The sequence below is a fragment of the Cupriavidus necator genome, assembly GCF_013141915.1.
GTDB classification, from domain to species: domain Bacteria; phylum Pseudomonadota; class Gammaproteobacteria; order Burkholderiales; family Burkholderiaceae; genus Cupriavidus; species Cupriavidus necator_B.
Map to the genome: position 1 here is coordinate 1 of NZ_SROX01000023.1, position 105164 is coordinate 105164.

General features: G+C 67.0%; 89 protein-coding genes, 9 tRNA genes and 1 other RNA gene. 28 read left to right on the forward strand and 71 right to left on the reverse strand.

Annotated elements, in window-relative coordinates; translation table 11 throughout:
• Together E5S69_RS28730 and E5S69_RS28735 are read right to left on the reverse strand one after the other, a co-directional pair.
• A partial coding sequence (locus E5S69_RS28730; protein ID WP_171517840.1) for a DNA polymerase III subunit gamma/tau occupies nucleotides 1-1307 on the reverse strand: 1307 nt, incomplete at its 3' end.
• A gap of 120 nt (nucleotides 1308-1427) precedes the next feature.
• Nucleotides 1428-3914, reverse strand: a complete 2487-nt coding sequence (locus E5S69_RS28735; protein ID WP_171517841.1) for an adenosylcobalamin-dependent ribonucleoside-diphosphate reductase — start codon at nucleotides 3912-3914, stop codon at nucleotides 1428-1430.
• Nucleotides 3915-4081: 167 nt separating this feature from the next.
• Between E5S69_RS28735 and ffs the strand changes: the two genes are divergently transcribed.
• Nucleotides 4082-4180, forward strand: an RNA gene (gene ffs, locus E5S69_RS28740) — signal recognition particle sRNA small type.
• Between the two features lie 153 nt (nucleotides 4181-4333).
• Here the strand turns inward: ffs and E5S69_RS28745 are convergent.
• From E5S69_RS28745 to E5S69_RS28755, 3 genes are all read right to left on the reverse strand, one after another.
• A complete protein-coding gene (locus E5S69_RS28745; protein WP_171517842.1) occupies nucleotides 4334-7957 on the reverse strand; it encodes a UvrD-helicase domain-containing protein in 3624 nt (1207 codons plus the stop codon).
• On the reverse strand, nucleotides 7954-10818 hold the full coding sequence (locus tag E5S69_RS28750) for a PD-(D/E)XK nuclease family protein (RefSeq protein WP_171517843.1): 2865 nt from the start codon (nucleotides 10816-10818) through the stop codon (nucleotides 7954-7956). Before E5S69_RS28750 ends, E5S69_RS28745 begins: the two co-directional genes overlap by 4 nt.
• A 123-nt stretch (nucleotides 10819-10941) precedes the next feature.
• A complete protein-coding gene (locus tag E5S69_RS28755) occupies nucleotides 10942-11214 on the reverse strand; it encodes a hypothetical protein (protein WP_171517844.1) in 273 nt (90 codons plus the stop codon).
• 447 nt (nucleotides 11215-11661) lie between these two features.
• Here E5S69_RS28755 and trxA point away from each other — a divergent pair, with 447 nt between their 5' ends.
• The 6 genes from trxA (at nucleotide 11662) to E5S69_RS28785 (ending at nucleotide 18316) form a co-directional block, all read left to right on the forward strand.
• Nucleotides 11662-11988 carry a thioredoxin TrxA gene (gene trxA, locus E5S69_RS28760; protein ID WP_010814265.1) on the forward strand — a complete coding sequence of 109 codons (327 nt, stop codon included), beginning with the start codon at nucleotides 11662-11664 and terminating at the stop codon, nucleotides 11986-11988.
• Nucleotides 11989-12168: 180 nt separating this feature from the next.
• Complete coding sequence (gene rho, locus E5S69_RS28765; protein WP_012353193.1) at nucleotides 12169-13431, forward strand: transcription termination factor Rho; 1263 nt, start codon at nucleotides 12169-12171, stop codon at nucleotides 13429-13431.
• Between the two features lie 75 nt (nucleotides 13432-13506).
• Nucleotides 13507-14358: a M90 family metallopeptidase gene (locus tag E5S69_RS28770; RefSeq protein ID WP_171517845.1), complete on the forward strand. Its 852-nt coding sequence runs from the start codon at nucleotides 13507-13509 to the stop codon at nucleotides 14356-14358.
• Nucleotides 14359-14554: 196 nt separating this feature from the next.
• Nucleotides 14555-14815 (forward strand): type B 50S ribosomal protein L31, encoded by a 261-nt coding sequence (locus E5S69_RS28775; protein WP_010814268.1) that lies wholly within the window; start codon nucleotides 14555-14557, stop codon nucleotides 14813-14815.
• 242 nt (nucleotides 14816-15057) lie between these two features.
• Nucleotides 15058-16845 (forward strand): ArnT family glycosyltransferase, encoded by a 1788-nt coding sequence (locus tag E5S69_RS28780; RefSeq protein ID WP_171517846.1) that lies wholly within the window; start codon nucleotides 15058-15060, stop codon nucleotides 16843-16845.
• Nucleotides 16846-16963: 118 nt separating this feature from the next.
• Nucleotides 16964-18316: an MATE family efflux transporter gene (locus E5S69_RS28785; RefSeq protein WP_171517847.1), complete on the forward strand. Its 1353-nt coding sequence runs from the start codon at nucleotides 16964-16966 to the stop codon at nucleotides 18314-18316.
• Nucleotides 18317-18392: 76 nt separating this feature from the next.
• Here E5S69_RS28785 and E5S69_RS28790 read toward each other — a convergent pair.
• From E5S69_RS28790 to gltX, 7 genes are all read right to left on the reverse strand, one after another.
• Nucleotides 18393-18469, reverse strand: a tRNA-Asp gene (locus tag E5S69_RS28790).
• A 69-nt stretch (nucleotides 18470-18538) separates the two neighbouring features.
• A tRNA-Glu gene (locus E5S69_RS28795) sits at nucleotides 18539-18614 on the reverse strand.
• A gap of 107 nt (nucleotides 18615-18721) precedes the next feature.
• Nucleotides 18722-18797, reverse strand: a tRNA-Ala gene (locus E5S69_RS28800).
• A gap of 196 nt (nucleotides 18798-18993) precedes the next feature.
• Nucleotides 18994-19070 (reverse strand) — tRNA-Asp (locus E5S69_RS28805).
• Nucleotides 19071-19139: 69 nt separating this feature from the next.
• Nucleotides 19140-19215: transfer RNA gene (locus E5S69_RS28810), tRNA-Glu, on the reverse strand.
• 67 nt (nucleotides 19216-19282) lie between these two features.
• A tRNA-Ala gene (locus E5S69_RS28815) sits at nucleotides 19283-19358 on the reverse strand.
• 270 nt (nucleotides 19359-19628) lie between these two features.
• Nucleotides 19629-21029: a glutamate--tRNA ligase gene (gltX, locus tag E5S69_RS28820; RefSeq protein WP_171517848.1), complete on the reverse strand. Its 1401-nt coding sequence runs from the start codon at nucleotides 21027-21029 to the stop codon at nucleotides 19629-19631.
• Between the two features lie 256 nt (nucleotides 21030-21285).
• Here gltX and E5S69_RS28825 point away from each other — a divergent pair, with 256 nt between their 5' ends.
• A complete protein-coding gene (locus E5S69_RS28825) occupies nucleotides 21286-22212 on the forward strand; it encodes a patatin-like phospholipase family protein (RefSeq protein ID WP_171517849.1) in 927 nt (308 codons plus the stop codon).
• A 75-nt stretch (nucleotides 22213-22287) separates the two neighbouring features.
• On the opposite strand, the gene E5S69_RS28830 is transcribed toward E5S69_RS28825, so the two are convergent.
• The 5 genes from E5S69_RS28830 to E5S69_RS28850 all read right to left on the reverse strand — a co-directional run bounded on the left by E5S69_RS28830 (nucleotide 22288) and on the right by E5S69_RS28850 (nucleotide 29170).
• Nucleotides 22288-22968 carry a C40 family peptidase gene (locus tag E5S69_RS28830; protein WP_171517850.1) on the reverse strand — a complete coding sequence of 227 codons (681 nt, stop codon included), beginning with the start codon at nucleotides 22966-22968 and terminating at the stop codon, nucleotides 22288-22290.
• Between the two features lie 408 nt (nucleotides 22969-23376).
• Nucleotides 23377-24990, reverse strand: coding sequence for an ABC transporter ATP-binding protein (locus E5S69_RS28835; protein ID WP_171517914.1), 1614 nt, complete (start codon nucleotides 24988-24990; stop codon nucleotides 23377-23379).
• A gap of 44 nt (nucleotides 24991-25034) precedes the next feature.
• A complete protein-coding gene (locus E5S69_RS28840; protein ID WP_171517851.1) occupies nucleotides 25035-26171 on the reverse strand; it encodes an ABC transporter permease in 1137 nt (378 codons plus the stop codon).
• Nucleotides 26168-27217, reverse strand: coding sequence for a microcin C ABC transporter permease YejB (locus E5S69_RS28845; RefSeq protein ID WP_171517852.1), 1050 nt, complete (start codon nucleotides 27215-27217; stop codon nucleotides 26168-26170). The genes E5S69_RS28840 and E5S69_RS28845 overlap by 4 nt, the downstream gene beginning before the upstream one ends.
• 51 nt (nucleotides 27218-27268) lie before the next feature.
• Nucleotides 27269-29170 carry an extracellular solute-binding protein gene (locus E5S69_RS28850; RefSeq protein ID WP_171517853.1) on the reverse strand — a complete coding sequence of 634 codons (1902 nt, stop codon included), beginning with the start codon at nucleotides 29168-29170 and terminating at the stop codon, nucleotides 27269-27271.
• A 210-nt stretch (nucleotides 29171-29380) separates the two neighbouring features.
• Here E5S69_RS28850 and fabI point away from each other — a divergent pair, with 210 nt between their 5' ends.
• Nucleotides 29381-30169 carry an enoyl-ACP reductase FabI gene (gene fabI, locus E5S69_RS28855; protein ID WP_115703742.1) on the forward strand — a complete coding sequence of 263 codons (789 nt, stop codon included), beginning with the start codon at nucleotides 29381-29383 and terminating at the stop codon, nucleotides 30167-30169.
• A 96-nt stretch (nucleotides 30170-30265) separates the two neighbouring features.
• On the opposite strand, the gene E5S69_RS28860 is transcribed toward fabI, so the two are convergent.
• The 8 genes from E5S69_RS28860 to E5S69_RS28895 all read right to left on the reverse strand — a co-directional run bounded on the left by E5S69_RS28860 (nucleotide 30266) and on the right by E5S69_RS28895 (nucleotide 38699).
• Complete coding sequence (locus E5S69_RS28860; RefSeq protein WP_171517854.1) at nucleotides 30266-31510, reverse strand: MFS transporter; 1245 nt, start codon at nucleotides 31508-31510, stop codon at nucleotides 30266-30268.
• Between the two features lie 190 nt (nucleotides 31511-31700).
• A complete protein-coding gene (locus E5S69_RS28865) occupies nucleotides 31701-32150 on the reverse strand; it encodes a potassium channel family protein (RefSeq protein WP_171517915.1) in 450 nt (149 codons plus the stop codon).
• Nucleotides 32151-32161: 11 nt separating this feature from the next.
• Nucleotides 32162-33211, reverse strand: coding sequence for a DUF2955 domain-containing protein (locus tag E5S69_RS28870; RefSeq protein ID WP_171517855.1), 1050 nt, complete (start codon nucleotides 33209-33211; stop codon nucleotides 32162-32164).
• The gene (locus E5S69_RS28875; protein ID WP_171517856.1) at nucleotides 33201-34346 is read right to left on the reverse strand and encodes an HlyD family secretion protein; all 1146 of its coding nucleotides are present in this window, start codon (nucleotides 34344-34346) and stop codon (nucleotides 33201-33203) included. Before E5S69_RS28875 ends, E5S69_RS28870 begins: the two co-directional genes overlap by 11 nt.
• A 10-nt stretch (nucleotides 34347-34356) precedes the next feature.
• Complete coding sequence (locus tag E5S69_RS28880; protein ID WP_171517857.1) at nucleotides 34357-35898, reverse strand: efflux transporter outer membrane subunit; 1542 nt, start codon at nucleotides 35896-35898, stop codon at nucleotides 34357-34359.
• Nucleotides 35899-35912: 14 nt separating this feature from the next.
• Nucleotides 35913-37025, reverse strand: coding sequence for an AI-2E family transporter (locus tag E5S69_RS28885; protein WP_171517858.1), 1113 nt, complete (start codon nucleotides 37023-37025; stop codon nucleotides 35913-35915).
• Between the two features lie 280 nt (nucleotides 37026-37305).
• Nucleotides 37306-37382, reverse strand: a tRNA-Arg gene (locus E5S69_RS28890).
• 51 nt (nucleotides 37383-37433) lie between these two features.
• Nucleotides 37434-38699: a GGDEF domain-containing protein gene (locus E5S69_RS28895; protein WP_171517859.1), complete on the reverse strand. Its 1266-nt coding sequence runs from the start codon at nucleotides 38697-38699 to the stop codon at nucleotides 37434-37436.
• Between the two features lie 411 nt (nucleotides 38700-39110).
• Here E5S69_RS28895 and E5S69_RS28900 point away from each other — a divergent pair.
• Nucleotides 39111-39187 (forward strand) — tRNA-Pro (locus E5S69_RS28900).
• Nucleotides 39188-39453: 266 nt separating this feature from the next.
• On the opposite strand, the gene E5S69_RS28905 is transcribed toward E5S69_RS28900, so the two are convergent.
• Nucleotides 39454-39975, reverse strand: a complete 522-nt coding sequence (locus E5S69_RS28905) for a hypothetical protein (RefSeq protein ID WP_171517860.1) — start codon at nucleotides 39973-39975, stop codon at nucleotides 39454-39456.
• Between the two features lie 588 nt (nucleotides 39976-40563).
• Between E5S69_RS28905 and infA the strand changes: the two genes are divergently transcribed.
• From infA to E5S69_RS28920, 3 genes are all read left to right on the forward strand, one after another.
• A complete protein-coding gene (gene infA, locus E5S69_RS28910) occupies nucleotides 40564-40785 on the forward strand; it encodes a translation initiation factor IF-1 (RefSeq protein WP_008641674.1) in 222 nt (73 codons plus the stop codon).
• A 204-nt stretch (nucleotides 40786-40989) separates the two neighbouring features.
• Nucleotides 40990-41466: a SixA phosphatase family protein gene (locus E5S69_RS28915; protein ID WP_171517861.1), complete on the forward strand. Its 477-nt coding sequence runs from the start codon at nucleotides 40990-40992 to the stop codon at nucleotides 41464-41466.
• 158 nt (nucleotides 41467-41624) lie between these two features.
• Nucleotides 41625-42467, forward strand: coding sequence for a GNAT family N-acetyltransferase (locus E5S69_RS28920; protein WP_171517862.1), 843 nt, complete (start codon nucleotides 41625-41627; stop codon nucleotides 42465-42467).
• Nucleotides 42468-42539: 72 nt separating this feature from the next.
• On the opposite strand, the gene ppx is transcribed toward E5S69_RS28920, so the two are convergent.
• Complete coding sequence (gene ppx, locus E5S69_RS28925) at nucleotides 42540-44072, reverse strand: exopolyphosphatase (RefSeq protein WP_171517863.1); 1533 nt, start codon at nucleotides 44070-44072, stop codon at nucleotides 42540-42542.
• Nucleotides 44073-44226: 154 nt separating this feature from the next.
• On the opposite strand from ppx, the gene ppk1 reads away from it, so the two are divergent.
• Entirely contained in the window at nucleotides 44227-46353 is a 2127-nt protein-coding gene (ppk1, locus tag E5S69_RS28930; protein ID WP_171517864.1) for a polyphosphate kinase 1, read from the forward strand.
• 52 nt (nucleotides 46354-46405) lie between these two features.
• Here ppk1 and phoR read toward each other — a convergent pair whose 3' ends face one another.
• The 11 genes from phoR to E5S69_RS28985 all read right to left on the reverse strand — a co-directional run bounded on the left by phoR (nucleotide 46406) and on the right by E5S69_RS28985 (nucleotide 58542).
• Nucleotides 46406-47788 carry a phosphate regulon sensor histidine kinase PhoR gene (gene phoR / locus E5S69_RS28935; RefSeq protein ID WP_171517865.1) on the reverse strand — a complete coding sequence of 461 codons (1383 nt, stop codon included), beginning with the start codon at nucleotides 47786-47788 and terminating at the stop codon, nucleotides 46406-46408.
• A gap of 113 nt (nucleotides 47789-47901) precedes the next feature.
• Nucleotides 47902-48609, reverse strand: a complete 708-nt coding sequence (gene phoB, locus E5S69_RS28940) for a phosphate regulon transcriptional regulator PhoB (RefSeq protein WP_022535813.1) — start codon at nucleotides 48607-48609, stop codon at nucleotides 47902-47904.
• A gap of 28 nt (nucleotides 48610-48637) precedes the next feature.
• Nucleotides 48638-49342 carry a phosphate signaling complex protein PhoU gene (gene phoU, locus E5S69_RS28945; protein WP_171517866.1) on the reverse strand — a complete coding sequence of 235 codons (705 nt, stop codon included), beginning with the start codon at nucleotides 49340-49342 and terminating at the stop codon, nucleotides 48638-48640.
• 47 nt (nucleotides 49343-49389) lie between these two features.
• Nucleotides 49390-50178, reverse strand: a complete 789-nt coding sequence (gene pstB / locus E5S69_RS28950; protein WP_010814309.1) for a phosphate ABC transporter ATP-binding protein PstB — start codon at nucleotides 50176-50178, stop codon at nucleotides 49390-49392.
• Between the two features lie 51 nt (nucleotides 50179-50229).
• Nucleotides 50230-51132: a phosphate ABC transporter permease PstA gene (gene pstA, locus E5S69_RS28955; protein WP_171517867.1), complete on the reverse strand. Its 903-nt coding sequence runs from the start codon at nucleotides 51130-51132 to the stop codon at nucleotides 50230-50232.
• Nucleotides 51129-52097, reverse strand: a complete 969-nt coding sequence (pstC, locus tag E5S69_RS28960; protein WP_171517868.1) for a phosphate ABC transporter permease PstC — start codon at nucleotides 52095-52097, stop codon at nucleotides 51129-51131. The genes pstA and pstC overlap by 4 nt, the downstream gene beginning before the upstream one ends.
• A gap of 70 nt (nucleotides 52098-52167) precedes the next feature.
• Nucleotides 52168-53199: a phosphate ABC transporter substrate-binding protein PstS gene (gene pstS, locus E5S69_RS28965; protein ID WP_171517869.1), complete on the reverse strand. Its 1032-nt coding sequence runs from the start codon at nucleotides 53197-53199 to the stop codon at nucleotides 52168-52170.
• A 230-nt stretch (nucleotides 53200-53429) separates the two neighbouring features.
• The gene (gene glmM, locus E5S69_RS28970; RefSeq protein WP_171517870.1) at nucleotides 53430-54773 is read right to left on the reverse strand and encodes a phosphoglucosamine mutase; all 1344 of its coding nucleotides are present in this window, start codon (nucleotides 54771-54773) and stop codon (nucleotides 53430-53432) included.
• Between the two features lie 65 nt (nucleotides 54774-54838).
• The gene (gene folP, locus E5S69_RS28975) at nucleotides 54839-55630 is read right to left on the reverse strand and encodes a dihydropteroate synthase (RefSeq protein ID WP_236901468.1); all 792 of its coding nucleotides are present in this window, start codon (nucleotides 55628-55630) and stop codon (nucleotides 54839-54841) included.
• Between the two features lie 205 nt (nucleotides 55631-55835).
• The gene (ftsH, locus tag E5S69_RS28980) at nucleotides 55836-57719 is read right to left on the reverse strand and encodes an ATP-dependent zinc metalloprotease FtsH (protein WP_171517872.1); all 1884 of its coding nucleotides are present in this window, start codon (nucleotides 57717-57719) and stop codon (nucleotides 55836-55838) included.
• Between the two features lie 157 nt (nucleotides 57720-57876).
• A complete protein-coding gene (locus E5S69_RS28985; RefSeq protein WP_171517873.1) occupies nucleotides 57877-58542 on the reverse strand; it encodes an RlmE family RNA methyltransferase in 666 nt (221 codons plus the stop codon).
• A gap of 265 nt (nucleotides 58543-58807) precedes the next feature.
• On the opposite strand from E5S69_RS28985, the gene E5S69_RS28990 reads away from it, so the two are divergent.
• The gene (locus E5S69_RS28990; RefSeq protein WP_171517874.1) at nucleotides 58808-59311 is read left to right on the forward strand and encodes a YhbY family RNA-binding protein; all 504 of its coding nucleotides are present in this window, start codon (nucleotides 58808-58810) and stop codon (nucleotides 59309-59311) included.
• Nucleotides 59312-59397: 86 nt separating this feature from the next.
• Here the strand turns inward: E5S69_RS28990 and E5S69_RS28995 are convergent, their stop codons facing one another.
• From E5S69_RS28995 to gloB, 15 genes are all read right to left on the reverse strand, one after another.
• A complete protein-coding gene (locus E5S69_RS28995) occupies nucleotides 59398-59901 on the reverse strand; it encodes a DUF4149 domain-containing protein (RefSeq protein ID WP_171517875.1) in 504 nt (167 codons plus the stop codon).
• A 54-nt stretch (nucleotides 59902-59955) separates the two neighbouring features.
• On the reverse strand, nucleotides 59956-60432 hold the full coding sequence (gene greA / locus E5S69_RS29000; RefSeq protein ID WP_092309418.1) for a transcription elongation factor GreA: 477 nt from the start codon (nucleotides 60430-60432) through the stop codon (nucleotides 59956-59958).
• A gap of 247 nt (nucleotides 60433-60679) precedes the next feature.
• Nucleotides 60680-63928, reverse strand: coding sequence for a carbamoyl-phosphate synthase large subunit (gene carB, locus E5S69_RS29005; protein ID WP_171517876.1), 3249 nt, complete (start codon nucleotides 63926-63928; stop codon nucleotides 60680-60682).
• Nucleotides 63929-64017: 89 nt separating this feature from the next.
• The gene (gene leuE / locus E5S69_RS29010) at nucleotides 64018-64695 is read right to left on the reverse strand and encodes a leucine efflux protein LeuE (RefSeq protein WP_171517877.1); all 678 of its coding nucleotides are present in this window, start codon (nucleotides 64693-64695) and stop codon (nucleotides 64018-64020) included.
• A gap of 34 nt (nucleotides 64696-64729) precedes the next feature.
• Complete coding sequence (gene carA / locus E5S69_RS29015; RefSeq protein WP_171517878.1) at nucleotides 64730-65866, reverse strand: glutamine-hydrolyzing carbamoyl-phosphate synthase small subunit; 1137 nt, start codon at nucleotides 65864-65866, stop codon at nucleotides 64730-64732.
• A 358-nt stretch (nucleotides 65867-66224) separates the two neighbouring features.
• On the reverse strand, nucleotides 66225-66635 hold the full coding sequence (locus E5S69_RS29020) for a RidA family protein (protein WP_171517879.1): 411 nt from the start codon (nucleotides 66633-66635) through the stop codon (nucleotides 66225-66227).
• Between the two features lie 46 nt (nucleotides 66636-66681).
• On the reverse strand, nucleotides 66682-67107 hold the full coding sequence (locus tag E5S69_RS29025; RefSeq protein ID WP_171517880.1) for an acyl-CoA thioesterase: 426 nt from the start codon (nucleotides 67105-67107) through the stop codon (nucleotides 66682-66684).
• The gene (locus E5S69_RS29030; RefSeq protein ID WP_171517881.1) at nucleotides 67104-68789 is read right to left on the reverse strand and encodes an AMP-binding protein; all 1686 of its coding nucleotides are present in this window, start codon (nucleotides 68787-68789) and stop codon (nucleotides 67104-67106) included. The genes E5S69_RS29025 and E5S69_RS29030 overlap by 4 nt, the downstream gene beginning before the upstream one ends.
• 59 nt (nucleotides 68790-68848) lie before the next feature.
• The gene (locus E5S69_RS29035) at nucleotides 68849-70018 is read right to left on the reverse strand and encodes an acyl-CoA dehydrogenase family protein (RefSeq protein WP_171517882.1); all 1170 of its coding nucleotides are present in this window, start codon (nucleotides 70016-70018) and stop codon (nucleotides 68849-68851) included.
• Nucleotides 70019-70024: 6 nt separating this feature from the next.
• Nucleotides 70025-70876 (reverse strand): enoyl-CoA hydratase family protein, encoded by an 852-nt coding sequence (locus E5S69_RS29040; protein WP_171517883.1) that lies wholly within the window; start codon nucleotides 70874-70876, stop codon nucleotides 70025-70027.
• A 34-nt stretch (nucleotides 70877-70910) separates the two neighbouring features.
• The gene (locus tag E5S69_RS29045; RefSeq protein ID WP_171517884.1) at nucleotides 70911-71714 is read right to left on the reverse strand and encodes an SDR family NAD(P)-dependent oxidoreductase; all 804 of its coding nucleotides are present in this window, start codon (nucleotides 71712-71714) and stop codon (nucleotides 70911-70913) included.
• Nucleotides 71711-74065, reverse strand: a complete 2355-nt coding sequence (locus E5S69_RS29050) for a bifunctional salicylyl-CoA 5-hydroxylase/oxidoreductase (RefSeq protein WP_171517885.1) — start codon at nucleotides 74063-74065, stop codon at nucleotides 71711-71713. The genes E5S69_RS29045 and E5S69_RS29050 overlap by 4 nt, the downstream gene beginning before the upstream one ends.
• Before the next feature lie 174 nt (nucleotides 74066-74239).
• Complete coding sequence (locus E5S69_RS29055) at nucleotides 74240-76168, reverse strand: propionate--CoA ligase (protein WP_336510621.1); 1929 nt, start codon at nucleotides 76166-76168, stop codon at nucleotides 74240-74242.
• Nucleotides 76169-76311: 143 nt separating this feature from the next.
• Nucleotides 76312-78000, reverse strand: coding sequence for a transglycosylase SLT domain-containing protein (locus E5S69_RS29060; protein ID WP_171517887.1), 1689 nt, complete (start codon nucleotides 77998-78000; stop codon nucleotides 76312-76314).
• A gap of 137 nt (nucleotides 78001-78137) precedes the next feature.
• The gene (gene gloB, locus E5S69_RS29065) at nucleotides 78138-78938 is read right to left on the reverse strand and encodes a hydroxyacylglutathione hydrolase (protein ID WP_171517888.1); all 801 of its coding nucleotides are present in this window, start codon (nucleotides 78936-78938) and stop codon (nucleotides 78138-78140) included.
• Between the two features lie 12 nt (nucleotides 78939-78950).
• Between gloB and E5S69_RS29070 the strand changes: the two genes are divergently transcribed.
• The 5 genes from E5S69_RS29070 to E5S69_RS29090 all read left to right on the forward strand — a co-directional run bounded on the left by E5S69_RS29070 (nucleotide 78951) and on the right by E5S69_RS29090 (nucleotide 82027).
• The gene (locus E5S69_RS29070) at nucleotides 78951-79751 is read left to right on the forward strand and encodes a methyltransferase domain-containing protein (protein WP_171517889.1); all 801 of its coding nucleotides are present in this window, start codon (nucleotides 78951-78953) and stop codon (nucleotides 79749-79751) included.
• Nucleotides 79752-79838: 87 nt separating this feature from the next.
• On the forward strand, nucleotides 79839-80276 hold the full coding sequence (gene rnhA / locus E5S69_RS29075) for a ribonuclease HI (RefSeq protein WP_018007845.1): 438 nt from the start codon (nucleotides 79839-79841) through the stop codon (nucleotides 80274-80276).
• A 56-nt stretch (nucleotides 80277-80332) separates the two neighbouring features.
• The gene (gene dnaQ / locus E5S69_RS29080; RefSeq protein WP_171517890.1) at nucleotides 80333-81073 is read left to right on the forward strand and encodes a DNA polymerase III subunit epsilon; all 741 of its coding nucleotides are present in this window, start codon (nucleotides 80333-80335) and stop codon (nucleotides 81071-81073) included.
• 88 nt (nucleotides 81074-81161) lie between these two features.
• Nucleotides 81162-81236, forward strand: a tRNA-Val gene (locus tag E5S69_RS29085).
• 170 nt (nucleotides 81237-81406) lie between these two features.
• Nucleotides 81407-82027: a hypothetical protein gene (locus tag E5S69_RS29090; protein ID WP_171517891.1), complete on the forward strand. Its 621-nt coding sequence runs from the start codon at nucleotides 81407-81409 to the stop codon at nucleotides 82025-82027.
• Here E5S69_RS29090 and E5S69_RS29095 read toward each other — a convergent pair.
• Nucleotides 82024-82629 carry a cysteine hydrolase family protein gene (locus tag E5S69_RS29095; RefSeq protein WP_171517892.1) on the reverse strand — a complete coding sequence of 202 codons (606 nt, stop codon included), beginning with the start codon at nucleotides 82627-82629 and terminating at the stop codon, nucleotides 82024-82026. The genes E5S69_RS29090 and E5S69_RS29095 overlap by 4 nt on opposite strands.
• A 256-nt stretch (nucleotides 82630-82885) precedes the next feature.
• Between E5S69_RS29095 and E5S69_RS29100 the strand changes: the two genes are divergently transcribed.
• Nucleotides 82886-84883, forward strand: coding sequence for a sensor domain-containing diguanylate cyclase (locus E5S69_RS29100; protein WP_236901467.1), 1998 nt, complete (start codon nucleotides 82886-82888; stop codon nucleotides 84881-84883).
• A 91-nt stretch (nucleotides 84884-84974) separates the two neighbouring features.
• On the opposite strand, the gene E5S69_RS29105 is transcribed toward E5S69_RS29100, so the two are convergent.
• From E5S69_RS29105 to E5S69_RS29130, 6 genes are all read right to left on the reverse strand, one after another.
• Complete coding sequence (locus E5S69_RS29105) at nucleotides 84975-86714, reverse strand: ABC transporter substrate-binding protein (protein WP_216621471.1); 1740 nt, start codon at nucleotides 86712-86714, stop codon at nucleotides 84975-84977.
• A gap of 100 nt (nucleotides 86715-86814) precedes the next feature.
• Entirely contained in the window at nucleotides 86815-87123 is a 309-nt protein-coding gene (locus E5S69_RS29110) for a DUF2160 domain-containing protein (protein WP_171517893.1), read from the reverse strand.
• Between the two features lie 30 nt (nucleotides 87124-87153).
• Entirely contained in the window at nucleotides 87154-88020 is an 867-nt protein-coding gene (locus E5S69_RS29115) for a carbohydrate ABC transporter permease (protein WP_171517894.1), read from the reverse strand.
• The gene (locus E5S69_RS29120) at nucleotides 88013-88897 is read right to left on the reverse strand and encodes a carbohydrate ABC transporter permease (protein WP_171517895.1); all 885 of its coding nucleotides are present in this window, start codon (nucleotides 88895-88897) and stop codon (nucleotides 88013-88015) included. The genes E5S69_RS29115 and E5S69_RS29120 overlap by 8 nt, the downstream gene beginning before the upstream one ends.
• On the reverse strand, nucleotides 88894-90000 hold the full coding sequence (locus tag E5S69_RS29125) for an ABC transporter ATP-binding protein (RefSeq protein WP_171517896.1): 1107 nt from the start codon (nucleotides 89998-90000) through the stop codon (nucleotides 88894-88896). Before E5S69_RS29125 ends, E5S69_RS29120 begins: the two co-directional genes overlap by 4 nt.
• Before the next feature lies 1 nt (nucleotide 90001).
• Nucleotides 90002-91123, reverse strand: a complete 1122-nt coding sequence (locus tag E5S69_RS29130) for an ABC transporter ATP-binding protein (protein ID WP_171517897.1) — start codon at nucleotides 91121-91123, stop codon at nucleotides 90002-90004.
• 157 nt (nucleotides 91124-91280) lie between these two features.
• On the opposite strand from E5S69_RS29130, the gene E5S69_RS29135 reads away from it, so the two are divergent.
• Complete coding sequence (locus E5S69_RS29135; protein ID WP_171517898.1) at nucleotides 91281-92051, forward strand: DeoR/GlpR family DNA-binding transcription regulator; 771 nt, start codon at nucleotides 91281-91283, stop codon at nucleotides 92049-92051.
• Nucleotides 92052-92202: 151 nt separating this feature from the next.
• On the opposite strand, the gene purU is transcribed toward E5S69_RS29135, so the two are convergent.
• Nucleotides 92203-93069 (reverse strand): formyltetrahydrofolate deformylase, encoded by an 867-nt coding sequence (purU, locus tag E5S69_RS29140; protein ID WP_171517899.1) that lies wholly within the window; start codon nucleotides 93067-93069, stop codon nucleotides 92203-92205.
• Nucleotides 93070-93189: 120 nt separating this feature from the next.
• On the reverse strand, nucleotides 93190-94125 hold the full coding sequence (locus E5S69_RS29145) for an NUDIX hydrolase (protein ID WP_171517900.1): 936 nt from the start codon (nucleotides 94123-94125) through the stop codon (nucleotides 93190-93192).
• A gap of 56 nt (nucleotides 94126-94181) precedes the next feature.
• Here E5S69_RS29145 and glpK point away from each other — a divergent pair, with 56 nt between their 5' ends.
• The 4 genes from glpK (at nucleotide 94182) to E5S69_RS29165 (ending at nucleotide 98341) form a co-directional block, all read left to right on the forward strand.
• A complete protein-coding gene (gene glpK / locus E5S69_RS29150) occupies nucleotides 94182-95753 on the forward strand; it encodes a glycerol kinase GlpK (RefSeq protein WP_171517901.1) in 1572 nt (523 codons plus the stop codon).
• A gap of 78 nt (nucleotides 95754-95831) precedes the next feature.
• Complete coding sequence (locus E5S69_RS29155) at nucleotides 95832-97436, forward strand: glycerol-3-phosphate dehydrogenase/oxidase (RefSeq protein ID WP_171517902.1); 1605 nt, start codon at nucleotides 95832-95834, stop codon at nucleotides 97434-97436.
• Nucleotides 97437-97505: 69 nt separating this feature from the next.
• Nucleotides 97506-97883 (forward strand): MliC family protein, encoded by a 378-nt coding sequence (locus E5S69_RS29160; RefSeq protein WP_171517903.1) that lies wholly within the window; start codon nucleotides 97506-97508, stop codon nucleotides 97881-97883.
• An 80-nt stretch (nucleotides 97884-97963) separates the two neighbouring features.
• A complete protein-coding gene (locus tag E5S69_RS29165) occupies nucleotides 97964-98341 on the forward strand; it encodes a hypothetical protein (protein WP_171517904.1) in 378 nt (125 codons plus the stop codon).
• A gap of 42 nt (nucleotides 98342-98383) precedes the next feature.
• On the opposite strand, the gene E5S69_RS29170 is transcribed toward E5S69_RS29165, so the two are convergent.
• The 6 genes from E5S69_RS29170 to E5S69_RS29195 all read right to left on the reverse strand — a co-directional run bounded on the left by E5S69_RS29170 (nucleotide 98384) and on the right by E5S69_RS29195 (nucleotide 100858).
• On the reverse strand, nucleotides 98384-98668 hold the full coding sequence (locus E5S69_RS29170) for a hypothetical protein (RefSeq protein ID WP_171517905.1): 285 nt from the start codon (nucleotides 98666-98668) through the stop codon (nucleotides 98384-98386).
• A 92-nt stretch (nucleotides 98669-98760) separates the two neighbouring features.
• Entirely contained in the window at nucleotides 98761-98985 is a 225-nt protein-coding gene (locus E5S69_RS29175; protein ID WP_062800783.1) for a hypothetical protein, read from the reverse strand.
• A 113-nt stretch (nucleotides 98986-99098) separates the two neighbouring features.
• Nucleotides 99099-99521, reverse strand: coding sequence for a YXWGXW repeat-containing protein (locus E5S69_RS29180; RefSeq protein ID WP_171517906.1), 423 nt, complete (start codon nucleotides 99519-99521; stop codon nucleotides 99099-99101).
• 137 nt (nucleotides 99522-99658) lie between these two features.
• Complete coding sequence (locus E5S69_RS29185; RefSeq protein ID WP_171517907.1) at nucleotides 99659-99862, reverse strand: hypothetical protein; 204 nt, start codon at nucleotides 99860-99862, stop codon at nucleotides 99659-99661.
• 66 nt (nucleotides 99863-99928) lie between these two features.
• Nucleotides 99929-100333: a lysozyme inhibitor LprI family protein gene (locus E5S69_RS29190; RefSeq protein ID WP_171517908.1), complete on the reverse strand. Its 405-nt coding sequence runs from the start codon at nucleotides 100331-100333 to the stop codon at nucleotides 99929-99931.
• 63 nt (nucleotides 100334-100396) lie between these two features.
• On the reverse strand, nucleotides 100397-100858 hold the full coding sequence (locus tag E5S69_RS29195) for a CopD family protein (protein WP_171517918.1): 462 nt from the start codon (nucleotides 100856-100858) through the stop codon (nucleotides 100397-100399).
• 301 nt (nucleotides 100859-101159) lie between these two features.
• Here E5S69_RS29195 and E5S69_RS29200 point away from each other — a divergent pair, with 301 nt between their 5' ends.
• A complete protein-coding gene (locus tag E5S69_RS29200; RefSeq protein ID WP_171517909.1) occupies nucleotides 101160-101759 on the forward strand; it encodes a YfiR family protein in 600 nt (199 codons plus the stop codon).
• Nucleotides 101756-103021 (forward strand): diguanylate cyclase domain-containing protein, encoded by a 1266-nt coding sequence (locus E5S69_RS29205; RefSeq protein WP_171517910.1) that lies wholly within the window; start codon nucleotides 101756-101758, stop codon nucleotides 103019-103021. Before E5S69_RS29200 ends, E5S69_RS29205 begins: the two co-directional genes overlap by 4 nt.
• A 142-nt stretch (nucleotides 103022-103163) precedes the next feature.
• Here the strand turns inward: E5S69_RS29205 and E5S69_RS29210 are convergent, their stop codons facing one another.
• The 3 genes from E5S69_RS29210 to E5S69_RS29220 all read right to left on the reverse strand — a co-directional run bounded on the left by E5S69_RS29210 (nucleotide 103164) and on the right by E5S69_RS29220 (nucleotide 104955).
• Nucleotides 103164-103436: a hypothetical protein gene (locus tag E5S69_RS29210; RefSeq protein WP_171517911.1), complete on the reverse strand. Its 273-nt coding sequence runs from the start codon at nucleotides 103434-103436 to the stop codon at nucleotides 103164-103166.
• A gap of 61 nt (nucleotides 103437-103497) precedes the next feature.
• Nucleotides 103498-104346, reverse strand: a complete 849-nt coding sequence (locus E5S69_RS29215; RefSeq protein ID WP_171517912.1) for a D-amino acid aminotransferase — start codon at nucleotides 104344-104346, stop codon at nucleotides 103498-103500.
• 120 nt (nucleotides 104347-104466) lie between these two features.
• Entirely contained in the window at nucleotides 104467-104955 is a 489-nt protein-coding gene (locus tag E5S69_RS29220) for a GNAT family N-acetyltransferase (RefSeq protein WP_171517913.1), read from the reverse strand.
• Nucleotides 104956-105164: the final 209 nt, after the last annotated feature.

Below are 105164 nucleotides of genomic sequence, written 5' to 3' on the forward strand. Positions count from 1 at the left end.
GCAGCGGCGGGCTCGGCCGTGGCCGCCGCCGGCACCGCCGCGGGCACCGGCACGGCATCGGTCATCATTGCGGGGGCGGGGGCGGCGGCAGCCGCTGCCGTCGCTGCCTGGCGTGCCTCGGCCGGACGCGCCACGGCTGGCGTGCCGGCACTGCGCTGGCGCGCGGGCGCGGCGCCGCCGCCCTGCCCCGGCGCGGCGTCCGGTTCCGACGACGGCCGGAACGCCAGCATGCGCAGCAGCGTCATGGTGAAGCCGGCGTACTCGTCCGGCGCCAGCGCCAGCTCGCTGCGGCCCAGGTTGGCGATCTGGTAGAACAGCTGGACTTCCTGCGCGTCGAACACGCCGGCCAGGCGCCGCACCTCGTCAGCCTCGGGCCATTCGTCCTGCACCGAGGCCGGCACGGCCTGCGCCAGCGCCACCTTGTGCAGCAGCGAACCGAGATCCTGCAGCGCGCCGGCGAACGACAGGCTGCGGTCGGCCATGGCATCGGCGATCGCCAGCATGGCGGCGCCATCTTCGGCGGCCAGTGCATCGAGCAGCTGCACCAGGTAGCCCTGGTCGATCGCGCCCAGCATGCCACGCACAGCGTCCTCGGACACCTGCCCCGCGCTGTAGGCGATGGCCTGGTCGGTCAGCGACAGCGCATCGCGCATCGAACCATGCGCGGCCTGCGCCAGCAGCCGCAGCGCGTTGCCGTCGTGGGCAATGCCTTCCTGGGCCAGGATATGGTCCAGGTGCGAGACGATATGTCCCGGCGGCATCTGTTTCAGGTTGAACTGCAGGCAGCGCGACAGCACCGTGACCGGGATCTTCTGCGGGTCGGTGGTGGCCAGGATGAACTTGACGTGACCGGGCGGCTCTTCCAGCGTCTTCAGCATGGCGTTGAAGGCGTGGTTGGTCAGCATGTGCACTTCGTCGATCATGTAGACCTTGAAGCGCCCGGCGGTGGGAGCGTAGACGGCCTTGTCCAGCAGCTGCGCCATCTCGTCGACGCCGCGGTTGGACGCGGCATCCATCTCGATGTAGTCGACAAAGCGACCGCTGTCGATTTCCTGGCAGGCCTTGCACTGCCCGCACGGCTGGGCGGTGATGCCGCCGCTGCCGTCAGGGCCGGTGCAGTTCAGGGCCTTGGCCAGGATCCGCGACAGCGTAGTCTTGCCGACTCCGCGCGTGCCGGTGAACAGGTAGGCATGGTGCAGCCGCTGTTGTTCCAGCGCGTGCGTGAGCGCGCGGACCACGTGCTCCTGGCCGACCAGCGTGGTGAAATCCCTGGGGCGCCATTTGCGCGCTAGAACTTGATAACTCATGGCGGCGATTGTAGCAAAAGGCGGCCCCCCTCCGGCCGCCGCGGCACCTGCCCCGCGGTCTTTATCCGGCCCCGCCGCCAGCAGCCCTCGCCGGGGGCCGCAAGCCGCCCGCGAGCGGGCTCAGCCGCACTCGCCGACGTAGCCGCAATTGGCGCATTTGGCACAGCCATCGACCTTGTGCAAGGCGTGGGCGCCACACTCCGGGCAAGGCTTGCCGGTGCCCACCCCGGGCGTGCCCGGCGCCGCGCTGGCCGGGCCGGCAAGGTCAGCCCCAGCCGCCAGCCCCTGGCCACCGCCGTCGCGCTGCGCCAGCCGCGCGGCCAGCGCCGCCACCGGCACCTGGCCGCCGTCGGCGTCCAGGAAGCCGCGCTTGATCAGGATGCGCTGCAGAGCATAGCTCAGCGCCGCCACCTCGGAATCATGGAAGCGCGGCACCTCGGTGCCGTCCTGCCGCACCAGGGTGCCGTAGCGCACCGTGCCCTTGTCCCACACCACGTTGCGCATGTCGGCCAGCGCCTTGGCCACCGAGCCGCCCGAGCGCGCCACCATCGACAGCAGCCGCATGGTGGAGGTGATCCATTGCTGGCCCTCGCTGCGCTGGCCCGCCGGCATGAAGAACTCCACCGGGCGCTCGATCTCCACCGGCTTGCCGTCGGCCACGCCGGCAACGCGCATGAAGTTGACGGTCAGGTAGACGGTCTTGTGGCCCTCGTAGGTCAGGTATTCGACCTTGGAGGTCACGCCCTCCAGGTCGCCCACCGGCCGGCTGCCGAACGGGCGCACCAGCGGATTGTCGTCGGCCGCGGGCGCGGGTGCCGCGGCGGGCGCCGCGACGGACAGCACCGCGCCCAGCACCGGATTCGGCCGGTAGGTGGCCAGCCCTTTCAGGCCGGCCTTCCAGGCCTCGAAGTACAGGTTGCGGAAGGCTTCGTAGGGATAGTCCTCCGGCACATTGACGGTCTTGCTGATGCTGGTGTCGATATACGGCTGCACCGCTTCCAGCATCCGCATATGGTCCAGCGCCGACATCTGCAGCGCGGTGACGAACGCATCCGGCAACTGCGCCATGTCGGCTCCCATGTGACGGTAAAGCCGCCAGGCATGGTCCGCCACCTCGAAGCTGCGATAGCTGTTGTCCGGCATGCGCTTCTTGCGGTTGTAGGTCCACGAGAAGGCGGGCTCGATGCCATTGGACGCATTGTCGGCAAAGGCCAGCGTGATGGTGCCGGTGGGCGCGATCGACAGCAGGTGCGAGTTGCGCAGCCCATGGCGGCCAATGGCGTCGCGCACCGGCTCCGGCAGCCGGCTGGCGAAGCCGCTCTGCAGGTAGGCGCCGGCATCGAACAAGGGGAAGGCGCCCTTTTGCGCCGCCAGCTCCGTCGACGCCAGGTAGGCGTCGTCGCGCATGCGCTCCGAGATCCGCGCCGCCAGCTGCCGCGCCGGCTCGGTGTCGTAGCGCAGGCACAGCATCACCAGCGCGCTGCCCAGCCCGAGGAAGCCCAGCCCGACGCGGCGCTTGGCGTGAGCCTCGGCCTGCTGTTCGGGCAACGGCCAGAAGGTCACGTCGAGCACGTTGTCGAGCATGCGCACCGCAACGCGCACCACCTCGGCAAAGGCTTCGAAATCGAACGCGGCCTGCGGCGAGAACGGCTGGCGCACGAAGCGGGTCAGGTTGACCGAGCCCAGGCAGCAGCAGCCATAGGGCGGCAGCGGTTGCTCGGCGCAGGGGTTGGTGGCCTCGATGCGCTCGCAGTAATAGAGGTTGTTGTCGGCGTTGATCTGCGACAGGAACAGGATGCCCGGCTCGGCATGGTCGTAGGTGGCCTGCATGACCTGGTCCCACAGGTTGCGCGCCGGCACGCGCCGGTACACCCACTGGCCATCGTCGCGGCGGTATGCGCCGGCGGCGATCATGTCAGCGCCGGGCTCGGCCTCGTGCACCAGTTCGACTTCGGCGTCGGCCTGCACCGCCTGCATGAATTCGTCCGTGACGCCGATGGAGATATTGAAGTTGCTGAGTTCGCCCTTGTCCTTGGCGTGGATAAAGCTCTCGATATCCGGATGGTCGCAGCGCAGCACGCCCATCTGCGCGCCGCGGCGCGCGCCGGCCGATTCCACCGTGGCGCACGAGGCGTCGAACACCTTCATGAACGATACCGGCCCCGAGGCGCGCGAATGCGTGGCCCGCACCAGCGCCCCCGCCGGGCGGATCGCGGAGAAGTCATAGCCCACGCCGCCGCCGCGGCGCATGGTTTCGGCGGCCTGCGCCACCGCCGCGTAGATGCTGGGGCGGCCGTCGCGCGGCTCCGACACCGAATCGCCCACCGGCTGCACGAAGCAGTTGATCAGCGTCGCCTGGATGCCGGTGCCGGCCGCCGAATTGATGCGCCCGGCCGGCACGAAGCCGTTTTCCTGCGCCCACAGGAAGCGCGCGCTCCAGGCTTCGCGCTGGTCCTCGGGCTCGGCCTGGGCCAGCGCGCGCGCCACGCGCTGCCTGACGTCAGCGATGCTGCGTTCTTCGCCCTTGGCGTATTTTTCGATCAGGACTTCGGTGGAGATTTCCTGCGGCGCCAGCGCGCCGCGAATGATCTGGTCGTTTGCGTTCATGTATTGGCTCACCACGTTTGCGGGTCGGTGAATGGTCGGGCCAGCGCGGGCCGCATTGCCTGCGCCAGATCAACCCGGCGCCATGGCGCGGACAATGACCCGCGCCTGCCAAGGGCATTCGATGCAAATCCTGCGCGCGCCCGCGCTCTGGGGTACAATGCGCCTCGGACGGGCCTCCTCGCATGGTGGCGCGGTCAACCTGGTCAGGTCGGGAACGAAGCAGCCACAGCCGTTTTCCGCCAGTGCCGAGGGTCAGGCTCGTCCACCTCACACCTCCCTTCCGCCGTACCCCTGCTTCAATCCCCGAGCCGCTTGCAGCGCAGTCCCTGTCACTTTAGTACAGAGCTGCCGCCATCGCGCGCGCCATGCGTCCCATTTTGCGCCGATTCTGGCACCCTGTCCGGGGCACCATTCAACTATCAGAACAGCGAACCCTGCTGCGGCACCGGCGGCGCCAGGCGCTCGGCGGGAATCCATTCGCCCTCGGCGGTGGCCACGCCCGCCTCGATGCGCTTGCCGGGAAACATCGGCGCGATTGCCGCGGCGTAGCGGCCCAGCTGCGCGCGATAGGCGGCGTGCTCCTGTGGCAGCAGCCGCAGCTTGTAGTCGACGATGACGACGCGTTCGTCGAATTCCACCAGCCGGTCAATACGCAGCAGGCGGCCACGTGCGTCATAGAGTTCGACTTCGTTGCGCGCGCTGCACGCATCACCTGCCCCGAGCAAGGGCGCCAGCGCGGGCGCGCGCAGCATTGCCGCCACCGCCTCCAGCGCTTCTTCCACCTGCTGCCGCCACGCCTGCCGTGCCGCCTCGGTGTGCGCGCCGGTCAGAGGGAACCAGCGCAACACAGTGTCGATCGCGGGCACGCCGGCAAAGGCGTCGGGATAGCGCGTCAGCCGTTCCAGCAGCGCATGCACCAGTTCGCCATGGCGGGCCGCGGCGGCGTTGAAGACGATGCCTTCGGACTCATCTCCGGCCTCCGCAGCGGCCTCCGCATCGGCCTCTGCAAAGGCGATCTCCCGGCGGTCATCGGCGGCGTCGCGGTAGCGCAGCCGGAAGTCGGTAAAGCGCACCGGCTCGCTCAGGCGTGCGAGCGTTGACGGCTGGTCCTGCGCCGCTGCCGCGTCGGCCAGTGCTCCCGGATAGGCCGGCACCATCTCGCCGACACCCGCGGCCTGCAGCCGCACATACCAGCTGCCGGCGATCTCGGCATTGCCTTCGCCCGCGCCACTGCGGCTGGCGCGGCCCTTGACGCCGCTGACCAGCAGGCCCTGTTGCGCGCGCGTCATGGCCACGTACAGCAGGTTCCAGTTCTCGCGCTCGCCTAGCGCCGCCTCGGCGTCGAACAGCGGCGCCCGCGCCAGCCCGCGCTCGCTGCGCTTGCCGTACGCGGAGAAATGCCGTGGCACCGGCGACGACGGCGGCCAGTCGACCAGGATGCCGCCGCGGTCCGCGGCGGGCTCGCTGTGGTTGGCGTCGAGCAGCACCACGAACGGTGCTTCGAGCCCCTTGGCGGCATGCACGGTCAAGATGTGGACCGCGTCGAGGCCGGCGTAGGCTGGATCCTCCCCGCCCGGCTCCGCCTCCTCGGCAAGCTCGCCCATGCCGCCTTCGTCGGGGCTTTCGCCTTCGTCGCCGCGGCGGATTTCCTGCAGTTCGTCGATAAACTTCGGCAGGCTCGGATAGCGCCCGCCGTCGAGGTCCAGCGACAGTTTCAGGAAGGCGTCGAGGTTGGCCAGCACCTGTTCGCGGATATCCGGCGGCGCGGCTTCGGCGTAGCGGCGCCGCACCTCGCCGCCATGGAAGATCTGGTCGATCAGGTCATGCACCGGCTGGTGCGGCGCGACGCGCAGCCACTGGCGCAGCCGCGGCACGCCTTCGCGCAGCGCGTCCGATACCTGCGCGGGCAAACCGTTGGCCTCCAGGCGCGCCCACCAGCCGCCCTCGCCCTCCATCTGCGCGAGGGCCAGCAGGTCATCGTCGGTCGCGCCCACCAGCGGGCTCTTCAGTACGTGCGCGAAATCGAGGTCCGACTCCGGCGTCATCAGGAACGCCAGCAGCGCCGACAGGTCCAGCGCCTCGAGCGTGGCCAGCAGGCCGCCGCGGCGCGGGCTCAGGCACGGGATGCCGGCCTCGCGCAAGGCGCGCTCGTAGTCGGCCAGATGGGTCTTGCGGCGCACCAGCAGGTGCATGTCGCTCCAGCGCGCGGGCCGCTGCGTATTGCCTTCATGCACCGGCACGGTATCGCGCACCAGCCGCAGCCACGCGGCCACGCGCCGCCCTTCCTCCAGCCGCAGCGAATCGCCGGCCTGCCGGCGCGGCTGCAGCAGCGTATCGCGATGCGCGCCGGCGGCTGCGGCCGGTTCTTCGTCGGCCGTCTCGGCCGCGCTGTCATCGGCCTCGTCGGGCTCCACCAGCGGCAACAGCCAGACCGGCCCGCCGCAGCCGCCCAGCGCCGTGGTCTGGGTCGAGTACAGCGGATAGCGGCCCTCGGCGCGCGCGCTGTCGAACACGGCGTTGACCCAGTCGAGCACTTCGGCGCGATTGCGCCGGGTGCGGTTGGTGCGCAACACAGTGGCGCCGAACGCATCGCGCAGCATCTCGCCGGCGGCGCCGAAGAGCCGGGCATCGGCACGGCGGAAACGGTAGATCGATTGCTTGGGGTCGCCCACCAGGAACACCGTCGGCCGCTCGCCCAGCCCCGCGTAGCCGGCCAGCCAGCCCTGCAGGATGCGCCATTGCAGCGGGTTGGTGTCCTGGAACTCATCGAGCAGCAAGTGGCGGTAGCGCGCATCGAGCCGCACCTGCAGGTAGGTGGCGGTCTCTTCGTCCGACATCAGCCGCGCAGCCTGCCATTCGAGGTCGGCGAAGTCCATCGCGCGCTGTTCGTCCTTGTACCGCTGGTAGCGCGTCAGCAGCGCGTCGCCGATGCAGAACAGGGCCCGGTTGATCGCCAGCACGGCAGCTTCGCAGCAGCGCGCGCTGATATCGTCGAGCATCGCGCAGATCGTGGCATGCTCGTCCAGCAGCGCATCGACCATGCCCTCGCCGCCGGCGGCCTTGACCAGCGCCGCGGTGCGCCGCAGCGAGCGCGGCCCGCCCGTGGTGGTGAAGAAGGCGGCGCGCAACTGCGCGAACACCCGTTCGGCAGGCTTGCCGGGCATGGCGCCGGCTTCGCGCCACGCCGTGATCGCCATCAGCGCCTCGGTGATGCGGCCGGCGTGGGTCTGCTCGCTCTTGCCCGCCGCGCCCAGCCGCGCCGCCAGCGCTTCGCAGGCATCGCGCCAGCCTTCGTCGGCCAGCGCCTGCAGCAGCACGTCGCCCTGCGCGTCCTCGCCCAGGCAGTCGGACAATGCCTGCTGCGGGTCACCACCCTCCTGCATTGCCCACCATTCGCTGCGGGCGTGGAACATCGCGTCAAGCAGCGCGCGCCCCTGGAAATCGCCGACGGTATCGACCAGCGTTTCCCAGGCGGCGCGCAGCTCGGCGTATACCGGCGTGGCCAGCGCGCGCCACACCGGTGCCCAGGCCTCGCGCTTCATGCGCAGCGCATCTTCGCGCAGCGCCGCGCCCGGGACGATGCCCGACGCCAGCGGCGCGCCGCGCAGCAGCGTGCCAAACCAGCCGTGGAAGGTGTCGATGGCCATGCGCCCCGGTGCGGCCAGCACCTGCGCATGCAGCCCGCGCGCGCGCGGCAGCGCCTCGCGTGCGGCGTCGGGGGCAAGGCCACGCTGCACCAGCGCGGCGATCACGTCGTCGTCGCTGTCGCGCGACAGTTGCGCCAGCACCTCGAGCAGGCGGTCGCGCATTTCTTCGGCGGCCTTGCGCGTGAAGGTGATCGCCAGGATCTCGTGCGGCGCCGCGCCGGCCAGCAGCAGGCGCACCAGCCGCGCCACCAGCAACCAGGTCTTGCCGCTGCCGGCGCAGGCTTCCACCACCACCGACCGCGCCGGATCGCAGGCCGCGCGCGTGAACTCGGCCTCGGACACCGGTGCGCCGTCGCGCTGGTAAGGTTGGATCTCGTGCAGATCGTGAGGCGTCATGATGTCAGCGCCGGCACGGCGGTGGAGTCCCAGAAGCCCTTGCGGCACAGGCCGCGGGCAGTGCAATACACGCAGGCCGCGGCATCGCCGAAGGCCGGCAGCTTCGCGCCCTGGCGCAGGCGCATCACGTCGTCGCGCATCTGGCGTTCGAGCCAGGTGACGGCGGCCTCGAAATCCGGCAGGCCGACCTCGCGCTGCGCCGCCGACGCGCCCTCGCGCGCGCCTTCGAGCGAGACCCAGCTGCCCGCCGCGGCATCGGCGCGCAGCAGGCCGTAGAACGGCAACTGGCAGTCTTCCCCGACCTCGGCCAGCTTGCGCTTGAGCCGGGTGGCGCTCTGGGTCTTGTAGTCGAGCACGGCATGCGCGCCGCCCGGTCCCTGGTCAAGCCGGTCGATGCGGCCGGTCAGGCGCAGCGGCTGGCCGTCCGGCATCGGCAGGTCGATGCCGGCATCGAGCTCGCCGCCGCGCCAGAACCAGCCCTCGGCCTCGCGCGCGGACTGCCAAGCGACATACGACGGCAACACCTCGCGCCAGCGCCGGTAGTAGGCAATGGCGTTGCCGTCCTCGGCCATCAGCGCCCCGAACACTTCTTCCGATATCTCGGCAAGGCGTGCCAGGCGCGCCTCGTCGGACATGGTTTCGCCGCGCTCGCGCCGCGCCTGCAGCTCCTTGTGGTAGCTCAGCAGCACGCGGTGCAGGGTCTCGCCGATTTCGCGCTTCTCCAGCTCGTCGCTGACCGTCTCCAGCCCGGCCAGGCCCAGCATGCGGCCGGCAAAGAACTGGTAGGGGCAGCGGCGCAGCATGTTGTATGCCTGCGCGCTCCAGCGCACCGGCACCAGCGCGGGCTCGGCCGCCGGGGCCGGCATGCCGCGCACCTCGGCGAAGGTCTCGTGCGCCAGCGGTGCAACGGCGGCTTCGATGCTGACCCCGGCGCGCGCGCAGCATGCCGCCAGCCGCTCGATCCAGCCTGACACGTGGTGCGGCTCGCCACGGCTGCCGTAGCGCTGCCAGGTCAGCACCACGTCGTCGTTGTTCAGCAGCACCTCGGCAAGGTCGCGCGCCTGTTGCGCGAAGCGCGCCTCGCGGTCTTCGAGATCCAGTTCGCGCCGCATCTGGTTGGAAAAAAACATCAGCTCGGCGGCGCTGGACGGCAACTGCGCGTCATCGCAGCCAACGATCACCACGCCCTCGAAGCGCCGCATGCGCGCGCCGTTCAGGGGCAGGATGGTGATGCGCGCGGGCCCGCCGGCCGACGGTTCCTTGTAGGCGACCGATTCCAGCAGCGCCGACAGCATCGCGCGGAACTCGCCCTGCGACAGCGTGGCGTGGCCGCCGGTCTCGTCGCGCGGCAGGTCCTGCAGCCGCGCCAGTGCATCGAGCAGCTGGCCGCCGGCATCGTCAGCGGCCAGCGCGGCGCGCATGCCGAGGCGGTCGAGCATACCGTCGAGCCGCTCCAGCCACGTCGCCAGCGGATGCTGCGCGAGGCCGCGCGGCCAGCGTTCGGCCTCGTCGGCCAGCAAGCCAATCAGGCCATGGGCCGCGCGGCGCGGCACCTGGTCGGCCTCCTCATCGTCGGCCGCGGCCTGCTGCGCGCTTGCCGGCGTGTGTGCGAACAACTGGCGCAGCCGCGCCCAGCCGCCGGTAATGCCTTCGCGCCGCACCTGGCGTTCGAGCAGCGCGATGGCCGCGCCGCGCGCGGCGACGTCGGGCAGGCAGAACGGGCTCTTGAGCAGGTCCAGCAGCGCGGCGGTATCGCCATCGCGCACCAGCAGGTCGAACCAGCGCATCAGCGCGGCGGCGGCGCGCGTGGTGGAGAGCTTCCAGCCGGTCTCGTCGCGCACCGGCGCGCCGGCGCGCGCCAGCAGCGCGCGCGCGCGGCGTGCCACCACGCGGTCGTGCGCGACCAGCGCCACCTGGCGACGGCCCTGGTTGAGCCACTGCACCAGCTGCGCGGCGGCGGCAGCGGCCTCGTCCTCGAAGCGCGCGCAGCCAACCACGCGCACCGACGGGCGCTGCGGGGGCAGTGCCGGCATTGCCGGCGCAGCCTCGGTATCTTCGGCGATCCTGGCTTCCGGCCACAGCGTCAGCAGCGCCTGGTACCAGCCGCCCTCGCCCTCGCCCTCGCCCTCGCCGCTCCAGTCATAGCCAACCTGAAGCACCGGCACCAGCTCGGCGGCATCGCGCAGGAACGCCGCTTCGAGCGGCGTCGGCGGCGTCGGCGCAATCCAGACCACCGGGCCGCGCAAGTGCTGGGACAGTTCGCGCAACGCGCGGCGCTTCGCCGGCAGCGGATCGTCGGGCCCGGACAGCGCTTGCCAGAACGCCAGCACGATGCGGGCTTCCTCGCCCAGGAAGCGCTCTGACAGATGCGAATAGGTCCGCGCCAGCGCGCCCTGCAGCAGGCCGGCGCGATCGTCGCCGTCGATCTCGTCGTCGTCGCGGATGGCGGCGTCTTCGAGCCAGCGCGCGCTGAGCTCGTCGCAGATCGTCAGCAGCGTCTGCGACAGCCCCCATGCCGCGGTTTCGTTCTGGGCGCCGAAGGCACGGCGCAGCCAGTCTTGCCCGCGCATCGCCTGCTGCACCGCAAGCAGGCGCGCGGCCGGGCTGCGCACCGGGGCGCCGTCCGGCGGCAGGTCGAGCAGCCAGTGGCCCAGCGTCAGCACGCGCGGCAGCAGCCGCGGCCGCCCGGAGGCACGCGCCGCGGCGTCGAGCGCCTCGCGCACGCCCGGAATCTGCGCGGCGGTCGGCACCACCACGTGCGCAGCCGCCTCGGGCGCGCCGCAGCGGTCAAGGAAATACCAGGCAGCGGTGGCCGCCTGTTCAAGAAAGTCGGGGCCTGGGCGAAAACTTAGCGACGTCATGGGCCGTCATCGGGGCACGTGGGCCGCTGTATCAGGTAACAACGGAAGGCAACAAAGGCAGAGCCCCACCAGCCGGCATGGCCGCCAGCGGGACATCGCGGTACGGGGACAGACTGCGCCGCTTCAGTCAGATCCGCCTTCCAGGCGGGCGCGGATCTCGCGCGCGGTTTCGAGCAGGCCCTCGTAACCCGAGCGCGCATGCTCGGGCAAGTCCGGGTCGCCAACCAGGGTGCCAAGCGTTTCAATAATGCTGTAGACCAGCCCGCGGGCGGCACCGCTGGCGATGCTGTTGGTCTCGACGGCGCTGCTGATGTGGTCCAGCGCATCGCTCAGGTGGTCGACGTCCGGCGCCTGGCCGGGCTCGGGCTGCGAAGGCTTGTGGGGATCGGTGTTCATGTCGATGACCTAGTCAGGGGCGCAGGGTGCATGGGAATGGTGCGCCGCGAGACGCCCACCGGGCGCCGTGCGAACCGCTTCTATTCTACGCGCGCGCTGTACGCATCTGGCACGGCGGCGCGCACAAGTGCATTCTATGACACCCGCTCCAACCGCCGCCGCGATTGGGTAAATCTCTCGCCGCCATTGAAAATAAGCATTTCAATGAATTAAACCTTTGCACCAGAATAACGGCATTGCTTGCGAGCCCTGCTGGCGCGGGTGCCGGCGCCGGTCTTGAAAATCGGCAAACTGGTAACATATCGACAGCACCGGGCGCGGTAGCGGCCTCTACCGCCTGCTTCAGGCTGAAGGGGTGGCCCGACGGGTCCGCGCAATCTCGTGTAAGGTAACGGCTCGGCCGTCCAGCCTTCAACATAAACAGAGCGAAACCAGAGGTTTTCCGCCATGAGCGAACAAATCAAGTATGTGAGCGACGCCTCGTTCGACGCTGACGTCCTCCAGTCCGACAAGCCCGTCCTGCTCGATTTCTGGGCGGAATGGTGCGGCCCCTGCAAGATGATCGCGCCGATCCTGGATGAAGTCGCCAAGGACTACGGTGACAAGCTGCAGATCGCCAAGATCAATGTCGATGAAAACCAGCAGGTGCCGGCCAAGTTCGGCATCCGCGGCATCCCCACGCTGATCCTGTTCAAGAACGGCGCGGTCGCGGCCCAGAAGGTCGGCGCGTTGTCCAAGTCGCAACTGACCGCCTTCCTCGACGGCAACCTGTAAGCTGCGCGCCGGGACCCGAACCACGGTCCCGGTTTCGTCACGATCCGACGTGCGTGCGCCACACCCTGGCGCGCCGGTCGGATTGTGCTAAGATGCCACCAACAACTCCCCGAGCGTTCGCTCATTTTCTCCCCCTTCCTTTAGGTCTCGCCCGTCCGGGCCCATCTGTACCCCTCGTCTATGCACCTGACAGAACTCAAATCGCTTCACGTGTCTGCGCTTCTCGAAATGGCGGCTACGCTCGAGATCGACAACGCACAACGGATGCGCAAACAGGAACTGATGTTTGCGATCCTGAAGAAGCGCGCCAAGATGGGCGAAACCATCTACGGAGACGGCACGCTGGAAGTTCTGCCTGACGGCTTCGGTTTCCTGCGCTCGCCCGAGACCTCCTACCTGGCCAGCACCGACGACATCTACATCAGCCCGTCGCAGATCCGTCGCTTCAACCTGCACACCGGCGATTCGATCGAAGGCGAGGTGCGCACGCCCAAGGACGGCGAGCGCTATTTCGCGCTGGTCAAGGTAGACAAGGTCAACGGCCAGGCCCCTGAAGCGGTCAAGAACCGCATCATGTTCGAAAACCTGACGCCGCTGCATCCGAACCGGCCGCTCACGCTCGAACGCGACATCAAGGCCGAGGAAAACATCACCGGCCGCATCATCGACATGATCGCCCCGATCGGCCGCGGCCAGCGCGCGCTGCTGGTGGCGTCGCCCAAGTCGGGCAAGACCGTGATGCTGCAACACATTGCACACGCGATCGCCAACAATCATCCGGAAGCCGACCTGTTCGTGCTGCTGATCGACGAACGCCCGGAAGAAGTGACCGAGATGCAGCGCTCGGTGCGCGGCGAAGTGGTCGCCTCCACCTTCGACGAACCGGCCATCCGCCACGTGCAGGTTGCCGAAATGGTGATCGAGAAAGCCAAGCGCCTGGTCGAGCTGAAGCGCGACGTGGTGATCCTGCTGGACTCCATCACCCGCCTCGCGCGCGCCTACAACACCGTGGTGCCGGCCTCGGGCAAGGTGCTGACCGGCGGCGTCGACGCCAACGCGCTGCAGCGCCCGAAGCGCTTCTTCGGCGCCGCGCGCAACCTGGAGGAAGGCGGCTCGCTGACCATCATCGCCACCGCGCTGATCGAAACCGGCAGCCGCATGGACGACGTGATCTACGAAGAGTTCAAGGGCACCGGCAACATGGAAGTGCACCTGGAACGCCGCCTCGCCGAAAAGCGCGTCTATCCGTCGATCAACCTGAACAAGTCGGGCACGCGCCGCGAAGAACTGCTGATCAAGCCGGACATCCTGCAAAAGATCTGGGTGCTGCGCAAGTTCATCTCCGACATGGATGAAGTGCAGGCGATGGAATTCATCATGGACAAGATGAAGGCCACCAAGAACAACGCCGAGTTTTTCGATATGATGCGCCGAGGCGGCTAAGCCTCGCTGCGGCCGTGCCGCAACGCAGACAGGAAGGCGTGCCGCGGCACGCCTTTTTTGTTGTTCGACCATTCCATGCTTGGCAAACTGACCACCTTCCTGCGTTCGCGCTCTCGCGCCCGCAAGCTCGAGCACTACGCCATCCCCGACGCGCTATGGTCGCGCACCGTGGCCGCGCTGCCGTTCGTGCAGCGCTACGGCAGCACTGACCTGGCGGCGCTGCGCGAGCTGGCCACGCTGTTCATCGCCGAGAAGGAATACTCCACCGCGCATGACCTGCCGCTGGCCGACGACATGGTGGTCAGCGTCGCGGTGCAGGCCTGCGTGCCGATCCTGAAACTGGGACTGCCGTGGTACCGCGGCTGGCATGGCATCGTGCTGTACCCGGGCGAGTTCATCATCCGGCGAACCGTGCAGGACGAGATCGGCCTGGTCCATGGCGTGGTCGAGGAAGCCAGCGGCGAAGCCTGGGAACACGGGCCGGTGATCTTGTCCTGGCCCGACGTGCACAGCCCTGGCGCTGGCATCGACAGCGACCATGACCTGCCGGCGGACACCTACAACGTGGTCATCCACGAATTCGCCCACAAGCTCGACATGCTCGACGGCGAGCCCGACGGCGTGCCGGCGTTCTCGCGCGTGCTGCATCCGGATGTCGACGCCGAAGCGTGGGCCGAGACTTTCCTGAGTGAGTACGATCGCTTCGCCGAAGCCTGGGACGCGCGGGACGAGGCCGACTGGGAGCATCCGGAGCGCCTGCCCGCGGCCCTGCGCATCATCGACCCCTACGGCAGCGAGGCGCCGAGCGAATTCTTTGCCGTGACTTCAGAGGCATTTTTTGTCGAGCCAGGCGGACTGGCGCGGCATTGGCCCGTGGTATATCAGTCGCTGGCGGCGTTCTATCGGCAGGATCCGGCCGCGATGTGAAAAAAGCGTCTCTTCGAGGCACAACACTTTGTTGGGCCGGTGCGCTCGCACCCTTCCCCAAGTATTTGTTTTTCTGCCATAATCCCGGTTTGCCCGTATCGGCAAGTGGTTCGTTCGTCGCCGCGCCATGCCTTCTCCCACTGGCGGAGAACTGCGGATTGCAACGGACTGGCTACCTAACCAGAAAGGACTCATCATGAAAGAAGGCATTCACCCGAATTACCGCGAAGTCGTGTTCCAGGACATGTCCAGCGACTTCAGCTTCATCACCCGCTCGACCATCCAGACCAAGGACAAGATCGTGAAGGACGGCAAGGAATATCCGCTGGCCAAGATCGAAGTCTCGTCGGAATCGCACCCGTTCTACACCGGCACCCAAAAGATCATGGACACCGCCGGCCGCGTGGAAAAGTTCCGCCAGAAGTTCGGCAACAAGCTGGGCAAGGCTGCGAAGTAATCGCGTTCAGCGACCCCGCTGCGCGCATCCCGCGGACCAGTTCCGGGAGCGCGCGAACCAGTAAAGAGGCAGCATCGGCTGCCTCTTTGCTTTTGTGCCGGCGCTATCGGCCGGCACTGCTTGTCATTTGGACTTACCCCCACGTTCCGTGGGGCTTCCACGCCATGCCGCGGCCATGCGGCCGCCGCATGCGCGATACTGTGGCCTTCGCGCCATGGCGCCACGGCCCGACCTGAGCATCGATGCGTCAAGCCAACACCTCACCCGTCCAGTTGACCGCGGCCGCCACCGGCGCCCTGCCGCGCGCGCTGCTGCTAGCCATCTGCATCATCTACGGCCTGGTCGGCCTGTTCGGGCGCGACCCGTGGAAGAACGAGGACGCCGCGGGCTTCGGTGTCATGTGGCAGCTCGCCACCGGCAGCATGCACGACTGGCTGATGCCGAACATCGTCGGCCGCCCCTACAGCGAGGACGGCCCGCTGGTGTTCTGGGTCGGCGCGATGATGATTCGCGGTTTCGGCGGCTGGCTGGGCGCGACTGACGCGGCGCGGCTGGCAACGGCGCTGTTCTTTTTCTCGACCTGCGCCTGCATCTGGTACACCACCTACCTGCTGGGCCGGCGCGATGAAGTCCAGCCCTTTGCCTATGCCTTCGGCGGCCAGCCCAATGCGCGCGATTACGGCCGCACGCTGGCCGACGGCGCGCTGCTGATCTTCCTCGCCTGCGTGGGCCTGGCCATGCGCGGGCACGAGACCACGCCGCAGGTCGGCCAGGTGGCGTTCATCGCTTTGGCGCTGTACGGCATGGTGCGCAGCCTCGACAAGCCCACCCAGGGCAGCCTGATCTATGGCGCCGCGCTGGGCGGCCTCTCGCTGGCCAGCGGGCCGCTGCTGGCGTTGGCGCTGGCGCTGGGCACGGCGACCTGCGCGCTGGTGTGCAAGCCGCTGCCGTGGCGGCGCCTGGCCGCAATCGGCATCCCGCTGGCGCTGCTGATCGTGTCGGCATGGCTGGCGGCTGCCTACTTCGGCGCAGCCGACCGCGACGAGGCCGTGGCATTTATCCGCGAATGGTCGCGCTATGACCGCCGCAGCTATGGCTCGCCGAATATGGCGACCTTCGGCTTCAACATGCGCAACCTGTTCCTGTACACGTGGCCGGTGTGGCCGATCGCGGGCTGGGCCTGGATCGCCTGGACCGGCATGCGCCGCGCGCCCCACGTGGCCGCTCCGCTGGCGTTGCTGCTGCCGGTGCTGGTCCTGCTGTTCCTGCAACGCAGTGCCGGCGACGTGCAGTTCATCCTGCTGCTGCCGCCGATGGCGGCGCTGGCGGCGTTTGCCTTGCCGACGCTGGCGCGCGGCGTGATCAATGCCATCGACTGGTTCGCGCTGCTGTTCTTCACCATCTTCGGCGGCACGGTCTGGTTCATGTGGATCGCCAAGACCACCGGCTGGCCACCGCGCATCGCGCGCAACGTGTTCCGCCAGCTGCCGGGCTACCAGCATGAGTTCACCATCGCCGCGGTGGTGTTTGCGCTGGCGGCGACGGTGGCGTGGGTATTGATCGTGCGCTGGCGGCTGTCGCGCGCGCCCAAGCAGATCTGGCGCCCGGTGGTGATCTCCGCGGCCGGCACTACCCTGATGTGGGTCATGGCGATGACGCTGTGGCTGCCCTCGATCAATTACGGCAAGACCTATCGCGACGTGGCGCAGGCGGCATCGATGGCGCTGCCGCCGGCTTACCAGTGCGTGCAGCCGATCCGAATGGGCGATGCGCAGCTGGCATCGTTCGCCTACTTCGGCCATATTCGCTTTGGCGGACCCAACGACGGCTGCGACGTGCTGCTGCGCCACGATGCGGTGGACTACGGCGAGCCGGGCAATATCTCGCACTTCGAGTGGCGGCTGATCTGGGAAGGCCGGCGCCCGGCCGACCGCGACGAGCGCTTCCGCATGTATCGCCTGGTCGATACCGCACGCGCGGTCCACCCGCACCCCGACCTGCCGCGACGCCGACTGCCGCGCCAGCCCTGATCCAGCCCTGTCCACCGATAGCACCCCGATACACCGCAGCGCCTGACGCGCCCACGAACCATTCCGGCCGCAGGCGGCTGCGGGCTGGACTTCCAGCCCGCCCCCTGCAGAGCCCTGAATGACACTGTTCCAAGACCTTCGCCGCATTGCCAGCCTGGCCGCCCCCGTGCTGGCCGGGCAACTCGCCGTGATCGCCTTCGGCGTGATCGATACCGTGATGGCCGGGCGCGCGTCCGCCACCGACCTCGCCGCCGTCGGGCTGGGCGGATCGATCTACGTGACTGTCTATATCAGCCTGATGGGCGTGCTGCAGGCGCTGTCGCCCATCGCCGGCCAGCTCTATGGCGCCGGCCGCCTCGAGGCCATCGGTGCGGAAGTCCGGCAGGCCGCATGGCTGGGCGCCGCGCTGGCGCTGCCGGGCGTGCTGCTGCTGGCGTTCCCCGGCCCGCTGCTGGGCTTCGCCAAAGCCCCGCCGGAACTGGTCGAGAAGGCCACCGCCTACCTGCATTTCGGCGCCTTCGGCTTGCCGGCGGCACTGGCCTTCCGCATCTATTCGGCGCTGAACAATGCGCTGTCCCGGCCGATCATGGTGACGGTGCTGCAGGTAGGCGGCCTGGCGCTCAAGGTACCGCTCAATGCCTGGTTTATCCACGGCGGCCTGGGCGTGCCGGCGATGGGCGGTCCCGGCTGCGGCCTGGCCTCGACGCTGATCAGCTGGACCTGGTGCATCGCCGCGGTGCTGATCCTGCGCCATGGCAGCGCCTATCATGCGCTGCGCATTTTCGACACCTGGAGCTGGCCCGCCGCCGCGCCGCTGCGCGCGCTGTTGCGCCTGGGCGTGCCGATGGGACTGACCTACCTGATCGAGATCACCTCGTTCACGCTGATGTCGATCTTCATCACGCGCCTGGGCACGGTGACGCTCGCCGGGCACCAGATCATCGCCAACCTCGGGGCGGTGGCCTACATGCTGCCGCTGTCGCTTGGGATTGCCACCTCGACGCTGGTGGCACAGCATCTCGGCGCGCGCGACCGGGCGGGCGCCAGCCGCCTCGCCTGGCGCGGCATCCGCATGGCGGTGGTGCTCGCCGTACTGACCGGCGCCCTGCTGTGGCTGCTGCGCAAGCCGGTGCTGGACGCCTATGCCAGCGACCCCGCGGTGGTAGCCGCCGCGCTGCCGCTGGTGCTGTTCGTGGCGTTCTACCAGGCCTTCGACGCGGTGCAGGTCATGACGGCCTTTATCCTGCGCGCATACAAGATCGCGCTGGTCCCGACGGTGATTTACGCGGGCTCGCTCTGGGGCATCGGCCTGGGCGGAGGGTACGTGCTGGGATTTGGATTGATCGACGGCATGCCGGCCTTCACGCATGGCGCGAGCGGCTTCTGGCTGGCCAACAGCATCAGCCTGGCCATTGCTGGGCTGCTGCTGGTGCGGTATTTCAGCCGGGTCAGCAAGGGACAGGCGAATTGATCCGATGGGCCGACCACCATGGCAGGCCCGATTCGACCACTGAAAGAAAAAAGCCCGCTTGCGCGGGCTTTTGAATTGGCGGAGTGGACGGGACTCGAACCCGCGACCCCCGGCGTGACAGGCCGGTATTCTAACCGACTGAACTACCACTCCTTAGTCGGCTGCCAACCCCGGCTGATGCCTGAGTCGACATGCTGGACGTCTGATTACGCCCTGCTGTTATGGCGTCCCCTAGGGGATTCGAACCCCTGTACTCACCGTGAAAGGGTGATGTCCTAGGCCTCTAGACGAAGGGGACAGAAACTTGTTGTTCAACGCGTTTGCTGTCTTGCGCTGGAAAGTCCGCCATCATAGCAGTCTTTTTCGCGCTTGGGAAGCTTCTTTTCAGATGCTGCCCAAAATTCCTGGTGGAGCTAAGCGGGATCGAACCGCTGACCTCTTGCATGCCATGCAAGCGCTCTCCCAGCTGAGCTATAGCCCCGTATCCGATACTCCGGACGGTTACTGCTGAATCATTCGACTGCCGCCACTTGCGCAGCGTTTGCAGCGAAGACAGGATTATATAGCGATATTCACAACGAATGCAACACATTTTATTGCATTTACTGCGATTCGAAACATAATCCCTCACCCAAAAGAAAAACCCGCATGGTGGATACACCATGCGGGTTTAGTTTTGGCGGAGTGGACGGGACTCGAACCCGCGACCCCCGGCGTGACAGGCCGGTATTCTAACCGACTGAACTACCACTCCTTAGTCGGCTGCCAACTCCGGCTGATGCCTGAGTCGACATGCTGGACGTCTGATTACGCCCTGCTGTTATGGCGTCCCCTAGGGGATTCGAACCCCTGTACTCACCGTGAAAGGGTGATGTCCTAGGCCTCTAGACGAAGGGGACAGAAACTTGTCTTTCAACACGTTTCGGTCTGGCACCAACCGATATTGCGTGGCCGGCGCCTGAATCTTGGTGGAGCTAAGCGGGATCGAACCGCTGACCTCTTGCATGCCATGCAAGCGCTCTCCCAGCTGAGCTATAGCCCCATGGTACTGCTATTTACTGCCACTTGCCGCAGCGCCTGAATTAACTACCGTTTCAAGCGAAGCCAAGATTATATATCAATCATTAATCTTTGCAAGTTCCCGTTTCAGCTTTTTTCGCCGGCTCTGCGCTTTAATAATCCGCTCAGAGAAGACGAGGATCCTTGCGGATCCGCCGGCCCGCTTGGTCGTTGACCGCGCTGCAGGGAGAAAGAGATTATGCGCAAGTCCGCGCCGAAGCGCAAGCCCCGGCGCCGATTTTTTTGCGTCTTCTCAGGCAGCGGCGGCGAGGCGGCGCAGCACTGTGTCGCGGCCGAACAGCTCCAGTACCGCGTCGATGCTCGGCGTCTGCAGCTGGCCCGCCACCAGCAGGCGCACCGGCATGGCCAGCCTGGGCATCTTCAGCCCGAATTCGGCCAGCACGGCCTTGAAGGTGGCGCTGATGCCCTCGCGCGTCCACGCCGGCAGCGCGGCCAGCTGTGCCGACAGGGCCGCCAGCGCCGGCTGGATCTCCGGGGTCAGGTGTTCCGCCTTGAGGGCAGCGTCGGGCTGCGGCTCACCGCGGTAAAACAGCAGCGCGGCCTGCGCAACTTCCTTCAGCGTGTTGGCACGATCCTTCACCAGCGCAATCACGCCGACCAGGTCTGCCCCTTCGACCTTGCCACCAAGGGCCTCGATAAAGGGCTGCGTCAGCGTCGCCAGGCGCTGGTTGTCACCGACCTTGATGTAGTGGTTGTTGAGCCAGGCCAGCTTTTCGGGGTTGTACTGGGCGGGCGACTTGCCCAGGTGCTCCAGGTCGAACCATTCGACAAACTGCTCGCGCGTGAAGATTTCGGCATCGCCGTGGGCCCAGCCCAGGCGCGCGAGGTAGTTCAGCACGGCCTCGGGCAGATAGCCCTCGTCGCGATAGCCGGTCACGCTCATCGCGCCATGGCGCTTGCTCATCTTCTCGCCCTGCTCGTTGAGCACGGTCGGCAGGTGAGCATAGACCGGCGGCGTGCCGCCCAGCGCGCGGATGATATTGATCTGGCGCGGCGTGTTGTTGACGTGGTCGTCGCCGCGGATCACGTGCGTGATCTTCATGTCGAGATCGTCAACCACCACGCAAAAGTTGTAGGTGGGCGTGCCGTCGGGGCGCGCGATCACGAGGTCGTCGAGCTCGTCGTTGGAAATCTCGATGCGGCCCTTGACCGCGTCGTCCCACACCACGCTGCCGCCGATGGGGTTTTTGAAGCGGATCACCGGATCCACGCCGGCCGGCGGTTCGGGCAGCACCTTGCCCGGCTCCGGTCGCCAGAAGCCGTTGTAGCGCGGCTTTTCGCCGCGTTCGCGCTGGGCTTCGCGCAGCGCATCCAGCTCTGCCGTGCTCATGTAGCAACGGTAGGCCAGTCCGGCCTCGACCATCTGCGCCACCACCGCGCGATAGCGGTCCATGCGCTGCATCTGGTAGAACGGCCCTTCGTCGATATCCAGTTCCAGCCAAGCCATGCTTTCGAGGATCACGTCGACGGCTTCCTGCGACGAGCGCTCGACGTCGGTATCCTCGATGCGCAGGATGAAATCGCCCTGCATGCGGCGGGCAAAGGCCCAGGGATAGAGCGCGGAGCGGATGTTGCCGAGATGGATAAAACCGGTTGGGCTCGGCGCAAAGCGGGTGCGGACGCGTTGGGTCATGGTCTGGGGAAAAACAAGAAAGCCCGCGCGCGGCGGCGCGCAGGCTGGTGTATGTGCGGGCCTTGCATTATACCAACGCGTATTGCAACGCCCTGCCCCGTTATCCCGCTGCGCGCACCGGCTCCGCGCGGAATCATTTATGCTTGCGCCGGTCTGAGGTGTGGCCGGCGCGCGGGCCGACGACGCGAACCTTGACAGAGAAGCGTGCGCATCACATCGTCTCCGCCGGCCCCACCTTGCTACCGATTCCCGCTGCATGCAACGACGTCATTTTCTCGGCATTCCCGCCGCCGCCCTGCTGGCGGGCTGCGCCTTTGGCCCGCGCCCCGCGCCGCCGGCCACGGCCACGCCCTCGCCGGCCGTCCCGCGCCCCATCAAGATCGGCCTGGCCCTGGGTGGCGGCGCGGCGCGCGGCTTTGCCCATATCGGCGTGATCAAGGCGCTCGAGGCCCAGGGCATCCACGCCGACCTCGTCACCGGCACCAGCGCCGGCGCTGTCGTGGCGGCGCTGTACGCCAGCGGCCTCGATGGCTTCCAGCTGAACAAGCTGGCACTGACCATGGACGAAGCCGCGATCGCCGACTGGGCACTGCCGTTCGGCACCCGCTTCGGCGGCTGGCTCAAGGGCGAGGCGCTGCAGAACTACATCAACCGGCTGGTGCAGAACCGGACCATCGAGGCCATGAAGCTGCCGTTGGGCATCGTCGCCACCGACCTCAAGAGCGGCGAAAAGATCCTGTTCCGCCGCGGCAACACGGGACAGGCCGTGCGCGCCTCGAGCAGCGTGCCGGGCGTGTTCCAGCCGGTGTCGATCCAGGGGCATGACTATGTCGACGGGGGCCTGGTCGAGCCGGTGCCGGTGGATTCGGCGCGCAGCATGGGTGCGGACTTTGTCATCGCGGTCAATATCTCGGCCGACCCGTCGGCGCAGAAGAACGCTGGACAAAGCGGCGTGCTGCTGCAGACCACGGCAATCATGGGCCAGTCCATCAACAAGATGGCACTGGCGCGCGCCGACGTGGTGATCCGGCCCGAGCTGCCCGACATGGGTGGCAGCGATTTCAACGCGCGCAACCGCGCCGTGCTGGCAGGCGAACAGGCGACCGCGGCAGTCATGGCAACGCTGCGGCAGCGTCTGGAGCAGGCCCGGCTGGCGCCGGCGGGCAAGGTCGCGGCGCAGTAGCCGCGCCCACGCTGCTTGGGCAAAACAAAAAGGACTGCCGCAGCAGTCCTTTTTTGATTACAGCGGCGCCAGTCCTCAGCCGCCGTACATCGACGCGCGGCCGGCCTTGGGGTCGTAGCGCTTGAGCGTCTCGACCATGTCGCCAAGACCCTCGGCGCTGTGCTCCTTGCCGTCATCGATGCGGCGCGCACCGTTGTAGCGGGTCACCCAATAGGCCGCGCGCATGTCGTCGACGCGAATCTTGCTGCCGGTGGACGGCGCATGCACGAACTTGTTGTCGCCGATATAGATGCCGACATGCGAGAAGGTCTGGCGCATGGTGTTGAAGAACACCAGGTCGCCCGGACGCAGGTCGCTGGTGGCCACGGTGGTGCCGACGCGGCTGATTTCGACAGAGCGGCGCGGCAACATGAAGCCGAAGGTGTCATGGAACACGTAGCGAACGAAGCCGCTGCAGTCCAGGCCGGATTCGGGCGTGTTGCCGCCGAAGCGGTAACGCACGCCGATCAGGCCCAGCGCATTCATGACCAGGTCGCCAGCCTTGCTGGCAACGTTGCTGGTGGAATTCACCATCGACGACAGCAAGCCGCGCTTGCCTTCCGGATGCGAGTCCGCGGCCTGGGCCGTGGCATCGATACGGGTGTCGGCATCCTTGAATACCGTATCCGCCAGCACTCCATTCGACACAGTCGCACCGCAGGCAATGGCAAATCCGACGGCGGCGTGCGCCAGGGAATGAAGCACCGATCGCTGCATTGGTTCTCCTGTTGTTCTTTCCAAAGCAAGCCCCGGCACAAGGTCCGGGGCGGCTGGGTATGGGTGGATGTCGCGCGAACGTGCTCAGTGACGTCGGACGATCATCGTGTGAACTACGGGGCGAACCCTTTGCAAGCTCCGCGCCAGCAAGGCGCATCCGCTGCCGCACCGCGAACGTGCATGAAGAGCACAGATGCGCCGGACGGACCACCCCCAAAACTAGTTCTGGCGGGATGGTAAAGGGTTGTCATTCACATGTCAAAGTTCGTTACAAATTCGCCGGATTTGGCTTCCTAATCAACGATATAGACGGGTTTTCGCACCTTCTTTATTGGATCAATCCCATGGTTCGATGCTAGCCCCCTCCGACGCGGCAGCGTCGACGCATGCAACGGAAAGCACGCCCGATCAGGCTGCCCCGACCTGCGCCGCCGCCATCAGCTTGCGGGTGTAGGGATGTTGCGGTGCGCCCAGCACCATTTCAGTTTCGCCGGCTTCGACCACCTCGCCCGCCTTCATCACGATGACCCGATGCGCCATGGCGCGGATCACAGCGAGGTCATGGCTGATAAACAGGTAGCTGAGGTTGTACTTGTGCTGCAACTGGGACAGCAGCGCCAGCACCTGCTGCTGGATCGACACGTCCAGCGCCGAGGTGGGCTCGTCCAGCACCAGAATCTGCGGCTTGAGGATCAGCACGCGGGCGATGGCAATGCGCTGGCGCTGCCCGCCCGAGAATTCATGCGGATAGCGGCCCAGCGCGGTACGGTCCAGGCCGACCTCGCGCAGCGCCTCGATCACGCGCTGGCGCGTCGCCTCGCGCGACAGTCCGGGCTGGTGCAGCGCCAGGCCTTCGCCGACGATCTGCTCGATGGTCATGCGCGGCGCCAGCGATCCGAACGGATCCTGGAACACCACCTGCATGCGCGCGCGCAACTGGCGGCGATCGTCGCGCGTGGCGGTGTCGAAGCTGCGGCCCAGGAAATGGATGGTGCCCGCGCTCTTGCGCTGCAGCGCCAGCACGGTGTGGGCCAGCGTGGTCTTGCCCGAGCCGGACTCGCCCACGATGCCCAGGGTCTCGCCCTCGCGCAGCAGGAAGTCAACGTCCTTGACCGCCGCGAACTGGTCCTTGCCGAACCACCCCGCCAAGCCGCGGCGCTTGCGCGCATAGCTGACGCCCAGCTTGCGCGCCTCCAGCAGCACCGGCGCCAGCGGCACCAGCGGCAGCACCTCGCGCCGCGGGCGGCTGTCGATCAGCTTGCGGGTATAGGGATGCTGAGGCGCGGCGAACACCTTGGCGGTCTCGCCGGTCTCCACCAGCACGCCCTTCTCCATCACGCCCACGCGCTGCGCGAACGCGCGCACCAGGTTGAGGTCGTGGGTGATCAGCATCACCGCCATGCCGAACTCGGCCTGCAGGTCGCGCAGCAAGTCGAGGATCTGGGCGCGGATGGTCACGTCCAGCGCCGTGGTCGGTTCATCGGCCAGCAGCAGCTTGGGCCGGCACGCCAGCGCCATGGCGATCATGGCGCGCTGGCGCTGGCCGCCCGAGAGCTGGTGTGGAAAGCTGTCGAATCGGTGCGCGGCATCGCTGATGCCGGTGCGCTCAAGCAGCGCGATGGCCCGCTCGCGCGCGGCGCGCCGGTCCAGGCCTTCGTGCAGCGCCAGGGTTTCGACGATCTGGTTGCCGATGGTGTAGAGCGGGTTGAGCGCGGTCATCGGCTCCTGGAAGATCATCGCAATCTCGGCGCCGCGGATGCCGCGCATCTCGCGGTCGGATACCTCCAGCAGGTTCTTGCCCTCGAAGCGGATCGCGCCGTCGTAGTAGGCGTCTTCCACCAGCCGCAGCATGGCCAGCGCCGTCACGGTCTTGCCCGAGCCCGACTCGCCCACCAGCGCATAGCGCTCGCCGGCACGCAGGTCGAAGCTGACTTCGCGCACGGCGCGGGTGGCATGCTCGCCATGGCCGAAGGTGACGGACAGCTTGTCCACGCAGATCAGCGTGGACCCGGGCGCGGGCATCGGCGCCGGCGCCACGTCTGGCACGATCACAGGAGACACCGCGGTCATGGCATGGCCTCCGGAGCCGCCCCGGTGGGCGCGCCCGCCGGGACCTTTGGCTCGACGCGGCCGCGCAGCGCGGCCAGCCCCAGCCGGGTATCGAAGGCATCGCGCAGCGCATCGCCCATGAACGTCAGCAGCAGCAGCGTGACCACCAGCACCGCGAAGGTCGACAGCGAGATCCACCACGCATCGAGATTGGCCTTGCCCTGCGCCAGCAGCTCGCCCAGGCTCGGCGTGGTCGGCGGCACGCCCAGGCCGAGAAAGTCCAGGCTGGTCAGCGCCAGGATCGCCGCGCTCATGCGGAACGGTAAAAAGGTAATCACCGGGGTCAGGCTGTTGGGCAGGATATGCCGCCACATGATCTGCACGTTGGACAGTCCGAGCGCGCGCGCGGCCTTGACGTAGTCGAGCGAGCGGTTGCGGTAGAACTCGGCGCGCACGTAGTCGGACAACCCCATCCAGCCGAATAGCGACAGCAGGATGATCAGCAGCGCCAGGCTGGGCTCGAAGATCGAGGCGAAGATGATCAGCAGGTACAGCTCGGGCATCGAGCTCCAGATCTCAATGGCGCGTTGCGAGAACAAGTCGAAGCGCCCGCCGAAAAACCCCATGAGTGCCCCGGTCAGCGTGCCGACCAGCACCCCGATCACGGTCAGCGCCAGCGCGAACAGCACCGACACGCGGAAGCCATACAGCAGCCGCGCCAGCACGTCGCGGCCACGGTCGTCGGTGCCCAGCCAGTTCTCCGCCGAAGGCGGCGCCGGGTTGGGCTCCTTGGCGAAGTAGTTGAGCGAGTCGTACGAATACTGGTTCAGCGGAAACACCGCAAAATTGCCGTTGGTGGTGATGCGGTCGCGGATATACGGGTCCAGGTAGTCGGCAGGCGTGGCGAAATCGCCGTCGAAGGTGGTTTCGGGATAGACCTTGACGATGGGGAAATACCATTCGCCCTTGTAGTGCACCACCAGCGGCCGGTTGCTCGACAGCAGTTCGGCGCCAAGGCTCAGCACAAAGATGGCGACAAAGATCACCAGGCTCCAGTAGCCGCGCCGGTTGCGGCGGAAACGCTGCCAGGCGCGCTGGCGCGGCGAAGGCGAATGCGGCAGGCCGTCGGGCGCCGCGTGCGAGAACGTTTTCATCGGTGCAGGCCCTCGAAATGGATGCGCGGATCCACCAGCACGTAGCAGACATCGGAGATCAGGCGCGTGACCAGCCCGATCAGCGTGAACAGGTAGAGCGTGCCCAGCACCACCGGATAGTCGCGGCGCAGCACCGCCTCATACGACAACAGGCCCAGCCCGTCCAGCGAGAACAGCGTCTCGATCAGCAGCGAGCCGGTAAAGAACGCGCCGATGAAGGCCGCCGGGAAGCCGGTCACCAGCGGGATCAGGGCATTGCGGAACACATGCTTCCACAGCACGCGGCGCTCGCCCAGGCCCTTGGCGCGCGCGGTCAGCACGTACTGCTTGCGGATTTCCTCGAGGAAGGCGTTCTTGGTCAGCATGGTCACGACCGCGAAGCTGCCCACCACCGACGCCGTGATCGGCAGCACCAGGTGCCACAGGTAGTCCATCACCTTGCCCATCAGCGACAGCTGCTCCCAGTTGTCCGAGGTCAGCCCGCGCAGCGGGAACCACTGCACGAAGGTGCCGCCGCCGAACAGCACCAGCAGCAGCACACCCAGCACGAAGCCGGGAATGGCATAGCCCACCAGCACGATGATGCTGGTCACCACATCGAAGCGGCTGCCCGCACGGATCGCCTTGGAGATGCCGAGCGGCACCGATATCAGGTAGGTCAGGAAAAAGGTCCACAAGCCGAGGCTGACCGATACCGGCAGCTTGGACTTGACCAGCTCCCACACGCTGCGGTGCTGGAAATAGCTCTGTCCCAGGTCGAACTGCGCAAAGCGCTTGAGCATCAGCAAGTAGCGCTCCAGTGGCGGCTTGTCAAAGCCATAGAGGGCCTGGATCTCCTTGATCTTGTCGGGGTCGACGCCGCGCCGCCCACGGTATTCGGCGCCGCCACCGCTGGCTTCGCCAGCGCCGCCGCGCCCTTTCAGTTCCATCATCATCTGTTCGACCGGGCCGCCCGGTACGAACTGGATCACGACGAAGGTCAGCGTGATGACGCCGACCAGCGTCGGAATCATCAGCAAAATGCGTTTAAGCAGATAGGCAAGCATGGGGGCCGTCTCTTTCTTTGTCGGCGCTGAACGCGTCAGCGCCCGCGCGCCTCAGCGGGCTTGCGCCTGCACGTCGGTGCGCCACCAGTGGCTCAGGATCCAGCCTTCGGCGGTGTAGTAGTACGGAAGCCGCTCCGGATAGGCCAGCGTCTTGCGGTAGGCAACCCGGTGCGAAGCGCTGTACCAGTTCGGCACGATGTAGTAACCGTGCATCAGCACCCGGTCCAGCGCGCGGCCGGCCGTGACCAGCTCCTGGCGGGTATGGGCGTGCAGCACATTGTCCACCAGCTTGTCGACCACCGGCGACTTCAACCCGAACAGGTTATCCGAGCCCGGCGTACCGGCGGCCTCGCTGGAGAAGCGGTCGCGCAGCTCATTGCCCGGGCTTTGCGAATCGGGGAAGCGGATCGACACCATGTCGAAGTCGAAGTCTTCCAGCCGCTTCTGATACAGCGCGAAATCGGTGGTGCGCTGGTGCACCTGGATGCCAAGCTTCTCCAGATTGCGCACGTAGGTGGTGATCACCCGGCTCATGGCGCCGCCGTCATCGAGGAACTCGAACACGAGCGGCTCGCCCCTGGCGTTGCGCAGCGCGCCGTCGGTATAGGTCCAGCCGGCCTGGGCCAGCAGGCGCCGCGCCAGGCGCAGGTTGTCGCGCAGCGAGCGCGGCGCCGCGGTGCTGGGCTGGACCACGTCGGGGCCGAACACCTCCGGCGGCAGTTGTGCGCGCAGGGGCTCCAGCAGCAGCATTTCGGCAGGGCCGGGGCGGCCATCGAAGGTGGCGCTGGCGGCCAGCTCGCTGTTCGAGAACCAGCTGTCCAGCCGCTTGTAGGCGCCGTAGAACAACTGCCGGTTCAGCCATTCGAAATCCAGCGCGAGGATCAGCGCCTGGCGTACGCGCACGTCCTGGAACACCGGCTTGCGCAGGTTCATCACATAGCCCTGCATGCCGGCGCCGTTGCGGTGCGGGAACTCGGTCTTGAGCAGTTCGCCGTTGCGGAAACGCGTGCCCTGGTAGCTCTTGGCCCAGTTCTTGGCCTTGTACTCGACGATGGCGTCGAACTCGCCCGCCTTGAAGGCCTCCAGCCGCGCGGTCTCGTCCTTGTACAGCCGGTACACCACGCGCGCGAAATTAAAGGTGCCACGCCGCACCGCAAGGCCCTTGCCCCAGTATTTCGGGTCGCGCTGGAAGATAATGCCGCGGCCGGCATCGAAGCGCTCGATCAGGTAAGGGCCGCTCGCCACCGGCGGCTCGAAGGTCAGCTTCTCGAACGGAACCTTGGCTGTCCATTTGCGCGAGAACACCGGCAGCGAGCCGACGATCAGCGGCAGTTCGCGGTTGCGCTGCTTGAAATCGAAACGCACCGTGCGCTCGCCGGTCACGACTACCGCCTTCACGTCGGTGCACATGCTGCGATAACCCGGGCTCGAAGCCTTGCTCATCAGCATGTCGTAGGAATACTTGACGTCCGAGGCCAGCACCGGATCGCCATTGGAAAAGCGCGCTTGCGGGCGGATCGTGAACGTGACCGACATCTCGTCCGGCGCCACCGTGACGTCGTCGGCAAGCAGGCCATAGGCACTGGCGCTTTCGTCGGCGCTGGCGATCAGCAGCGACTCGAACATCAGCGCATTCAGCCCCGGGGCGGCGGTGCCCTTCAGGGTGAACGGATTGAACTTGTCGAAACTGGTGCGCCGGTCCGGATTGGCGAGCGTCAGCGTGCCGCCGACTGGCGCATTAGGATTGGCGTAGCCGAAGTGCGAAAAATCAGCCTGGTACTTGAGGTCACCATGCAGTGCAAAACCATGCGCCGCCCATGCCGGATCGGAAAAGAGCGAGACCGCCGCCGCCAGCGTCAGCGCCAGCTTCATTGCCGCCCAACTACGCAGTACTGCATCCCGCCGGAAGCACTGCCATGCCGCCTGAAGCGGCCAACGTGCTTGAATAGGCATCCTGTTGGATTCCTCCACTGTCACCTGTGGGGGCCCGGCGTTCTGCGGCCGGGCCAAGTATGAGACAATTTTACATGCGTCCGGGGTGGCCCCAGCCATCCGGACATTCCCTCTGCGCGGCGCAATAAAAGGGCCGCAAGATAGCCCGGCACCCGCACCGCCGCATGGCGGACGCACGAAACGTGCCTGATACACCACCTTGGAGAATTTATGGGATTTCTGGCAGGTAAGCGGATCCTGATCACCGGCTTGCTTTCGAACCGCTCGATCGCCTACGGCATTGCCTCGGCGTGCAAGCGCGAAGGCGCCGAACTGGCCTTCACCTACGTCGGCGAACGGTTCAAGGACCGGATCAGCGACTTTGCCAAGGAATTCGGCAGCGACCTGATATTCGAATGCGACGTCGGCAGCGACGAGCAGATCGCCGCTACCTTCGCTGCGCTGGGCCAGCGCTGGGAAAAGTTTGATGGCCTGGTGCACTCGATCGGCTTCGCGCCGCGTGAAGCGATTGCCGGCGACTTCCTCGATGGCCTGTCGCGCGAGGGCTTCCGCATCGCCCACGACATCTCCGCCTACAGCTTCCCGGCACTGGCCAAGGCCGCCCTGCCGCTGCTGTCCGACAAGGCCTCGCTGCTGACGCTGACCTACCTGGGCGCCGAGCGCGTGGTCCCCAACTACAACACCATGGGCCTGGCCAAGGCCTCGCTCGAGGCCAGCGTGCGCTACCTGGCCTCTTCGGTCGGCCCGCGCGGCATTCGCGCCAACGGCATCTCGGCCGGCCCCATCAAGACCCTGGCCGCTTCGGGCATCAAGGGTTTTGGCAAGCTGCTCGGCCATTTCGAGCAAGCCGCGCCGCTGCGCCGCAATGTCACCATCGAAGAGGTCGGCAACGTGGCTGCCTTCCTGCTGTCGGACCTGGCCAGCGGCGTGACGGGTGAGATCACCTATGTTGACGGCGGCTTCAACGTGGTCGGCGCCAGCGTCGCGGACGCGGAGTAAATCCGGCACCGGCGACAGCCGCAACACAAAAAGGGGGTGCCGACATGGCACCCCCTTTTTGCTTCGGCGCCCCGATGAACGGTGCGCACGCGGAAACTATGCCGTGGCGGGGACGCGCCGCCGGTCCATGCCCAGCATCGACCAGGCATAGATCACCAGCCCGCCGAGCGCCAGCAGCAGGCCGACCCAGCCGATCGATTCCCAGCCGTAGCCGGCCGCGATGGTGAGCCCGCCCAGCCACGCGCCCAGCGCATTGGCCAGGTTGAAGGCCGAATGGTTGAGCGCTGCCGCCAGCGTCTGGGCATCGCCCGCTACGTCCATCAGCCGGATCTGCAGTGCCGGGCCCAGCGCCACGGCGGTGCCCACCAGCAGCACGTTGAAGGCCGCCAGCCAGGCATGCGGCGCGGTAAAGGTAAACGCGCCCAGCACCAGCGCGGTCCAGACCAGCACGCCCCCTACCGTGGGCATCAATGCCTTGTCGGCCAGCCTGGCACCGGCCAGGTTGCCCGCCACCATGCCGATGCCGAATAGTGCCAGCACCACCGGGATGCCCGCCGCCGGCATATGCGCCAGCTCCAGCATGGTGGGCTTGATATAGCTGAACACCGAGAACATGCCGCCAAACCCGATCGCGCCGATACCCAGCGTCAGCCATACCTGCTTGCGCTTCAGTGCCGACAGTTCGCGCAGCGGGCTGGCACGCCGGTCAGCCGGCACGAACGGCGCCCAGCGCCATACCAGCAGCGCCGTCAGTGCACCGAGCGCACCCACGATCACGAAGGCCGAACGCCAGCCCAGCCACGTGCCGACCGATGCGGCAATGGGCACGCCGACCAGCGTGGCGGTGGTCAGGCCCAGCATCACCAGCCCCACCGCCTGCGCGCGCCGCTCGCGCGGGACCAGGCTGGCGGCCACCAGCGCCGCCACGCCGAAATAAGTGCCATGCGGAAAACCCGTGAGCAGGCGCGCCACCAACATCGACAGGTACGACGGCGCCAGCGCGCTGGCGATATTGCCGGCGGCAAACACCGCCATCAATGCGATCAGCAGGTTGCGCCGCGGCCAGCGGGCGCCCAGTACCGCCAGCAGCGGCGCGCCGACGACCACGCCGAGCGCATAGGCGCTGATCAGGTGGCCAGCTTGCGGGATCGAGATGCCGAGGTTGGTCGCGGCATCGGGCAACAAGCCCATGATGACGAACTCGCCGGTGCCGATGCCGAAGCTGCCGACGCCGAGCGCCAGCAGCGAGAGCCGGCCGGATTGATGGGGATCGCGGGAAGACGGGGAAGCAGCGGCGCCGCGGTCAGGATCCGCGGCGGATGGTGCATGTGGGGCGGCCATGTACAGGATTGCAGGATGTTCAACGAAATGCCGCCCGCTGACGGGCGAGGTAATGTCCTCGCCTCTGGTCGATCCAGCGTGCTCCTGTGCGGCGCGCAGGCCGTATTGTGCGGCAAAAACGCCAACCGTGCCGGCGCCGACGCGGCACCGCCGCAGGGCCCAACCCACCCGTACCCGATGGCCACTTCCGCTATGGCTCTGCGTCCGGCCCCAGCGCGGCCAGATTGTGCTTGATCACGTCCAGCACCGCCGCGGTCGTCACTGAACTGGAGACGCCGAACATCAGGATGCCGTTGGCCGCCTCCATCGGCCCCAGCAGGCGCCACGTCGGAGACATGACGATATCCCCATAGCCCAGCGTGGCAAAGTTGACGCCTGAGTGATACAGCGCAGTAGCGAAATCGGGGAACTCACCCAGCAGCATGAACAGGACGGCCCAGATCGCCATCTGGACAAAGTTGCCGAACAGGATCAGCACCATCACCACCGACAGCAGCAAGACCTCCTGGCCCAGCTCCGCGCGGCCCTGCCACGCATGCTTGAAGCGCACGTAGTAGCGCAGGCAGACCGCCACAAAGACCGCCTGCAACATCAGGCAGACCAGCATCACGGGAAGGCCGACGGCCAGGTTGTGCAGCATCATCGCCAGGTTCAGCCAGACAGTTGCCGGGCCCCGCGGGGCTGTTCGAGCCATTCGACCATCAGCCAGGCATACAGCGTGACGCCGACGAACAAGGCCATGCGCACGGCGAAGGCGGTATAGACGTCCTTGCCGGCGGCGCTGTCCTGCACCGACTGGCCCAGCAGGATGATCAGCGTCACGAGGGTATTGAGCCAGAAGCCGGGCGGGTACGACGACGGGCTGAGGCCATACAGCTTGCGCGCTACCAGCAAGCCGAACAGCAGCATCCACAGGAAGTACATCCACAAATGCACAAACAGGCTGAGCGCGGCCCAGAACAGAATGGCCAGGACACCGCCAGACAGCGTCGACCCAAGCAGTTCGCGCCCCGCGCCGCGTGCCGAGGTGGTGCAGCTTTGCCGGCCCAGCACGGCCGCTTTCATGATGATCGGCAGGTACGCCGCCGGATCGTTCAGCGCCAGCAGGAAAGCCGGCATGACCACCAGCGCGGCGCGCAGCGCGATCCGGGCGGCCTGGCCTTCCGGCAGGGCCGCTGGCGCAGGCGGGGCGCCGGCGCCAGCAGGTTCCGGAAACAGCCAGTGTCCAAGCCCGAGCGCCATCACCGCGACGAGCAAACCCTTGACCAGCGCTTCGATGACGGTGACCGCCAGGCCGAAATCAAAGGTGCCCGCCGCCGAGATCAGGGTCAGCCCCACCACCAGGAAGGTCGACACCAGGCTGTTGCCGCCACGCATGCCATAGCGAAACGCCAGGAACAGGCACAGGCCGACCATCAGCACGCCACTGGCGGGGTAATAGCGCAGGACCGGGATCAGCAGCAGGCCGGTGCCCGTGGTCAGCATCACGGCCAGCGCCAGGCCCAGCGCGGCCGCGGGCGACATCGGGAGATTCACGCTGGTCAGCAGGAACACCCCGAGCACCGGCGCCACCATGGGAACCGGCAGGCCCAGGCCAAAGCTGGCCGCCAGGCACAGCGCGGTCCCGCTGGCCAGGCGCAGCGAGCGCCGGGCGCGTGGATCGGGCGCGGGCAACGGCAGCGCGGGCCGGTCAGTAGACATAGGAAAGCCAGCTCATCAGATACAGGAACAAGCGGCCAAGCGGATTGAGCGGATTGCCCTCGGTGGGAAACGCCATGACCTCGGCCTGCCCGCCCACGCGAATGCCGCGCAGCGCGGCAACTTCGTCTCGGTCAATGTCGACAATGACCGGGAAGCGTTGCGCCGGACGCAGCCAGTCACGGCTGTTCTGCACCGTCGGCAGGGTGCCTGGCGGCGTGCCCGGCCCTACGTTGACGCCGTAGCCGACGCTGCGCACGCGGCCTTTGAAGACCCTGCCGGGCAAGGCATCCAGCACCACGGCAACCGGCGTGCCAGGCTCGACGCGACCCAGGTTGTTCTCGGTCATTTCTGCGTTGACCCACACATCGTGGATGGCGATCAGCGTCATGACCGGATTGCCGGCAGCGGCAAACTGGCCGACGTCGGTGCGCAAATCGGTGACCAGCCCGGCGGCGCGCGCCCGCACCTGCGTATTGGCCAGGTCCAGTTCGGCTTTCTCCAGGGCCGTGGCGGCGCTGCGCAGCTTGGCGTTGTCGTCCTCGCTGCCGCCCTGCTGCTCGCGCGCCCGCTGGACCTCGGCCCGGGCGGCGGCGACCTGGCTGACGGCCTGCTCGAAGGTGGCCCGTGCCACCTCCAGTCGTCGCAGCGAAATGGTGCCCGGGTCTTCCTGGTACAACCGTTCGAGGCGCTCGCTATCCTGCCGCGCCTTGACTTCGTTGGCACGGGCCGCGCGCAGCGATGCCTGCGCCGATTCGATGCCCGCGGTGCCGGCGCCAATCTGCCGGCGCGTCGATTCCAGGTCAGCGCGGGCGCGGTCTACGGCAATCCTGTAGTGCTGCGGATCCACCTCGAACAGCACCGTGCCTGCCGCGACGTCCTGGTTGTTGCGCACCTGCACCTTGATCACGCGCCCCGACACTTCCGCGGCAACCGGCACCACGAAGGCCTGCACCCGCGCCTGTTGCGTGTAGGGGGTCAGGCGGTCGGCCAGCAGATACCAGGCGAGGCTGATCATGATCAGCAGCAGGACCCAGCGCACGCCCTTTCCTGACGCGTCGGCAGCCGGCGGCGGTGCGCCGGGCGCAGGAGCCGGCGGAACCGGGGGCGCTGCGGGAGGTTGGGGGGTTTCGCTCATCGACGCTCGCTCAGGGATTACCGTTGACTGATAGCGGAACCGGCGCCGGCGCTGGCTCATCCAGCAGGGTCCCCCAGTCGGTGCGTTGCTGCATCTGCTGGCGGGTGGCGGGGTCCAGCAGCGGCAGCTCGCTGGACCAGCCGCCCCCGAGCGCCTTGTAGACGGCGATCAGATCGCTGACCGCATTGCTGCGGTTGACCACGTAGGCGTCCTGCTGGGTCGCCAGCGCGCGCTGGGCATCGAGCACGCGTTGGAAGTCGGAGTAGCCCTCACGGTAAAGCGCGTTGGCCAGCGTCAGCGAACGCCGCGCGGCCAGCGCGCTGTCGCGCAGGATCTGCTCGCGCTCCAGCGCCTTGATCAGCGCACTGGCGGCATCGTCGGCTTCGCGCGCCGCCTGCCGTACGGCATCCTGGTAGGCGATGATCAGTTGTTGCAGGCGGGCGTCCTGCACGCGCACGGTGTTCCGGATGCGGCCATAGTCGAACACGTTCCAGCGCAGGCTGGGGCCGCCGACCAGCGCCAGGCTGTTGGGCGTGCCCGCCAGCGTGCTGGCGGACCAGACAATGCTGCCCAGCAGCGTCAGCGACGGATACAGATCGGCCTCGGCCACGCCGACCAGCGCCGATTGCGCGGCGATCTGCAGCTCGGCGGCGCGGATATCCGGACGGCGCAGCAGCAGGCTGGCGGGCACGTCCTGCAGCACGGCGCGATCGACCAGCGGAATCACGCCTTCCTGGCCGGTCAGTTCCGGCAACTCCGGCAATGGACCCGGCGGGCGGCCGACCAGCACCGCCAGGGCATTGCGGGTGCGCGTGATCTGGCTTTCGAATTCCGGGATGGTGCTGAGGGTGCCCAGGTACTGGGTCTTCGCTTGCTGCAGGTCGAGTTCGTCGGTTTCGCCGCTCTTGAACAGGCGCTCGGTGATTTCAAAGCTGCGGCGCTGCAGCGCCGCGTTATCGCGGGCGATGCGCAGGCGCGCCTCGGCCGTGCGCAACGCAAAGTAGGTTTCCGCCACCTGGGCGCGCAGCAACACCAGGACATCGTCGCGGTTGGCGCGGGCGGCAAAGTAGGCGGCATCGGCAGATTCGATGGCGCGGCTGAAGCGCCCCCAGAAATCCACCTCCCAGCCGATGTCGAAGCCCGCACTGTATTGCCAGAAGCGGCTGTTCTGCGGATTGCGGCCGCCAGCCTGCCGGCGCTCCGTGTACAGGACATCGGCGCTGGCCTGCTGCAGTTGCGGGAAACGTCCGCTCCGGGCAATGCCCAGCTGGGCGCGCGCTTCCATCACGCGCAGGCCGGCTAGCTGCAGGCTGGCATTGTGCGCGTCGGCTTCGGCGATCAGGCGTTCGAGCACCGGGTCGCCGAAGACCTGCCACCACGCGAGCATATCGGGCAGCGCCTGCTGCACGGTTGCCTGCTCAAGCGCCGGACTGCGCCACTGCTGGGTCCAGGGCTCCTGCTGCGGCTGGAAGTCAGGCCCCAGGCGCGCGCAGCCCCCAACGCAACAGGCGCCGGCAAGCAATGCGCGCAAGGGAGGTTTCCAGCGCGGCATGGGGGCGCGGGTGTTCAGGTCTGTTGCTGGTTCCCAGGCTCGGTCTGCGCGGGCGGCAGCGGCGGATCTTCCACCCATTGCCAGAACAGCTGATAGCCGACGGCCAGCATCACCGGGCCGATGAACAGGCCGATCACGCCGCCGGTCACCATCCCGCCCAGCGCCCCGATCAACACCACCGGCATCGGCACGTCGACGCCACGCCCAAGCAACAGCGGCTTGAGCACGTTATCGGCCAGGCCCGCCACGAAGACATAGATGGCGAAGACGATGGTGGCCATGCTGGCCCCTTCGTTGGCAAAGACAAAGATGATTACCGGCACGGTGATCAGCGTGGCCGGCAACTGCGCGACGCCCAGCAGCAGCACCGCCATGGCCAGCACGCCAGCGGCCGGAACCCCCTTGATCACGAAGGCAACGCCGATCAGCAACATCTGGATAAAGGCGATGCCGACCACGCCCTGCGCCACCGCGCGAATGGTCGCCGTGCATAGCGAGGCGACGCGCTGCCCCCGTTCCGGGCCAAAGATGCGCGCGGCAATCTGCACGGCGCTGCGATTGCCGGCCTCGCCGTACGCCATGAAGATGCCGCCGATAATCAATGCGAAGACGAATATCAAGAGCCCTTTGCCGATGCCCGCGGCGGCGCCCAGCACGACCAGGCTGATTTCCTTGACCTCGGGCGCATGCGCCTGGATCACGCCGGTCAGGTCGGAAGCGGCGTGCAGCCAGACATCGTACAGGCGCTGGCCCACCAGCGGCCAGCTGGCGACCGACTCGGCCGGTGGCGGAATATGAATGCCCTCGTTCTTGACCATGGCCATGGCATTGCCAACCGAGTCGACCATCGCGTCGCCCAACAGGTATGCCGGCAGCGCGATGATGGCAATGGCGACCAGCACAATCAGCGTGGCAGCACGTCCGTCCCGGTTGCCCAGCCTGCGCCGGAGCCTGACCTGCAGGGGATAAATGGTTACCGCCAGGATCACCGACCAGACAATGAGATCGAGAAAGGGCCGGAATATCTGGAAGCAGAAGATCGCGAGCACCGCGATCAGCCCGGCCCGGATCAGCACATCGAGGAGTCCGCGCGACAGCACTCTTTCTGAAGTTGGCGTGGGCATCATCGCTTGTCTCCCTGCTGATCACCATCAAGATCCAGGACCGGCAACCTCGCCGCCGCGCATTCGCCAGGCCAGGTTAAGTACTGGCCGCATGGACGGATGAAATCCAGTCTAGGTGAGGGGTAAGGCCGGGACAACCTCAACACGTATGCTTATCGCTACATGGACCGTGGATGGCCAGTTGGCACAGCGATTGGCTTTGCACTTTGCCCGTTGAAGACCCGAAGCTGAAGGAAGGGCCGGGACATCGGCGGCGCGGATCCAGGGCCTGGCCGCGCGAGACTGGCGCGTCCTAGAGGATTCGAACCTCTGACCGCTCGCTTAGAAGGCGAGTGCTCTATCCAACTGAGCTAAGGACGCGAAGGCGTGCATTCTACCGCAGCGCCTGCCTGCGGTGACAAGCCGTGCGCATCAGGACGCGGTGCGCGGCTGGCCGCGCGTGACGTAGCGGCCAGCGCCAGCGGTCTCGGCAGCCGAGGCTGCGCTATCGCCGCCCGCCGGATGCAGCGCCACGCAGTTGCGCCCCTTCAGCTTGGCGTCATACAGGGCGCGATCGGCGCGGCGCATCAGCGCGTCCGCGCCCTCGCCGGGCTGCCGCGCCGCCACGCCGATGCTGACGGTATAGGTGATCGGATCAGGCTCGGACGGACACGGCGTGGCGCGCACCGCCGTGGCGAGCCGCAGGCAGGCCAGCCGCGCCGGCTCGAGCTCGGTGTCCGGCATCACGATGGCAAATTCTTCGCCGCCCAGGCGCCCCGCCAGGTCACCGTGGCCGAGGGTCTTGCGCAGCAGGCCGGCAAAATGCCGCAACACGCTGTCGCCCGCCAGGTGGCCATAGACATCGTTGATGGCCTTGAAGTGATCGAGGTCGACAAACGCGACCGTCATCGGCTTGCGCTGCCGCTCGGCATGCAGGCAGGCGGCCTCCAGTTCCTCCCAGAAAGCGCCGCGCAGCAGCACATCGGTCAGGTCGTCATGGCGCGCGCGACGCTCGAGCATACGACGCAGCCGGTCGTGCGCCATCAGCGCAAAGCTGACCGACACGCCGACCAGGGCAAAGACATTGAATATGGCGAGCTCGCCGTCCCAGGGCATCGGCCGCGGCCAGGCGCCGCCATGCGCCATGCCCGCCAGCGGCCGCAATACGGTCCATGCATTGACGGCCGCGGCGCCGACCACGATCGCCGCCAGCGACCATGCCGCCAGCCGGCCGGTGCCGCGCGCAGCCGGCACCGACGGCACCACGCTGCGGGCCAGATCCAGCAGCAGCACGATGTGGCAGGCGCTCAGGAGCGGCGCCAGATCTGGCAGCGCCACGGCCGCGGCCAGGTATCGCGGCGCCAGGTCACCCCAGGCCACCGCTGCCGCGGCCGCCAGGTTCAGCCCCAGCAAGCCCGCGGCACGGCCCGGCCGCTGCGCAAAGTGACGCGCACCCACTGCCATGACCGAGAGGGCGGCAAGCAACGCCACGTCGGTCGACTCCGGCACCAGCCACATCGGCCGCAATGCCTGCACCGCCGCCAGCACCGCGGCAAAAGCCGCCAGCACGCTGCCTAGCGCCCAGGATGTCAGGCCGCTGCGCTCCATGCCCGACGACCGGCGCAACACAACGCAAACCACCGCCATCTGCAAGGCAAACAGCCCCGCGATAAGCACAACCACGTGCGACTGAAACATCTTTATTCCCGTCCAAGGCAACCAGCGGCGCTCCGCATGCCACCGCGCTTCCCTGCTTCTTTGCCGATCCTGTGCCGGACCGTTGTTATCGAATGCCGCATCTCCTGTTTCAGGCCGCCCGTGCGGCCATTCGGCAAACGCGGGCAGACCGAGCCGCTCGCCCTGGGCGGGAGCGCCGTTCTTGTTCTGGTGATCAGGTCAGTCCGGAAGGAAATACGCAAAACCGGGCGTTCCCAACAGCACGCCGGTCGGACTGGAGCGGTGTGCGGATTATCGCAGCGCGCAAACCCAAGTCAAGCCAGAGCGCCCCCGCCAGAAGGGGGAGCTTCGCGGCAGGTGCGGGTGCCCCGAACCTGCCTGGATCGACACAGATTGACCGTGGTGCGCCAACGCGGCTACAATGGCCGGCTTCGGAGCGTAGCGCAGCCTGGTAGCGCATCTGATTTGGGATCAGAGGGTCGTAGGTTCGAATCCTATCGCTCCGACCAGAAATAGCTGATGGAAACAACGGCCTGGATCGCAAGATCCGGGCCGTTTTTCTTTTATCGGCCTGAGGCGGCTGGGCCCTGCCGTGCAGCATGTGGCGTTCGCGACGCCGGCGTGAGCCCGGTGGTTTCAGTACTGACGATTGCGACCCGCACGGGCACTCCGTGTGGCTGTACGCGGACTTGGTTGGCGCCAGCCGCTATGGTCGTTTGCCTCTAGGGTAGTGCGAGCGCGTTAATCGTCATATCAACCAGATGGGCTAAACGGTTCAGGCAGGCTTCTGGTCCGCCACGCCGCTGCGTCGGCGTTCCAGGTTGCAGTACACATCGGCCGCGACCAGTCCGAACAGCGCATGCGCAAACAGGCTCTCCCAGCCGCGCGCTTCGTCGAACCAGTTGAGATAGCGCCCGACCACATAAAAGTTGACTAGGTACACCACCACGCCGAACGCGATGCCGACCACCGAGGCCAGTCCCAGGCTGGTGTCAAGCCGGAATGACGACAGGATCAGCGCCAGCACCGCCGCCAGGATGATCGACAAGGCAAAATGCACCGTCCCCGCGGCCAGCACGATAGTCCAGTTGAAGGCATCCGCCGACAGCGCCTCGCGGCCCAGGATGATGGCGGCGACCATCTTCACGGTGCCCCAGGCGCCCTGGTACAGCAGAAAGCGCGCGGTCAGCAGCTCCAGCACCATGTAGACCGCGCCGGCGACCAGCCCCGCCAGCACCGCGGCGCGCCAGTCGGGGCGGCAGCGGACATAGCGGTGCGATTCCAGATGGAGTTCCATGGCAGTCTCCTTGCGAGATCCGGCGCGGCACGGCCGTACGCGTTAGTTCTAGCCCATATGGCATAAATGCCAAGCGAACCGCGATTCGAGTTGAGGCTTTATCGCCATTTTGTTGCGCGGCGGGCAGGCCGGGTGCAACCGTTGTCCCGGCAATGCTGCATCCGCGTACGTGATACAATGTCGCAGTAGCCCCCGGGGTGTCCGAGCCTCCCTGTAACCGGGCGTTCTCACCAGCGCGCTCTTGCGAGCGAACCACAGCCGCCGGCGCGGGCCATCCGCGACGACAACGAACTGGCGAACCACCGGGTACACCTGCCCGCCTGCTCCGCGAAGCACACGGCCTCTCCGGCTGTCAGCGACCAGGTTTTCGCCCAAGCAATCCGCGCCCGCAGGGCGACACCGCTGACGCCGCCGACTGCACCGGTCATGCAGGTGCCAGCTGCCGCAGGCTGCGCCCTGCCCTAACCCCTCGCGGTTGGCCGCATCGGCGCAATGTGCCGCGGTGGGTGCCGTTGCGGGCGCAACGTAACAGGATTTTTGAAAAACGTAACCATGCAGCCTTCGCGGGCTGCCGAAAAGGAAGACAGATTGGCTAAGGAAGAACTCATTGAATTTGGCGGCGTGGTGTCGGAAGCCCTGCCTGACAACCGCTATCGTGTCACGCTGGAAAACGGCGTCGAAATCTGGGCATACGCTTCGGGCAAGATGCAGAAGCACCGCATCCGCATCCTGGCCGGCGACCGCGTGACCCTGGAAATGTCGCCCTACGACCTGACCAAGGGACGCATCAACTTCCGCCACAAGTCCTGAGTTTCTCAACGGCGCCGATGGCAACGCGCTCGCGCTGCCGTCCGCGCCGCTGCTGCGTTGCGCCGACGCGCGGTCACGCCGCTGACCTCGCGCCCGGAGACACTTGCGGGCTGCCCTGACCGGCAGCCCGCATTTGTTTGCGCCGCGCTTGCGCCGGTCGGGCCGCTTCACCATACTCGAAGCAAGCTCATTGCCCCGTCCGACATGAACCTGATCCTGTGGCGCCATGCCGAAGCCGAAGACCTTCCCGACGCCCTCAGCCTGAGCCGCCATGCCGATCTGCAGCGGCCGCTGACGCGCCGCGGCCGCAAGCAGGCCGAGGCTTCGGCCAAATGGCTGCGTGCCCATCTGCCCGCCGATACCCGCGTCCTGTGCAGTCCCGCCGTGCGCGCCCGTGAAACCGCGGCCGCGCTGACCGGCGCGGCGGAAATCCTCGATGCCCTGGCGCCCGGCGCCGATGTCAGCGCCGTGCTTGCCGCGGTCGAATGGCCAGAGCGCCCCGAGCATGTGGTGGTGGTCGGCCATCAGCCCTGGATTGGACGGGTCGCGAGCCTGCTGCTGGCGGGCGCCGAAATGGACTGGAGCGTGCGCAAGGGCGGCATCTGGTGGCTGACCGGCCGTACGCGCGAAAGCGAGGCCCAGACGGTCCTGCGCGCGGTCATCAATCCCGAGTTCCTCTGAGTCCGGCCGGGGCGCGGCACCGTCCGGCGCGCCCCTGAAGTGTTCTCGGACGGGCCCCGGCAGTCGAAGTCACGCAACCGTCATCGCCGGGTCACGGCACTGTCACCGGCCCTGACTACATTGCATCGCAACAGTTACGTCACCAAAAGGACATACTGATGCGAGATCTGCCGACGCCTACCCAGCCGCTCTTCGACTCCCTGCCCAATGGCCTCGGCGGCCAGACGGCGCGGAGGCGTCTTCATCGCCCATCGGATACACCGGCACATGAGTCGCCTGTTCTCAGCGTGGCGTGGGCGCGCCACCAGGATGAAGTAGTCGAGGCCCAGCGCCTGCGCTACAAGGTCTTTGCCGAGGAAATGGGCGCGCGCCTGACGTCTTCGGTGCCCGAACTGGACATCGACATGTTCGATGCCTACTGCGACCACCTGATCGTGCGCGACCAGGCCACGCTGCGCGTGGTCGGTACCTACCGGGTGTTGCCGCCGCACCAGGCCAAGCGCCTGGGCTGCCTGTACGCCGAATCCGAATTCGACCTGGTGCGCCTGTCGCACCTGCGCCCCAAGATGCTGGAACTGGGCCGCTCATGCGTGCACCGCGACTACCGCTCGGGCAGCGTCATCATGGCCTTGTGGGGCGGGCTGGGCGAGTACCTGCAGCGCTGGGGCATCGAGTCCATGCTGGGCTGCGCCAGCGTGCCGATGAGCGACGGCGGCCACTACGCCGCCAGCCTGCACCGGCTGTTCAGCGAGCGCTCGCTGGCGCCAATCGAGTACCACGCCTGCCCGCGCCTGCCGCTGCCGGTGGAAGACCTGAACCAGCAGCTGGCGGTCGAGCCGCCCGCGCTGATCAAGGGCTACCTGCGCCTGGGCGCGAAGATCTGCGGCCAGCCCGCCTGGGACCCGGATTTCAACGTGGCGGACTTTCTCACACTGCTGCGCGTGAATGACATGAACCCGCGCTACGCCCGCCACTTCCTGGGCCTGAACAACGCCGCCTGAGCGGCGCCCCACCCAAAGCCCTGCCGGTCACGGCCGCCCCCTTGGCGGCCGTTGGACCGCTTCCAGCCGCACTCAGTCGTAGACCACCTTGTAGCGCTTGCCGATTCGCTGCCATTCGTCCGCTTCCTGCGCCAGGCTGTACTCGATCAACGGATTGGCGTCGATCCACGCCTTCGGCAGCCGCACGGTAAAGCCTTCGTCCAGTGCCTCGGCCAGCTGCGTGACACGGATGTCCGGCAATGCGACATCCGAGCGGCGCCGGCACAGCACGAAGGCCAGGCGCAGGCTGAACAGCATGCGCCAGTCGACGAACTTGCCGCTGCCCGACAGCTTGCCCAGCTTGCCCGCATGGCCCAGCAGCAGCGTCGCCAGCCGCGCCTGGTCGGTCTTGGAAAAGCCCGGCATGTCGGCATGCGTGGCGATGTAGGCGGAGTGCTTGTGGTAGCCGCTGTGCGAGATCGACATACCGATCTCATGCAGGCTGGCCGCCCAGCCGAGCAGCGCCAGGTTGTCCTCGCGCCGTTCATTGGCCGGCTCCGGGAACTGTGACAGCAGCGCCTGCGCGGCGCGCCGCACGCGGCTGGCCTGGGCGCGATCGACGCCGTAGCGGCGCATGAACTGGTCCACCGTGACCGTGCGCATGTCCTCATGGTGGCTGCGTCCGAGCAGGTCGTACAGCACGCCCAGTCGCAGCGCGCCGTCGGTCACGTCCATGCGTTCGATATCGAGTTCGGCGAACACACCCAGCATGATCGACAGCCCGCCCGGCAGCACCGGGATACGGTCCGGCTTGAGGCCGGTCAGCTTGACGCGATTGGTGTTCTCGGCCTTGATCAGCGCACGCTTCAGGCGCTCCAGCCCTTCGCGCGTGATGCCGTGCTCGGCATTGCTGTCGTTCATGCCGTTGAGTTCGATCAGCTCGGCGAGCGCGCGCGCGGTGCCCGACGAGCCGACTGCCTGCTCCCAGCCCGCGGCACGGTACTGGCGCACCAGCACCTGGATTTCCCGGCGTGCCGCCAGCTCGGCCTGCTTCATCGCGTATTCGTCGACGTTGCCACTGGGGAAGAACTGGCGGCTGTGCGATACGCAGCCGATATACAGGCTTTCCATCAGCTTGGACTGGTAGCCGTTGCCGATGATGAACTCGGTCGAGCCGCCGCCGATATCGACCACCAGGCGGTTGCCCTGGCAGGCCGGCGCATCGTGCGAGGCCCCCAGGTAGATCAGCCGCGCCTCCTCGCGCCCGGCGATCACTTCGATCGGGAAGCCCAGCGCGCCCTCGGCCTCGATCAGGAATTCGGAGGCGTTCCTGGCGACGCGCAGCGTATTGGTGGCCACCGCGCGCACCTCGCCCGGCGCAAACTCGCGCAGGCGGTCGCCGAAGCGCCGCAGCGCATCGATGCCGCGCCGCCGCGCGGGCTGGTCCAGGTATTTGTCGGGCGTCAGGCCGGCCGCCAGCCGCACCGGCTCGCGCAGCGCATCGACCTGGAAGATCTGGCTGGCCGGGCCATTGGCCGTGGGGGTCTCGTCCACCCGCCCGATCATCAGGCGGAAGCTGTTCGAGCCCATGTCGACGGCAGCCAGCAGGCGTGGAGTGTTGTTCATCGTTTGCTTGGAGGGCTGGTTCGCGTTGGCGTTGCGAGTCGCAGCAGGGACACGCTGTTGTCTGCGCCTGCCGGCGTTCGCGCCCGGGAAAAATATGTCGTTGTCATGTCCGCATCATGACAAAATTAAATTGTCATGAAAGTGACACGATTCTATGAAAAAGTCGCCACATCACCAAAAGAAGGTCATGACCATGTCGACGACTCCGTCCAGTACGCTGCTCAATCGCGAACTGGGCATCCTGGAATTCAATGCCCGCGTGCTGGCGCAAGCCGCGGACCCGAAAGTCCCGTTGCTGGAGCGGCTCAAGTTCATCTGCATCGTATCCAGCAACCTGGACGAGTTCTTTGAAATCCGCATGGCGGGCCTGAAGGAACAGATGCGCGACAATGCCTCGGGCCTGACGCCGGATGGTCTCTCGTTCCAGCAGACCTACCAGCTTGTCACCGAGCGCACGCAACGGCTTGTGGCTTCGCAGTATGACATGCTGCAGAACACCATTTTTCCACTACTTGAAAAAGAAGGCGTCTTTTTCCACCTGACCACCACCTGGACCGACGCCCAGCGCGAGTGGGCGCGCCAGTTCTTCCAGCGCGAGCTGGCACCGGTGCTGACCCCCATCGCCCTGGACCCCGCGCATCCCTTCCCGCGCGTGCTCAACAAGAGCCTGAACTTCGTGGTGGAACTGTCCGGCAAGGACGCCTTCGGGCGCGATGCCGATCTCGCCATCGTACAGGCGCCGCGCGCTCTGCCGCGCGTGGTGAAGATGCCGGAGAAGCTGTCGGGCTATCCGTACGGCTTTGTCATGCTGTCGTCGTTCATGCAGGGCTTCGTGCACGAGCTGTTCCCCGCCATCGCCGTGCATGGCTGCTACCAGTTCCGCGTGACGCGCAACTCCGACCTGTTCGTCTCGGAAGACGACATCACCGACCTGCGCGAGGCGCTGCAGGGTGAATTGCCCGCGCGCCATTTCGGCGACACGGTGCGGCTGGAGGTCTCGTCGGATACGCCGACTCCGCTGGCGCGCCGGCTGCTGCTGGAGTCCGGGCTTGCCGAACAGGACCTGTACCGCGTGTCCGGCCCGGTGAACCTGGTGCGGCTGATGCAGATCCCCGACATGGTCGATCGACCCGCACTGAAATTTCCGCCCTACGTGCCGGCCCCGGTCAAGGTCTTTGCCGGCGGCGTGTCGATGTTCGACGTCATGCGCCAGCAGGACGTGCTGCTGCACCACCCGTACGAGAGCTTCAGTTCCGTGCTTGACCTGCTGCAGCTGGCCGCGGCCGATCCCAACGTAGTCGCGATCAAGCAGACGGTCTACCGCACCGGCAACGAATCGCTGGTGATGGAAGCGCTGATGACCGCCGCGCGCAACGGCAAGGAAGTGACGGTGGTGGTGGAACTGCTGGCGCGCTTCGACGAGGAAACCAATATCAACTGGGCCGAGCGGCTGGAGTCCGCTGGCGCGCACGTGATCTACGGCGTGGTCGGGCACAAGTGCCACGCCAAGATGCTGCTGATCGTGCGGCGCGAGCCCACCGGGCCCAAGGCCAAGCAAGTCAAGCTGCGCCGCTACGCCCACCTGGGCACCGGCAATTACCACCCGCGCACGGCCCGGCTCTATACCGACTTCGGCCTGCTGACCGCCGACGAGGCCATCTGCGAAGACGTGCACCATGTGTTCCAGCTGCTGACCGGCACGGCCGGCACGATCCGGCTGAACCACCTGTGGCAGTCGCCGTTCACCATGCAGACCAGCCTGGTCGACCATATCCGGGTCGAGGCCCGCAACGCGCGCGCGGGCAAGCCGGCTCACATCATCGCCAAGATGAACGCGCTGCTGGAACCATCGATCATTGATGAGCTGTACAAGGCGTCGCGCGCGGGGGTGAAGATCGACCTGATCGTGCGCGGCGTGTGCGCGCTGATGCCGGGCGTGCCGGGCATGTCCGAGAACATCTCGGTGCGCTCGATCATCGGGCGTTTCCTTGAACACCACCGCGTCTATTACTTCCACGCCGGCGGCGAAGAGGTGCTCTACCTTTCCAGCGCCGACTGGATGGACCGCAACCTGTTCCGCCGCGTGGAAGTCGCATTCCCGGTACTGGACAAGGCGCTCAAGGCGCGCGTGGTCAAGGAAAGCCTGCAGGTCCACCTGCGCGACAATGCGTCGGCGTGGATCATGCAATCGGATGGCAATTACGTGCGCAAGCAGACGCGTTCCAAGCATCCGCATGTAAGCCAGAACGATCTGCTGGTGATGTTCGGCGGCACGCCCTGAGCGCGCGCCGCGAGCAAAAAAAACCCCGCCGCGGCGGGGTTTCCTGTTGCGGTCAGGCGGCGCGCCGCGAACTGTCCGGTGATTGCGGCGCGATCGTCGGACCTGCCCCCGGCACCGGGCTGTCCGCGCTTTCGGCGGCGGAGCGCTGGCTGCGCTCCTGCGGGAACACCACGCGGAACACGCTGCCCCGGCCCTCCTCGCTGGTGACACGCAGTTCCGCATGGTGGCGCGACAGCACGTGCTTGACGATGGCCAGGCCCAGCCCGGTCCCGCCGGTGTCGCGCGAGCGGCTGCGGTCGACGCGGTAGAAGCGCTCAGTCAGGCGGGGAATATGCTCGGGCGCGATGCCCAGGCCAGTATCGGTCACCGAAAACACCGCGTGGCCGTCTTCCCAGGCCAGCCGCATGGTGATACGGCCGCCCTCCGGGGTGTAGCGCACGGCGTTCGAGACCAGGTTGCCCAGCGCGGACATCAGTTCGGTCTCCGCGCCCCGCATGCCCACGGTCGGGTCGATCTCCGCGGCGACATGGTGCCGGCCCTGCGACAGCGCCTCGGCGTCGTGCATCAGGTGCGCCACCATGGCGCGGATCGGCACCACGTCATGGCCGGGCGGCTGCGCGTCGCTTTCCAGCCTGGCCAGCGCCAGCAAGTCTTCGACGATGCTTTGCATGCGCACCGACTGCGCCAGCATCATGTCGATGTAGCGGCGCCGGTCATCCTCCGACACCGGCAGGTCGCGCACGGTCTCGAGGAAGCCGGTCATCACCGTCAGCGGCGTCTTCAGTTCATGCGAGACATTGGCGACGAAGTCGCGCCGCATCGCCTCGGTGTTCTCCAGCTTGGTGATGTCCTGCGTGATCACCAGCTTGCGGTTGTCGCCGTAGGGCAGGATCTGGACCGCGATCACGCTGTGCTTGTGCTCGCCCATGTCGCGCATCACCAGCGGATCGTCGAACTGCTGCCGCGTCAGGTAGTGGACGAACTCCGGCCGGCGGATCAGGTGAGTGATGCGCTGGCGCACGTCGCGCCGCGCGTTCAGGCCGAAATGCTGCTCGGCGACGTCGTTGCACCATTCGATCTGGTCGGCGTCATCGAGCATCAGCACGCCGTTGGGCGAGGCCTGGATCGCCTGGATAAAGCGCGTGTGCTGCTGCTCGACCTGCAGCACCTGGGTGCGCCAGCGCTTGACCAGCCGGTGCAGGCGGTAATACACCTCGCCCCACAGGCCGAGCGCGCTGGGAATCTCGCCGTAGACCGGCGCGTCCAGCACCTTCCACAGCCGGTTGATCTGGTACAGGTAGTAGAACAGCAGCCCGAGCAGCGAAACGCAGGCCAGCGCCAGCGCCGGCACCGGGCCGACGGCCAGGTAGACGCCGGCGGACAGCACCAGCAGGCTGATCAGGATGGCCACGGAACGGGCCCAGATGACATTCATGCGCAGGGTTCAGGCTCGCAGCCAGCCCGGGAATCGGCTGGCTGCAGGGTTGCGACGGAGTGTGCCACGATTTCGCCGCGCCCTGCCAGCGGCGTGGGCCCCCGCCCGGCGCCTCAGGCGCCCGGGGTGCGCGCGAGCCGGTAGCCGCTGCCGCGCACGGTTTCGATCATGTTGCTGTAGCCGCCGGGGGTCAGCGCCGCGCGCAGGCGCTTGATATGGACGTCGACGGTGCGTTCCTCGACAAAGACATGGTCGCCCCACACCTGGTCGAGCAATTGCGACCGGCTGTGCACCCGCTCAGGGTGCGTCATCAGGAAGTGCAGGAGGCGGAACTCGGTGGGGCCCAGGTCCAGCTTGATCGGGCCGCTGTCGTCCTGGCCGGTGACCCGGTGCGTGGCGGGATCCAGCCGCAGCCCGTTGATTGCCACCACGTCGTCGGTCAACTGCGGCGCGCGGCGGCGCAGCACGGCCTTGATCCGCGCCAGCAATTCCTTGGGCGAGAACGGCTTGGTGACATAGTCGTCGGCACCGGCTTCCAGCCCCATCACCTTGTCCTGCTCCTCGCCGCGCGCGGTCAGCATGATGATCGGAATCTGCCGGGTGCGGTCGTTGGCGCGCAACTCCTTGGCGAAGTTCGCGCCCGACTTGCCCGGGAGCATCCAGTCGAGCAGCACCAGGTCGGGCAGCACGTCGCTCATCAGCGACAGCGCCTGCTCGGCGTTATAGGCCCGGATCGGATAGTGCCCCGCGTGCTGCAGGTTCACGGCGATCAGCTCGGCGATCGCCGGTTCGTCTTCGACAACGAGAATACTGCTAGGCATGTGTATGGTTCTCCGTGGGCGGCTGATCTCAGCTCAGCGCTTCGCGCTCCATGTCCTCGCGCGAGACATGGCGGACGTCCGTCCCCTTGACAATGTAAATAATAAATTCCGCGATGTTCTTGGCATGATCGCCGATGCGCTCGACGGCCTTGGCGATGAACAGGAAATCCAGCGCGACCGAGATCGTGCGCGGGTCCTCCATCATGTACGTGATCAGCTTGCGCACGAAGCCGCGGAATTCCTCGTCGATGGCCTTGTCGTCCTTGACGATGCGCGCCGCCGCCACCGTGTCGAGCCGGGCAAAGGCGTCCAGCGCCTGGCGCAGCAGCGAGATCGCCATCTCGCCCGACAGCTTGACCTCGGCGTAGTTGATGCTGTGCGCCGACGCATCTTCCATGATGTGCTTGGTGCGCTTGGCGATTTTTTCGGCCTCGTCGCCGGCGCGCTCCAGGTTGGTGATGGTCTTCGAGATGGCCATCACCAGGCGCAGGTCGCGCGCGGTCGGCTGGCGCCGGGCGATGATATTGCCGCAATCGGCATCGATCTCGACTTCCAGCGCGTTGAGCTCCAGCTCGCGGGCGATGACCTGGTCGGCGGCCTCGCCGTCGAAGTCGGTCAGCGCGCGCATGGCCATCTCGATCTGCGACTCGACCAGCCCGCCCATCTGCAGCAGCTTGGTATTGATGGCGTTGAGGTCGGCGTCGAACTGGGTCGACAGATGCTTGTCAGTCATGGGATTCTCCTGGCCGCTTATGGATATGCTAGTCCCTGCTTTGCCCGTCAGCCGAACCGGCCGGTAATGTAGTCTTCCGTTTCCTTGCGGTGCGGCTTGATGAAGATCTTCTCGGTCTCGCCGAACTCGATCAGTTCGCCCAGATACATGTAAGCGGTGTAGTCGGAGCAGCGCGCCGCCTGCTGCATGTTGTGCGTCACGATCACCACGGTGTACTCGTCCTTCAGTTCCGCGATCAGCTCTTCGATGCGGCCGGTGGAAATCGGGTCGAGCGCCGAGCATGGCTCGTCCAGCAGCAGCACCTCGGGGCGGATGGCGATGCCGCGCGCGATGCACAGCCGCTGCTGCTGGCCGCCGGACAGGCCGTAGCCCGATTGGTGCAGCTTGTCCTTGGCCTCGTTCCACAGTGCCGCCTTGGTCAGCGCCCACTCCACGCGGTCATCCATTTCCGAGCGCGACAGCTTCTCGAACAGGCGCACGCCGAAGGCGATGTTGTCGTAGATCGACATCGGGAACGGCGTCGGCTTCTGGAACACCATGCCGACCTTGGCGCGCAGCAGCGCGATGTCCTGCCTGGCGGTCAGCAGGTTGTCGCCGTCCATGTTGATCTCGCCCTCGGCGCGCTGCTCGGGATAAAGCGCGTACATCTTGTTGAAGGTACGCAGCAGCGTCGACTTGCCGCATCCCGACGGGCCGATGAAGGCCGTGACCTTGCGGTCCGGGATCGACATGTTGATGTCCTTCAGCGCATGGAACTGGCCGTAGTAGAAGTTCAGGTTGCGCACGTCGATCTTGGCGCGTACCGAATCGGGAATGTCGATGACGGTGGAGGTCATTGCGTTTTCTCGCTTGCAGTCTTGGGGCGGGGCGGATACCGGCCGCGCCGCTTATTTCTTGAACAGGATGCGCGCCAGGATATTCAGGGCCAGCACACCGATCGTAATCAGGAACACACCCGCCCAGGCCAGCTGCTGCCATTCGGTGAACGGGCTCATGGCAAAGCGGAAGATCGTCACCGGCAAGTTGGCCATCGGCTTGTTCAGGTCGCTGGTCCAGAACTGGTTGGACAGCGCGGTGAACAGCAGCGGCGCGGTTTCGCCGGCGATGCGGGCCACCGCGAGCAACACGCCGGTCACAATCCCGGCGTACGATGACTTTACCGTGATCGACAGCACCATTTTCCACTTGGGCGTGCCCAGTGCGAAGGCTGCCTCGCGCAACGCGTTGGGCACCAGGTTCAGCATGTTCTCGGTGGTGCGCACCACGATCGGCACTTGCAGCAGCGCCAGCGCGCAGATGCCCGCCCAGCCCGAAAAGTGGCCCATGCGGGTCACCACCAGCGCGTAGACAAAGAGTCCGATCACGATCGACGGCGCCGACAGCAGGATGTCGTTGATAAACCGGATCAGGCTGGCCAGCGGCGAGCTCTTGCCGTACTCAGCCAGGTAGATGCCGGCCAGGATGCCCAGCGGCGTGCCGAACAGCGTGGCCATGCCGACCATCACGAAGCTGCCGAAGATCGCGTTGGCCAGGCCACCGCCGGCGGTATTGGGGGCCGGGGTCATCTGCGTGAACAGGTCCAGCGACAGTCCGCCCACGCCCAGCGAGACGGTGGTCCACAGGATCCACGCCAGCCAGAACAGGCCGAAGCCCATGGCCACCAGCGACGCGGTCAGCGCGTACAGGTTGACGCGGCGGCGGCGGCCCTGCAGGCGCGCGCGCACCGCATCGGCATCAGGGCGCACCGCGGGAATCGATACAGAAGACACGGCTTGACTCGCTTGGCTCATTTGGCGCCCTCATTTTTTGCCAGTCGCAGCAGCAACAGCTTGGACAGCGCCAGCACCACGAAGGTAATGAAGAACAGGATCAGGCCCAGCTCCATCAGCGCGGCCGTATGCAAGCCGGCGCCGGCTTCGGCGAACTCGTTGGCGAGCGCCGAGGTGATGCTGTTGCCCGGCGAAAACAGCGAGGCGCTGTCCAGCAGGTTGGTATTGCCGATGACGAAGGTGACCGCCATGGTCTCGCCCAGCGCGCGGCCCAGGCCCAGCATTACGCCGCCGATGACGCCGGCGCGGGTGTAGGGCAGCACCACGTTCCACATCACTTCCCAGGTGGTGCAGCCCACACCGTAGGCGGATTCCTTGAGCAGCACCGGCGTGACCTCGAACACGTCGCGCATCACCGAGGCGATGTACGGAATGATCATGATCGCCAGGATCACCCCCGCGCACAGCAGGCCGATGCCCAGCGGCGCTCCCTGGAACAGCTTGCCGATCACCGGCAGCTGGCCCACCGTGGCGGCCAGGGGCTTCTGGAAATACTCGCCGAAGATCGGTGCGAACACCAGCAGGCCCCACATGCCGTACACGATCGACGGCACCGCGGCCAGCAGCTCGATGGCGGTGCCGAGCGGCCGGCGCAGCCAGGCGGGCGACAGCTCGGTCAGGAACAGGGCGATGCCGAAGCTGACCGGCACCGCGATGATCAGTGCGATCAGCGAGGTCACGATAGTGCCGTAGATCGGCACCAGCGCGCCATAGACATCGGCGGGGGGATCCCACTCCGCGGACCACAGGAAGCGCGCGCCGAAGGTCTGGATCGAGGGCCACGCGCTGATCGCCAGCGAGACGATGATGCCGCCCAGCAGCAGCAGCGTCACGATGGCGGCGCCGCGCGTGAGGCCGCCGAACAGGAGGTCGCCAAGCCGGCTTGGAGGCTGGACGCTGCGGGTGTCGGAGGGGATAGTCGCCATGTCGGAAAATTCGGGAGGGTTCGCCGGCCCGCGCGTGCACGCGTGCACGCGAGCCGGCGATACCGTCAGATCAGTACAGCGCCTTGCCTGCAGAGTCCTTGACGATCGTCTTCCAGGTCGTGCGGATCTGGTTGACGACGTTTTCCGGCAGCGGCACGTAGTCCAGGTCGGCGGCCATGCCGGTGCCGTTCTTGTAGGCCCAGTCGAAGAACTTCAGCACTTCCGCGCCCTGTGCCGGCTTGTCCTGGTTCTTGTGCACCAGGATGAAGGTCGCGCCGGCGATCGGCCAGGCATCCTTGCCCGACTGGTTGGTCAGGATCTGGTAGTAGCTCTTGCTCCAGTCCGCGCCGGCGGCAGCCGCCTTGAAGGCGTCGTCGCCCGGCTTGACCACGGCACCCGACGCGTTCTTCATGTTCAGGTGGGTCATCTTGTTCTGCTTGGCGTAGGCGTACTCGACATAGCCAATGGCGCCGTTCAGGCGCTGCACGAAGGCGGCCACGCCCTCGTTGCCCTTGCCGCCGGTACCGCCGCCCGGCCAGTTGACCGTGGTGCCCTCGCCCACCGTGCTCTTCCAGTCAGCGCTGACCTTGGACAGGTAGTTGGTGAAGATGAAGGTGGTGCCCGAGCCGTCGGCGCGACGCACCGGCAGGATGTCCTGGCTGGGCAGCTTGGCGTGGGGGTTCAGCGCCTTGATCGCGGGATCGTCCCACTTCTTGATCTTGCCCAGGTAGATGTTGGCCAGCACTTCGCCGGTGATGGTCAGTTCGCCCGGTTTCACGCCTTGCAGGTTGATCACCGGCACCACGCCGCCGATCACCGTGGGGAACTGGACCAGGCCCTGCTTGTTCAGATCCTCGTCCTTCAGCGGCGCGTCCGAGGCACCGAAATCGACTGTCTTGGCGCCAATCTGCTTGATGCCGCCCGACGAGCCGATCGATTGATAGTTGACCTTGTTGCCCGTTGCCTTGTTATATGCGTCGGCCCACTTGGAATACACGGGCGCCGGGAAAGACGCGCCTGCACCGGTAATTTCCGCCGCGAACGCAGTACCCGCCACCACCATCGAAACGATGCCTGCCACGGCAGTCTTGACCAGCTTCATATGTCCTCCAGAGAACATTGGTTGGGAATGACAAATTTTTGACAAGACGAACTTTATGCTGGCTGTATGACAATTCCGTGACATCTTCAAATCTTCTTGAAGCAGGCCTCCAGCAAGGCATTGTCGGGATCTGGCCGTGTCGCGGCGAGGACAATATGACGGCGGTTAATTGCGAAGAGCGATAAAAAAACGCCGGGACGAGCCCGGCGTTCGTACCTTGGAGGGAGCCCTCAGGCACTTAGCGCGTCCGCCAGCTTCCTGGCTGCGCGCTCGGCCATGTCGGCCTGCTCCGCTTCGACCATCACGCGCACCACGGGTTCAGTGCCCGAGGCACGGATCAGCACCCGGCCGCGGCCTTCCAGTTCCGGTTCCACCGCGGCCCGCGCTGCCTGCAGGCCGGCATGGGTCTGCCAGTCGAAACCCTTCTGCACGCGCACATTGATCAGCGTCTGCGGGAACAGCTTCACGCCGTCGAGCAGTTGCGCCAGCGTCTTGCCGCTGCGACGCAGCGCGCCGAGCACCTGCAGGGCCGACACGATGCCGTCGCCGGTGCTGTGGCGGTCCAGGCACAGCAGATGGCCGGAACCCTCGCCGCCCAGCGTCCATTTGCGCTTGTTCAGCTCCTCAAGCACATAGCGGTCGCCCACCTTGGCGCGCACGAAATCCACGCCCTCGCGCTTGAGCGCCAGTTCCACCGCCATATTGGTCATCAGCGTGCCAACGGCACCGGGTACCGCCTGCCCGGCGGCCTGCCGGTCCCGCACGATCAGGTACAGCAGTTCGTCGCCGTTGTAGAGCCGGCCATCCGCGTCCACTACCTGCAGCCGGTCAGCGTCGCCATCGAAGGCCAGGCCCAGGTCGGCGCCGTTGGCCTTGACCGCCTCGACCAGCTTCTCCGGCGCGGTGGCGCCGTAGCCGGCGTTGATATTGCGTCCGTTCGGCTGGTTGCCGATGGCGACCACGTCCGCGCCGAGTTCATGAAACACCGGCGGCGCGATGTGATAGGCCGCGCCATGGGCGCAGTCGACCACCAGCTTCAGGCCATGCAAGTCCTGTTCGTACGGGAAGGTGCTCTTGCAGAATTCGATATAGCGGCCGGCGGCATCGTCGATGCGGCGGGCGCGCCCCAGGTCGTCGGAGGGGGCGCACACCATGGGCTCGTCGAGGGCTGCTTCGATCGCCGCCTCGACCGCGTCGGGCAGCTTGTCGCCGCTGGCCGAGAAGAACTTGATGCCGTTGTCGTAGTAGGGGTTGTGGCTGGCCGAGATCACCACGCCTGCGGACAGCCGCAGCGCCCGCGTCAGGTAGGCAATGCCAGGGGTGGGCAGCGGCCCGGTCAGCAGCACATGCACCCCCGCCGATGTGAAGCCGGCTTCCAGCGCGGCTTCCAGCATGTAGCCAGAAATGCGCGTGTCCTTGCCGATCAGCACGGTGGGCTTGCCCTGCCCGGTCCTGGCGCCATGTGCCAGCACCTTGCCCGCGGCATGGCCCAGCCGCATCACGAAGTCTGGCGTGATCGGCGCGTCGCCGACCTTGCCTCGCACGCCATCTGTTCCGAAATACTTGCGTGTCATTCCTTGTTTCCCTTCTCTTCTATGTTCTGTCTTCGTTGCGCCGTCCGGCGTCGGCGCCCGGCGGCTCAGTCCGCGTTGACGGATTCGTTGCGCACGGCCCACCAGGTCTTCACGGCATCGACGGTCTGCTGCACATCATGCACGCGCACGATCAACGCACCGCGCTCCACCGCACATACCGCCGCGGCGATGCTGGCGGCGATGCGCTGCTGCGGCGGCCGGCCGCCCAGGATGGCACCCAGCGTGGATTTGCGCGAGATGCCCGCCAGTACCGGCAGGCCGTCCAGGGCCAGCTTCGGCAATTGCCCGAGCAGGCGCAAATTATGATCCGGTGTCTTGCCGAAGCCAAACCCCGGATCGAGGCAGATCCGGGCATCGTCGATTCCCGCGGCACGCAGTACGGCGACGCGCCCGGCCAGGAATTGCGCCACTTCGGCAACCACGTCGGTGTAGTGCGGATCCTCCTGCATGGTTTGCGGATCGCGCTGCATGTGCATCACGCACAGGCCCGCTTGTCCGCCCGTCACCGCCTCGACCGCGCCTGGCATGCGCAAGCCCCAGATATCGTTGATGAGATCGGCTCCGGCCGCAAGCGCGGCGCGCATCACCTCCGGTTTATAGGTGTCGATCGACAACGGCTTGCCGCAGTCGCGCAGCGCTTCCACCACGGGGATCACGCGCGCCAGCTCGTCCTCGAGCGGTAGCGCCGCCGAGCCGGGCCGGCTCGATTCTCCGCCGATGTCGATGATGTCGACGCCCTCGGCGATCATCTGCTCGGCATGGCGCAACGCCCCGTCGCGGCTGGCATGCTGGCCGCCGTCGGAAAAGGAGTCGGGCGTGACGTTGAGGATGCCCATCACCAGCGGCCGCTGGTCCAGGGCAAAGCGGAAACGGCCGCACTGGAAGTGCCGGGTCTGAGTGGTCTGCTGCAAGGTAGAAGGCTATGGCGATGCGCACGGGTTCGCCGCGCAAAAAAGGAAAAGCCGGTGCACCAGGCACCGGCTTCAGGGACAGGCACTACACAGCCATCACGACGGCATCGTCACCAGGACGCGCGCCGGCTCAGGCCGTCGCGGGCGCGTTGGTCGGCGCCACCGGCGAGCCGCCCGAAGGCGTGCTGCCGCCACCGTTGGGTCCCGACGCGCTGCGCGGCGGGCGCGGCGGCTTGCCGGCCATGATGTCGTTGACCTGGTCGGCATCGATGGTTTCCCACTCCATCAGCGCGTTGGTCATGGCCTCGACCTTGTCGCGGTTCTCTTCGAGCAGGCGCTTGGCCAGCGCATATTGCTCGTCGATGATGCGGCGGATCTCGGCGTCGACCTTCTGCTGCGTGGCTTCAGACACGGTCTTCGACGACAGCTTGCCGAACATGCCGTCCTGCTCGGTATCGACGTACACCATCGCGCCCAGCGAGTCGCTCATGCCGAAGCGGGTCACCATGTCGCGCGCGATCTTGGTGGCGCGCTCGAAGTCGTTGGAAGCGCCCGTGCTCATGGCGTTGAGGAAGACCTCTTCCGCCGCGCGGCCGCCGAAGAGGATGGCCACCTCTTCCAGCATGCTGTCCTTGTACTTCGAATACTTGTCATGCTCGGGCAGCTGCCAGGTCACGCCCAGCGCCCAGCCACGCGGCATGATGGTGACCTTGTGCACCGGGTCCGCCTTGGGCAGCAGCTTGGCCACCACCGCGTGGCCCGACTCGTGGTAAGCCGTGGCACGGCGCTCTTCCTCGCGCATGACCGTCGACTTGCGCTCCGGACCCATGTAGATCTTGTCCTTGGCGTCCTCGAAGTCCTGCATGTCGACCACGCGCTTGTTGCGGCGGGCGGCGAACAGCGCGGCCTCGTTGACCAGGTTGGCCAGGTCGGCGCCCGAGAAGCCCGGGGTACCGCGCGCGATCACCGATGCGTCGACGTCGTTGCCGATCGGCACCTTGCGCATATGGACCTTCAGGATCTGCTCGCGGCCGCGGATGTCCGGCAGGCCCACGTAGACCTGGCGGTCGAAGCGGCCCGGACGCAGCAGCGCCTTGTCCAGCACGTCGGCACGGTTGGTCGCGGCGATCACGATCACGCCCGAGTTGGCCTCGAAGCCGTCCATCTCGACCAGCATCTGGTTCAGGGTCTGTTCGCGCTCGTCGTTGCCGCCGCCCATGCCGGCGCCGCGATGGCGGCCGACCGCGTCGATTTCATCGATGAACACGATGCACGGCGCCTGCTTCTTGGCATTCTCGAACATGTCGCGCACGCGGGCAGCGCCCACGCCAACGAACATTTCAACGAAGTCGGAACCCGAGATGCTGAAGAACGGCACCTTGGCCTCGCCAGCGATGGCGCGCGCCAGCAGCGTCTTGCCGGTGCCCGGAGGGCCGACCAGCAGCACGCCGCGCGGGATGCGGCCACCCAGCTTCTGGAATTTCTGCGGATCCTTGAGGAAGTCGACCAGCTCGACCACTTCTTCCTTGGACTCGTCGCAGCCGGCCACGTCCTGGAACGTGACGGCGTTCTGGTTCTCGTCGATCAGGCGCGCACGCGACTTGCCGAATGAGAATGCGCCGCCTTTTCCGCCACCCTGCATCTGGCGCATCATGTAGAACCAGAACACGATGATCAGCAGGGTCGGCCCAAGGTAATACAGGGCCTGGACCAGCACGTTGGGTTCGTCGTCCGCCTTGCCGGTGACCTGCACGCCGTACTTCATCAGGTCGCCGACCATCCAGATGTCGCCCGGCGAGATGATGGTGTACTTGGCGCCTTCCTTGGGCGAGATCACCAGGTTGCGGCCCTGCACGTCGACACGCGACACCTTGCCGTTCTTGGCGTCATCCATGAACTGCGAATAGGTGACGCTATCCTGCGCACGGGGCTTGTCGAACTGCTTGAAGACGGTAAACAGCACCAGCGCGATCACGAGCCAGATTGCCGCCTTTTGAAACAGGTTGTTATTCAAGGCCGAACTCCTTTGCAATTGCCTTGCCAACGGATAGCTGCATTGTAATGCAGCCCCCGCCCTCGAGGGGAAACAGAGAAACTATGATGCCGATAGCACCGGGTGAGGGTATTTCCCTCTACATTTCTTATTCCGCCCTGGCTTGTATCGAGATCGGTCAATCCACTGCCTTGAGGTAGCGCCCAAGGATAAAGGTTTCGGAAGACTTGTCGCGCGACGCCTTGGGCTTGCGCTTCGCGACCACTTTGAACTGCCGTTTGAACTTTTCCACGATCTGGCTGTAGCCGCTCCCGTGGAAACACTTTACCAGCAATGCCCCCTCCGGCTTAAGGTGGGCCTGCGCGAATTCCAGCGCCAGATCGCACAGGTACTCGATCCGGGCAGCATCGGCGGAGGCCACACCGGACAAGTTGGGGGCCATGTCGGACAAAACAAGGTCGATCTTGTTGCCGCCGGAGGCGTCCAGTACCACACTTTCGAGTTCGCGGAAAACCGTCTCCTCGCGGAAATCGCCCTGGATGAAAGTGACGTCCGCGACAGCCTCCATGGGCAGCAGGTCGATCGCCACGACGGCGCCGTCAATTTTGCCGTCCTTGGCCCGGGGCGAGTCCGCCAGCTTGTTGCGCGCGTACTGGCTCCAGCTGCCGGGCGCCGCGCCCAGGTCGACAATGACCTGGCCAGGGCGGATCAACTTGTCCTGCTCGTCGATTTCCTTCAGCTTGTAAGCAGCGCGGGCGCGGTAGCCCTCGCGCTGCGCCATCTTGACGTAAGGGTCGTTGATGTGGTCGTGCAGCCACGAATGGTTGAACTTGTTCTTTGCCATGCCAGATACCAGCCTGTTTCCTGCCCCGCGCCCGCCGGCCCATGCCAGTGGTGAAGGTTTTCTACTGTTTTGATGTTTTTGCTGCCCGTCAGTGCCGGATTGACGGATAATACGCGCCAATCCGCATCTCGGCTTGCCGCTCCACGGCGGCTGTCGGCAGCCTGTTTTGCCCGCCCGCCGTGTCACGACCGGCACGGGCTGCAGCGCCGATGACCAGCGCCCCGCGCTCTATCACTATTTCAAGCGCCTTATTCAGCGCCAACCTATGCCTGCTCTACAACTAGTCCCCGCCCAGCGCTCCGACCTGCGCTCCCGAGCCCATGCCCTGAACCCGGTCGTGATGGTCGGCGCCGAAGGCCTGACCCGCAACGTGCTGGCCGAGATCGACCGCAGCCTCGCCGCGCACGACCTGATCAAGATCCGCGTGTTCGGCGATGACCGCGAAGCCCGCATTGCCATCTACGAAGAAATTTGCGACAAACTTAGCGCCGCGCCGATCCAGCATATCGGCAAGCTGCTGGTGGTATGGCGTCCGGGCGAAGCGCGCCTGAAGGAAAACCAGGCCGAAGACCTGGGCCGCCATACGCCCGCCCGCCGCGGCGGCGCCGCCCCGCGCACGGTAACCGTAAAGAAACCCAGCGCCGCGCCGAACCGCCGTCCGACCCGCAAGGAAGTCACCGTGCTTGGCAACGAGCGCGTCACCGCTGGCGGCAATGTGAAGCGTTCGCGCGTACGCCCGACCAGCCAGAAGAAGAAGTCGCTGGGCTGAACGCTACCCGCTGACCGCACCTCCGGGTCGCCGCCAGGCGCCCCGCTGCCGGCGCGCCACGCCTGTGGCCGGGCCGGCGGCCAGCCTCACTCCCCCGCCGAGCGCGGCGCCGAAGCGCGCCACACCAGCCCCAGCGCCAGCAGGCTTTGCAGCAGGTAGAAGGCGCTCGACACGCCGTGCAGCATGCCGAATTGCGCCTTGTACGGCGACTCCGAAACGCCCACGCCCAGCGCCAGCGCCTTGTCCTTCAGGCTGCCCATGAACGGCTGGATCCCGAAGTAGCCGACCAGCACGCAGCACAACATGCCCAGCACCAGCCAGCGCAGGGCGCGGTAGCGCTGGGCGCCGCGCCGGATCATCACGTTGCACAGCACCAGCTGCAGCACGCCGATGGTCGTGCCGACGATGGCTTCGGTATAAAACAAGTGGCCGGCGATCATGCCCGCCATCTCGCGGCTGGGCAGTACCGAAAACAGCGTCGGCGCCACCATGTAGCCGACGGTCCAGAGGCTGCCCGCCCACACCACCGTCAGCAGCAGGAAGATGCGGTGCGGCAGCGGCGGCAGGTTGTTATAGGAACTGGAGAACACAAGCCGGCCTTTCCGGTGGCCGGCGCAGGCGCAAGCCCGCCGGCCGGGCCGGCATCAGATGTAGCGTACGGTAATGACTTCGTATTCGCGCTCGCCGCCCGGGGCCAGCACGGTTGCGACGTCGCCTTCGAACTTGCCGATCAGCGCGCGCGCGATGGGCGAGCTGACCGAGATCTTGCCGGCGTCGAGGTCGGCCTCGTCATCGCCGACGATCTGGTAGCTGACCGGGCTGCCGGACTCCAGGTCCTCGAGGTCGACGGTCGCACCGAAGACGATGCGGCCGTCGGTATCCAGCTGGGTCGGGTCGATGATCTGCGCCGCCGACAGCTTGGCCTCCACTTCCAGGATGCGGCCTTCGATAAAGGCTTGCTTTTCCTTGGCGGCGTCGTACTCGGCGTTTTCAGACAGATCGCCCTGGGCGCGCGCTTCCGAGATGGCATTGATCACCGCCGGACGCTCGACAGCCTTCAGGCGCTGCAACTCCTCCTTCAGGAGTTCTGCGCCACGCTTGGTAATCGGAATGGTGCTCATGTCTTCGTTCAACAAAAAAATGAGCCGCAGCGGAGCTGGAGCCATCCCCGGCAAACCCCGCCAGGGCACTTCCGCTCAACCGCGGCTTTCAGACAGGATCGAACGCGGGCACGCCGGTTCGATCGACGAATTTGACGTAGTTTAGGCCAGGAAGCCCGCCGGCAGCAACTGCGGCGGACTTCCCAGGCGGTGCCGCCGCAATGCGGCCGGCCCTTCTACGATGTGTTGCTGGCTTACCTTGACGGCATCAGGCCAGCGAGGCATGCAGGCCCTGCAGGTCGTAGACCTCCAGGCTCTGCATGTGCTTCAGGCCTTCCACGGCGGCGCGCGCGCCGGCGATGGTGGTGTAGTAAGGAATGCGATGCGCCAGCGCCGAGATACGGATCGAGCGCGAATCGGCGATCGCACCGCGGGTTTCGTCCACGGTGGTGAACACCAGCGCCAGTTCGCCGTTCTTGATCATGTCGACGATATGCGGTCGGCCGTCCTTGACCTTGTTGACCACCTTGACCGGAATGCCGGCGGCCTCGATCGCCGAAGCGGTGCCGCGCGTGGCGACGATCGGGTAGCCCATGTCGTGCAGCATGCGGGCCACGGCCACCGCGCGCGGCTTGTCGCTGTCCTTCACGGTGATCAGCACGGCACCCTTCTCCGGCAGGCGCGAGCCCGCGGCCAGCTGGCTCTTGAACAGGGCCTCGCCGAAGCTCTTGCCCACGCCCATCACTTCGCCGGTCGAACGCATTTCAGGCCCGAGCACCGGATCAACGCCGGGGAACTTGTTGAACGGGAACACCGCTTCCTTGACGCTGTAGTACGGCGGGATGACTTCTTCGCCGATGCCCTGCTCGTCCAGCGACTGGCCCGCCATGCAGCGCGCGGCGATCTTGGCCAGCTGCATGCCGGTGGCCTTGGACACGTACGGCACGGTACGCGAGGCGCGCGGGTTCACTTCCAGCACGTAGACCGTGTCGACACCGTTGTTCTGCTGGATCGCGAACTGCACGTTCATCAGGCCGACCACGTTGAGGGCCTCGGCCATCGCCGCGGTCTGGCGCTTCAGTTCCGCCACGGTCTCTGCCGACAGCGAGTACGGCGGCAACGAGCAGGCGGAGTCGCCCGAGTGCACGCCGGCCTGCTCGATGTGCTCCATCACGCCGCCGATAAAGACGCGCTTGCCGTCGCACAGGGCGTCGACATCGCATTCGATGGCGTCGTTCAGGAAGCGGTCGAGCAGCACTGGCGAATCGTGCGAAACCTTGACGGCCTCGCGCATGTAGCGCTCGAGGTCGCGCGGCTCATGCACGATTTCCATGGCGCGGCCGCCCAGCACGTACGACGGGCGCACCACCAGCGGGTAGCCGATCTCCTCCGCCAGGCGCAGCGCTTCGTCCTCGGCGCGAGCGGTGCGGTTGGGCGGCTGGCGCAGGCCCAGTTCCTGCAGCAGCCTCTGGAAGCGCTCGCGGTCTTCGGCCGCGTCGATCATGTCGGGGCTGGTGCCGATGATGGGCACGCCGTTGCGCTCCAGGTCCAGCGCCAGCTTCAGCGGGGTCTGGCCGCCATACTGCACGATCACGCCGACCGGCTTCTCGATCGCGACGATTTCCAGCACGTCTTCGAGCGTCACCGGCTCGAAGTAGAGGCGGTCCGAGGTGTCATAGTCGGTCGACACGGTTTCCGGGTTGCAGTTGACCATGATGGTCTCGTACCCGTCTTCGCGCAGTGCCAGCGCGGCGTGCACGCAGCAGTAGTCGAACTCGATGCCCTGGCCGATCCGGTTCGGGCCGCCGCCCAGCACCATGATCTTCTTCTTGTCGGTCGGTGCGGCTTCGCACTCGCCATGCTCGGCCTCGTAGGTCGAGTACATGTAGGCGGTGTTGGTGGCGAACTCGGCCGCGCAGGTGTCCACGCGCTTGTAGACCGGGCGCACGTTCTGGGCGATGCGCGCTTCGCGCACGGCCTTGGCATCGGTCTTCAGCAGCCGCGCCAGACGACGGTCCGAGAAGCCCTTCTGCTTCAGGAAGCGCAGCTCGGCGGTCGACAGGCTGTCCAGCGTGCGCGACTTGACCAGGCCTTCGGTCTTGACGATGTCTTCGATCTGGGCCAAAAACCACGGATCGATGGCGGTCTCGTGATAGACCTCTTCCAGCGACATGCCCAGGCGGAACGCGTCGCCCACGTACCAGATGCGGTCGGGGCCGGCCTCGCCGATTTCCTCGACGATCTCGTCGCGGTCGGTGGACTTCTCGTCCAGCCCGTCGACGCCCACTTCCAGGCCGCGCAGCGCCTTCTGGAACGATTCCTGGAAGGTGCGGCCCATCGCCATCACCTCGCCCACCGACTTCATCTGCGTGGTCAGGTGGCTGTCGGCCTGCGGGAATTTCTCGAAAGCGAAGCGCGGCACCTTGGTGACCACGTAATCGATCGAGGGCTCGAACGAGGCCGGAGTGGCGCCGCCGGTGATCTCGTTCTTCAGTTCGTCCAGCGTGTAGCCCACGGCCAGCTTGGCCGCGACCTTGGCGATCGGGAAGCCGGTGGCCTTGGATGCCAGCGCCGACGAGCGCGACACGCGCGGGTTCATCTCGATGACGATCATGCGACCGTCCTTCGGGTTGATCGAGAACTGCACGTTGGAGCCGCCGGTATCGACGCCGATCTCGCGCAGCACCGCCAGCGAGGCGTTGCGCAGGATCTGGTATTCCTTGTCGGTCAGGGTCTGCGCCGGGGCCACGGTGATCGAGTCGCCGGTGTGGATGCCCATCGGGTCCAGGTTCTCGATCGAGCAAATGATGATGCAGTTGTCCTGCTTGTCGCGGACCACTTCCATCTCATACTCTTTCCAGCCCAGCAGCGACTCCTCGATCAGCAGTTCGCGCGTCGGCGACAGGTCCAGGCCGCGCTTGCAGATCTCTTCGAACTCTTCGCGGTTGTAGGCGATACCGCCGCCGGTGCCGCCCAGCGTGAACGACGGGCGGATCACGATCGGGTACCCGCTGGTGCCGGTGTCCTGGGCGATGCGTGCCTGCACGGCGACGGCCTCGTCCATCGAATGGGCGATGCCGGACTTGGCCGAACCCAGGCCGATCTTGGTCATCGCGTCCTTGAACTTCTGGCGGTCCTCGGCCTTGTCGATGGCTTCCGGCGACGCGCCGATCAGTTCCACCTTGTACTTGTCGAGCACGCCATGGCGATGCAGGTCCAGCGCGCAGTTCAGCGCGGTCTGGCCGCCCATGGTCGGGAGGATCGCGTCGGGGCGCTCTTTCTCGATGATGCGCTCGACCACTTCCCAGGTGATCGGCTCGATGTAGGTCACGTCGGCCGTGGCCGGGTCGGTCATGATGGTCGCCGGGTTCGAGTTGACCAGGATGACCTTGAAGCCTTCTTCACGCAGCGCCTTGCAGGCCTGCGCGCCGGAGTAGTCGAACTCGCACGCCTGGCCGATGATGATGGGGCCCGCGCCGATGATCAGGATGCTCTTGATGTCTGTGCGTTTTGGCATTGCACGCTCTCTTTATGGGCCGGCCCGCCTTGCCTGCGGACCGCGCCGGTAATCAGGGAATCCGTCCGGATTCGAAAATATCGTCTTGCTCAGTTCATCGTGGCCGTCGCCAGCTTGGCGCCGAAGCCGATGAACATCGCGCCTACCCCGCTGGACATGCCGGCCGACAGCCGACGGCGGCGCCGGAACGCCTCGGCCAGCTTCGCGCCCACGAAGATGATCGTGGTCAGGTAGGCAAAGCTGCAGATCTGGCACACCAGCCCCAGCACGCCGAACGACAGCACCGGGTACGCAAAGGCCGGGTCGACGAACTGGATGAAGAACGAGATGAAGAACAGGATCGCCTTCGGGTTCAGCAGGCTGATCAGCAGCGCCTTGCGGAACGGGTCGGACTGGTCCGGCGCGGCCGACGGCAGCACCACCGCGCCGGCGGCCTCGCCGCGCGCGGCCCAGCTGCGCAGCGCGCCGCGCAGCATGTTGAAGCCGATCCACGCCAGGTAGGCCGCGCCGATGTACTTCACCACATAGAACAGCGCGGGGCTGGCCTTGAGCAGCGAAGCCACGCCCGCCGCCGACAGCACCATCAGCACGAAATCGCCCAGGAACACCCCGCACGCGCCCTTGTAGCCGGCGCGCACGCCGCGCTGCGCCGCCACCGACAGCACGTACATCGAGTTCGGCCCCGGCAGCAGCACGATGAAGATCGTGCCCAGCACATAGGTCCAGAAATCGGTGATGCCAAAAGCGGTATGCATGAAGGCGTTCATGGGTGTCCCGGTGTCTCTCGCTGTGGCCGCGCGCTTACTTGCGTGCGTCGGTCATCAGCTGGATGAAGCGGTCGAACAGGTAAGCCACGTCGTTCGGGCCAGGCGAGGCTTCCGGGTGGCCCTGGAAGCAGAACGCCGGCTTGTCGGTCAGCGCGAAGCCCTGCAGCGAACCGTCGAACAGCGACTTGTGCGTGACGCGCACGTTTGCCGGCAGCGTGTCGGCATCGACCGCGAAACCGTGGTTCTGCGACGTGATCACCACGCGGCCGTCGTCCAGGTCCTTGACCGGGTGGTTGGCGCCGTGGTGGCCGAACTTCATCTTCAGGGTCTTGGCGCCCACCGCCAGGGCCATGATCTGGTGGCCCAGGCAGATGCCGAAGGTCGGGATGCCGCGCTCGATGAACTCGCGCGTGGCGGCGATGGCGTAGTCGCACGGCTCGGGGTCGCCGGGGCCGTTGGACAGGAACACCCCGTCCGGATTCAGCGCCAGCGCGTCGGCCGCGCTGGCCTGTGCCGGCAGCACCGTGACCTTGCAGCCGCGCTCGGCCAGCATGCGCAGGATGTTGTACTTGACGCCGTAGTCATAGGCCACCACGTGGAACTGCGGCTGCTCCTGCTTGCCATAGCCTTCGCCCAGCTTCCATTCGGACTGGGTCCACTCATACGGTTCCTTGACCGAGACCACCTTGGCCAGGTCCATGCCGGCCAGGCCGGGGAACGAGCGGGCCAGGTCAATGGCCTTCTGGACGTTGTCCTCGCCGGCCAGGATGCAGCCGTTCTGGGCGCCCTTCTCGCGCAGGATACGGGTCAGCTTGCGCGTATCGATGCCGGCGATGGCCACCACCTTTTCCTGCTTCAGGTAGTGGGCAAGGGTGTGTTCCTTGCGGAAATTGGAGGCCAGGATCGGCAGATCCTTGATGATCAGGCCGGCGGCATGGACTTTCGTGGCTTCGACATCCTCAGGGTTGACCCCGTAGTTACCGATATGCGGATACGTCAGCGTGACGATCTGCCGCGAGTAACTCGGGTCGGTGAGGATTTCCTGGTAACCGGTGATGGCGGTGTTGAACACCACTTCACCGATGGTATGGCCGGAAGCGCCAATGGAATAGCCACGAAAGACCGTGCCGTCTGCTAGCGCGAGAATGGCGGACGGAAAAGACGGTAACACGGGTAGGCTCCTGCTGGACTCACCCCGTGACCGACCAATCGACGCCTCGTGCCTCCCAGGCTGGATCCGTGACGGCGGCAGCGGCATTGCGCCGATGCGGTCGGATCCGGTCGCGACCTGCTCCTTGCGTCACATTGAGTGCGGACGGCAAAGGCGGCGCGGATGGGGGCGGCGGAAGGTGGAAAGCGGTTGGCGCTAGGGTGAAGGGTTCTGAAAGCGAAACTTTCGAATTATATCCCGCGCCACCCAATTTCTCAAGTTTTCAAGGACTTGCGCGCGCCAGGGCGGCAATGCCGCCGCGCTGGCGGCTGCCGTGCCATGCCTGCCCGCCGCCTCCGATTGCAACCGGGGGGGCGGATTACCGCAGTGGCGGTACTACCGCCGTGACCTCGATTTCGACCTTGGCGCGCGGTTCGACCAGGTCCGCCACCTCTACCGCCGTCATGGCTGGGAAATGACGGCCGATGATGGCCCGGTAATGTTCGCCGATCGCCCCATAGGCGCCGACATACTCGGCCTTGTCCTTCACATACCAGGTCATGCGGACGATATGTTCAGGCCGCGCGTCACCGGCCGCCAGCACCGCCACGACGTTGCGCAGCGTCTGCGCCACCTGCAGGCCGAAGTCGTCCGTTTCGAATTCGCATTGGCTGTTCCAGCCAATCTGGCCGCTGATGAAGAGCAGGCGGCTGCCAGCCTGCATCTCGGTCATCATGCCGTTGGCGTAGCCGCGCGGCGGCGCCCAGTCGGGCGGCTGCAGGATCTTCATGTCGTTTCCCTGTGGTTGCTTGGTATGGGTGGATGGAAATTCGGGCTCAGGCCGCGGCGACCAGATAGCCGGCCATGGCCTCGCGCACGGATTCGGGCAGCGGCTGCGGCGCTATCGCGCCGGTGTCGACGCAGACCAGCCTTTGCGTCACTTCCATGCGGGTATCGTCGCGCGGGCCGGCAAAGCGGATCGCCAGGGTGAAGCTGGACTGGCCCAGCTTCAGCACGCGCAACTCGCGCGTCAGCACTTCGCCCAGCCGGCTGGGCGCCAGGAAGCGGCACTCCAGTTCAGCCGTGGGCACGCCGGCGCGGCCTTCGCCATGCATGGCGTCGAACGGCCAGGCCAGCGCCTCGCTGAACCAGTCCTCGATCAGGTCGTTGAGCATTTCGAAGTAGCGCGGGTAGAACACGATGCCGGCGGCGTCGCAGTGCTTGAAGCGCACCAGCACGGTGTTGCGGAAGACGTCGCTCATGGCTTGCCCGCCTGGTTGTTGCCGCCATCGGCCACCTTGCCCTGCTCGGCCATTTGCCGCAGCCGGAAGCGCTGCAGCTTGCCGGTCTCGGTGCGCGGCAGCGCCGGCACGAACTCGATGCGACGCGGGTATTTGTAGGGGGCGATCTGGCGCTTCACGTAATCCTGCAGTGCGGTGCGGGTCGCGTCATCGGCAGCCACGCCTTCGCGCAGCACGACGTAGGCCATTACCACCTGGCCGCGCCCGTCGTCAGGCGCGCCGACCACGCCGCATTCGGCCACGGCCTCGTGCTGCATCAGCGCACTTTCCACCTCGGGCCCGGCGATGTTGTAGCCGGCCGAGATGATCATGTCGTCCGAGCGCGCCTGGTAGAAGTAGTAGCCGTCCGCGTCGGCCATGAAGGTATCGCCGGGCAGGTTCCAGCCCGCCTTCACGTAATTGGCCTGGCGCGGGTCATCCAGGTAGCGGCAACCGGTGGGGCCCTGCACCGCGAGCTTGCCGACCTGCCCGGGCGGCAAGGGCTGCATGTTCTCATCGACGATCTGCGCGACATAGCCCGGCACCACGCGCCCGATCGCGCCCGGCCTGACCTCGGCGCCGGCGCTGGAGATAAAGATATGCATCATCTCGGTGCCGCCGATGCCGTCGATCATCTCGATGCCGGTGGCAGCCTTCCAGCTCTGGCGGGTGGCATCCGGCAGCGCTTCGCCGGCAGAAACACTTTTCTTCAGGCTGGACAGCTCATAGCGCGGCGCCAGCGCCGCCATCTGCCGGTAGAAGGTTGGCGCGGTAAAGACGATGGTGGCGCGGAAATCCTGGATCAGTTCCAGCAGCGTCTCGGGCGTCAGCTTCTCGGCCAGCACGGCGCTGGCGCCGATGCGCAGCGGGAAACACAGCATGCCGCCCAGGCCGAAGGTAAAGGCAATCGGCGGCGTGCCGCAGAACACGTCATCCGGCTGCGGCCGCAGCACATGGCGCGGGAACAGGTCACACATGGCCAGCACGTCGCGATGGAAATGCATGGTGCCCTTGGGCTGGCCGGTGGTGCCGCTGGTGAAGGCGATCAGGCAGACATCATCGCTGGCGGTATCGCAGGCATCGAAGGTATCCGGCTTGCCAGCGATCGCCGCCTCCAGCGAGCCCTCGCCTTCGCCGTTGAAATGCAGCGTGCGCGCCAGGCTCGGGCAATGGCATTCGCCACCGGCCCGCTGGTTGGCGTCGAGTTCCTCGCGCAGCCGCACATCGCACAGCGCGGCCGTGACCTGCGCCTTGTCGATGATCTGCTTCAGCTCCCTGGCGCGCAGCAGCGGCATGGTCGGCACCGCGACCATGCCGGCCTTGAGCGTGGCCAGCCAGCTGGCCGCCATCATCAGGTTGTTGGGGCCGCGCAGCAGCACGCGGTTGCCGGGCACCAACCCCATGTCCTCGACCAGCACATGGGCAATGCGGTTCACCAGCGCCGCCAGCTGTGCGTAGCTGACCGTCTCGATGCGGCCGTCGCGGCGATGGCGGATGGCGATGCGCTCGCCGCGGCCTTCGCGCACGTGGCGGTCGACCAGCTCCGCCGCGGCATTGATCCGCTCGGGGTAGTCGGTATCGGCATTGAAGCGGAACACCGGCCACAGGTTTTGCGGCGGCAGGCGGTCGCGCGCGAAGGTATCGAGGTGGGCTGTGGTCGCCATGGCTTGTCTCCTGTCTGCTCTGTATCGGTACGGCAGTTCGTCGGGTAGCGCGTGGGCCGTCAGGCCTGATGCCCGGCCAGTGTCTCGCGCGCGATGATCAGCTTCTGCACTTCCGTGGCGCCTTCATAGATGCGCAACGAGCGGATCTCGCGGTACAGGCTTTCCACGCGCGTGCCGACCCGGACGCCAAGGCCGCCGAACATCTGCACCGCGCGGTCGATCACCTGCTGCGCGTTCTCGGTGGCGACCATCTTGGCCATGGCCGCCTCGCGCGTGGTGCGCTGGCCCCTGACATCGCGCAGCCACGCCGCGCGGTAGGTCAGCAGCGCAGCGGCGTCGATGGCGGTGGCCATGTCGCCGATGGCGGCCTGCGTCAGCTGCAGGTCGGCCAGCACGCCGCCGAACATCGGGCGTGCACGGGCGCGCCCCAGCGCATCGTCCAGCGCGGCACGGCCAAAGCCCAGCGCCGCCGCCGCGACCGAGGCGCGGAAGATGTCGAGCGTCATCATCGCTACCTTGAAGCCCTGCCCGGCCTCGCCCAGCCGGTTGCCCACCGGCACGCGGCACTGGTCGAAGCGCAGCGTGGCCAGCGGATGCGGCGCCATCACGTCGATGCGCTCGGCGATGGTCAGGCCCGGCGTATCGGCGTCGACCACCAGCGCCGTGATGCCACGCGCGCCCGGTGCTTCGCCGGTGCGCACGAACACGCAGTAGAAGTCGGCGATGCCGCCGTTCGAAATCCAGGTCTTGGCGCCATCGACCACATATTGGCTGCCGTCGTCCGACAGGCGCGCGCTGCACTGCATCGCGGCGACATCCGAGCCGGCCTCGGGCTCCGACAGCGCGAACGCCGCAATCGCCTCACCACGGGCCACGCGCAGCAGGTAACGCGCACGCAGCGCGTCGCTACCCGCCAGCGAGATCGCACCCGATCCCAGCCCCTGCATGGCAAAGGCAAAATCGGCCAGGCCGTCATGGCGCGCGAGCGTCTCGCGCAGCAGGCACAGGGAGCGCGAATCGAGCGCCGGCAGCGCGCCGCCATGCGCGGCCGGCACGCAGTAGCGCAGCCAGCCCGCCTCGCCCAGCTGCCGCACCAGCGCGCGGCACGCGGCATCGGTGTCACTGTGGTCTACGTGCAGGTGCTGTGCGCACCAGCCGTCGAGCTCGCGCTCCAGCGCGCGGTGGGCGTCGTCGAACAGCGGCAGATCCAGGTAGGTCTTGTCGGACATGACGGTTCAGTCCCCTTCGAATACCGGCTTGGTCTTCGCGACGAAGGCTTCATAGGCGCGGCGGAAATCGCGCGTCTGCATGCAGATGGCCTGCGCCTCGGCTTCGGCTTCGATGGCCTCGTCGAGGCCCATGTTCCATTCCTGGTGCAGCAGCTTCTTGGTCACGCCGTGCGCAAAGGTCGGGCCGGCGGCCAGTTGCGCGGCCAGCGCCTGCGCCTGCGCCAGCACCGCTTCGGACGGATGCAGCGCGTTGAAGAAGCCCCACTGCAGGCCTTCGTCCGCGCTCATCGAGCGGCCTGTGTACAGCAGCTCGCTGGCACGGCCCTGCCCGATCACGCGCGGCAGCAGCGTGCACGCGCCCATGTCGGCGCCGGCCAGGCCCACCCGCGTGAACAGGAACGCGGTTTTTGCCTGGGCCGTGCCCAGGCGCATGTCCGAAGCCAGCGCCATCATCGCGCCCGCGCCGGCGCAGATGCCGTCGACCGCGCTCACCACCGGCTGCGGGCACACGCGCATTGCCTTGACGAGGTCGCCGGTCATGCGCGTGAAGTCGAGCAGTTCCGGCATCGACATGCGCGTCAGCGGGCCAATGATTTCATGCACGTCGCCGCCCGAGCAGTAGTTGCCGCCCGCGCCGGTCACTACCACCGCCTTGATGTCGCTGGCGTAGCACAGGCCGCGGAACAGGTCGCGCAGCTCGGCGTAGGAATCGAAGGTGAGCGGGTTCTTGCGTTCGGGTCGGTTCAGCGTCACGGTGCCGACCTTGCCGTCGCCGGACACCGACCACAGGAAGTGCTCAGGCTGGTAGCCGGCAAAGCTGCGCTTGTGGTGGCGCATGTCGAGTGCGATCTCTGTCATGGGTTCTCTCGTTGTCTGCTGCAGTCAGTGGGCTTCAACCCGCCATCACTTCGCCGCCGGCGACGGCGACAGCCTGCCCGGTCATGGCGGCGGCGGACGGCTGGCACAGCCAGGCCACCGCGTCGGCCACTTCGTCGGGCTGGACCAGCCGGCGTTGCGGGTTGCGCGCGGCCAGCTCGGCGCGCGCCTGTGCCTCGGTGCGGCCGGTCTTGCCGACGATATTGGCGACCGCGTCGCGCACAATATCGGTTTCGGTATAGCCGGGGCACACTGCGTTGACGGTCACGCCCCTGGCCGCGGTTTCCAGTGCCAGCGCCCGCGTCAGGCCGATCACGCCGTGCTTGGCGGCGCAGTACGCGCTGACGTAGCCATAGCCGACCAGCCCCGCGGTGCTGGCCACGTTGACGATGCGACCCCAGCCCGCCTCCAGCATCGCCGGCAGCGCCGCCTGCGTGCACAGGAAGGTGCCGGTCAGGTTGACGTCCAGCATGCGCTGCCACAGCGCGGCATCGGTCTTGAGGAATGGCGCGCTGTGCGCCTGGCCGGCATTGTTGACCAGCATCGCGACCGGACCGCCCTGCTCCGTGGCCGCGGCAAAGGCGCGCGCAACGCTGCCGGCATCGGCAATGTCGGCCGTGACGAACGCAACGATCGCACCCGCCGGCGCCTGCCCGCGCAGCGCCTGCACCGTGGCTTGCAGCGTGCCGGCATCGCGCCCCAGCAGCGTGACGCTGGCGCCGTCGGCCAGCAACCGCCGCGCGATCGCCGCGCCGATGCCGCGCCCGCCGCCGGTGACCAGCGCGTGGCGCCCCGCCAATGCACCCGCTGCGCCGGTCATGCCTGCTTCTCCTGCGCCGCCGCGCGTTCGAGATTGGTTTCCAGTTGCCGCTTGCCGGCCAGGTACTGCTTGGGCCATGGAATATCGCGGTAGCCGATGCGCGCCGCTTCGTGCAGCGTCCAGGCCGGATTGGCCAGATGCGGGCGAGCGATCGCGCACAGGTCAGCGCGGCCGGCGGCGATGATCGAGTCGACATGGTCGGCCTCGAAGATCGCACCCACCGCAATGGTGGCGATGCCGGCCTCGTTGCGGATCCGGTCGGCAAACGGGGTCTGGTACATGCGGCCGTAGACCGGGGCCTGGTCGGGGCTGACCTGGCCCGACGAGCAGTCGATCATGTCCGCGCCCGCGGCCTTGAAGGCACGCGCAATCTCGACCGCGTCATCGGGCGTGATGCCGCCCTCGACCCAGTCATGGGCGGAAATGCGCACCGACATCGGCTTGTCCTGCGGCCACACCGCGCGCACCGCGGCAAACACCTCGAGCGGATAGCGCAGCCGTGCCGCCAGCGATCCGCCGTATTCGTCCTCGCGCGTATTGGTCAGCGGCGAGATAAAGCTCGACAGCAAGTAGCCGTGCGCGCAGTGCAGCTCGAGCCAATCGAAGCCCGCCTCGGCGGCGCGGCGCGCGCTGGCGACGAAATCATCGCGCACGCGCTCCATGTCCGCGCGGGTCATCTCGCGCGGGGTCTGCGATTCGCCCGGCAGGTAAGGCAGTGGCGAGGCCGACAGCACCGGCCAGTTGCCCGCCGGCAGCGGATGGTCCATCGCCTCCCAGCCGAGCTGGGTCGAGCCCTTGCGGCCCGCGTGGCCGATCTGCATGGCGATGCGCGCATCGCTGTTGCCATGCACGAACGCGACGATGCGCTGCCAGGCGTCGCGCTGCGCGTCGTTCCACAAGCCCGGGCACCCCGGCGTGATGCGCGCGTCGGGCGACACGCAGGTCATCTCCGCCACCACCATGCCGGCGCCGCCGAGCGCGCGCGCGCCCAGGTGGACCAGATGAAAGTCGCCCGGCACGCCGTCGGCGCAGGAATACATCGCCATCGGCGACACCACCACGCGGTTCTTCAGCGTGACCCCGCGCAGGCGGAACGGCGTGAACATCGGCGGCAGCGGCTGGTGCTCGCGCAGCCGCAGGCTGTCCGCCGGCACGCCGGCCTGCTGCGCCAGCCAGTGCTCGAATTGCGCGACATAGCCGGCATCGCGCACGCGCAGGTTCTCGTGAGAAATCCGCTGCGAGCGCGTCAGCAGCGAATAGGCGAACTGTTCCGGCGGCAGGCTGCCGGCATAGCGCTCGACGTTCTCGAACCACTCGGTCGAGTTGCGCGCCGCGTTCTGAATCTTCAGCACTTCCACGCCGCGCGTGGCTTCGTAGCGCGCCAGCGCGTCGGGCAGTCCGTCATGGCCCTTGCCGCGGATTTCGCGGGCCAGGTCGATGGCATCTTCCAGTGCCAGCTTGGTGCCCGAGCCGATCGAGAAATGCGCGGTGTGCGCGGCATCGCCCATCAGCACCACCGGCACGCGGCGGCCATCGGGCAAGGTGTTCCAGTGCACCCATTGCCGGCAGATCACGCGCGGGAAGCGGATCCAGATCGCCGAGCCGCGCAGGTGCGCCGCATTGGTGATCAGCTTGTTGCCGTCGAGGTAGCGCGCGAACAGTGTCTCGCAGTACGCCACGCCCTCTTCCTGGCTCATCTCTTCGATGCCGGCTGCGCGCCAGACCGATTCCGGCGCCTCGACGATAAAGGTCGAGGTGTTGTCGTCGAAGCGGTACGCATGCGCCTGGAACCAGCCGTGCTCGGTCTTTTCGAAGGCAAAGGTGAAGGCATCGAACAGCTTGTGCGTGCCCAGCCAGACAAAGCGGCACTGGCGCGTGTCGATATCCGGCTGGAAGGTGTCGGCATAGCGCGTGCGGATCCGGCTGTTGAGGCCATCGGAGGCGATCACCAGGTCGGCCTGGTATTGCATGGCCAGGGCCTGGTCGTCGGACACATCGGTCTCGAACACCAGTTTCACCCCGAGCGCTTCGCAGCGCGCCTGCAGGATGTTGAGCAGGCGCTTGCGGCCGATGCCGATAAAGCCGTGGCCGCCCGAGCGAATCGTGCGCCCGCCGATATGGATGTCGATATCGTCCCAATGGTTGAACGCGGCGTTGATCTCGGCGGCGCTGACCGGGTCGGCTTCCTTCAGGTTGTCCATGGTGGCGTCGGAGAACACCACGCCCCAGCCGAAGGTGTCGTACGGCCGGTTGCGTTCGACCACGATGATCTCATTGGCCGGGTCCTGCAGTTTCATCAGCAGGCCGAAGTACAGGCCGGCGGGGCCTCCGCCAATACAAAGCACACGCATCTGTTGCCTCCTGCCGGCTGTGCCAGTCGCGTCGCATACGACGCATCGGCTCCGGGCCGCGATCTAGATCAAGGTTAAATATTTTATGCTTCAAATATTAGACTGCATCACGACCGATGGCAAGACCGCGATGCGATGTGCCCCGCCCGGCACCCGCATCGCCTTTTCCCGGCACTAACCTTTCAACGCGGCCTGTAGCTGTTCCAGCGCGGCCGGGTCTTCGATGGTCGTGAGGTCGCCGGGGTCCCGGCCCTCGGCCACGGCCTGCATGGCACGCCGCAGCAGCTTGCCCGAACGCGTCTTGGGCAGCGCATTGACGAAGAACACGCGCGCCGGGCGCGCCACCGCGCCGAGTTGCTGCTCGACGGTCTTCATCAGCTCGCCTTCCAGCGCCAGCCGCGCCTGCGGCGTGGCCGTGCGCGCCGGATCGCGCGCAATGCAGAACGCCATCGCCACCTGCCCCTTGAGCGCGTCCTGCACCCCCACCACCGCCACCTCGGCCACGGCCGCGCTGGACGACAGGCTTTCTTCGATCTCGCGCGTGCCCAGCCGGTGGCCGGCCACATTGATGACGTCGTCGGTGCGGCCCAGGATAAAGACATAGCCGTCGGCATCGCGCACGCCCCAGTCGAACGTCGAGTAGCACATACGGTTCGGCACCGCCTGCCAGTAAGTGCGCACGAAGCGGTCATCGTCGCCCCAGACCGTGCTCATGCAACCCGGCGGCAGCGGGCCGTCGATGGCGACCACGCCCTTCTGCCCGGGCGGGCATTCCGCACCAGTGTTCTCGTCGACGATCTTCAGGTCATAGCCGTAGGCCGGCACCCCGGGCGAGCCCAGCTTGGGCGGCAGCGCCTCGATGCCGCGCTGGATCGCGATGATGGGCCAGCCGGATTCGGTCTGCCAGTAGTTGTCGACCACGGGCTTGCCCAGGCCGTCCTGGATCCAGCGCGCGGTCGGCTCGTCCAGCGGCTCGCCTGCCAGGAACAGCAGCCGCAGGCTGGACAGGTCGTAACGCGTCAGCCACGCCGGGTCCTGCTTCTTCAGCACGCGGATCGCGGTCGGGGCGCTGAACATCAGGTTGACCCGGTATTGTTCGACCAGGCGCCACAGGATGCCGCCATCGGGGCGGATCGGCGTGCCCTCATACATCAGCGTGGCCATGCCGGCCAGCAGCGGGCCATAGACGATATAGCTGTGCCCGACCACCCAGCCGATGTCCGACGCGGTGAACATGGTGTCACCGGCCTTGCCGCAGAAGATGTACTCCATCGAGGTCGCTAGCGCCACCGCATAGCCGCCGGTATCGCGCTGCACGCCCTTGGGCTTGCCGGTGGTGCCGGAGGTATAGAGCACATAGGATGGTTCGCTCGACTCCAGCCACACGCACGGCACCTGCACGGCGGCGACTTGCTCGCGCCACGCCGCGTAGTCTTCATCGCGGCCTTCGGCGCGGGGCATGTCCGCCAGCCCCCGGTCCACCAGCAGCACCTTCTCGGGCTGGTGCGACGACAGCCGGATGGCCTCGTCGAGCAGCGGCTTGTACGGCACCACCTTGCCGGCGCGCGAACCGGCGTCGGCGCTGACCACCACGCGTGGCCGGGCATCCTCGATGCGCGCGGCCAGGCTGACCGAGGCAAAGCCGCCGAACACCACCGAATGGATCGCCCCGATGCGCGCGCACGCCAGCATCGCAAAGGCGGCTTCCGGGATCATCGGCATGTAGATCAGCACGCGGTCGCCCTGCCGCACACCCAATCCCTGCAGGATCGCCGCCATGCGGCTGACCTCGGCGTGCAGCTCGGCGTAGGTGAAGCTGCGGGCCTGGTCGGTCTCGGTCGAGACCCAGTGCAGCGCCGGCTGGCTGGCGCGGGCCGCCAGATGGCGGTCAACCGCGTTGTGGCACAGGTTGGTGCGCCCGCCGACGAACCAGCGCGTAAAAGGTGCGCGGCGGTTGTCGAGCACCTGGCTGAACGGGGTTTCCCACTCGATGCGTGCGGCCTGTTCGGCCCAGAACCCCTCGGGGTCGGCCAGCGAACGGGCATGCACGGCATGGCTTGCCGTCATGTCTGTCTCCTCCGCGTCTGCGGTCGTTTGTGATATGCCGGTAGTTTGCCACCGGCCCGGGCACCCGTGGCCAGGTTTCAGGGCGCTGCCGCACGGGACGCCGCCGGCACATGAAAAAAAAGGGGCGTGCCGACGGCATCGCCCCTCTTCTTTGCAACGCCGCCCAGCGGCCGGCCACGTCAGCGTGCCTTGACTCCCTTGGCGCTGGTCTTGGTGCTGGCCTTTGCCGACACCTTGGCGACGGGTGCCGACTTTGCCGCGTGTCGTGGCGAGGCCTCGACCACCACACGCTGGCGCGCGTCGCCCTTGCCCTTGGCGGAGGCCCGGACCACCTTGGCGCCCTTGCCAGGCTGGTCAGCCTTGTCGGCCTTGCCGCTGCGTTCGGTGCGACTGGCCGATTCGGTGCGTTCGGCCCGGTCGGCGCGTTCGGCCCGGGCCGCCCGCACGGCGCCGGCGCCGCGCACCGGCACCATCAGCACCAGGCTCTGGCCAGCCACCAGCTTGGTGCCGGAGAGCTTGTTCCACGACTGCACCTGCCCGGCCGAAACGCCATAGCGCCGCGCCACCGAGGCCACGGTATCGCGCCGGCTGGCACGCACCACCACGCGGCGCGCATCCGGCAGGTCCGGCTCCATCGCCAGCATGGCGCTGTCGGCAAGCGTGGCACTGATGTCCTGGTCATGCCGGCCCGAGCGCGGAATCATCACGGTCGAACCCGCTTTCAGGCGCATGCCCTTGGGGATGCTGTTGATCTCGCGCAGCGTATCGGCATCGACATTCAGCCGCGCCGCCAGCGATTCGACGCGCTCGCGGCTGTCCACCGTCACCGCGGCCCAGCTCGACAGCCCGCCGCGATAGGTGTTCAGGTTGTACTGGAAGCGCTCGGCGTTATCGAACGGCAGCAGGATCTGCGGGTTCGACGCACCCAGGATCACCGGCCGGTTGAACGACGGGTTCAGGGCCTTGAATTCCTCCACCGACATGTCCGCCAGCTTGGCCGCGAGGTTCACGTCGATGTCGCGCGAGGTGGTCACCGTGACGAAGTACGGGTGGTCCGGGATCTCGGGCAACTTGACGCCGTACGCGGCCGGGTTGGCGATGATGTTCTTGACCGCCTGCAGCTTGGGCACGTAGTAGCGCGTCTCGTTGGGCATCGGCAGGCTGGCGTAGTCGGTCGGCAGCCCGCGCGCCTGGTTGCGCGCGATTGCCCGCGACACGGCGCCCTCGCCCCAGTTGTACGCGGCCAGCGCCAGGTGCCAGTCGCCGAACATGTCATAGAGCCGCGCCAGGTAGTCCAGCGCGGCGTCGGTCGAGGCCAGCACGTCGCGGCGCTCGTCGCGGAACATGTTTTGCTTCAGGTTGTACGACTTGCCCGTGCTCGGGATGAACTGCCACATCCCGGCCGCCTTGGCGGTGGACTGCGCCTGCGGGTTGAACGCGCTCTCGACGAACGGCAGCAGCGCCAGCTCGGTCGGCATCTTGCGCTGTTCCAGCTCCTCGACGATGTGGTAGAGGTAGCGGCTCGAGCGCCCGACCATCCGTTCCATGTACTCCGGCCGCTGCGCATACCACTGGGTACGATCATCGACCAGCGTGCCCTCCAGGTCCGGCATGGCAAAGCCGCGCCGGATGCGATCCCAGATGTCGTTGGACGGGCCGCGCAGCCAGTCCAGGCCGCCCTGGTCGACATTGATAGTGGAAGAGGAAGACAGCGCGGACTTGTCGCTGAGCGAGTTGAGCGGGTCCTGGCGCTTGGCAGTCTGGGCGGTCGCGGCACCGATGGTGCCCTCAGGCGGCGTGGGGGTGCTGGCGCACGCTGCAAGCAGCGCGGCGCACGCGACCACCGCCAGTAGTCGACCAATTTTCATTAAATTCTCAAATCGTGACGCTAAAAGGTTGCGTGATGCTAAAAAAAACCGCGTATCGCGTCAATCAGATTTTCCACATAGCGAATATACGGCGGCTGGCCGCCCTGCCTTGTGGCGCCATGGGGCGCGGACCGGGGTCAGCGGAAATTGTCCTTCCAGCCCCGCAGCGCGCCGAACGCCTGGGCATCGTCCGTGGTGGCCCCGCCCTGGGCTGACACCGTCGCGCGCACGGTAGGTTCGCGCGAGCGCAGGAACGGGTTGACCTCGCGCTCATGGGCGATGGTGGTCGGCAGCGTCGGCCGGTCCGCCGCGCGCAGTGCCTCGACGCGTTGCTCCCACGCCGCCAGCGCGGCATTGCCGGGCTCGACCGCGCGGGCGAAGCGCACGTTGCTGCGCGTGTATTCATGCGCGCAATAGACGCGGGTGTCGCCGGGCAGCGCCGCCAGCTTGTCCAGCGACGCCAGCATCTGCGCCGGCGTGCCTTCGAACAGCCGTCCGCAGCCGCTCGCGAACAGGGTATCGCCGCAGAACACGGCCGGGCCGGCTTCGCCCAGGTCGGCGACGTAGGCGATATGGCCGGCCGTGTGGCCGGGCACGTCCAGCACGCGCAGGGTCAGCGCCGGCGCCGCGAGCGTCGCCACATCGCCCTCGCGCAGCGCCTGGGTGCGCCCGCCGATACGCTCGCCCGCCGGGCCCAGCACCGGCAGCGGCTCGCCCGAGGGCGCGCGCGGATGCGCCGCCAGCAGCTCGGCCACGCCGCCCTGGTGATCGCCGTGGTGATGGGTGATTACAATAGCGCCCAGAGCCAGACCGCTTTGCGCCAGAAAGCGCTCCACCGGCGCAGCCTCGCCAGGATCGACCACGGCGGCGCAGTGCCCGTCGTGGATGGCCCAGATATAGTTATCCTGGAACGCCGGGATCGGCTCAACCTTCAACATGCGCATGCTCCTATGTCCAATCGTCCCAATCACTCGATTGTAAGCTGGGAAGACTGGCTGGCCTCGCCGCCCGGCGAGTACATGCTGCGCTGGGAGGCGCAGCAGTACGACCGCACCGTGACCGACATCTTCGGCTACCACGCGGTCCAGCTGGGCCTGCCGTATATCGATACCCTGCGCGAGAACCGGATGCCGTTCTCGGCGCTGGCGCTGGATCCGTCCAGCGGCCCGCACGGGCCCCGCGCCGCACATCCGGATGCGCGCCAGCTGCTGTGCCGTTTCGACGAACTGCCGTTCGACACCCAGAGCATCGACCTGGTCACCCTGCCGCATATCCTGGAATTCGCCGAAGACCCGCATGAAGTGCTGCGCGAAGTCTCGCGGGTGCTGATGCCGGAGGGCCGCGTGGTCGTCACCTGCTTCAACCCGATGAGCCTGTGGGGCGCGCGCCAGGGCATGAACCGGCTCGGCGCCACGCCGTTCCTGCCGACGGACGCGCAGCAGATCGGTTTCGTGCGCATCAAGGACTGGCTCAAGTTGCTCGGCTTCGATATCATCCGCGGCCGCTTCGGCTGCTATTGCCCGCCGTACCGCACCGACCGCTGGCTGCAGCGCTCCGCCTTCATGGAAAAGGCCGGCGACCGCTGGTGGCCGATCTTCGGCGCGGTCTATATGATTTCGGCGATCAAGCGCGTGCGCAATATCCGGCTGGTGGGACCGGCCTGGAAGAGCAAGCCGGCGCTGGCGCCGGTGTCGGCGCCCGTGGCCACGCCCACCGGCACGCATGGCAAGACCCCCGGCAAGGAGCATTGACGCGGCCCGGCCGCGCGCTATTCGCCCTTTCGCCCTATTTGCCCCTCAATGCGCCACCCGCTCCGCGGGTGGCCACCACGGAATCACATGCAAGAAGTCACGATCTACTCCGACGGCGCCTGCAAGGGCAATCCCGGCCGCGGCGGCTGGGGCGCGGTGCTCGTCGCCGGCACCAGCGAGAAAGAGCTGTTCGGCGGCGAGCCGAACACCACCAATAACCGCATGGAAATGACCGCCGTGATCGAAGCGCTGCGCGCGCTCAAGCGGCCCTGCGTGGTGCGCGTCTATACCGACTCGCAGTACGTGCAGAAAGGCATCAGCGAATGGCTGCCCGGCTGGAAGGCACGCGGCTGGAAAACCGCAGACAAGAAACCGGTCAAGAACGCCGACCTGTGGCAGGCGCTGGACACCCTGGCGCAACCGCACCAGATCTCCTGGCACTGGGTGCGTGGCCACAACGGCCACCCCGGCAACGAGCGCGCCGACGCGCTGGCCAACCGCGGCGTCGAATCGATCGGCCGCTGAGCCGAGCCTGCAGCAAGACAACAACAAGCGCGGAACGCCAGCCCCGCTCCGCTAGAATGCCCGCCATGCGACAAATCGTTCTCGATACCGAAACCACCGGCCTGAATGCCGCCACCGGCGACCGCCTGATCGAAATCGGCTGCGTCGAGCTGATGAACCGGCGCCTGACGGGGCGCCACCTGCACTTCTACGTCAACCCCGAACGCGATATCGACGAAGGCGCGATTGCCGTGCACGGCATCACGGTCGAGTTCCTGGCCGACAAGCCCCGCTTTGCCGAAGTCGTTCACGACATCCGCGCGTTCGTGCAGGACGCCGAGCTGATCATCCACAACGCGCAGTTCGACCTGGGCTTCCTCGACATGGAATTCCAGCTGCTGGGCCTGCCGCCGTTCCGCCAGCATGTCGGCAACGTGATCGATACCTTGCGCGAAGCCCGCCAGATGTTCCCCGGCAAGCGCAACTCGCTGGATGCGCTGTGCGAACGCCTCGGCATCGGCAACGCCCACCGCACGCTGCACGGCGCGCTGCTCGATGCCGAACTGCTGGCCGAGGTCTACCTGGCGATGACGCGCGGCCAGGATTCGCTGGTGATCGACACGCTTGACAGCAACAGCGGCCAGGGCGGCGTGGTGACTACCGCCGACCTGTCCAGGCTGACCTTGCCGGTACTGCGCGCCACGGACGAGGAACAGCAAGCGCATCTCGCCCTGCTGAAGGGCCTGGACAAGGCAAGCGGCGGTAAGACCGTATGGCAGGACGACCCGGCGGAAGCGCCCGGAACGCTCGCCGCGTGACAAAAATCAAAAAAGGGCTTTACAAGATACAAGAGCCTCTGCATAATCTCATTTCTCTGCTGCACGACGGCAACGACGACGCAGACAGGGGTGGTTAGCTCAGCGGTAGAGCACTGCCTTCACACGGCAGGGGTCACAGGTTCAATCCCTGTACCACCCACCAGATTCAGGAAAGCCAGCCTCGCGCTGGCTTTTTTCATTGCCGCGCGCGATCCGCCGGCTGACATGGGATCCCTTCGCGAAACCATGGGGTTCGCCGGAACAAGGCTCGTCTCATTTCGGGCCATGTCTACGCCCGGTACCTTGAAGCTCCGACCATCGCTGGAGCCCGTCTTGCCATTCCCCAGCCTTACGCCAGCCTGCCCCGAGCCCGCCTTGCCCTGGACCGGCCGCAACCCGGTCAGCCCGGGCTGGTTCGAAATGCGCTCCGCGCGGGTGCCGCGCGATGCCCGGCCGGTTTATGACGAAGACATGGATTGCGTCATTGGCTACCACCGCCGGTTCGCCGCGGTCGCCGCCACCTACGACCTGATCGGCGGGGTCGTGACGCTCGATGCCTGCACGGACGATGAAGGCAGCACCCGAGCACCGCTACTGGTTGCCGGCGCGCTGTGGCAGCCGCGGGCGCACGGCGTCACACGCCTTGGCAGCGAAGGAGAAGGCCTGGCGGCCCCAGCGGGCACGCTGGCGTGGCTGCGCGGGCGCTTTATTGCGCTGGCCCGGCAGCCGCTGCACTTCAGCCCCACGGCGCTGGCCGACATGTGCGAGCCGGAGCAGTTCGTGCCGCTGCATATCCTGCGGCTGGCGATACGCTGCGGTGCGCCACCGGCGGCGGACACCGCGCGCTTCATTGCGCAAATCACGCGGCGCGGCATCCCGACCGCGCTGGAACTGAAGTTGCGTCCGCGCGACCACACCGTGCTATGCCTGCGCACGTGGCCGGTCGCCGTTTAGCGCCGCCAGGCGCCGGCATCGGCGACGACCGTGGCGAAGCGGTCGTTGAGCGCGGCCAGCGTGCTGCGGTGCAGGTCGGCCGCAGGCACGGCTGGCCCACCCAAGGGATCAGGCAGATCGCGCGTGGCGCACGCCGCGGCGACGACCGTGCTGCGAAAGCCATGGTCAAGCGCCGCGCGCACCGTCGCGCTGACACACATATGGGTCTGGAACCCCGCCACGATCAATTCCTTGCGCCCAAGCCCGGACAGCGCATCGGCCAGCGTGGTGCCGGCAAAGCTGTTGGGCAAACCCTTGGTGACGGTGATTTCGTCGGCCCGGGGTCCCAGGCCCTCAATGAAGGCGGCATACGGACCGGTGGGATCGAACGCCAGGCTGCCGGGCCGGCCATGGTGCGCCACGTGGATCACGGGCGTTCCATGCGCGCGCGCCAGTGCCAGCAAGTCCGCGCAGGCGGCCACGGCGGCCGGCATGCCGGCCAGCGGCAGGCGGCCATCGACGTACTCGCGCTGATGGTCGATCAGGATCAGGACAGAGGCTTCCCAGGCGGAAGGCGTACGGCTGGCACCGGCCAGGTCGAGCAGCGTGGTTGGTGTTGTCATAGGCGTGGAGCAGTCAAGTTTGGGGTTGGCCCCGCGTCAGAAGGGGCTTGCCAGCATCCTAATAGGAAGCGGCGGCTTCCGCATGTGCCGCGTTGGGGGCGACCGCGGAAGGCGCGACGCTTCCGTTGCAAACAGTTGCGAATTATCACTTGACATCTGCTAACCTTCCTATCACGCCGCCGGATCGGCGATCACCTCAAAGTCGGATTCGGGGACACAAAATAATGGGTCGGTGCGCACAAAAAAGAAGTCAACCATGCAGCACTCTTTGAAGTATCGGATGGCGTTGGCCACAGCGGGAGTGGTGACGCTGATCATCGTGCTGCGCGCGCTCTACGCCCAGTACTACGCTTATGACGGCCTGAAAAACCTGTTGCAGTCCCAGCAGGACACGCTGGTCAAGATGGTCGCCGAGCAACTCGATGAAAAGCTGCAGGGCCGCGCTGCGGTGCTGCACCGGCTGGCGCGCCAGTTCTCCGCCATGCCTGCGGCCAGGCCGGCGGAGTTGCGCCGTGCGGCACAAGGCCTGGTGGAAATTCCCGAGACCTTCAATGCCGTCTTCCTCGCCTCGCCTGACGGCGAATTGACGTTCAGCACGGCCGTGCCGGATGGGGTGCGCCTGCGCGTGAACGAGCGCGACTATTTTCGCGAGGTCCTGCAAGGCCAGGCGTTCGCGGTGTCGGACCTGATCCAGGGCAAGCAGACCAATGCACCGGGCGTGGTGCTGGCCGTGCCGATGCTCGGGCCCGCAGGCGAACTGCGCGGCGTGGTCGGCGGCGTGCTAAACCTGGCGGACAGCAACTTCCTGCGCGAGCTGGCGCATAGCCGGGTAGGCACCACCGGCAGCTTTTGCCTGGTGTCTTCCGGCAACAACCCGCGCTATGCGATGCATCCGGACGTGGGCCGCGTACTGACACCGGCGCGCGCCGTCGGCGAAGCCTGCGGCGCTGACCGCCCTGCCGCGCCGCTGGAAATCCTGACGCCGAGCCAGCCGATCGTCGCACGCTACCTGCTGGCCTCCAACGGCTGGGAAGTGGTGGCGGTCCTGCCCGCGGCCGAAGCTTATGCGCCGCTGGTCACGGTGCGCCATCGGACCGTGGCAATGGCCGCGATCACCATGGTCATCGCCGCCGGACTGATGTGGCTGGTCATGTGGCGCCTGCTGCAGCCGCTGCAGCGGCTGCACCGCGCGGTACGCCAGCTGGGCACCAACCCGAGAGCGGTGGCGGACCTTCCGGCCGGCCGCGCCGACGAGATCGGCGAGCTGGCGGCGACCTTCGCCGAGGTGGTGGCGCAGCTGTCGGAGCGCGAGGCCGCGCTGCAGGCCGCCAAGGACCACGCCGCCGCCAGCGAGAAGCGCATCGAGGCGATTGCCAACCATGTGCCGGACTTTATCTCGTTCATCGACATGCAGCAGCGCTATGTCTTCGTCAACCAGGCGTATGCGCGGCGCTACGGCGTGCCGGCGCAGCAGATCGTGGGCCTGTCGCTACGCGAGCTGTGGGGCACCCAGGAATACCTGGCCTGCCAGCCGTATCTTCAGCAAGCCAGCGCCGGCCAGGCCGTGACCTTTACCCGCGAAAGCGCAGACGGCACGGAGTGCATCGAAATCACCTGCCAGCCAGCGTGGAACGATGCCCAGGACACCGTGGACGGCCTGCACATGTTCGGGCGCAACATCACGCACGAGCGCGAAAAGCTGCGCAGCCTGGAAGCACAGACCGTCTCCGACTACCTGACCGGCCTGCTCAACCGCAAGGGCTTCGACCGGCGCCTGGCGGAAGCCATGGCGCGCACCGGCGCCAGCGCGTGCCCGCTGGCGCTGCTGCTGGTGGACCTGGACGATTTCAAGGCGGTCAACGACAACCATGGCCACCCCATCGGCGACCAGTTGCTGGTGGCGTTCGCGCAGCGGCTGCGCGCCTGCGTGCGCAAGGGCGATGCGGTCGCCCGCATCGGCGGCGACGAGTTTGCCGTGATCCTGGACGGTATTGCGGACCACCATGCCATGGCCTCGGTGGCCAGCACCATTGTGCAGGCGGCGCGCATGCCTTTCGTGATCGACGGCGCCACGCTGTCGGTGTCGGCGAGCGTCGGCTCGGCCATCCACGAAGCCCGTCACGCCATGACCGTAAGCGAGCTGTTCCTGCATGCCGACATGGCGCTGTATGAAGCCAAACGGCACGGCAAGGCGCGCTATGCCGCGCAGTCCGCGACGACGGCGCCTGTCGAGACCTCCGGCCTCACGACATAGAAGACGCTGTCGAAGCGCGGACGGCAGGAGGAAGGACGAGACGATTGCGGGCGTATCGACACAGTCAGCGCGCCCGCATCGCTCCGGTGCCTCAGCGCACCTTGCCCTCTTTCCACGCCTGCAGCAGCTTGTCGTACGGAATGGTCTCGCCCTTGGGCTTCTCGTTGGCAAGCTTCTGCCATGGCGCGTGGTCGTTCGACAGCCACTTGCCCGGATCGCCCTTCGCGTTCAGCTTGGGCGCGCAATGGCTCATGCCGGCGCGCTGCAGCCGCGCCATGACCTGGTCCATCTCTTCGGCCAGCGTGTCCATGGCGGCTTGCGGCGTTTTCTCGCCGGTCACCGCGGTGGCGACGTTCTTCCACCACAGCTGGGCCAGCTTCGGATAATCCGGCACGTTGGTGCCTGTCGGCGTCCATGCCACGCGCGCCGGGCTGCGGTAGAACTCGACCAGGCCGCCATACTTGGCGGCGTTCTTGGTCAGGTAGTCGTGGTGGATGTCACTGTCGCGGATAAAGGTCAGGCCGGTCAGCGACTTCTTCAGCGATACCGTCTTCGACGTCACGAACTGCGCATACAGCCACGCGCCGGCCTGCTTGTTGGGGTCGGTGTTCTTGAAGAAGGTCCACGAGCCCACATCCTGGTAGCCGTTCTGCATGCCCTGCTTCCAGTAAGGCCCATATGGCGACGGCGCCATGCGCCATTTGGGCGAGCCGTCGGCGTTGACGACCGGCAGGCCCTTCTTGGTCATGTCGGCGGTAAAGGCCGTGTACCAGAAGATCTGCTGCGCCACCTGGCCCTGCGCAGGCACCGGGCCGGCCTCGGAAAAGGTCATGCCCATCGCCTGCGGCGGCGCGAACTTTTTCATCCAGTCGATGTACTTAGTCAGCGCATAGACCGCCGCCGGGCTGTTGGTGGCGCCGCCGCGCGCCACCGAGGCACCCGTCGGCGTGCATTTGTCCTCGGCCACGCGGATGCCCCACTCGTCCACCGGCATGCCGTTGGGCAGGCCCTTGTCGGCGGTGCCGGCCATCGACAGCCAGGCGTCGGTGAAGCGCCAGCCCAGCGACGGGTCCTTCTTGCCATAGTCCATGTGGCCGTAGACCTTCTTGCCGTCGATCTCTTTGACATCGTTGGTGAAGAAGTTGGCGATGTCCTCGTAGGCGGACCAGTTGGTCGGCACGCCCAGGTCGTAGCCGTACTTGGCCTTGAACTTGTCCTGCAGGTCCTTGCGCGCGAACCAGTCGGCGCGGAACCAGTAAAGGTTGGCGAACTGCTGGTCGGGCAACTGGTACAGCTTGCCATCGGGCGCGGTGGTGAACTTGGTGCCGATGAAGTCCTTCACATCCAGCCCGGGGTTGGTCCACTCCTTGCCGGCACCGTTCATGTAGTCGGTCAGCGGCAGGATCGAGCCATAGCGATAGTGCGTGCCGATCAGGTCAGAGTCCGAGATCCAGCCATCGTAGATGGACTTGCCGGATTGCATCGAGGTCTGCAGCTTCTCGACCACGTCGCCTTCCTGGATCAGGTCATGGTTGACCTTGATGCCGGTGATCTCTTCGAAGGCCTTGGCCAGGGTCTTGGATTCGTACTCGTGCGTGGTGATGGTCTCGGACACCACGTTGATCTGGGTGACGCCCTTGGCCTTGAGCTTGGCGGCGGCATCGATAAACCACTTCATTTCCGCCGCCTGCTTGTCCTTGGACAGCGACGAGGGCTGGAACTCGTTGTCGATCCACTTCTTCGCTTCTGTTTCGCCTGCCCAGGCGGCGCCGCAAGCCAGCGCGGCCGCGCAGGCAAGGGCTGACATCCCCAACGTCACGTGCACTTTCATCGGTGTCTCCTCAAGAATCCCCTGCCCCGGTTGTGGTGTGGGTGGCGGCCCCGGGGTGGGGACAAGCCGCGTTTCCCGTTGATGACAGCTGGCGGGAGCGCTAGCCCCTGCGCAGGATCAGCGCCAGCACCAGCATTGATGCCACGAAGCTGATCCACACCGACGGCTCTTCCGGCAGCGCCAGCCAGGCGGCGACCTTCTCGCCCAGGCCGACCCACGCCAGGTTGATCCACGCCGCGCACATCAGCCCGATAAAGAGCCGGTCGCCGCGGGTGGTGGCGATCGGCAGGAAGCCCTTGCGCAGCACCGACGGCGAACGGATTTCCAGGATCGTCATGCCGATCAGCATCACCACGATGCAGCCAAAGAACACCGCCACCGGTGTGGTCCATACCATCCAGCTCAGCATTGGCACCGTCTCCTTGCAAACGCGTGGAAGCTAAACGCGGCCCATCGCGAAGCCTTTCGCGATGTAGTGCCGCACGAACCAGATCACGATGCCGCCGGGCACGATGGTCAGCACGCCGGCCGCGGCCAGCACGCCCCAGTCCATGCCCGATGCCGATACCGTGCGCGTCATGGTGGCGACAATGGGCTTGGCGTTGACCGAGGTCAGCGTGCGCGCCAGCAGCAGTTCCACCCAGCTGAACATGAAGCAGAAGAATGCGGCCACGCCCACCCCGGCCTTGATCAGCGGCAGGAAGATGGTCAGGAAGAAACGCGGGAACGAGTAGCCGTCGACATAGGCGGTCTCGTCGATTTCGCGCGGCACGCCCGACATGAAGCCCTCAAGGATCCACACCGCCAGCGGCACGTTGAAGACCAGGTGCGCCAGCGCCACGCCCAGGTGCGTATCCATCAGCCCGATGGTGCTGTAGAGCTGGAAGAACGGCAGCAGGAACACCGCCGGCGGCGTCATGCGGTTGGTCAGCAGCCAGAAGAACACGTGCTTGTCGCCGATGAACTGGTAGCGCGAAAAGGCGTAGGCGGCCGGCAGCGCCACGCCGATCGAGATCACCGTGTTCATCGCCACGTAGATCATCGAGTTGACATAGCCTGAATACCAGGACGGATCGGTGAAGATGGTCTTGTAGTGCTCCAGCGTGAACTGGCTTGGCCACAGCGACAGCGTGGACACGATCTCCTCGTTGGTCTTGAACGACATGTTGACCATCCAGTAGATCGGCACGATGGCGAACAGCAGGTAGGCCAGCAGGAAGCCGGCGCGCCACCAGGCGGCGCGGTTGGCCCGCACAGGGATCGCGGTAGGGATCAAGGCAGGGACTGCCGAAGAGATCTCAGCCATGGGGCATGTCCTCGCTGCCGGCGGTGCCCGCGCGCTGCATCCAGTTGTAGAGGATGAAACACATGAGCAGGATGATCAGGAAGTAGACAATGGAAAATGCCGCCGCCGGCCCCAGGTCGAACTGGCCGACCGCCTTCTGGGTCAGGTATTGCGACAGGAACGTGGTGGCGTTGCCCGGCCCGCCGCCGGTCAGCACGAATGGCTCGGTGTAGATCATGAAGCTGTCCATGAAGCGCAGCAGTACCGCGATCATCAACACGCCGCGCAGCTTGGGCAGCTGGATATGCCGGAACACCGCCAGACGCGAGGCGCCGTCGATCTGCGCGGCCTGATAATAGGCGTCGGGGATCGCTCGCAGGCCGGCATAGCACAGCAGCGCCACCAGCGGCGTCCAGTGCCAGACGTCCATCACCAGCACCGTGATCCAGGCGTCGAAGGCGCTGCCGGTGTAGTTGTAGTCGAAGCCGAGCCCTTCCAGCGCCGCGCCGAGCAGACCGATGTCGGTGCGCCCGAAGATCTGCCAGATGGTGCCGACCACGTTCCACGGGATCAGCAGCGACAGCGCGATGACCACCAGCACCGCCGACGCCTTCCAGCCCCGCGCCGGCATCGACAGCGCCAGCAGGATGCCCAGCGGGATCTCCACCAGCAACACCGCCAGCGAGAAGCCGAGCTGGCGCAGCAGCGCGTCATGCAGCTCGCCGTCGCGCAGCACCGTGCGGAACCATTCGGTGCCGACGAACACGCGCCGCTCGGGCGAGATGATGTCCTGCACCGAGTAGTTGACGATGGTCATCAGAGGCAGGATGGCGGAGAACGCCACGCATACCACCACCGGCAGCACCAGCAGCCAGGCCTTCTGGTTGACCGGCTTCATGGCACCAGCTCCTCGTTGACGTAGTAGCAGGTATGCCGGTTGAACACCGACAGCCACGCCGTATCCCCCGCGCGCAGGCCGGCCGCCTCCGCACCCAGCCGCGCGCGCAGCGTACCGGCCTGCGCGCCTGCCTCCTGCACCGTGCCGGTCAGCATCCAGTAGGTGCCGATGTCCTGGGCGCGCTGCACCTGCACCGGCACCGCCTGCGCGTCGCGTTCCGGCGCCAGCCGCAGGTATTCCGGGCGTACCCCGATGCGGAAGCTGCCGGCCTCGCTCAGGGCCGCCTCCACCGGCGGCGCCAGCGCAGGCAGGTAGCGGCGCCCGGCCACTTCGATGGCGCCGTCGCGCCACTGTCCGGACAGGAAGTTCATGCCCGGCGAGCCGATGAAGTGCCCGACAAAGGTATGCGCCGGCCGCTCGAACAGCGCGTCGGCCGGGCCCACCTGCACCGCCTTGCCGCGCGACATCACCACCACCTGGTCGGCAAAGGTCAGCGCCTCGGTCTGGTCGTGGGTCACGTAGATCAGCGTCAGGCGGAACTCGTGGTGGATTTCCTTGAGCTTGCGCCGCAGCTGCCATTTCAGCTGCGGGTCGATCACCGTCAGCGGCTCGTCGAACAGGATGGCCGACACGTCCTGGCGCACCAGCCCGCGCCCGAGCGAGATCTTCTGCTTGGCATCGGCGGCCAGGCCGCTGGCGCGGCGCCCCAGCGTCGATGACAGGTCCAGCATCTCGGCGACGCGCCCGACGCGCTCGCGCACCTGGGCTTCCGGCACGCCGCGGTTGCGCAGCGGAAAGGCCAGGTTTTCGCCGACGGTCATGGTGTCGTAGATCACCGGGAACTGGAACACCTGGGCGATATTGCGCGCCTGCGGCGTGGCGCCGGTGACGTCGCGGCCGTCGAAGGCAATAGTGCCGTGCGATGGCCGCAGCAGCCCGGAAATACAGTTCAGCAAGGTGGTCTTGCCGCAGCCGGACGGACCCAGCAGCGCATAGGCGCCGCCGTCTTCAAAGGTAAAGCGCAGCGGCAGCAGCGCGTAGTCCTCGTCGGTATGTGGCTGGGGCACATACGAGTGCGCCAGGTCCAGGTCGATGCGCGCCATCTCAGCCTCCTGCCGCAGCGGCCGTGCCGGGCCCATCGGTCGCCAGCGCCCCAGGCCGGCGCGGCGCATGAATGCGGCGGCCCTCCGCATCGAACAGGTAGAGCTGTTCGGGCAACAGGTGCAGCGTCACCGGCTCGCCCAGCCGCAGGTCGAGCACGCCCGCGACCTGCGCCACCAGGTTGCCGACCGAAGTATCGGCGTGGACAAAGGTGTCCGACCCGGACAACTCGGCAAGCGCCACGCGGCCCGGCACCGCCACCGCGCCAGGCTCGCCGGCCAGGCGCAAGGCCGAGGCGCGCACGCCCAGCGTCACCGGGCCGTCATGCGCCGCCACGCCGGGCACCGGCACCGCGATCCCGCCGGCCAGCGTGACCCGGCCGCCCTCGAGCCGGCCCTCGGCCAGGTTCATGGGCGGATCGTTGAAGGCGCGCGCCACCCGCAGCGAATCCGGATAGTGGAAGACCTGCGGCGTGGGGCCGTACTGCAGCAGCTCGCCCGCATCCAGCACCGCCGTGTGGCCGCCCAGCAGCAGAGCCTCGCCGGGCTCGGTGGTGGCGTAGATCACGGTGGCATCGCCGTGCGCGAACAGCTGGGTCAGTTCTTCGCGCAATTCTTCGCGCAGCTTGTAGTCCAGGTTGACCAGCGGCTCGTCCAGCAACATCAGCGGGGCCTGCTTGGCCAGCGCGCGCGCCAGCGCCACGCGCTGTTGCTGCCCCCCCGAAAGCTCGGCCGGATAGCGCTCCAGCAGATGGTCGATATGCAGCCGCGCCGCCAACTCGCGCACGCGCCCGGCGATCTCGCCGGCGGCCGCCTTGCGCCGCAGCCGCAGCGGCGAAGCGATGTTGTCGAAGACCCTGAGCGACGGGTAATTGATGAACTGCTGGTAGACCATCGACACATTGCGCGCGCGCACCGGCATGCCGGTGACGTCGTCGCCATCGACCAGCACGCGCCCGGCGCTGGGCCGGTCGAGCCCAGCCATGACCCGCATCAGCGAAGTCTTGCCCGCCTGCGTCGCGCCCAGCAGGATGGTGACCGCGCCGGGAACCGGGGCCAGCGTCATCGGATAGAGATACGCCTGCGAACCTGCCTGCTGTGCGACGCCTTCCAAACGTAGCTGCATCCGGTCTCCCTGTTCGATATGCTGCCGGCATCACGGCGTGCGTTCGATGCAGGCGCACCAATCTTGGCTTCCCGCTCGTTTTAGCAACAAAACGAACAGAAAACAATCATGCACCGCATCATTTTGTTTTCGTTTGTGTTTGAACTAGAATCCCCGCATGACCCTGAATCCGCGCCAGACGGCCCTGCTCGAAGAAGTCCGTACCCAGGGCTTTGCCTCCATCGACGAACTTGCACGCAAGTTCGGCGTCACGCTCCAGACGGTGCGCCGCGATGTCAACCTGCTGGCCGAGAACGGCATGCTGGCGCGTTTCCATGGCGGGGTGCGGGTGGAAGACTCCACCACCGAGAACATTGCCTACCGGCAACGGCAGGTGCTCAATGCCGAGGGCAAGGCGCGCATCGCGCGCGCGGTGGCGGCGGCAGTGCCCGAAGGCTGCTCGCTGATCCTGAACATCGGCACCACGGTGGAAGAGATCGCCCGCGCGCTGGTGCACCATCGGGGGCTGCGCGTGATCACCAACAATCTGAACGTGGCCAACATCCTGGCCGACAACGCCGATTGCGAAGTCATCGTCGCCGGCGGCGTGCTGCGCTCACGCGACCGCGGTATCGTCGGCGAGGCCACAGTGGAGTTCATCCGCCAGTTCAAGGTCGATATCGGGCTGATCGGCATCTCGGGCATCGAGGCCGACGGCACGCTGCGCGACTATGACTTCCGCGAGGTCAAGGTGGCGCGGACCATCATCGAGCATTCTCGCGAGATCTGGCTGGCGGCGGACACCAGCAAGTTCAACCGCCAGGCCATGGTGGAGCTGGCCCATGTATCGCAGGTGGACCGGCTGTTTACCGACGCGCCGCTGGCGGCGCCATTCGACCAGATCCTGGCCGACAGTGGGGTGAAGTGTGTGGTGGCAGAGCGGGAATGAGCGCACCGGAAGCCGGCTTGAGGCTGCCGCGTTGGCGCGGGCGGAGCTGTCGGTGACGCCTGGCGCCGTGCTGGCGCGACAGGCCTGCCCTCTCCCCCGGCCCCTCTCCCGCAAGCGGGCGAGGGGAGAAAACCAAGGGTCGGGCAAGGAACTACTTGAACACTACGGTCTTGTGGCCGTTCAGCAGGATGCGGTGTTCGGCATGCCACTTGACCGCGCGCGCCAGTGCCACGCATTCGACGTCGCGGCCGACGGCGGTCAGTTGCTCCGGATCCATGCTGTGGTCCACGCGCTCGATTTCCTGCTCGATGATCGGGCCTTCGTCCAGGTCGGCGGTGACATAGTGCGCGGTGGCGCCGATCAGCTTCACGCCGCGGTCGTGCGCCTGGTAGTACGGCTTCGCGCCCTTGAAGCTGGGCAGGAACGAATGGTGGATATTGATCGCGCGGCCGGCCAGCTTGCGGCACAGGTCGTTGGACAGTACCTGCATGTAGCGCGCCAGCACCACCAGGTCGATCTTCTGCTCCTGCACCACGTCGAAGACGCGCGCTTCCTGCGCGGCCTTCTGCTCGGCCGAGGCGTTCATCAGCGGCAGGTGGAAGAACGGCACGTCGTACGAAGCCGCCAGCTGGTAGAAGTCGCGGTGGTTCGACACGATGGCCGCGATCTCCACCGGCAGCCCGCCGACCTTGGCACGGAACAGCAGGTCGTTCAGGCAGTGGCCGATCTTGGATACCATGATCATCACGCGCGGCTTGACCGTGGCATCGTTGAGCTCCCATTGCATGCCGAACTGGTCGCCCACCGGCGCGAACGCGGCCTTCAGCGTGGCCAGGTCAGGGCCACCGGCGGCCGGCGTGAAATGCACGCGCATGAAGAAGCGGCCGGCATACTCGTCACCGTACTGGTCGGAATCGACGATATTGCAGCCGTGCTGGAACAGCAGGCCCGAGACGGCGTGGACGATGCCCGGCTGGTCAGGGCACGAGAGGGTCAGGATGAATCCGGTGTTGCTCATGGTGTGTGGTTCGGTCGGGATGGCGCGGCGCAGGGCCGGGGAAGCCAGGGGGGCTCGGTCAGTGCAATGGTCAGTACGGCGGGCAAACCCGGGACAAGCGGCGATGGACCCCGCGGCGGCTCAGTTGTGTTGGCCGGCGCTGAGCCAGCCACGCCGGCAAAGGGCATCCAGCGTCACCAGTGTCGCATCGACCGTCATGGCGCCGGCCGACATGATAGCAAGCAATGGCGCCAGCTCGACGCGCCGGTGCTCGCTCACCTCGCCGTCCTGGTTATGCGGCGTGAAGTCCGGCGGCAGCAGCAGGTCGTAGATATAGACCTGCTCCCATTGCACGCCCTCGGGCAGGTCGCGCAGCACCTCGACCATGCCGTGGGCCTGGGCGCGCTGCGCCAGGCCGGGCGGGATGCCGGACTCTTCCTCGCACTCGCGCACCAGGGTCGCCAGCGGGTCGCTGCCGTGGGGCATGCCGCCAGCCACCAGGTTGTCCCACATGCCGGGGTCGACGGCCTTCGCCGCGCTGCGGCGCGAGATCCACAGCGCCGGCGGCCCGCCCGCCGCGCTGTCGACGATGCCGTTCATGTGCGAAGCAAAGGTCAGCAGGCCCAGGAAGCGCGCTGCGGCGCGTTCGACCACCGCCACCGCGGGCGCATCCAGCGCGGGGGTCACCGCGAACAGTTCGTCGCGCCAGCCGCGCACATGGCCGGCATCGGCCAGCTGGCGGGACAGGGTCCGCAGTGCGGCGCTGCGCGCCTCGAAATCGTGGCAGCCCGGCAGCAGCGCCACGGCCACGGAGCCATCGGCGAGCGGCTGCTCCGGGCCGAGCACGGCACCGAGGCCGCGCAGGATGCCGGCATGTGTGCGCGGCAGCCAGCCGACCTGCCGGCCGCCGGCCATCAGGCGCAGCCTGGCGGCGGCATTGAAGCCGCTGCGCGCCGCCAGCGAGGCAGCGATCCGTGCCGCGGGGTCGTCGGAAGATCCGTCGGAAGATCCGTCGGAAAATCCACCGGCAAACCCACCGGCGGCAGCCGCGGCCGGCAAGAAGGACATTTCAGCCATCAGCAATCCCTGCACCGGCCGCGCCGGCGCGCAGTGTCATTGTCAGGATCGAACGCATGAACCAGCCAGCCGCGCAAGACCCGCGCCCTGCCCCGTCCCAGCTTCCCGCCAAGCCGCAATACGTGCTGGCGCTCGACCAGGGCACCAGCAGCTCGCGCGCCATCCTGTTCGACCATGCGGGCAACGTGGTGCACCTGGCACAGCGCGAGTTCCGCCAATATTACCCACATCCGGGCCATGTCGAGCACGATCCCTACGAGATCTGGCAATCGCAGCTGGCGGTGGCGCACCAGGTGCTGGCCGAGGCCGGCATCGCCGCGTCGCAGGTGCGCGCCATCGGCATCACCAACCAGCGCGAGACCACCGTGCTGTGGGACCGCAAGACCGGCGAGCCGGTCGGCCGCGCGCTGGTCTGGCAAGACCGCCGCACCGCACCGATGTGCGAGGCGCTGCAGGCCGCCGGCCACGGCGAACTGTTCCGCGACAAGACCGGCCTGATCATCGATGCCTATTTTTCCGGCACCAAGCTGCGCTGGATGCTGGACAACATCGAAGGCGCGCGGGCGCGCGCGCAGCGCGGCGAGCTCGCTTTCGGCACCGTCGACAGCTGGCTGATCTGGCAACTGACCGACGGCAAGCGCCATGTCACCGATGTATCCAATGCCTCGCGCACGATGCTGTTCAACATCCACAGCTTCGCGTGGGACGACGCGCTGCTGGCGCTGCTCGATATCCCGCACGCGCTGCTGCCCGAGGTGGTGGCCTCCAGCGGCGAGGTCGCGCGCACCGCGGCGCGGCTGTTCGGCATGCCGATCCCGATTGCCGGCATCGCCGGCGACCAGCAAGCCGCTACCTTCGGCCAGGCGTGCCTGGCGCCGGGCATGGCCAAGAACACCTACGGCACCGGCTGCTTCCTGCTGATGAATACGGGGACGCAGCCGGTGACGTCACGCAACCGGCTGCTGACCACCATCGGCTGGCAGTACCATGGCCAGACTCAGTATTGCCTGGAGGGCGGCGTGTTCATGGGCGGCGCCACCATCCAGTGGCTGCGCGACGGCCTCAAGATCATCAACAGCGCGCCCGAGGCCGAGGCGCTGGCGCGCCAGTGCGACGATACCGGCGGCGTGGTGCTGGTGCCGGCCTTTGCCGGGCTGGGCGCGCCGCACTGGGACGCCTTTGCGCGCGGCACGCTGGTCGGCATGACGCGCGGCACCGGCCGGCCGCAGATCGCGCGCGCGGCGCTGGAGTCCATCGCGCTGCAAAGCGTGGACGTGCTCGAGGCCATGCAGAAGGACGCCGGCATCGCGCTGGCCGAGTTGCGCGTGGACGGCGGCGCCTCGCGCAGCGACCTGCTGATGCAGATGCAGGCCGACCTGCTCGGCACCCCGGTGGTGCGCCCGCGCGTGACCGAGACCACCGCGCTCGGCGCCGCCTACCTGGCCGGGCTGGCCACCGGCTACTGGAGCGACCTGGCGCAGATCGCGCAGCAATGGCAGGTGGAGCGGCGCTTCGAGCCGAACCTGTCGGCCGACGCGCGCGGCCACCGGCTCGCGCGCTGGCACCGGGCCGTCGAGCGCGCGCGCGACTGGGCCCGCGAGGACGATGCCGGCGTCGGCCACGGTTGATTCCAGCCCGTCAAACCCGTCCTGCGCACCGCGCGGGCAACTGAACACCTTAGCCAGCACACACCACACACCAGCGTCATGCACAGCCTTCCCACCCCGATCCAGCCGCCCAGCCGCGCCGCCCTGCTCGCCACCCTGGAGCGCGAGCCGCGCTGGGACGTGATCGTCATCGGCGGCGGCGCCACCGGCCTCGGCACGGCGGTCGACGCCGCCTCGCGCGGCTACCGCACGCTGCTGGTCGAAGCCGCGGACTTTGCCAAGGGCACCTCGAGCAAGGCCACCAAGCTGGTGCACGGCGGCGTGCGCTACCTGGCCCAGGGCAATATCAGCCTGGTGCGCGAGGCCCTGCACGAGCGCGGCCTGCTGGCCCGCAACGCGCCGCACCTGGTGTGGCCGCTGGGCTTCGTGGTGCCGGCCTACCAGATGTTCGACCAGCCCTTCTACGGCATCGGCCTCAAGCTCTATGACATGCTGGCCGGCAACCTCAACCTGTCCGGCAGCCGCTGGCTGAACCACCGTGAAGTGCTGGCCGCCGCGCCCAACCTCGCCGAACACGTCGGCGGGCGTCCGCTGCGCGGCGGCAACCTGTACTTCGACGGCCAGTTCGACGATGCCCGGCTGGCGGTGGCGCTGATGCGGACCCTGTTCGACGTGGGCGGCACCGCGCTCAACTATATGCGCGCGACCGGCCTGAGCCAGCAAGGCGGCGTGATCAGCGGCGTGACGGTGCAGGACGCACTGGGCGGCGCCACCTTCCGGCTGCGCGCGGACTGCGTGATCAATGCCACCGGGGTGTGGGTCGATGCCATCCGCCAGATGGAAGACGGACACGCCCGTACCATGGTGGCGCCCAGCCAGGGCGTGCACCTGACGCTGCCGCGCAGCTTCCTGCCTGGCGAGCGCGCCATCCTGATCCCCAAGACCGACGATGGGCGGGTGCTGTTCGTGGTGCCCTGGAACGGGCACACCATCGTCGGCACCACCGACACGCCGCGCCGCGACCTGCCGCTGGAGCCCGACGCCGGCGCCGACGATGTCGATTTCATCCTCGAAACAGCGTCGCGCTACCTGGCCAAGGACCCCACCCGCGCCGACGTCACCAGCGTCTGGGCGGGCCTGCGGCCGCTGGTGCGGGCCACCGGCGAAGCCTCTACCGCTTCGCTGTCGCGCGAACATACCATCCTGGTGTCCAAGGCCGGGCTGATTACCGTCACCGGCGGCAAATGGACCACCTACCGCAAGATGGCCGAAGACGTGATCGAGACCGCGATCCAGCGCCAGATGGTGCGCGCGGCGCCCTGCGTGACCGCGGAGCTGCCGCTGCACGGCGCCGCCGGATTGCCCGCCGACCTGCCGCCGCCGGATTCGGCTTCGCCGGACCGCTACTACGGCAACGAGCTGAACCTGCTGCGCGCATTGCCGGGACACGACCGCATGATCGCGGGCGCATCGGGCCTGACCGAGGCCCATGTGCGCTTTGCCGCCCGGCATGAACTGGCGCGCCGGGTCGAAGACGTGCTGGCGCGCCGCAACCGTGCGCTGTTCCTCGATGCCCGCGCGGCCGTCGATGCGGCACCCGCAGTGGCCGCGATCCTGGCCGAGGAACTCGCCGAGGATGAGGCCTGGCAAGCGCGCGAGTTGGAAAGCTTCCGTGCCCTTGCTGCCGGCTACATGCTCGGCTGAGCGCTTGCCGCAACCTCGCAGTCCGATACGGCTTCCCGCCCCCGACGCCACCTTTCGACCGACCATGCCATGCCCGATCGCTTGATTCTGTCCCGCCCCGGTATCGTTGCCCTGCTGGCCCTCCTCTGTGCCAGCGCCACCGCCCAGGCCGCGCGCGCGCCAGGCATCGACGGCGTGCGCTTTCCCGAGGTGCGCACCGTGCACTACCAGTGCGACGGCGGCAAGACGCTGACGGTGCGCTATTTCAACGGCCCGGACAACCAGGCCGCGGTGTTCCGCATCGAAGGCAAGCCATTGCTGGCGGTCAGCACGGTGTCGGCGTCCGGCGCGCGCTATGTCGGCGGCCGCTACGAATGGTGGACCAAGGGCGAGACCGGCACGCTGCGCGACCTGATGCAGGCGCAAACCGCCGCACCCCTGCTGGCCAACTGCCACGCCGCGCCGTAAGCGGCAGGGTCACGCCACGTCAACGTTTGAAGCCGCGGCGTTCCGGGCGATAATGCGGGGATTGAATCAGGGAGAACACCATGGACGAGATTGAAGATCTGTCCGATCTGCCGATGCCCCGCTTTATCTGGGGCTTCGCCGTGATCGCAGGCAAGGGCGGCGAGGTCATGCACGACGAGTTCGAGTATCTGACCCACACCCGCAGCCCGCGCTTCACCTGCCGCGTGGTCGAGCTGGAGGACATGCCGGCGGAAAGCGAAGAAGACGCCATCGACGGCCGCATCGTTCATGATGACGATCCGAGCCGCATGTTCTACATCACCGATGCCGGCATGGCGCTGGTCAACTTCCAGCTGTTCGACAAGATGCCGGACAAGCAGAAGTTCAAGCGCATCTGCGACGAAGCCATCGCCAACTGGATGCTGCGCCGCGAATTCCTCGACGAGGAAGAGGACTGAGGCAAGACCCAGGCCAACGGCGCCGCGGCGGCCGCGCGTGGCTCAGGCCTGGCCCTGCTCCGGCGGCAGCGCGCCGGCCAGCACTTCATTGAGCAGGCCGGTCATGCCGCCCGGGTGGTTGGCGGCAAGCGCCTGCAGGCGCTTCACCAGGGTGCCGTCGAGCTTGCACGCGAACGGCACCAGCCCTTGCTCCTGGTCCAGCCGGCGCTGCTCGCGCCGGTCCGGGCGCGCCTCGGCACCGGGAATGCCGCCCCGCCCTGCCGCCGCCTGCTTCAGGCTGTTGGCGATCTTCAGGCCCTTGTTTTTTTCCAGGTCCGTTTTCTTCACGGCAATATCCGAAAGTCTGTAGAGGCCGGTATTGTACGCACCCGCGGCACCCGCCGGCCGGCACACGCTCCGCGGGCGTTAATGGTCTCGGGTCATGCGTCGCTGACTTCGATCAGCTCGGCCGCCACCCGCTGGATTTCCGCATAAACCGGAATAGCGTCCATCGGGCCGGTGCAGCCCACTGCCGTGGCCTGGCTGGCATCGGCGCCTGGCGGCAGGAACACGAAAGCCATGCCGGGCTGCCAGCCGGGATGCTTGCGCAGGCTGTCGTTGAGGATGTCGAGATACTGCGCGCGCGTGAAGACGTGCCTTGCCATCGCTACCTCCGGAATCCGCTGCCGATGCGCCGCGCGGGCGCGGGCGTCATGGCGGGGATCGTAGCATGGCAGGGACGCCCGGCGTCACCGCACGGAGCCGGGCCGCGGACCGGTCAGCACTCGCCCTTCTTGGCGTGGCCGGGCGGGCAATGGCTGCCCTGGTCTTTGTGGCCCTTGTTCTTGGGGCCCTTGTCCTTGTACCCGCCCTGATCCCAGCGGCCCGGCACCAGCACCCAGCCGTCGCGCGACTGGATCCAGCGCGGCGACTCATAGACATAGCCGGGGCGCTCACGCTCCCAGCGGCCCTTCTTCCAGGCATGCTTGCGGTAATGATCGTCCCAGTCCCAGTAGCCCGGCATCCAGACGTAGCCGGCGCGCGGCGCGGGCACGGCCTCGTAGATGGGCGCCGGCGGCGGAACGCCAATGGCGATGTTGACAGACACCTGGGCCATCGAGGCCCCGCTGAGGGCCAGGCCCGAACCGAGCAATGCTGCCAGCAGCAGGGCCCTGGCCGGCCGGAACGCGCAATCCGTCATGGGAGTCCTTTCTTGTGGAGGAACATGCCCATAGTCTAGTGCGCCGCAAGCCTCCGGCAAGACAAGAATCGAGTTGGCCGGTCAGGGGTGCCGGAACGCAACACTCCGGTGCAAGCCCCGCTTGCACGCTCGCGCCGCTAGTGATCCTCGGCCATCGCCTTGAGCTGGGCCTCGCCGGCAACCCGCGCGGCATCCGAGGTGGTGAAGGTATCGTCCGACACGATGGCGCGCCGGACCTGCTGCGCGCCGAAATCCACCAGCGCGATGACCCACACGTAGCGCCCCGCCTGGGGCGCGGTCTGCACGAAAGCCTTCAGGTTGTGATGCGATTCACTTGCCATGATCCCTCTCCTGTCGAGGCGTGCCGCGGCACACGTGTCAGGAAACTCTAGCACATGCCGGCGCCCTCACCGGCCGGCGGCCTCGCTGGCGAAGGCGCGCAATTCGCGCGTCCGCGCGGCCGTCATCTCCAGCACGCAGGTCGCGCCGGCCATGCGCGCGGCGCTGCCGCCTGCCGGGTTGGCGATATAAGCGCAATTGGCCTGCCGGTACTCGAGCCAGACCCGCTGCGCCACCCGCAACTGCCCCGTGCGCGGCGCCTCCAGTTGCCGCAGCAGGGCCTGGTAAGCGCTGTTCAGCGCTGCTTCCTGGAGCCGCGACTCGACGGCGGCACAGTTGAGCATGTCGGCGGTCGACCCGGCCTTGCCCATGCAGCGCTCATAGTCAGCGCTGAGGCCGCCATTTTTGGCGGCATTGGCCGGGATGGCCGCCACGGCCAGACCGACGGCGGCAACACATGCGAGGACGCGCATAGCGGCTCTCCCTTGGCGTGGTTGTGACAAAACGAGCGAAGCCCGGCGCGGCGACGGTCGTGCTCAGGCCAGCCAGCGGCCCAGCGTGGCCACGGCGATATTGACCAGCCCGAGCACCAGGTTGGTCCCCACGGCCTGCCGGATCCGGTTCAGCGCCGCGCCGGCGGCTGGCCATTCCTGTGCATCCACGGCCCTGGCCAGCACCCGGTAGGGGCTGAACCACACATAGCAGAAGATGCCCGCCATGACGACACCGATGCCCAGCATCAGGTGCCAGTTGCGCGGTGCGCCAGCCATGCCCGTGACCGCCATCATCGCGCCGCCGCTCAGCAGGATCGCGACCACCGACGCCCATACCCACGGGAAGAAGCGGGCAAACACGCCGCGCCACAGGCGCAGCCGCGGCGGCGGTTCGAGCAGGCTGCCGGCTGCCGGCCGCAGGCACAGGTAGGCGAAGAACATGCCGCCGACCCAGACGGCAACGCCGGTCAGGTGCAGCAAGCGAAAAAGCGGGTCGGCGGTCATGGCGGCAGGCGGCAAGGCGCGTTGGGGCAATGTACGCATTCTAAGTGTTGTGCCCGCCACGGCGAAGCCGGGCAAGCACGCAACGTCTTGCGCGGGGCTTCAGAAAAACCACAGCGGACCGATAAACATTTCGTATCACGCCGCGCCACGAGCAGATCTTCGCAACATCTCGCCCGTGCCGCTTATTTCAGGCCGATCCATCGCGATACCGGGCGCTTGACCGCCCGGAACCCAGCCCCAGCCAATAGCCGCGGCCAGACCCCACCTGCGCAACCGGCCGCCCCGCCCCTCATCCGATACCATGGCGCCCGCCCCAGCCAGCCCTTCTCCGACCTTGCCCGCTGCGCGAGCCCGACCGCTGCGCCGTGGCCCGGCCGCCCTGCTGCTCGCCCTGGCGCTGGCGGTGCTGCCGGCCATGCTGCCCCCCGCGGTCACTGCGCAGCCCGCGCCGCAGCGGTCCGACCTGGTCGCGCGCGTGGTCATCAGCCTGCTCGGGTATGCGCGCTGGCCGGTCGAGCGCGATCCGGTACGGCTGTGCGTGGATAACGCCAGCCGCTATGCGGCGCGGCTGCGCGAAGGCGGCACGCTCGCCAATGGCCGCACCGTGCAGACCCGACCGGTCGACGTGCTGGCCGACATGCTCCACCCGGCATGCGATGCGCTGTACGTGGGCAGCATGAACGAACCGCGCCGCAAACGCCTGTCGGCCGAAGTGACCGGCCGCCCGGTGCTGGTGATCGCCGAAGAAGACTTCGAGTGCGAGGACGGCAGCATGTTCTGCCTCAACATCCGCGACAACCAGGTTTCGTTCCGCGTCAACCTCGACACCCTCGCCCGCAGCGGCGTGCACATGCACCCCGGCGTGCTGCAGCTTGGCCGCCGCAAGGGAGCGCCCTCATGAGCCCGCCCCGGCCGGCGCGCGGGCTCGGCGCGCGCCCCACCCTCTACAGCGTGCTGCGCCGTATCCACCTGGGCGTGGCGCTGATCGCGGTATGCACGGCCGGCCTGGCCCTGACCGCGATCGGCGTTACCGCGCTGCGCGTCTACGCCGACCACAACGTGCGGCTGGTGGCGCGCTCGATCGCCTATACGCTGGAAGCGCCGGTGGTGTTCCGCGACCAGGCGGCTACCGCGGAAACGCTGGCCGCGATCGCGGCATCGGAAGACATCGCCCGCGCCACCGTCTATGACCGCGACCACCACGTCCTGGCGGTATGGCAGCGCCCCGGCCAGGCGCCGCTGACCGGGCTGCGCCATGCGCTCGGAGAATGGCTGGGGACCGATGCCGTGGAACAGCCCATCCTGCACCAGGCGCAGACAGTGGGCATGCTGCGCGTCAGCGGCGACCCGCGCAATCTGCTGCACTTCCTGTTGCAGGGCGCGCTCGGCCTGCTGGCCTGCCTGCTGCTGACCGCGGTTGGCGCCCACTACCTGGCCAGCCGGCTGCTGGTGCAGATCATCGAGCCGTTGCGCAACCTGATGCGGGTGGCCCATGCGGTCCGTTCCCAGCGCGATTTCGCGCAGCGCACGCCGCCGGCCAGCATTGCTGAACTGAATGCCCTCAGCGAGGATTTCAACGGCCTGCTCGACGAACTGCACACCTGGCAGAACCAGATGCAGCACGAGAACCGCTCGCTCGCCCACCGCGCCAACCACGATGCGCTGACCGGGCTGCTGAACCGCGCCGCGTTCGTCGAAGCGCTGGAGCACGCCGTGCGCCACGCCGCTGCCAACGATGAATATGCCGCGGTGCTGTATCTCGACAGCGACGAATTCAAGCACGTCAACGATCGCCACGGCCATGCCGCCGGCGACGCGGTGCTGGTCGCAGTAGCGCAGCGCATGCGTGCCAGCCTGCGTGGCCGCGACACCGTGGCGCGCATCGGCGGCGACGAATTCGCGGTACTGGCCACCGCGCTGCGCGCGCCGGGCGATGCCATCCAGATCGCCGAGCATATCCTGCAGGCGATGGCCTGCCCCATCGACCTGCCCGACGGCAGCTCGGTGCAGGCCTCACTCAGCATCGGGCTGGCCGTCTTCCCGGTCCACGCGCAAGGCAGCCAGGCCCTGCTGCACGCCGCCGACGCCGCCATGTACGGCGCCAAGCGGCGCTCCGGCGGCATCTGGCAAAGCGCCGAGCCGCGCCTGGACGTCACGCAGTGAGAACCCAGATGTTTGCAGGTCGTCTTCTGACCGATGACAGATTCCGCTGGAAGTCCTGGCTGGCGGCCGTCATGCTTGGCCGCGGCAGGACGCGCCGAGAACCGGCGCGTCGCCATCATCGTTTCGATAGAGTAGCGACCGTTCAGTCGCCGAAGGGATTGGGCGCGCGGTTCTCCAGCGCCTCGTTCAGGTCGAACTCGTCGCGCACCTCGTCGACCACCGCGCGCACACTGGCGGCGTAGCCGTGCAGATTGTCAAAGGCCATGTCCCAGTTGCGTCCGCGCGCATCGCGTGGATGCAGCCGCGGCGACGGCACCCGGATTTTGGCGCTGTCTTCGCCGATTTCATCGATCTGCTGGATACGCCGGCTGACCTCGTCCTGCAAGGCGCGCCGGCCGCGCTCACGCTTGGCCATGACTGACTCCTGGCTGAATCCCGATGCATCGTAGCACGCGCCGGGAGAGGCTTGCAGGCGCCTACAGCGCCGCCTTGGCCGCCTGGTAAGCCGCGTACAGGCGCGCGAACACCGGCCCCGGAACCCCCTTGCCGATCTGGCGCCCATCGATGCTGACCACCGGCAGCAACTCCTTGCTGGCCGACGACAGCAGCACCTCATCGGCGCCAAACACCTCATCCCTGCCGATCCGGCGCGACTCCAGCGCAATCCCCATCGCGGCGCAGATCTCCTCCATGAAGCCGTAGCGGATGCCCTCCAGGATCAGGTTGTCTTTCGGCGGCGCCACCACGCGGCCATCGCGCACCACCCACACATTGGACGCCGACGCCTCGGTCAGCCAGCCGTCGCGGAACTGGATCGTCTCGGTCACGCCCTGCTCCACCGCATGCTGTGCCGCCAGCACGTTGCCGAGCAGCGAGGTCGACTTGATCTGGCAATTCAGCCAGCGCCGGTCCTCCATCGTCACGCACGCGACGCCCTGCCCGACCATCTGCGCCGACGGCAGCGCCATCGGATTGGTCATGATCAGCACCGTCGGCACCACCTCCTTCGGGAACGCATGCGTGCGCCTGGCCACGCCGCGTGTCACCTGGATATAGACCAGCTGATCCGACAAGCCGTTGGCCTGCACCACCTCGCCAACACGCTCCAGCCACTGCGCGGCGCTGTACGGATCGGGAATGCCGATGCCCTCCAGGCTCCGGTGCAGGCGCGCCAGGTGGTGCGCACCACGGAACGGCTTGCCGTGGTAGTACGGGATAACCTCATAGATGCCGTCGCCGAAGATAAAGCCGCGGTCGAGAACGGGAATGCGCGCTTCGGAGAGCGGAGTCAGGGTGCCGTTGAGGTGGACGATGGGGTCGGACATGAGTGGCGTGCGGACAGTTTGAAAGAGATGCCTGATTCTTTCACGGTCAGCCCGGCAAGGTCATGCAATCTGCGCATGGGTGCTCGGCGAAGCGCCGCCCATCCGCACTAGCCACCGGACTCAGGCCGGCGCCAGCGGCTTCGCAAGCAGCACCGTGGTAAAGCCGCTGTCCCAGCTCTCATCGGGATAGAAATCGATCTCGGCATAGCCCTGGCGCCGGTAGAAGGCACGGCTCTGCTGGTTGAACGTATCCGTCTCCAGCCTCGCCTCGCGATGCCCGGCACGGGCAATCTCGGCTTCCGCATGCGCGAGCAGCGCCCCGCCCAAGCCCATCCGCTGCCATGCCCGGCCGACATGCAGCGCCCAGATGAAATTGTTTTCCCAATCCACCATGGCGGCTGGCACACCGTCCACGCAGGCGACCCGGAACGCCTGCAAACGTGCCGCGACGTAACTGCGGGTCTTGCCTTGCTGTTCGAAGGCCGCTGCGGCTGCTGGAGCCAGCTGCGGTTTCCAGGTGCCGAGGTAAGTGTCAGTGAGGATAGCCTCCACGGCTTGCGCGTCCGACGGCAAGGCGGGGCGTATTTCGAAACTGGGGAGTTTAGTCATGGGGCGAAAGCATAACCGGGACGCGGATGAATCGGCAGCCCTTGCGCAGACTCTCTCGAAGCCCACTGACGGGCCGGAAACAAAAAAGCCGCCCGGGAAACGGGCGGCTTCGCATGGCCTTGCACAGTGTTCTGGCGGAGAGAGGGGGATTCGAACCCCCGCAATTGCCCGTAGACACTGGCTTTGCGGGAGGAGGTTGCGACAATCTT

Bases quoted from the DNA above. Each gene is read 5' to 3' on its own strand.
- E5S69_RS28735 (WP_171517841.1), bottom strand. From the start codon at position 3,914: ATGAACGCAAACGACCAGATCATTCGCGGCGCGCTGGCGCCGCAGGAA.
- E5S69_RS28745 (WP_171517842.1), bottom strand. From the start codon at position 7,957: ATGACGCCTCACGATCTGCACGAGATCCAACCTTACCAGCGCGACGGC.
- E5S69_RS28750 (WP_171517843.1), bottom strand. From the start codon at position 10,818: ATGACGTCGCTAAGTTTTCGCCCAGGCCCCGACTTTCTTGAACAGGCG.
- E5S69_RS28755 (WP_171517844.1), bottom strand. From the start codon at position 11,214: ATGAACACCGATCCCCACAAGCCTTCGCAGCCCGAGCCCGGCCAGGCG.
- trxA (WP_010814265.1), top strand. From the start codon at position 11,662: ATGAGCGAACAAATCAAGTATGTGAGCGACGCCTCGTTCGACGCTGAC.
- rho (WP_012353193.1), top strand. From the start codon at position 12,169: ATGCACCTGACAGAACTCAAATCGCTTCACGTGTCTGCGCTTCTCGAA.
- E5S69_RS28770 (WP_171517845.1), top strand. From the start codon at position 13,507: ATGCTTGGCAAACTGACCACCTTCCTGCGTTCGCGCTCTCGCGCCCGC.
- E5S69_RS28775 (WP_010814268.1), top strand. From the start codon at position 14,555: ATGAAAGAAGGCATTCACCCGAATTACCGCGAAGTCGTGTTCCAGGAC.
- E5S69_RS28780 (WP_171517846.1), top strand. From the start codon at position 15,058: ATGCGTCAAGCCAACACCTCACCCGTCCAGTTGACCGCGGCCGCCACC.
- E5S69_RS28785 (WP_171517847.1), top strand. From the start codon at position 16,964: ATGACACTGTTCCAAGACCTTCGCCGCATTGCCAGCCTGGCCGCCCCC.
- gltX (WP_171517848.1), bottom strand. From the start codon at position 21,029: ATGACCCAACGCGTCCGCACCCGCTTTGCGCCGAGCCCAACCGGTTTT.
- E5S69_RS28825 (WP_171517849.1), top strand. From the start codon at position 21,286: ATGCAACGACGTCATTTTCTCGGCATTCCCGCCGCCGCCCTGCTGGCG.
- E5S69_RS28830 (WP_171517850.1), bottom strand. From the start codon at position 22,968: ATGCAGCGATCGGTGCTTCATTCCCTGGCGCACGCCGCCGTCGGATTT.
- E5S69_RS28835 (WP_171517914.1), bottom strand. From the start codon at position 24,990: ATGCCCGCGCCCGGGTCCACGCTGATCTGCGTGGACAAGCTGTCCGTC.
- E5S69_RS28840 (WP_171517851.1), bottom strand. From the start codon at position 26,171: ATGAAAACGTTCTCGCACGCGGCGCCCGACGGCCTGCCGCATTCGCCT.
- E5S69_RS28845 (WP_171517852.1), bottom strand. From the start codon at position 27,217: ATGCTTGCCTATCTGCTTAAACGCATTTTGCTGATGATTCCGACGCTG.
- E5S69_RS28850 (WP_171517853.1), bottom strand. From the start codon at position 29,170: ATGCCTATTCAAGCACGTTGGCCGCTTCAGGCGGCATGGCAGTGCTTC.
- fabI (WP_115703742.1), top strand. From the start codon at position 29,381: ATGGGATTTCTGGCAGGTAAGCGGATCCTGATCACCGGCTTGCTTTCG.
- E5S69_RS28860 (WP_171517854.1), bottom strand. From the start codon at position 31,510: ATGGCCGCCCCACATGCACCATCCGCCGCGGATCCTGACCGCGGCGCC.
- E5S69_RS28865 (WP_171517915.1), bottom strand. From the start codon at position 32,150: ATGCTGCACAACCTGGCCGTCGGCCTTCCCGTGATGCTGGTCTGCCTG.
- E5S69_RS28870 (WP_171517855.1), bottom strand. From the start codon at position 33,211: ATGTCTACTGACCGGCCCGCGCTGCCGTTGCCCGCGCCCGATCCACGC.
- E5S69_RS28875 (WP_171517856.1), bottom strand. From the start codon at position 34,346: ATGAGCGAAACCCCCCAACCTCCCGCAGCGCCCCCGGTTCCGCCGGCT.
- E5S69_RS28880 (WP_171517857.1), bottom strand. From the start codon at position 35,898: ATGCCGCGCTGGAAACCTCCCTTGCGCGCATTGCTTGCCGGCGCCTGT.
- E5S69_RS28885 (WP_171517858.1), bottom strand. From the start codon at position 37,025: ATGATGCCCACGCCAACTTCAGAAAGAGTGCTGTCGCGCGGACTCCTC.
- E5S69_RS28895 (WP_171517859.1), bottom strand. From the start codon at position 38,699: ATGTTTCAGTCGCACGTGGTTGTGCTTATCGCGGGGCTGTTTGCCTTG.
- E5S69_RS28905 (WP_171517860.1), bottom strand. From the start codon at position 39,975: ATGGAACTCCATCTGGAATCGCACCGCTATGTCCGCTGCCGCCCCGAC.
- E5S69_RS28915 (WP_171517861.1), top strand. From the start codon at position 40,990: ATGAACCTGATCCTGTGGCGCCATGCCGAAGCCGAAGACCTTCCCGAC.
- E5S69_RS28920 (WP_171517862.1), top strand. From the start codon at position 41,625: ATGCGAGATCTGCCGACGCCTACCCAGCCGCTCTTCGACTCCCTGCCC.
- ppx (WP_171517863.1), bottom strand. From the start codon at position 44,072: ATGAACAACACTCCACGCCTGCTGGCTGCCGTCGACATGGGCTCGAAC.
- ppk1 (WP_171517864.1), top strand. From the start codon at position 44,227: ATGAAAAAGTCGCCACATCACCAAAAGAAGGTCATGACCATGTCGACG.
- phoR (WP_171517865.1), bottom strand. From the start codon at position 47,788: ATGAATGTCATCTGGGCCCGTTCCGTGGCCATCCTGATCAGCCTGCTG.
- phoB (WP_022535813.1), bottom strand. From the start codon at position 48,609: ATGCCTAGCAGTATTCTCGTTGTCGAAGACGAACCGGCGATCGCCGAG.
- phoU (WP_171517866.1), bottom strand. From the start codon at position 49,342: ATGACTGACAAGCATCTGTCGACCCAGTTCGACGCCGACCTCAACGCC.
- pstB (WP_010814309.1), bottom strand. From the start codon at position 50,178: ATGACCTCCACCGTCATCGACATTCCCGATTCGGTACGCGCCAAGATC.
- pstA (WP_171517867.1), bottom strand. From the start codon at position 51,132: ATGAGCCAAGCGAGTCAAGCCGTGTCTTCTGTATCGATTCCCGCGGTG.
- pstC (WP_171517868.1), bottom strand. From the start codon at position 52,097: ATGGCGACTATCCCCTCCGACACCCGCAGCGTCCAGCCTCCAAGCCGG.
- pstS (WP_171517869.1), bottom strand. From the start codon at position 53,199: ATGAAGCTGGTCAAGACTGCCGTGGCAGGCATCGTTTCGATGGTGGTG.
- glmM (WP_171517870.1), bottom strand. From the start codon at position 54,773: ATGACACGCAAGTATTTCGGAACAGATGGCGTGCGAGGCAAGGTCGGC.
- folP (WP_236901468.1), bottom strand. From the start codon at position 55,630: ATGGGCATCCTCAACGTCACGCCCGACTCCTTTTCCGACGGCGGCCAG.
- E5S69_RS28985 (WP_171517873.1), bottom strand. From the start codon at position 58,542: ATGGCAAAGAACAAGTTCAACCATTCGTGGCTGCACGACCACATCAAC.
- E5S69_RS28990 (WP_171517874.1), top strand. From the start codon at position 58,808: ATGCCTGCTCTACAACTAGTCCCCGCCCAGCGCTCCGACCTGCGCTCC.
- greA (WP_092309418.1), bottom strand. From the start codon at position 60,432: ATGAGCACCATTCCGATTACCAAGCGTGGCGCAGAACTCCTGAAGGAG.
- carB (WP_171517876.1), bottom strand. From the start codon at position 63,928: ATGCCAAAACGCACAGACATCAAGAGCATCCTGATCATCGGCGCGGGC.
- leuE (WP_171517877.1), bottom strand. From the start codon at position 64,695: ATGAACGCCTTCATGCATACCGCTTTTGGCATCACCGATTTCTGGACC.
- E5S69_RS29020 (WP_171517879.1), bottom strand. From the start codon at position 66,635: ATGAAGATCCTGCAGCCGCCCGACTGGGCGCCGCCGCGCGGCTACGCC.
- E5S69_RS29025 (WP_171517880.1), bottom strand. From the start codon at position 67,107: ATGAGCGACGTCTTCCGCAACACCGTGCTGGTGCGCTTCAAGCACTGC.
- E5S69_RS29030 (WP_171517881.1), bottom strand. From the start codon at position 68,789: ATGGCGACCACAGCCCACCTCGATACCTTCGCGCGCGACCGCCTGCCG.
- E5S69_RS29035 (WP_171517882.1), bottom strand. From the start codon at position 70,018: ATGTCCGACAAGACCTACCTGGATCTGCCGCTGTTCGACGACGCCCAC.
- E5S69_RS29040 (WP_171517883.1), bottom strand. From the start codon at position 70,876: ATGACAGAGATCGCACTCGACATGCGCCACCACAAGCGCAGCTTTGCC.
- E5S69_RS29045 (WP_171517884.1), bottom strand. From the start codon at position 71,714: ATGACCGGCGCAGCGGGTGCATTGGCGGGGCGCCACGCGCTGGTCACC.
- E5S69_RS29050 (WP_171517885.1), bottom strand. From the start codon at position 74,065: ATGCGTGTGCTTTGTATTGGCGGAGGCCCCGCCGGCCTGTACTTCGGC.
- E5S69_RS29060 (WP_171517887.1), bottom strand. From the start codon at position 78,000: ATGAAAATTGGTCGACTACTGGCGGTGGTCGCGTGCGCCGCGCTGCTT.
- gloB (WP_171517888.1), bottom strand. From the start codon at position 78,938: ATGTTGAAGGTTGAGCCGATCCCGGCGTTCCAGGATAACTATATCTGG.
- E5S69_RS29070 (WP_171517889.1), top strand. From the start codon at position 78,951: ATGTCCAATCGTCCCAATCACTCGATTGTAAGCTGGGAAGACTGGCTG.
- rnhA (WP_018007845.1), top strand. From the start codon at position 79,839: ATGCAAGAAGTCACGATCTACTCCGACGGCGCCTGCAAGGGCAATCCC.
- dnaQ (WP_171517890.1), top strand. From the start codon at position 80,333: ATGCCCGCCATGCGACAAATCGTTCTCGATACCGAAACCACCGGCCTG.
- E5S69_RS29095 (WP_171517892.1), bottom strand. From the start codon at position 82,629: ATGACAACACCAACCACGCTGCTCGACCTGGCCGGTGCCAGCCGTACG.
- E5S69_RS29100 (WP_236901467.1), top strand. From the start codon at position 82,886: ATGCAGCACTCTTTGAAGTATCGGATGGCGTTGGCCACAGCGGGAGTG.
- E5S69_RS29105 (WP_216621471.1), bottom strand. From the start codon at position 86,714: ATGAAAGTGCACGTGACGTTGGGGATGTCAGCCCTTGCCTGCGCGGCC.
- E5S69_RS29110 (WP_171517893.1), bottom strand. From the start codon at position 87,123: ATGCTGAGCTGGATGGTATGGACCACACCGGTGGCGGTGTTCTTTGGC.
- E5S69_RS29115 (WP_171517894.1), bottom strand. From the start codon at position 88,020: ATGGCTGAGATCTCTTCGGCAGTCCCTGCCTTGATCCCTACCGCGATC.
- E5S69_RS29120 (WP_171517895.1), bottom strand. From the start codon at position 88,897: ATGAAGCCGGTCAACCAGAAGGCCTGGCTGCTGGTGCTGCCGGTGGTG.
- E5S69_RS29125 (WP_171517896.1), bottom strand. From the start codon at position 90,000: ATGGCGCGCATCGACCTGGACCTGGCGCACTCGTATGTGCCCCAGCCA.
- E5S69_RS29130 (WP_171517897.1), bottom strand. From the start codon at position 91,123: ATGCAGCTACGTTTGGAAGGCGTCGCACAGCAGGCAGGTTCGCAGGCG.
- E5S69_RS29135 (WP_171517898.1), top strand. From the start codon at position 91,281: ATGACCCTGAATCCGCGCCAGACGGCCCTGCTCGAAGAAGTCCGTACC.
- purU (WP_171517899.1), bottom strand. From the start codon at position 93,069: ATGAGCAACACCGGATTCATCCTGACCCTCTCGTGCCCTGACCAGCCG.
- E5S69_RS29145 (WP_171517900.1), bottom strand. From the start codon at position 94,125: ATGGCTGAAATGTCCTTCTTGCCGGCCGCGGCTGCCGCCGGTGGGTTT.
- glpK (WP_171517901.1), top strand. From the start codon at position 94,182: ATGAACCAGCCAGCCGCGCAAGACCCGCGCCCTGCCCCGTCCCAGCTT.
- E5S69_RS29155 (WP_171517902.1), top strand. From the start codon at position 95,832: ATGCACAGCCTTCCCACCCCGATCCAGCCGCCCAGCCGCGCCGCCCTG.
- E5S69_RS29160 (WP_171517903.1), top strand. From the start codon at position 97,506: ATGCCCGATCGCTTGATTCTGTCCCGCCCCGGTATCGTTGCCCTGCTG.
- E5S69_RS29165 (WP_171517904.1), top strand. From the start codon at position 97,964: ATGGACGAGATTGAAGATCTGTCCGATCTGCCGATGCCCCGCTTTATC.
- E5S69_RS29175 (WP_062800783.1), bottom strand. From the start codon at position 98,985: ATGGCAAGGCACGTCTTCACGCGCGCGCAGTATCTCGACATCCTCAAC.
- E5S69_RS29180 (WP_171517906.1), bottom strand. From the start codon at position 99,521: ATGACGGATTGCGCGTTCCGGCCGGCCAGGGCCCTGCTGCTGGCAGCA.
- E5S69_RS29185 (WP_171517907.1), bottom strand. From the start codon at position 99,862: ATGGCAAGTGAATCGCATCACAACCTGAAGGCTTTCGTGCAGACCGCG.
- E5S69_RS29190 (WP_171517908.1), bottom strand. From the start codon at position 100,333: ATGCGCGTCCTCGCATGTGTTGCCGCCGTCGGTCTGGCCGTGGCGGCC.
- E5S69_RS29195 (WP_171517918.1), bottom strand. From the start codon at position 100,858: ATGACCGCCGACCCGCTTTTTCGCTTGCTGCACCTGACCGGCGTTGCC.
- E5S69_RS29200 (WP_171517909.1), top strand. From the start codon at position 101,160: ATGGCGCCCGCCCCAGCCAGCCCTTCTCCGACCTTGCCCGCTGCGCGA.
- E5S69_RS29205 (WP_171517910.1), top strand. From the start codon at position 101,756: ATGAGCCCGCCCCGGCCGGCGCGCGGGCTCGGCGCGCGCCCCACCCTC.
- E5S69_RS29210 (WP_171517911.1), bottom strand. From the start codon at position 103,436: ATGGCCAAGCGTGAGCGCGGCCGGCGCGCCTTGCAGGACGAGGTCAGC.
- E5S69_RS29215 (WP_171517912.1), bottom strand. From the start codon at position 104,346: ATGTCCGACCCCATCGTCCACCTCAACGGCACCCTGACTCCGCTCTCC.
- E5S69_RS29220 (WP_171517913.1), bottom strand. From the start codon at position 104,955: ATGACTAAACTCCCCAGTTTCGAAATACGCCCCGCCTTGCCGTCGGAC.